The following is a 115,343-nucleotide window of genomic DNA, read 5'->3' as shown; positions in this document are numbered from 1 at the left end:
TTGTTTGATCACTTAAAAGATCAGGGTGTCGATGTCCACTATCAACATAAGGTGGATGATATGAAACGCACGAGTGACGGCTTATGGGAATTAAAAGTGCGTAATGCCAGCGGTCAAGTTGAACGTCATGCGGCAAAGTTTGTCTTTATCGGCGGAGGCGGCGGAAGCTTGCTTTTATTACAAAAAACGGGTATTCCTGAAAGTAAACATATCGGAGGATTCCCAGTAAGTGGACTATTCCTAGCATGTAACAATCCAGAGATTGTAGAACAGCATCATGCAAAAGTGTACGGCAAAGCTGCCGTTGGTGCCCCTCCGATGTCTGTTCCGCATCTTGATACACGATATATTGACAACAAAAAATCATTGCTGTTTGGACCGTTTGCCGGCTTCTCACCAAAGTTCCTAAAAACTGGTTCTAACCTGGATTTATTCGCTTCCATCAAACCGAATAATCTCTTCACTATGTTAGCGGCAGGCGCAAAAAACATGGCATTAACAAAATACCTGGTCCAACAATTAATGCTGTCTAAAGAGCAGCGTATTGAAGAGTTGCGAGAATTCGTTCCTAATGCTAAAAGCGAAGATTGGGATATCGTGGTAGCGGGTCAGCGTGTACAAGTAATTAAGGACACTGAAGCTGGCGGCAAAGGCACACTTCAGTTTGGTACGGAAGTAGTTAGTGCTGCTGACGGCTCGGTTGCTGCATTACTTGGTGCTTCTCCAGGTGCTTCTACAGCTGTTCACGTTATGCTTGAAGTAATCAACAAGTGCTTCCCAGAATATACCAAAGAGTGGGAACCAAAAATCAAAGAAATGATTCCTTCTTATGGCATGAAACTAGCGGAAAACCCAGAACTATTCAACGAAATTCATGCTTCAACAGAGAAGGCGCTTCGTCTAAGCGGAAAATCGCCGTTACAGACAACGAGCGAAGGCGCATTATAAGAGAGTGCTGATTTTTTGAAGCTGTAACCTAAATGCAGCATCTCAAAGATTAAGCGTATATGAATGTGGAATGCATGTTCTGTTATTCTATTGAAAAAGGCTTCTCACTTTTTGTGGGAAGTCTTTTTCCTATTTGGGGATCCATTTCAAACATGGCAGTGTATCTGTTCTATTAATGAAAAATTCACCATAAATTGATAAAATAGAACTAGATCTATTTGGCCGTATGATCGCTGTCTGAGTGCCGTAAAGGAGAGGAAGAATGATGCCAATTTGTACAAAGTGCGGTGAAAGTGTAAAGGAAGGACAGACCTTCTGTACAATGTGTGGGACAAAATTTGTGATTCCCCACCCGCCGCCGCTTTTAAATACTAGTTCAAAGGAATCAGAAGAAAATAGAACTGTTTTAAAAGGAACGAGAAGAAAAACTGTGAAGGGAGTGATTATTGCTATTTTTTCCACGGTAGGTATCGTTTTTCTTATCTTAGGCGTTTATCTGATGGCTGATGGAAAAAAAGAACCCGGCGCAGTGAAGGATTCAGTTCAACATAATGAGGAAGAGGAAGTGCCAGTGGGCAAGAATAGTACGCCTCCAAAATCCGATACGAATAAAACGACACATGCGACAGATCCCAAACTGCATACCTTACCGGATTTTCATCTTTTAGAAGAATTGAGTACTGGTAATTTAATGGGGATTTTACAGATTGGTACATCAAAAGATGAATTAATCCGCCAATTTGGTAAACCATTAAAAGAATATGTCCGCAATGAGGATATTTTGCTGGAGTATGAGGACGTCATTTATACTATTTCTCCAAATAACGGCTTGAATTATGCTGCAGAATTAAAGCCTGTTCATTCTTCGAAATATAATTTTCAGGAAATCAAAAAAGCCTTAGGTGATGGGGATGAACATGTAAGTTTTGAACAGGGAAAGGATAAAGACGGATTGTTTTATTTATATTATGCTTCAGAGGACTCAGAACTTATCTTTTATTCTCCTAGTCAAATGGAGTCACCTGTCACAAAGATTATATACGGCAACCCAACACTTTACTCATTGAATCAAGAAGAAGAGACCACAACAGTACATCCAGGTGAAGTTGAGCCCATCATTAAGAATATAAGAGCCGAATATAACGCTATTAATAGTCAAATTTCCTCTATGACTAAACGAGACACCCTCTCAATGGAGGGGCATAAAAAGCAAGTGTTTAGAAATAGCCGGGGGATCATTAAGAAAGTGATTGAAATAACACCAGAAGGCTCAATGGAATATTATTATGATGATACCGAAACGCTTTTCTTTATCTTTTTTTATAAAGGCAGAATTGAAAATCGTTTCTATTTCTATCAAAATCAAATGATTCGCTGGATTGACCCTAGTCGTGCCATCATTGATTATGATCAGGGTCAGAGGAATCATCGGTATAAAGAGTGGGAAGAGTATTGGCTTAGAAAAGGATATTGAATGCTTTATCTCGTATCTTTGTTTGGAAATATCTTAATGGCGTTTGAGTATGAAAAGAAGAAACGTGCCCCTAGTGAATCTGCACTAGAAGCACGTTTCTTCTTTTTCTCTATTTTCCGGAAATTTTCTTTAAGCGTCCTACAAGCGGTAAAACAATGATTCCAGCTAGAACAACTTGCATCACGTTGCCTGGGATGGAGCCGAATGGCTGTATCCAGTTACTATAAAGAATGACTTCAGTAAAATAGTAGCCTACGATTTTTATAATGAGTGCAGCGACAATCGCAAGTGTGTATACGACTGCTCTTTTGCCGGGTGCCTTCTCGGCTATAAGACCAGCTGCGAAGCCCATCGTACCTACGATGACGAATGTAAACGGCGCCCAAACTGTCCAGCCAGAGAGAAGATCAAAGAGGCCCATTCCAAAGGCGCCTGCGATCGCTCCTGTTCTTTTGCCAAAAACGAAAGCGGCTATAAAAAGAGGCACGTTACCGAGATGGATGAGGCCTCCATTTCCCATGATTGGGAGTCTTATGTTGATAAACATGGTGGCTACAAGGGTTAATGTGATGAAAAGCGCATTGATAACAATGGTTTTCGTTTTTGTTTTGGTTGTTCTTGCTGGTGAGAATGTTGAATCCATATGATGCCCTCTTTCCTTTTTACCTATTATCATACTCCTAATCTTATACTTAATAAATACCTAATCCTATTTATTTACCTAGCAAAACAATGACATTGATTTTGTGGAATAATATAAAATTTATGAATATAACTTTCTTAATTCAATGAAACAAGTTTTAGTCTATGAAAATATAGGTTTGACATTTGAATAGTTATAATTATATAATTATTCCTATAATTTAATAGCCTCACTGCTTATGACTGTGAGGTAGAGGCGCGATATTTATTAGTGCTTAGTGGAGTCCGAGAAGATGAAGAAGCTATGCAGAAGGAAATATCGCCGAAGTATGTAATGAGTTCTCGCCATTATGTATTGGGTCTGTAATGAATAATTACAGAACTGTCTTAATAAATTTCCCGATTTATTAAGTTGTGCTATCTCAAAAAGAGATAAAAGGGTGAGGAATTTGGAATGACTACATCGATTTCCGGGTTCTATCTCGGAGAAGGTATATAGTCTTTTTTATTGCCATCAAGAGATTCCCTAGTATAAACGGGGAATCTCTTTTTTTATTAGGCTTTGTTAAACTTACCTGTTGATTTTTGCCGGGGCGCTCGCTTTCCGCTTCAATCAACAAAAGGACAGCATCAACACTAGTCATTAACATCGCCTTTTATTTTTAAAAAAATACAGCTTGTAAAGGCTAACACGAAGGAGATTATTATGGAAAATCAACAAACACTTTATTACGAATTTATTCCAACTGATGAAGGGAAAATGAAATTAGATCCGGAAAAAACAGCACTTTTAATCGTTGATATGCAGAATCAATTTATTAGCCGTGATGGATTGGATGCTCAAATTGCAAGAGAAAAGGGAATGTTCGATAAATGGGAGTATTTCTTTGATCGCATTGATCACGTAGCGATTCCAAACAATAAAAAACTACTAGACTTTTTCCGTGCTAATCAATTAGAAGTCACTTTCGGACGTATTGCCTGTCATCACAAGGATGGACGTGACCGTTCTCCGGTACAGCGCCGCCCGGGATGGAATAACATTTTATTGCCAATCGGTGATCCAGGTGCGGAAATGGTTGATGAATTAAAACCATTAGAGGATGAAATCGTAGTAAATAAAACAACAGATAGTGTGTTAAGCGGTACAAACTATGAGTTTTTACTTCGAAACATGGGCATTGAAACAATTGTATGTACAGGGGTTGTCACAGACCAATGTGTTGCTTCGACGGTTCGCAGCTTAGCCGATGCTGGTTTTGAAGTGATTTTAGTAGAAGATGCGTGTGCTGCTGCTACACAACAATTACATGATGCAGAAATCATGATTATGAACCAAATATATTGCCAAGTAATGAGCACCGACGAAACCATTCAACTCATTTCAGAGGAAATGGAACAACGTGCAGTCGTTCAAAGATAGAGAGGAATCCTTTTAAATGAGTAATGTACAAATGAATTCACATCACGTCAGTTCGGCTTCTCATTTCAAGCGTGTCTTGACTCTGAAGGATTTGGTGATTTACGGAATTGCTTTTATGACGCCCATTGCGCCCGCTTATATATATGGCTTTGCAGCACAGTCAACAGGCGGTATGCTGCCACTAGCTTATTTAATCGCCATGGTGGCAATGATGTTTTCTGCCTATAGTTATGGAAGGATGGCTGCTGCATTTCCTATTTCCGGATCTACGTATACGTATACACAACGTGCCATTCATCCACATTTAGGTTTTTTTGCCGGCTGGGCCATGTTTATGGACTATGTACTAGTACCGTTAATTGTCTTTATGGTAGGCGGGTCCTATGCTAATGCATTAGTTCCATCTATTCCTTATTGGATATGGGTATTGATCATTGCTGGTATTATTACAACAGTAAATATTCTTGGAATTGCAATGGCAGCGAAAACGAACCAGCTATTAGTATTGTTTATGGGAATAGTTGTTGTTGTATTTGTGATTTTTTGTATAAAAACAATTGTAGGTGGGGACGGTGCATCCGCACTAGTATCGATTACTCCGTTCTTTCAAAGCGAAAAGTTTGTCATGACCGCCATTATTTCAGGTGCGGCGATGGCATGTTTCTCATTTTTAGGTTTTGATTCTATTACAACCTTATCTGAAGAAGCTGTAAATCCCAAAGATGATATTTGGAAAGCGGCCATTCTTTCCTGCTTAATCGGCGGGGTGATTTTTATCGTGCAAGCTTACGTTGCCCAGCTTGTATGGCCGGATGTAAACAGTTTTAGCTCAGCAGATACAGCATTATTTGATGTTGCGAAAGCAGCAGGCGGTGCAATTCTTGCGACACTGTACACAGTAGCTATTATCGTGTCATCTTTGACAGCGGGTTTAACAGGTCAAGCGAGTGCTTCACGTTTAATGTTTAGCATGGGGCGTGATGAAGTATTGCCGAAAAAATTCTTTACACGTCTACATCCTAAATATAAAACACCGATCAATAATATTTTATTAATGTGCAGCATGAGTATTGTTGGAGCGATTGTCCTGCCAATAAATTTTGTTGCAGAATTAATGAACTTTGGCGGTCTCACTGGGTTTATGTTTGTGAACTTATCTGTCATCGTGTATTACTATTTTCGTAAAAAAGAAAAGAAATTTTTCCGTTATTTACTCATTCCGGGCTTAGGTTTTTTAATCTGTTTCTATCTATTTATTAACTTGTCACCAATGACGTTAAAAGTAGGCTTAATCTGGATGGTCATCGGCTTGATCTATGCGCTGATTACGACAAAAGGATTTAAAAAGCTGCCGCCAAGCATTCGTAATTTGTGATTAATAACAATGTATTAAGAAGGTATTTTATAGGACATGGACTTGGGATAGTACTCGAGTTCATGTCCTTTTATTTTTGTAATTGAAGCATGCCAGTAGCAAAGTAAATATAAAAAGGTTATGAAAAATAGGAGGTTTTGTACATATCCATATAAACTTGTATAATAAACTCACAATATTTGCAAAATTGAGGAGAAGAGAAATGGCCACGAAACGTAAACAAATACAGGTAAATAGAATGTATCAATATTTTGTTGACGCAGCTGTTCAAATTATCGAAGAAGAAGGGATTAAAAATGTTACTGCACGAAAGGTTGCAGAGAGAGCAGGCTATACTACGTCCACCATTTATAATTATTTTAAAGATCTGTCGCACCTTTTATTTTTTGCTTCAATGAAGCTCGTTAAGGATTATGTACACGAAGTTAATGTATATATGAGTAAAGAAGAGAGTTACTTAGATAAATATATTGTATCATGGGAATGTTTTTGTAAATATTCATTTTCTAAACCTGAAATATATTATGCCCTCTTTATAGAAGATTTAGGTGAAAAACCTGATGAATTACTTAAGCATTATTATTCTGTATATCCCAGTGAGTTAATTGGGATACCAGATGAAATCAAGCCTACACTCTTTGAGCCTAACCTAGGTAAAAGAAACAAGATGTTTTTAGAGATTGAGAAGAAGCATGATATCCGCTCTGAACATATAGAAGATGTAAATAATATGATCATCCTTCTATGGAAAGGTATGATGTCGACACTCTTGAATAACAGGAGCAGTTATAAAAAAGAAGAAGCGATAGAGATAACCGTAAGATATATTAAGGAAGTGGCACAAAAGCTGTCAAAGGGCTAATATTTACGGATGATGATCGATTCATTCTCTTTTCTCGATCGTGCTTCGCTTGTCTTTTGTTTTGCCCTCAATGCTTCTTCATATCTTGTTTCTGCAACATGAAGTAAAAGCCAGATTCTAAAATAACTGATCTGCCAAATTTGTGATGGCGGTAAATTAGCGTATTCCTCTTTCCTCACGTCCCTAGAATTTTTTGTTTTTCCTCTTTAGTGAGCTCGACCTCCGTGTTCGCTTAGTCATAAAAATAGAGTTCTATGCCATATCTATCCTAAAACGGAGGAGAACCCAAAAGCCCAATTTCTCAATTTTAATCCTGAGAAATTGGGCTTTTTATATTGGGGTTTTCTTAACGCTGTATATTGGCATATTCCTAATGATGTCCCTATAAGTGGGGAGCAGTCTGTCTATATGATGCGCTAAATGGCTGGGTGGTTAATTTAAAATTGACAAAGAAATATTTTTTGACTATTATGAATATTATCAATTAAAGAACACGTTCATAAAAAGAACAACGTCTTTTTTGAGAATGTGTTTATGGGGGTGTTTTCTCATTCGTTTTATAACAAACAAAAAAGGGGCTGAGATGGATGACTAATTGAACTTAACGAAATGTTAAAAGGTTAAATGGGATTTATATAATGGCGGGACAAAGTGATGACCTAAATGTAATCGCATACATCTGATCTCAAGGACAGTCTGTCATTAGATGATAGCGATAGATCAAGCAAGATAGAGCAGCCGTCCGGTTAATTCTAGTAAGTTCATATTCTTTTAAAAGACATAACCAAAAATTATATGGGAAATGAGGGAACGTGTCTAATGACTGAAAGGAAATTTAAGATGGATGATGCCCCGCTTAACAAGTTTCATTTCAAAATTACTGCGCTTACTTTTGGGGCAAATTTTTCTGACGGTTATACTCTTGGGATTATTGGTATGGCTCTTGCTTTGCTTAGTCCTGAAATGAATTTAAGCCCAATGTGGGAAGGACTAATTGGAAGTTCCGCTTTAATTGGACTTTTTTTTGGCAGTTTGCTGCTTGGAGGCCTATCTGATCGAATTGGCAGACAAAAAATATTTCTTACAAACTTCTTAGTGATTACAATTGCTTCCATTCTTCAATTTTTTGTGAATGATCCAGCAACGTTGTTTATCCTGCGATTAATGATAGGCTTAGCCCTCGGAGGAGATTACGCAGTGGGAACAACTTTACTCGCTGAATTTGCTCCAAAAAAATATAGGGGAGCATTGCTAGCTTCTTTAAACATTGTGTGGACAGTAGGGTATGTAGTTGCAAACTTCGTTGGATTTTATTTGGGGAAGGCTGGTCCTGAATCATGGCGTTGGATGCTTATTAGTGCCGCGATTCCTGCCTTCATTGTGTTGATCTTGCGAATTGGAACGCCTGAGTCGCCTAGATGGCTTATTAGTAAGGGGCGCATCGAAGAAGCGCAGCATATCATCCGCAAACATATCGGAGCAAATGTGGAGATGGACACAAATATTGGGAACAGCCAAGCCAAGACTGGTTTTTTAGATCTCTTTAGCAAAAGACTTTGGAAGCGTACGGCTTTTGGCGGGCTGTTTTATGTCTGTCAGGTCATTCCATACTTTGCTATATACACGTTTCTCCCAACCATTTTGAAATACATGGGGTTTAAAGAGAATTTCTCGGTATACATGTGGTTAAATATCTTTCTTCTTGTTGGCGCCGTTGTTGGTCTATGGTTTTTAGAAAAATTTACCCGAAGGGGATTCACCATTGGCTCTTTTGTTCTCCTTGTTGTCAGCATGTTTATGCTTAGTATCACAAGTCATCCCCTCTTAGCGATCGTATTCTTCCTAGCGTTCACTTTTATTATGGCAGCAGCTACAAACCTTGAGTTTGTATATCCATCGGAACTTTTTCCAACCGAAATCCGGGGATCTGGAATTGGTGTAGTGACGGCGATTAGCCGGATCGGGGCTGCAATTGGAACGTTCTTCCTTCCGGTTAGTATGAGTTCTTTTGGATTACATGCGACCATGGGTGGAATGGCAGTTATTCTTTTAATTGGTACGATTATCTCCATTGCTTGGGCACCAGAGACAAAATCCCTCTCTTTAAGTGAGGTAAATAGCACAGGTGATTCTGCACATGGAATGGATGAATCTTTGCATAGTTCGATAAAAGAAAATTTGTAACGATAACTTATCTATTTTACTACTTTCAGGAGGATGATTATGAGCACACATTTTGATGTAATCGTTGTAGGCGCTGGTTCAATGGGAATGGCGGCTGGTTATTATTTAGCCAAGCAAGGAGTGAAGACATTATTGATCGATGCATTTGATCCACCGCATTCCAGCGGCAGCCATCATGGCGATACCCGCATCATGCGTCATGCTTATGGTATGGGCAGTGAATACGTTCCCCTTGTCCTTCGGGCCCAAGCATTATGGGATGAACTTGGGAAAAAAACGGAACATAAAATCTTTGCACAAACGGGTGTATTAGGGTTCGGCCCTAAAGGGGAATCAGAATTTATTGATAAGACGATAGCAAGTGCACAGGAACATTCGCTTCCTTATGAATTACTGTATGGTGAGGAAATAAACGAGCGCTGGCCTGGTTTAAATGTACCGAAGGATTTTGCTGCTATTTTGGAGCCGAATTCAGGCGTGCTGTTTAGTGAAAATTGTATTCGTGCTTATCGCGAACTTGCAACAGTTAACGGAGCTTCACTTTTGACGAATACACCCGTGGAGGATGTTGAAATCTATCAAGATTCCGTAAAAGTACAGACAAGGCACGAATCTTATACGGCGGACAAACTTATCGTTACGACAGGAGCTTGGAATGGTAAAATGCTTGCAAAGCTTAATCTTGACTTACCGCTTCAAGCCTATCGTAAAACGGTTGCTTGGTTTGAATCTGATCAATCACTGTATCATCCTGGACATTTTCCTGTCTTTATGTCTGAAATCCCAACAGGAATATATTTCGGCTTCCCTAACTTCGGTGGGGAAGGGATAAAAGTTGGACGGCATGATTTAGGGGAACCAATCGATCCTGATCAAAGCAAGCGTAAATTTGGAGCATATTCGGGTGATGAAGGCGATGTACGCAGTTTCTTAGAAAGTTATCTGCCGCAGGCTGCAGGTGAATTAAAAGATGGACAGGTGTGTATGTATACATTTACACCAGATGAACATTTTATTGTAGACTTGCATCCAGAGCATGCTCATGTGGCTGTTGCTGCTGGATTCTCAGGACATGGATTTAAATTTGCAAGTGTCATTGGAGAGATATTAAGCCAATTAGCTATGAATGGTAAAACTGAACATGATATTTCGCTCTTCTCTATTGCCCGTCCATCTTTACAGATCTTTCCGAGTGGGAAAACCCCTCAAGGGTGCTAGTCTGTCTTTAGGCATGGGATGTTTCTAATGAAAAGATGACATGAATCCGCATGTCCAAGCTTTTGGAATAAAGTGGAGCACTTAATTAACATTGACGGGCAGTGGAACCGGCATCGGCGCAGCAACACAGGCTTTTCCAATTACACATAGCTGTCGTCACAAGGTACCCGATCAACATTTTTCCTGTCATCTTGCGTGCTGTATCTCCACAGCCAGTTAGTCCAATCAGTGGCTAGTGCTCTTCATCGGAAATAAACTTTTGCATCCATGGTATTCTATTTCATAGGGGACGCCTTTTCTTGTAATTGTTTGGTCACACTTACATTTTACAAGAAAGCGTCTCTTTTTTTCGCTTGTTCTTAGGAATTTATAGATAATCAACACATGTGGTTCTAACATTATTTATGGATCATAGAAAACTGCTAATGAATAAAATAAGCATTAGGTAAACGCTGCTACATGACTAATTGAATAAATAGTTGCCAATGTTATAAATACCACAGTCATGTTGAGTCTGTTGAACGGGTAATTTTAACATTCACCTGCTCGCAAAAAGAAGAGACAATTACTAAAAGTTCGTACTTTCTTTTTTTTGTTGATTTTTATCAAAAGTGATATTATTATCATAATTAATAATATAGAATGACAAAAACATTAGAAGTTCAACATGAACAGTCATCGGAGCGGCAAATACAGCAATCAGTAACAGGCATTAATCTTAAAGGAGAGAAGTCATGATTGAAACAGAGGTTATAATTGAAAAAGATATTTTTGCGACACTGTCATGTCCGGAACAAGAAGGAACACTCCCGGCTATTTTGCTAATTGCTGGTTCAGGACCGATCGACCGTAATGGGAACGGACCGAAGGGAAAGTATCAAACCAATTTGTATAAAGAATTAGCGCATTTTTTCACCGCACTCGGTTTTATTACACTTCGGTATGATAAACGAGGAACAGGAAAGCGCAGTGGAAGCTGGATGGACGCAGGTTTGTCCGATTTATTGCACGATGCTAAAGCCGCAGTGTCTTTTTTGCAGGCGCAGCAGAATGTATCAGATGTGATCGTGTGCGGTCATAGCGAAGGGACCATTTTGGCAACAGACATCGCCGCAAAGATGGAAGTGGACGGATGCATGCTTCTATCCGGCGGTGTGGATAACTTGATGGAGGCGCTTGGGCATCAGCGAAAGCAGGCGTACAAGGAACTGCTTGCCATGCCGGGGTGGAAAGGCTGGCTGAATCGTAAGATGAAGATAGATGAAAAAAATGAAAAAAAGACGGAAAAAATGTTTCGAAAAATGAAAGAATCAAGCAGCGATACGATCCGAATCCAAGGCATCAAGCAGCCGGCAAAATGGTTCCGCGAGCACGATGCTTATCATACGAGAGAAGCTTTGCAGCATGTCACCTGTCCAGTTTTTGCACTGCACGGCGACAAAGACCCGCTCGTTGAAAGTTCAGTTTTAGAAGAGTTGTCTGGACTTGTACAAGGAGAAAGTGAGTATCATATCGTTAAGGACATGGAGCACGGCCTCCGAGGGCAGACAGAACCGAAAAGCATTTTGGAAACGAAAAAGTTAATGAAAATAGTTTTAGAACGGCCGCTTCATGAAGAAGGAATGCAGCTGATGGCGGCATGGCTGGAGCGATTTTTGTCCAGTGGACATAAATCTATTTGAATAGTCAGATCTATGTGTAAGTGAATAGAAAAAGGAAGTGGCTTCCCCTACCTATATAACGTACAAAATCTTAGAGTGATAGGATGTATGGGGAAGCCGTGATCAGAAGCTATTGTAAATCTGATTTAAATATTGCCGAGGTGTGCCATAGTAAATAGTCTGATTATATTGTGGATAACTGGATTCATAATAAATATAGATAGGAGCATCGAGCAGGAAAGGATAGTTGGCAAAAAAGGGGCGGTCCCCATATATCATTCCTTTTAATGCAGTGTTCATTTCTCTTTTAAATATGTTAAAACGTATAGCTGATGTGTTTTGGCTAAATTCGCCGCCATCTACATATGCTTTTCCTGTTAAAATTAAGTGGCCATGCTTATCTTTTTGCCATTTTGCCAGTACCTCGTCCCGCATGTTTAGATTGATCGCCTTATAATTGTACACGTATCCAATGTCTAAAAATAATTCAGCGGTGATGTCCGAATGGGTAAGTGTATATTTTCTTCCTTCCATTGGCTGAATGGAATTAGCAGGGGGGATGATTTTCACAGATAACTTCTGCGGATTAAAAGAAGACATATGTTCCTCCTTATACACATGTGTGATATTTGAATGTAACTAGGGCCCATGAATGTTATTTTTTGATTTTATTCATTCGTTTGCTAGCTTATTCCGAAATTTTTGAGGTGGAAAAGCCTTCTTTTTAAACTGTAAACATGTAGGGGTGTCCAAAGTGAATAAGTAGAACAGAAAAGCTAAAGAGCAGGTTTTGTTTAATTTTTGTATAAGAGATAAAATGCCAAATTCATAAGAGATTTCCCGCCGCCTATATATGTAGGGGTCTTTTTGTGTTTCTCAACAAATTAATCAAAAAAAGTTATGTTATAACAACAAATATTATGAATCTTCTGTTATAATACAACTTATAATAATAATCCAATCTATATAACAACTATGAGGTGATTGACTTATGGAAGCAAAACCATGTAAACTTTCCCGCTGTGTTAAAGCAAATGTCGTACTGCCGCCAGATACACAGCATCATCATACATTATTCGGCGGCCGGCTTATGCAGCTGATTGATGAAGTGGCTGTATTGGCTGCCACGCGTCACTCTAGAAGACCGTGTGTGACAGCTTCCACCGATTCTGTCGATTTCCTTTCTCCGGTACGGGTAGGAGATTCCATCTGCCTCGTTGCCTATGTCACTTGGACAAGCCGGACATCGATGGAAGTCTTCATCCGTTCCACAGCTGAAAACTTAATGACAGGCGAAAGAAGGATTGCGGCTGTATCTTTCCAGACGCTCGTAGCAGTAGACGATGAAGGCAAGCCAATGCCTGTGCCAAAAGTCATCCCGGAGACAGAAGAAGAGGAATATTTATTTAGAACCGCCCCCCAGCGCGCGATTTCACGCAAAACACATCGGGCACAGACGAAAGAACTTATCGGCACGTTAACAGAAATCAATACGAATCACCTTGACGTAAACGAACAGCTATATGGAGTAGTAGTTGGATAACGGAAAGGGAGAACGAGGCATCTACGGGAGAGTAGGTGCTTTTTTAGATGGCAAGTTTTTTGATTGAAACACCTAATAGTTTACATTTCTATTTCACTCTTTTTAGATGTCCGCATGTGCTTGTTAGTTTGACAGTTATCATACATAAAGCCATTTTTTGTAACAGGTAGTCTTTTAATGTAAGTTTTTGTACAATATTATTAGTAGATGGAAAGAAAAAGGCTCTATTTAGTTGGAGAGAGGGGGAGTAAAAGTGGAGAAAAAAGTTGACAGAAAGAGATTAATGGCTAACCTGTTCAAAGCACGTTTTCCTTTTCTCTATTTATCAACATGGGAAGAGGACAGGGTACTTTCGCTTATACATTCGATTGCTTCTAATCAAGAGTTAATTAAGACACAAAGAAAAGTGATTACATGGAAGGTAACGACAGGTATTTCCGGAGAAGAAATAGGAAAAGGGGACACAAAATCGGCACTTAAGGCGTTGGAATGGATTGAAAATTATGAAGAACCAGCTATTTTTGTATTACAAGATTTTCATATCTTTTTTGGGAGTGAAGGACGCCTTCCTGATTATCAAATCATACGTAAGCTGCGGGATATCAGTTCTAGTTTAAAGCGGAGTCCTAATCCGAAAAACGTTGTATTTCTTTCTCCTGTCCTAAACTTGCCGCATGATCTTGAGAAAGATATTACTATTGTTGATTTTGACTTGCCAACATTTACAGAGATTAAACAGAGTCTGGATGAAATGATCGAAGTAAATAAACAAAGTGGACGGATCGAAATTAATTTAAATGAGGAGGAAAAAGAAAAGTTAGTAAAAGCTGCCTTGGGGCTTACATTGTCGGAGGCAGAAAATGCATTTGCTCGTGCGATGGTAGAAGATGGGAAACTTTCAATAGATGACGTGGAAGTCATTCTAGAAGAAAAAGAACAAATTATTAAAAAAACTGGTATTCTAGAATTTGTAAATAGCAGTTTGAATATGAAAGACGTTGGCGGACTTGAAAATTTAAAACGTTGGCTCCGAAAGAGAAATAAGTCGTGGTTAGAATCTGCGCAAAAGTACGGCTTGCCATCTCCAAAAGGAGTGCTGATTACAGGTGTACCCGGATGTGGAAAGAGTTTAATCAGTAAAGCAATCAGCGAAATGTGGCAGCTCCCTTTATTAAGGCTTGACGTTGGGAAAATATTCAGCGGAATTGTTGGAAGCAGTGAAGAGAATATGAGAAAAGCCATTCAAACTGCCGAAGCCATTGCTCCCTCCATTTTGTGGATTGATGAAATTGAAAAAGGATTTAGCGGGCTAGGTTCCTCGGGAGACAGTGGAACAACATCTCGAATTTTTGGTCACTTTTTAACATGGATGCAGGAAAAGGAAAAGCCCGTGTTTGTTATAGCAACAGCTAATAATATTTCAAGCTTGCCTCCTGAAATGTTACGCAAAGGAAGGTTTGATGAAATCTTCTTCGTGGATTTGCCGACAAAACGGGAGAGAGTAGAGATTTTCAGGGTTCATTTAAAGAAAAGGTTAAAGAATCCTACTGTCTCTGGCGATTTTGAAATAACAGATGGCAACTTGAATGCTCTTGCTGAGTTAACGGAAGGATTTGTAGGAGCAGAGATTGAGCAGGCAGTCATAAATGGGTTGTTTGAAGCATTTTATGAAGAAAGAAGTGTAACCTTAACGGACTTTGAAAAGATATGCAGGCAGTTTGTTCCGTTATCAGTTACCCAGGCTGAGCAAATTAAGCGAATTCGTGATTGGGCAAATGTAAGAGCCGTCGCCGCGACACCACGCGAGGACCGGACAGAGTACACTGAGAATGATGAGACAGAAGCGAGTCATGATATTAATACATCACGCGGCGGTCGAACGATTGACTTTTAAATAGAAAGAAGAGAGAGGTGATAGGAGATGAGTATCGAGTTAGTACTCATACCGGTCGGAATTGCTGTTGCCCAATCTGTCGGCTCCTTGATTGAGAATCATAAACAAGGCGGTCATACATATAAAATTCAAACGGTTATGAAACGACAGCATTTGCTGCAAAAGGCAATTGAACAATATGGTTGTAATGTTCATGAGATCAATCAGCAAAACTATCAAACAGAGGTAGGAGATATTAAAATCTATTTTCAGCAAAATGACCAAGGGGTTTTTGAAGCGGTATTTGATAAAAGCGTTGAGCAAGAACACGCAGTGGAATTCCTTGAGAATTTACACGCTGAGTATAAGTATTTAATTCAACAGGAAACGTATCAGAAGCTTTTGCTGCAGGCTGGCGAAAAAGGATTAGAGTTAGAATCTGAAGAAGTTTTAGAAGACCGCTCCATTTTAGTCACATTTAATGTAACTCAATCAGAATGATAGGTGAGAAAATGAACCCTAAAAAGATAACAATAAAAATAACAGAAGACGGCAATATTTTTGCTAAAACAAAAGGAATAAAGGGGAAAGATTGTTTGCAGTATATCGAGCTTCTTGAAGAATTACTTGATGCAGAATCCATAGATTCCAATTATACAGAGGAGTACTATGAAACAAATATGCAAACCATTCGCCAAAACAACCAGTTGATTAAGGGGGATTAATGTGTGGCTCGAATTACAGAAAAAGGGAAAGTGTGGGAATTAAGGAACTCGATCTGGATGCTCTGGGCGATTCTGACGCTGGGGTTTTTTAGTTACGTTTCGTTCTTTTATGCATCCTATAAAGTGAAGCAAAGAAAATGGTTCATTGCGGGAATTATTTATTCTGCTTTATTTATCATGCTGATAGTCGTAATGGAAAGTGTTCCGGTTGATCATTGGTTTTATAATGTCACCTTTATGATCTACTTTATCGGTTGGATTGCTTCGATCGTTCATGTTTTTAAAATAAGACCGGAGTATTTATTAAGACTTGAAGCGAAAATTTCGTCCGGGTATAAGGAAAAAGAAATGCAATCACTCAAGCAAAAGATCACGCAGGAATATGCGGCAGCTCATTCGATTAAGAGGGAGGAACATTCAATAGCTGATAATCATGTTGTTGAGGAGCAGCCTGAAATGATTCAGCCAGTAGAAAAAGAGAAGGAGAAAGAACCTTCTTCTGAAGTGCAAATGATTGATGTAAACAAGGCGTCAGAAGCAGACATTGCAAAAGTGCCCGGCATTGGCGGTCTTTTTGCCAAAAAAGTAATTTCGGTAAGGGAACAAGAAAACGGATTTACATCCTTTGATCATTTTGTTGAAGCCTTAGCGATTAAGCCGCATCTCATTGAAAAAATAAAACCGTATCTTATCTTTCCTGATCATTCTCATCCGGAACAAACGAAAAAAACAGAAGGAAGAGTCGTGGATTTTTAATGGAACTCGTGATTCATCGATATTTACCGCTGACAACCGTAGAAGGTCCAGGAAAAAGGTTCTGTCTCTGGGTACAGGGCTGCTCCATTCGCTGTGAAGGATGCGGCGTGCCTTGGACATGGTCAAAGAAAAAAGGCAAATCAATAAGTGTGGAAGATCTCTTTATGGAAATAAAAAAAAGCAAACAGAAAAATAATATAGAAGGTGTTACATTCCTCGGCGGCGAACCTTTTGATCAGGCAGAGGCGCTAGGCAAACTAGCATCTATGGTAAGAGAGTTAGGCTTAACAGTGATGACCTTTTCGGGGGATCTGTATGAAAATCTGAAAAAGAGAAAAGAATGCCAGAACTTGCTGGAAGCGGCCGATTTATTGATTGACGGACCTTTTATGAAAGATAAGCTGGACTTGAGCCGGCCGTGGGTGGGCTCGTCGAATCAACGTTATCACTTTTTAACACCTGCCTATAAACATCTAGAAGATCAGTTAATGACCATTGGAAACAAAATAGAAATCCGGATTACTAAAGATGGTTTAGTATCCGTCAATGGTATGGCCACACAACAAACATTAAATGAGCTATTTGATAGGGGAGAATTTAGAAAACTAAGGGACCAATTGAATAATTAAGAGGGAGAACAAGGCATCTATGGGGGTAGATGCTTTTTTTGGTCGTATAGAGTAAGTGGTTTTAAAAGAAGAAGCAGGGGAAAGATTAAGTTTTTTTGTTGCTCCATTGAAGCTCCTAATTGTTAAAGGTCATCGTTAAGCCTTATTAAGAAAAAGATTCAAGTGTTTTTAGGATGTAACTTTTATTTTTAAATGGTATATAGGGAGGAATTGGAGAAACACCTGCCAGTGCATCTAGAAGGACCCTCCAAGGAACGATTGTCCACCTTAATCTTTCTGAAATAAGTTTAACAGGAGGAATCACAGATGAGGCAAAATAAATTTTTAACAGGTATTTTAATGTGTTTAATAGCTGTTATATGTTGGGGCGGAATGTATCCTGTAATGGGAAATGCCCTACAGATCATGGATCCGTTTTATTTCACTTTATTTAGATTTGGCATTGCGATGGTTATATTGGTACTATTGCTAATTTTAATAGAAGGAAAAGGAAAATTCTCTACGGAAGGCAAAACAATAAAACTATGGTTTCTAGGAACGATGGGTTTTACAGGTTTTGGTTTTCTAGTATTTTTAGGACAAAAACTAGCTGGTCCATCAGGAACTGTAATAGCTGCGGTAATAATGGCGGTTCAGCCGCTGCTTGGAGTTATAGTGAATTGGGTAACTAAAAAGGGCTCTCCTAAACCATTTACAGTTCTTCTTATGTTAACGGGATTAATAGGGGTTGTTATCGTTATTTCAAACGGAGATTTAAGTATCTTCGTTTCGGAGGATGGAGATACATTTGCTTATCTAATAATCCTTATAGGTGCATTGTGTTTTGTCATCTATACCATGGGTGGAGATTATTTTCCAGAATGGTCACCATTAAGATATTCGACCATAACTACGATTTTTGGAACCGTCTCAAACGTTATTTTAGTAGGTTTAGCAACATGTATTGGTTGGCTGAATGTTCCAACACTTTCAATGATTGATGACGTTTCAGGATCGCTTCTGTATATGTCACTTATTGCGGGAGTATTAGGGATCTTTGTTTGGAATATTGGTAACAGAATCATTACACCTATAAATGGTATTCTCTTTATAAATATGGTTCCTGTAACTACTTTTATAATCTATGTTATTCAAGGTTATCACTTAACTGCGTTCGAACTTATAGGGACCTTAATAACGATTGCTAGTTTAATCGGAAACAATTTGTATATTAGAAAATTAAATAAGCAAATTTCACCACAATCAAAAGTTAAGACTGTGTAATAAATGGAAGGATAGGCTAAAGAGTTGTTACTTTTTTTGATGCATTTTTACATAAATCTTAGGCCACCCGCTTTTCTTGCGGCGTGTAGTTGTATGGATCGAGTGTTCTCATCACTCGGTCATTTTTTTATTCCGGACTTACAATGGAAGGATGGTAGCCGTTTTCTAAGGTAGAGTGTATTATTTTACGATTGACCGAGCTTAACATATAGTAAATAGTTAATTAATTATACAAGTGGAATGATAAGTGATCAGTTCGATTTTGAAGGTCTATGCGTATATAAATGATGTTTACAACATTAGAATAACTGCTTGTTGGAGCGAGAAATAGTGTGTACAAATTTTTTTACTACTTATACGGAATGAAGGAACAGGCCTAATTTTAGTGCCTGTTCTTATTTTTTTACGGAGGGAAAATATTGAAATTCACTTTTACCAGGATATATGTTGCTGTAATATGGATTAGTCAATATGCTGATATAATTCTTTGAGCGGCTAGTTGTGGTTGCTCTTTGTCAAATTGGCGGCGTTTTCATAAGTTTTTAAGATAACTAAATGCAGCCATCTGATTAAATAAGCTGCAAATCCATACCAATAAGGATAAGGACTTTGCATGAGGAAAGGGAGAGCGCAATGACTAACGATACTTTATTAAAAGCAAATGAGATAAAGGATGAACTAGTGGGTTATCGTCGACACCTTCATCAAAATCCTGAAATCGGATTTGATTTGCCAAACACAGTGGCCTATGTTGAAAAAGCATTACTCAATATGGGCTTGGAGCCTAAGAAAGTAGGAAAAGCAGGCCTAGTCGTAACGATTGGTAACGGAAATGGGAAAACCATTTTATTACGAGGCGACATGGATGCTCTACCGATGGAAGAAACGACAGATTTGCCGTTCAAATCTACGAATGGGTACGCGCATACGTGCGGGCATGATATTCACACGACATTCATGCTGGGAGCGGCCAAGCTATTAAAGGAAAAAGAAAATGAAATTAATGGAACAGTCAAAATTATGTTTCAGCCGGCCGAGGAAATTGGAGCAGGAGCGAAGGACATGGCGGCTAACGGTTTACTAGAGAATCCGAAGGTCGATGCAGCACTTGCTCTTCACGTCACCCCAGATTTAGAAGTTGGAAAGTTTGGTTATAAACCAGGTACGGCTGCTTCATCATTAGATGGATTTTTCCTAAAGGTACAAGGAAAAGGCGGACATAGTTCTGAACCTCAAAAAGCGATCGATCCATTGATGATCGTGAATGCGATCTATAATCAAATGAACACATTAGTGGGGAAAGAAATCGATCCAAAAGAAAGAGCCGTTCTTGTTATTGGGAAAATGGGAGGCGGTACGGTAGCTAACATCATTCCTGACACGGCGCATTTAGATGCTACTTTACGTTCATTTAATCCTGAAGTAAGGGATTATTTGTTTAAACGAGTTCAAGAGATCATTGATGCAACGGTAAAAATGATGCGCGGAACGTACGAACTTGAAACGATCTCTACTCCTTCTTTATATAATAATGAAGAATTATGCAAACAAGTGGCTCCGTATGTGAAAGAAGTGATCGGCGAAAACAATTTACAAATTGATGAAGAGCCGTTAGCTGGCACGGAAGATTTCTCATACATTAGCCAACTCGTCCCAACAATGTTTATGTGGGCGGGATCGAATGGATTAGGGGATAAGAATTATCCATTGCACAACCCCAATATCGTCTTGGATGAGGGTGTTCTTCCAATAGGTGCAGCAGTCGTTGCACATAGCGCTATCAGATGGTTGAATGATCATGCTGGCAGCTAATAGATGTTAGGTCCACTTTTTAGGTAATACTTACAGAGTATCTGATAAAAACAGACGTATAGATATGGTCTAATGGGACTTTATTACTTTAATAGATCAACGATCAAAAGCATGTGAAAGAAATCTTATTTGGAGGAGACAGGAACATTGGAAACGAAAAATCTAGAATTAGCGAAACAGCTGCGTCATGAATTGCATCAGCATCCCGAGTTATCCAATCATGAAGTTTGGACAAAACAGCATTTAATCGATTTTCTTAAAGAGCATACAAATCTAGAAATTGTAGATAAAGGCCTTTGGTTCTACGCGGTTTATCGCGCGGGTGAAGGGAAGAAGAACATCGCGTTCCGTGCAGACTTTGACGCGATTCCGATGGAAGAAAAAATCGACATTCCACATGCTTCGCAGTTCTCGGGAATCTCTCATAAATGCGGGCATGACGGCCACTCTGCAAGCCTTGCTGGGTTTGCTCTAGAAATCGACCAGAAGGGTGCCGATAAAAACATCTTCTTCCTCTTCCAGCATGCGGAGGAAACAGGAGACGGAGCTGCTCAGTGTGTTGAGTTTATCGAGGAAAATAATATCGAAGAGATTTTCGCTTATCATAACATGAGCGGCATGCCATTCAAGTCTGTTAACGTCATTGATGGAACAGCTCATTGTGCATCTAAAGGAATGACGATCCGCATGGAAGGTGCTCCTGCCCATGCCAGCCAGCCAGAGGATGGAGCGAATCCTTCTTTCGCTATTGCAAAGGTGATTGATGCTATTCCTGAGTTCATCTCTCCAGAGAACAACAAGGGGATCGTCCTTTGTACGGTTGTTCAAGTAGCCATCGGCGAAAGAGCTTTCGGAGTATCTGCGAGTAAAGGCGACTTGCTTTTAACGATCCGTGCTTTGTATGAAGAAGAATTGGATAAGCTTCAGAAAAACCTTGAAGAGCTTGCGATGGCTCAAGCAGAAAAGTATGGATTAAAAGTAAGCTTCTCCTACAACGATGCTTTTCCTGAAACGGTGAATCATAAGGAAAGCTCTGACAAGATCCGGCAAGTTTGCGAGGCAAAGGGGCTTCCGGTCGTCGAGATGAAAGAAGCGTTCCGTGGTTCTGAAGACTTTGGCCATTATTTGAAGAAGGCGAAAGGTGCGATGTGTTACATCGGAAACGGCGAAGAATATCCTCACGTACACACATATGAGTATGACTTCCGCGATGAACTCATCGAAACGGCCGTTGAGCTTTTCAAAGGACTTGCGGAACAGTAAATCTTGAGAATAAGTTCATTTGTTGAGAGTGACTTTAAAGGGCTTGTCCCTTTAAAGTCACTCTTTGTTGTTTTATACATCTTTTGTGAAGAGCTTAAAAGAAATGAGCTGCTTATGAACAAGATTAATTTATTGACAGGATGGTGTTAGCAATTTTATTATTTAAATGTTAACTAAAATTAAAAAATAGTTTACAAACTAGACGTATGTTTGGCATTTGTAATGATTCGGAATGCATTGGATGGTTAAGGTGTTTGATTAATGTAGATTCCGTGGAAGAACGTTACTTAGCTTTCTAACTTCAAAGCAAACGGATCTTTTGCTTTCAAAAGACAAGCCCGGAGGATCGAAAATATGCAAGAGGAAAAGTATTATAGTGTCAGAATGAGGGCTGCTAAGAATGGGCCTCATGAACATGGCGGAAAACACATATCGGGTGGAGAAATGCTTTCCACCTATAGAGATATAAAATATGCGATGAATGCTTTATTGGAAAAAGGGCTAACTCATTCAAGAGGAAACCCTGATTTTATGCAGGTTCAGTTTGAATTAATTGAAGAGCCAATCAAGCTCATTCAGCCATTACCAATTAAGACAAATAAAGTAGCATCAGTAGAAATGGGACAAGCATTGTCTTGGGAACTGCTGGAGAAGACCGGTATTCCGAGGAAGATCATTGAAAAATCATACAAATATATGACTGAATATTCAAATATTAGAGGGGCGATAGTAGTTGACATTCAGTCAGGTGACCGGATTGATCATAGGCACGAAAAGGGCGTGAGAGTTTCCCGAATGGATTGGTTGAATAATAATTTCGAAAAATGGGCTGCTTACTACAAGATGCCTAACAGTCCGAGAGTGAAGGAGGCGCTTGTGCTTGCGGCCAAGGTGAGTGAACATCCGGCTTCTGTCGCAGAATTATGCTGGTCAGATGATCCGGAATACATAACAGGTTATGTGGCAAGCAAAAAGCTAGGCTATCAACGTATTACAAAACTAAAAGAACATGGAGATGAACAGGGGTGCCGCATCTTTTTTGTTGAAGGTTTAAAAGAGTGGGATTCCTATATCCATTACTTAGAAAAGCAGCCCGTTTTTGTTCAATGGGAGGGAGATAAAGGAGAATCTTGAGAAGGAGAATAGAGGGGATAACAAACGTGAAGCTTGATGAATGGTTAAGTCAGAGGTTAGATAAGACAAAAGAGTCTGGTTTGTATCGCAGGCTGCGAACGATGGATACTTCTTCCCTTCCAGAGATGGTTGCGGATGAAAGGCAGCAAATTGTTTTTTCCTCAAATAATTATTTAGGATTGGCCAATGATGAGCGCTTGATTTATGCAGCGGAAACGATTCTTCATGAATTTGGAGTTGGAAGCAGCGGCTCGAGGTTAACGACAGGCCATACGAAATGGCACCAAAAGCTGGAGGAAAGAATCGCAAGTTTTAAGCAAACGGAAGCAGCCCTTCTGTTTTCAAGCGGCTATTTAGCTAATGTCGGTGTACTGTCTTCGTTGCCTCAAAAAGGGGACGTCATCTTTAGCGACCAACTGAATCATGCGAGTGTGATCGACGGATGCCGATTATCCAAAGCCGATACGGTCATTTATAAACATGTCGATACCGACGATCTTGAAGAGAAATTAAAAGAAGTAGCGTGTGATCGACAGTGTTTTATCGTAACGGATGGCGTATTTAGTATGGATGGTACGATTGCACCGCTCGATAAGATCATGTCACTTGCTGAACGCTATGGAGCATTCGTTATTATTGACGATGCCCATGCAACGGGTGTTTTAGGAGAGAATGGCAGAGGGACAAGCGAGCATTTCGGTGTCACTCCACATATAACGATCGGTACTCTAAGCAAAGCCGTCGGTACGGAAGGAGGATTTGTCTCTGGATCAAAAGTGTTGACTGACTTTTTGCTAAACCATGCTAGAACGTTTATCTTTCAAACTTCGATTTCACCGTGCATCTGTGCAGCTTCATATGCAGCATTGGAGATTATAGAACAGAGTAAAGAACAACGCCAACTGCTGCTTTCAAAAGTAAAACAGGTAAAAACTGGTTTGGAAGAAATGGGTTATGAAGTAAAAGGGGGCGGGACACCGATTATTCCCGTGATCATCGGGGACCCCTATAAAGCTGTTGATTTTGCGAAAAGGCTTCAGCAAGAAGGGATATATGCTCCAGCGATTCGGCCGCCGACCGTGCCGATAGGAGAAAGTCGTATTCGGCTGACGGTTACAACTGACCACAGTTCAAAAGAAATAGATGACTTGTTAACGTCATTTCGTCTAATTGGAAAAGAGCTGAGCATCATTGTATAAATGTTTTTTGTAACAGTAACTGATGCCAGCGATTGAAAATAAGTTGTATATGGGAGGAATAAAATGATAAGCCATCCGAAACAGGAGTTAGAATTTCTGAAAACATTTCCAATTTCCCTTTCTTCTTCTGAGTTTTTAAGCAATCCTTATCCCATTTATGATCAGTTACGTTCCCATTGCCCTATGTATAAGGGGAGTTTATTTAAATATCGAGGCTGGTATGTAACCGGATATGAAGAGGCGGCAAAGATCCTTAAAAACACCAAATTTAAAAATCGTATTCCGCTTCCTCAGACAACCAAAAAATATGAACATCTTAAAAATATTCAAAATGATATGATGCTTTTTAAGAATCAAGATGATCATAAACGCTTACGCATGTTGATTAGTAAAGCATTTACCCCAAATGTTGTGGAAGGTTACCGTCCATATATAGAAGAAACGGTTAACGATCTGCTGGATCGGGTGCAGGCAAGAAAAAGAATGGATATCATTGCAGACTTTGCGTTTCCTTTAGCTAGTCTCATTATAGCTAAAATATTAGGGGTACCGGAAGAAGAGCGCCAGCAATTTAGAGAATGGTCCGTAAGTTTAATCCAAACCATTGACTTTACCCGGTCAAAAAGGACGTTAACAAATGGAAACGACATAACGAAGATATTGCTCGTTTATTTTAAAGAACTTATTCAAAAGAGGAAACAGCTCCTTCAAGATGACCTTATTAGCAGGTTAATCATTGAGGAACAACAAGGAGAGGTGTTAACAGATGAGGAACTGCTGGCGACGTGTATTTTACTTGTGATTGCTGGACACGAAACAACGGTCAATCTGATTAGCAATTCGGTTCTATCCTTATTGAATTATCCGAAGCAATTGATGATGTTAAAGGAAAAGCCAATCTTGATTGAAAGGGCTGTTGAAGAATTTTTACGCTATGACAGTCCGACACAGTTGACAGCCCGTGTGGCATCAGAAGAGATTGAAATGAATGAAGTCACGATTAAAAAAGGAGAGCAAGTATACATCCTGCTAGGGGCCGCTAATCGTGATCCGAAAAAGTTCGATCATCCTAATGTGCTCGATATCACTAGAAATCCCAACCCGCACCTTGCCTTTGGATCTGGCATTCATTTTTGTTTGGGTGCATCATTAGCACGTTTGGAAGCACAAATTGCTATTGGCACGCTCGTGCAGCGAATGGATCATCTCCAAATGGCCGCACCAGAACCGCAATGGAGAAAACTCATTGGGTTTAGGTCGCTAAAAGAATTGCCGGTTACCTTTCACTAAGTGAAGTGATGGAAGGGCCGATACAGCGATGTATAAGATGAAAGGGCGGAAAGATGTGCTTAAATCACTATAAAAATGAAAGGAGGTGGATGTAAAAGAGAACGATCCTTTTGCATCCACCTCCTTTATGTCACTCGCTGCTAAGCTGACCTTGGAGTCCATTATTATTTTAAACAGCTAACACATAACAATAATTTTGTAAGGAGTAGTCTGGGCCGGTATACTTCTGGTAGAAGGGCCATAGATCACGATTAGATTTCGATTTGCGGGATTGTTTGTAAATGCTTGCCCGTTTTGTAATAACATCTGGGTATAGGGGGAAATGTTTAATTTTAATTGGCCATCACTGCTTTCTAATCGGCTGTTAAAATAATCGACTTTCACATTTTGATAAGGTGTATTTTTAGCCATAACAATTGCTCGGAATTGTGGAGGGAATATAAGAGGAACAGCTGCGTCTGCATCATAAAATCCGGTTACCCTATCCCCTGCTTCTATCATTACATGATCTACAAAGTAAGTAGTAGGTTCCACTACGAAATTTACTAAAGAGCCGCGTCCGTTATCTACAGACATTAATTTATAACAGCCGGCGCCTTCATTATTTGATCCTATTGCAAAGTCACTAATCATCGTTACGATCCCGCTAAAAGGTTGAAAATTCATCACTTTTTTACCTCCATCGCTCATGTAACTCATACTTATATAGATTATGCCCTCTTAAGGCTTTGTGTTATCTATCTAAAAGGTTTCCTGCTTGGTCTATTTTGAAATCATTACCACTTTTTTGTTCTCTGCGATACTGGCAGCTGTTATCTTATTCATGATATGGCCGATCTGCTTTTTGCTATCTAAAACCATATCACGTGGTACAAGGTTATTTGAACAAGCCGCAGCGTATATTTCCTCTTTTGCTTCTCATACTAAAGAAACGAAGGAGGGATTATGATGGCAAAACGGACGAAGAAAAATGATGCAGAGCAAAAGAACAAAAAAGGGTTTGACTCTAGCCAAACAGATTCGGAGTTTGGTGAGGAATTTGGCAGTGCGAATGCGAATCGAGCTCATAAAGAAAAGGCGAAAAAAGAAAAAGCTTCTAAGAACCAAGGGAAATGGAACGGTATGCATTGATCGATCGTTATCCATGCTACTAACAAACAGCCTTAACCAGGTATATCTGGTTAAGGCTGTTTGTTATAGATGCAGACTCATCGTCTGCACCACGGAAAGCGAAGCACCTGGAAGGGAAATCAACGGATCAAGTTAATCCGTCTGCTCTATTTGATCAAAGTAACTTGCCACTAGTTGATTGAGCTTATGAAGTTCCTCTTCCCCGAAAGATTCTCGTTCTGCCTGTAAGGACGAAAGAGCGCTTTCCGTTAGGAATTTCCGAGGGCTTTTTGAATGAAGCAGTTCATCTTGTATAAAGTCTAATAACTCGATGCACTTTGTTCCTTCAATCTGATTATTCAGCGCATTTTTCAATACGGATATCGTATGACAAAGTTTCTGCTGAAGAGAGTGATCTGTTTGCTCGCAATCGGGCAGCCAGCCTTCTAAAAACTCAGGAGGAATTAACTGATCGCCTGTTTGTGCAACCTCATGTACAATCTTTACGGCTCGTTCTACACTATAGCGGACTACTCGATGAATGCTGTCATCGGACTCATGAAGCATCACATAATATTTAAGGTTTTGATGTAAAATACCAATGAGCATAATGGAACAGTCTAGTAAATAAGGCTTCTCTCTTTCGCTGAAGATATCTGTAAATCGCCGATACACCCAACGAAGCGACCGCAATTGTCCTTTTTTAATAAATTCTTTAAGATCCTGATCATTCGAAACGAGTACTTCTTCAAAAAGAGGGAGTAGCTTATTTGTTCGGTTCGTTTTCATCTGCAATTCGATTTGTTTAATGAAAATTTCCATATCGGCAGGGTCCTGGCCAATGAGTAATTCATTACGTTCCTTTTCGAGCTGTTTATGAATTGATTTAAAAAGGGCGATTAACAATTCATTCTTAGATGAAAAATAATTATAAAATGTCCCTTTGGATATTCCGCTTACGTTTAAAATATCTTGAATGGATGTCGCTTGAAAACCTTTGTCAATAAATAGTTGATGAGCCATTTTGATGACATGCTGCTTTCTGTCGTTCATATATTATCACCTGAAATTTTAATTGGACTGTGTGTATAAAAGTCATAGTACATTACTTTTAGAATTTATACAAACCCCGTAAATAACAGGTTATTTTTTTATTGCATTCATTGAACTATTGGTATATGATAAGGTTCTGAATGAAACGATGGTACAAAATAATGTACCGAATGTATAGGGGGAGAAATAATGGATGATTCCATAAAAAAGACGAATGGTGCACCGTATGGAATTCTTTCTATCCTAATGATCGGGGCTTTTATTACTTTTTTGAATAATACATTGCTAAATATCGCTCTTCCTTCCATTATGAAGGATTTGAGCGTTGAGCCATCAACGGTACAGTGGCTGACGACTGGCTTTATGCTAGTGAACGGAATATTGATTCCAACTACTGCCTTTTTAATTCAAAAATATTCTGTTAGACATTTGTTTTTAGCGGCTATTAGTTTATTTACACTAGGAACGATTATCGCCGGTTTTGCCCACGTGTTTCCGTTATTATTAGCCGGTAGAATGGTTCAAGCATCTGGATCAGCGATCATGATGCCATTATTAATGAATGTTATGCTAGTGAGCTTTCCAATAGAAAAAAGAGGGACAGCGATGGGGTTTTTCGGTTTAATTATGATGTCTGCCCCAGCAATAGGCCCGACATTGTCTGGGTGGATTATTGAACATTACGACTGGAGAATGCTTTTCCACTTCATCACACCGATTGCAGTCATTGTTCTATTGATTGGCTTTTTCCTGCTTAAGGATAAAAAAGAGAAGGTGGATCTTCATCTTGATTTCTTTTCTCTTCTATTATCAAGTGTGGGGTTTGGCGGTTTGCTGTACGGATTTAGTTCAGCGGGCAGTAAAGGCTGGGATAGCCCGCAAGTATATGCAACGATCATCGTTGGTGTGATTTCATTAGTGTGGTTTATTGTGCGCCAATCAAAGCTTGAGCGGCCAATGCTTAACTTTGGTGTGTTTAAATACCCGATGTTTGCTTTATCATCGTCTATTTCTATGGTTCTTAATATGGCGATGTTTTCTGGAATGTTGTTACTTCCTATTTATGTTCAAACGATTCGCGGGATATCACCGCTCGACGCGGGGCTTATGATGCTCCCAGGAGCGATTGTCCTGTCTCTTATGTCACCGATTACGGGTAAATTATTTGATAAGGTTGGCGGAAGAATACTTGCTGTCATCGGTTTAGCTATTACAGTGGTCACGACATATTATTTCAGTAAACTCTCATTAGATACTACTTATAATCATTTAGTGATTTTAAATGCTGTGCGGATGCTCGGAATATCGATGGTGATGATGCCGGTTTCTACAAACGGGTTAAATCAACTGCCAGCCCGCTTCTATCCACACGGTACAGCGATGAATAATACGTTAAACCAGGTGGCCGGAGCTATTGGTACAGCGCTGCTCGTTACGCTTATGTCTAATCGTACGGAAACACATGCTGCAGAATTGGCAGATGCTGCTATGAAGCATGCAGCAGGACAGCCGTCAGCAGCCGCTGTAGCTGAAATGAAACAACAAATTGCGATGAAGGCGATGTTAGAGGGAATTAATGACGCTTTCCTTGCGGCGACCTTTATTGCTGCTGTCGCGTTTGTTCTTGCTTTCTTTATTAAACGGGCGAAACAAGCGGAAGAACCATTAGAAGGAAAACCAACCGATAAGGAAATGACCGCCAAATTGGTGGAGAATTAAGCTTTTAAAAAGTAAAGGGTGTCCCAAAAGTATAACTTTTAGGGGCATCTTTTTTTTGGAAAGAAGTGCTCTCATACATGTAAAAGCCCATGACGCATATTTCTATTTTCAGTGCGAATTGAACAAAGTGCCCCTAAACGCTTAACAATCTACTTGTAATGAATTATAATTTTCAGATATTAACATATTGATGACCAACAAAGAAAAAGAAGTGGAAATCGAAATGGCGAAAGAATAATGATGGAATCAATCGTTACAAGTTTCATTGAAAAGAGGGATGGAAAATGGTACGTGTAGGAGTAGTAGGGACAAACTGGATTACAGATCATTTACTAGATGCCGCTAAATTTGTAGAAAATTTTGAGTTGGCGGCTGTTTATTCAAGAACGAGTGAAAGAGCGAAGGAGTTTGCGGATAAATACGGTGCGCAACATACGTTTACTAACCTTGAGGAAATGGCAGAAAGTCCTTTAATCGATGCTGTATATATTGCTACACCGAATTGTTATCACGAAGAACAAGCTATTTTGTTTTTACAAAATGGCAAACATGTTTTATGCGAAAAACCATTAGCGGCGAATGCAGAAGAAGTAAAGAGAATGATTGAAGCAGCCAAAAAGCATAACGTTCTGCTGATGGAAGCCATGAAATCTACGCTGCTGCCCAATTTTAAAGTTATTCAGGAAAACTTACATAAAATTGGTCCTGTTCGTAAATTCTTTTCAAGCTACTGTCAGTACTCATCCCGTTACGATAAGTATAAAGAAGGAATTATCCTTAACGCTTTTAATCCGGTCTATGCCAATGGTTCGTTAATGGATCTCGGTACATACTGCTTATATCCGTTAATTGTGTTGTTTGGAGAGCCAAAGGGAATACAGGCAACGAGCGTGATGCTAGAATCAGGAGTAGATGGTGAAGGCAGCGTCTTATTGCAATATGATGATAAAGAAGCGGTCGTTATGTATTCAAAAATAAGCAACTCTCATCTGCCCAGCGAAATTCAAGGGGAGAATGGAAGCTTAATTATTGATAAATTACATACGGCTGAACGAGTAGAGGTTCGATACAATGATGGCACTGTTGAACACTTAACAGTTGAACAGCCATATCCTACGATGTATTACGAAGTAAACGAATTCGTGGAATTAATAGTGAATGGAAAAACAGAGTCTGACGTCAATTCTTACCACCATTCTTACGAAACGATGAAGGTGATGGATGAAGTAAGAAAGATCATTGGCCTCGTTTATCCAAGCGATCAAAAAAACAAGTAATTGGAGACTGTTTAATCAAAAGGTGATGTTCATGATTATAGTTGATTGGAGCGGAAGGCAAGTGCCTCAGCGGAAATCAACATGGGAGTGTAGCAAAGCTGATAAAAAAGAAAAGGGAGTGGCTAAGATGTTATTAGTGATTGATTCAGCTAATGTAGAGGAGATTAAAGAACTTGTTGAATATTATCCGGTAGATGGAGTGACGACAAATCCGAGTATTATTGTAAAGGAAAAGAAAGGCTTTGTAGAGTTACTCGGGGAAATTAGAGAAGCGATCGGAAATGAAAGAGAATTATTCGTTCAAACACTTACGTTTAAAGCAGAAGAAATGGTGGAAGAAGCGAAGCATATACGCGAAACAGTACAGGGAAACGTAGTCATTAAAATACCCGTTACACATGAAGGAATCAAGGCGATTAAGGCATTGAAAGCTGAAGGAATCCGGACGATGGCTACGACGATCTACACGCCTTTACAAGGATACCTTGCTGCGAAAGCGGGCGCTTCGTATGTCACACCATATGTAAATCGAATCGACAATCTTGCAGGGAACGGTGTGAATGTTGTTAAAGAGATGATCCAAATGCTAGAGAAGCATCAACTGAACAGTCAAGTGCTGGCAGCGAGCTTTAAAAATGTGCAGCAAGTGCATGATGTTTGCCTGTATGGAGTGCATGGTGTGACAGCAGCACCTGCTATTATCAAGGACTTTCTAGCACATCCGGCAACGGAAGCAAATGTGAAAGTCTTTAGTGAGGATTGGCAAAAAGCGTACGGTGAGAAGAGCGTCATTACTACAACGACAATAAGAATGTAAGATGATTAAACGATAAAAGGAAGAGGCTGACCCGTTTTGGAGCAGTCTCTTCCTTTTTTGATGCGCCGTTGATTAAATTTCGATAATGATAGGGAGAATCATTGGCTTTCTCCTCGTTTGCCCGTACAAATATTTTCCTACTGATTTTTTGATGTTTTGTTTCATGACATTCCACTGGTGTATGTTTGCTTCCTGTAAATCGTTCACGCTTTTTTTTACAAGACGATTGACCTCTTTAAGCAGATCATCTGAATTCCTTGCATATACAAAACCGCGGGAAATCGTATCAGGGCCTGAAACAATCTTCTTGTCCGTTTTACTAATGGTTATGACGATAACTAGCATACCGTCTTCGGAAAGCTGTCGGCGGTCTCGTAAAATAATGTCCCCAACGTCCCCGACACCCATTCCGTCAACGTACGTATCACCCGCTGGAATCTTCCGTGTTTGACGGGCTGTCGAGTCTTCAATATCGATGACATCTCCATTTTGAATGATAAATGTGTTTCCTTTTTCTACCCCAACCGATTCGGCTAACAATCGGTGATGGTGCAGCATTCTGAATTCACCGTGAATGGGAATAAAGTATTTCGGTTTCATTAATGTCAGCATGAGTTTTAAGTCTTCCTGATAGCCATGTCCGGAAACGTGCATGCCTGTTGAACTGCCAGAGCCATAAATCACTTTAGCACCCAGTTGAAATAAGTTGTCGATGATTCGTGAAACATCACGTTCGTTTCCTGGTATTGGAGAAGCAGCTAAAATAACGGTGTCACCAGGTAAAATGGATGTATCCCGATAGTTTCCGCTTGCCAGACGGGCGAGGGCAGCCATTGGCTCTCCCTGGCTTCCTGTGCAAAGGACAGCGACCCTTTCTGGATCCATTCCATCAATTTCATGCGCCTCGATCATCATGTTATCGGGTACATTTAAATAACCCCGTTCTATCGCAACAGATACAACGTTCACCATGCTTCGGCCGAGCAGTGCAAGCTTGCGGTTGGTCTTTTGGGCAGAATGGATGACTTGCTGCACACGATTCACGTTGGAGGCGAAGGTGGAAACGATCACTTTCCCCTGCGCTTTCATAAAGGCTTCATCCATATGATCGCCTACGATCCGCTCGGTAGGTGTTAAACCAGTCCGTTCGGCATTCGTACTTTCGGATAATAACAATAAGACACCTTGCTCGCCGATATCAGCCATTTTATGAATATCCGAACGCTGTTCATTTACTGGCGTTAAATCAAACTTGAAGTCGCCTGTGTGGACAACGTTCCCTTCAGGCGTATGAAAGACAATGCCTAGACAATCGGGAATGCTGTGGCTCGTTCTGAAGAAAGAAACCCCGATCTCTCCTAATTCTAGTTTGGAATCTGAGTCAACCTGAACGAGTTTCGTATCCCTCATAAGCCGATGTTCTTCTAATTTTAATTCGATTAAACCTAGTGTGAAACGAGTAGCATAGATGGGTACATTTAATTTCCTTAAGAAGTAAGGGATACCGCCTATATGATCCTCGTGCCCATGTGTCACGATCAAAGCCCGGACTTTCTCCTTGTTTTCTTCTAAATAGGTAACATCAGGAATAATTAAGTCGATACCTAACAAAGTCTCATCCGGAAACTTACCGCCGCAGTCGATGATAATAATGTCGTTAGAATATTGGACTGCGTACATGTTTTTGCCAATTTCATTGATGCCGCCTAAGGCGAAAATGGATAATGTTTGATCATTGGTTTTCAATTTGTAAATCCTCCTAACGCCGACTAAATACTTTTATTATTCCCGTTCATCTTTTTTTTATTTAATTTGAGTCATTCACAGAATTAGAAAGGTTCCTTGACATTTATCTATTGCTCTATTATGATATAAATATAAAATCAATATTCCTTTTAAGGGGAGTAGCTTTTACAGCAAAGTCGTCATTACAGAGTAAATTGCTCTCGGCTTTGTTGGCAACGATGACTGTTGTTAGCAAGACCTTACCAACTGGTAGAGGTCTTTTTTATTGTTAAGTCCTATACCAGGGGTGGTATAGGGCCTTTTGGTTTATTTGTCACTATGTATCAGCGGCAAATCAGATGTATATAGCAAGGAGGTGCAGCATAATGAGAAAACACTTATCATTTCATCAATTAATTGAAAAGAATAAGGAAGAGATGATGAAAGATCGATTTATGATGGAAAAAATCGAAACGAAATTAGACAAAAAGCATACAGACTCCGAGAAAAAGAAGCAGCTTGTACGAACATTCATTAAATAATAAGCTATGTTAATGACTATTGTTGATTGAAGCGTCTGCAGTGGAAATCAACAGGGGAGCTTAACAAAGCCAAATAATAAAAAGATAAAATGGAGGATTTCATATGTTGAAAAAAATCATTGCATCTCTATTAGTTTGTGGTTTGTTCTTTGCACCTATCGGAAATCTAGTGGATCAGAACCCTCACGTGGCGAGCGCAAAGTCGTACAAATCTGGGAAAAAGTCTTTTAACTCAACAAAGAGTAACAGCCCATCGCTTTTTAAAAAAGATAACGATAAACAAAAATCAACAACTAATTACTCAAAAAAATCAACCGCAGCAAAATCTAATAAAGGCGGTCTTTTAAAAGGATTATTTATCGGTGGACTAGCTGGCATGTTACTTGGAGGTTTAATCGGTAATCTTGGTATTTTAGGTTCTATCCTAGGATTTATCATTAATATGATGGCCATTGTGGCATTAGTGATGATTATTCGTGCGATCTTTACTGCGTTGAAAAGAAAACGGAGAGAAGAGAACACATGGGAGAGATAAAAGTTTCTGAACAAGAGATTATCAATGCCCTCTGTTTGCATATAGCTGACAAAAGGCAAATTTCTCCTCATGAAGTGGAAATTGAGTTAATGTTTGATGATGACTATGGCTTTTCAGCTGAAGCTCATGTATCAGGGCGCAAGCAAATTTTAATTACGGCCAATATTATCGAGGCTCTTCGCTTTTGGCTTGATACAGAAATGGGCATGGATCCGTTTGCGGCAGGGGTTGAATTAGTTCTCGATGATCATGAAGGGATTATTGCTTTTATTAGATAGTCTATGTTAATGATTAATGTTAATTTTGCCGCTATGTTGATTGGAGTGAAGGGTGCGAGATTCCTGTAGGAAAAGCGTTTCCACGGGAGGCTCCGCAGAAGCGACAGTGATGAGGAGGCTCCCGGATCGCCCGCAGCGGAAATCAACGGGTAAGTTTAACAGAGCCATTAGATAAGATAGATGAAGAAGTAATAGTAAGATGTGTCCCTCACTGTACAAAAGAAAGCGGTGAGGGGCTTTGTTTTTTCAGCAATTAATTTCACCTGGAAAATGCTATAATAAAGGGCGCATAACGAGTAGTGAAGTGGAAACGGCAGGCTTTGAAGTGATTCATGATGCACCAAGTCTATAAGGGGAAAGATACATAAACGGTGAAAAGGGAGATGTTACGTATGTCTTATTCAATTCAAATGGTTAGAAAAAGTGAGCAAGTATCCAATGAATGGTCGGGGGGAGTAACGACTCAACTTGCGATTTATCCAGAACATGCGGATTATAGCAAACGTGACTTTAAATGGAGAATGAGTTCAGCAATGGTAGAAGTGGAAGAGTCCGTGTTTACCCCGCTCCCTGGTATTTGGAGATTAATTATGGTCGTTGACGGGGAAATGACTCTTGAACACGAAGGGCATCACCGCATCCATTTAAAGCCTTATGAACAGGATAGCTTTAGCGGGGGATGGACCACTCGAAGCGCTGGCAAGGTGAGAGACTTCAATCTTATGTTAGCCGAGGGATGCAGCGGCGAACTTAAAGCCATGAATATAGGAGAGGAAGTTCATCACGAAGAATTAAGTGATCAACATACTGATTTTCTTCAAGCTGTCCATGCTTTTTATTGTACGAATGGACATGTGAACATGGTCATCGATGAGAAGGATTCTATTGAGTTAGCCGAAGGTGACTTGATTATATTAAACAGAGAAAACCTAGAAAAAAACATACATGTCAAGCTATTAAGCAACAGCGAAAGCGGTGCGAATGTGATAAGAGCGAGTGCATTATTTTGATGATAGGATAGTGTCTGGGTGTTTGCTTATCTTCTTATTTAAACTATGGTAAAATGAATGAACAAAAAATGGATAAAGCAGAAGGTTTTGAAGGACGGAGAGTGTAATGGATATGAAATCAATAACGATTGAAAATATAGTTCGCAGGTTTTCACTAGAAGTATTATCTGGAGAAGATCAACTGCATCGAACGATTACAAAAGCGCAGACACATCGTCCGGGACTAGAGTTTATCGACTACTTTGACTTCTTTCCAATGGAACACGTTCAAGTGCTTGGCCACAATGAAATTAATTATTTACGGACGTTGAGTGATAGTGAACGCAAGACAAGAATGGGCAATATCGTTAAATACAATCCCCCTTGTATTATCGTGACAGACCATCAGGAAAAACCTGAACATTTGACTCAATACTGTAAGGAGGAGCAAATCCCCTTGCTGCGTACGCGCGAGTCCACTCATGAATTCATTGCGAAACTGGAAGCGTATATGCGAAAAACGCTCGCACCGGAAATTGCGGTGCACGGTGTTTGTGTCAATGTTTCTGGAATGGGTATTTTACTGCGCGGCAAATCGGGTGTAGGTAAAAGTGAGACGGCGCATACATTAATCGGCAGAGGGCATCGTTTAGTGGCTGATGATATCGTCGTGCTGAAGAAACTTAGCCCGCAGACTCTTCTAGGGACCCATAACGAAACGAATAAAGAATTCCTCGCCTTGCGCAGCGTAGGATTGTTGAATGTAGTGCGCCTATATGGGAGAAAAGCATTTCAAGATGAGACGCGCATTGCGCTTGATATTGAATTAACGAAGTGGAAGGAAAATTCTCTGAACAACGAATTAGAGATTGAAACGAAATTTAAGGAATATATGGATGTTCGAATTCCTCATATTCAGATTCAGCTTCAGCCTGGCCGTGATGTGGCAGGGTTAATTGAAGCCGCAGCAAATAACTGGTATTTGCAGCAGCAAGGATATAGTGCTGCGGAAGAATTCATGAAACGGCTCGAATCAGATCTCTCCAATCAATAACCATTTGTGTGATTGATTGGAGAGAAGAAAGAAGTATGTCTTTACGTATAAAAATGAAGTTCCAATGTATAGCGGTGCTGTAAAGTGCCTGTACCGCTTTTAATGTTTGGAAGCGCTGCCAAGTGTTGAGATGAGTTGTGTTGTTCTCCTGTTTGCACTTTAGGCAGACAGAGGAGGGGAATGAGCCGCTCAAGAAACCTGTTTCTGTAGTTATGGGTGTTCCAGCAATGCTGCGAACTGTTGAAGGGTAGTGGAGTAAGAAATTCGCACCCGCTGCATGAGCAGTCTTTCGTTTTGCTGGCCTTTCTCAATAAAGAGTCCGGGTTTTGTTGCCGTAGCGTAATGATAATATTTCTTTGTTTCTTCCACGACCGTGTCGTCAAAGTGGCCGAATGGATAGGCGATAGCAATGACAGGTTTGCCTGTTATTTGTTCGATTTTTTGTTTGGAGTCATACAATTCTTCTCTGTAATTTGTCGTTTTAGTAAGATCGGCATGGGTCATCGTATGCGACTGTACAGAGAAAATGCCGGAGTTGACCATTTCTTTTAGATTCTCGGTAGACAGCCAAGGAGGTCCTCCATCTATTCGAGCGGCAATGACATATTCAGTAGCAGCCGGCTGGAAATGGTCGTCCTTCAATGTTTGAAGAATTCGAAACGCAGTCATATTGTTTTTCATTCCATCATCAAAGGTAACGAATACGGGTTTGTTCACTTTGTTTACGTCCTTCCATCGTTCAAAGGTAAGGAGCGTATACCCGTTATCCTTTAAATACCTCATTTGTGCCTCAAAGTTAGCAGGTGTTACGAATAACCCTTTCAGCCCCGTCCCTTTATACTCATCCACGGCATGATACATCAAAATGGGCACCCGTTGCTGAAAGGTTAACGTGCTGCGAGCGAGCAGCTCCTGTTTGCCATTCTTATGTATGCTGTATGCCTCTACTTGATATTCACCGCGCTGAGAGCGAAACTCTTTTATATCAAATAGGAAAGCAAAGTTAGTGTCTTTACTTTTTGCAGAGAACTTTTTCATACTTGCTGGTCCATCTGCTGTCCGCCAAATATGATAAGCGATTTCTGAAACATCTTCCGTGCGATCCGTTGTAGTGATGATAGTGGATGTAGCGTGATAGGCATGAGAAGTGATTGAAATAGTTGCTTTGGGCTCGAATGATGAAGTTTTTTTATGTCTTTCATCTTTCTTTATGTTTGAATCTGCTGTGTGTGAAGAAGGATGAGTGTTGCTTGTTTCAAGTGGTGCAGCCGCTGGATGTTCCGTTTTCACCTGGGTCTCCGACGCCTTGGATTGACATCCTATAAGAAGTAAAGCGGCAAAAAGAATGATCATTGATAACCTATTCATTTTATCCATCCTTCAATCCTAATTCTGATCAACATACCTCTTTGGATATTGCCGGTAAACTTGGTGGGAGTATTTGAATAATCACTTGTTTATAGCTTTTTATGTTTTCTCAACAGCAGACTGACTAGAACCTAGCTCCCTTTTGCTGCCGTGAAGAAAATAACGCAGTGTTTGACAATCAAGCCTTAAATCGGCCCCCATTGTCAAACACCGTTGCTCTATTCCCCGCCAATATCGCTGAACACTCCGTTTTTTATGATCTAAGATTGATCATCCTCTGGTACTCGATTTTTAAATGCTTCGTACGTTGCGATATCGTTAATTTGTTCGAGCTGCTGACTTTGTTCTTTTGGCCCACTTATTTTACTTTGTGGATAGTTTCCGGGATTTCCTTTTTCTTTGTGACTAAAGCTTTTACCACGGCCCATATATAATCTCTCCTTTCGATTGTTACTTTTTTAGTTTTCACCACAGCAAAAAAAATATCCTATCTAACTAATGGAGCGATAACGTCAGCTAAGCTTAGAAGTTCTGCCTAACGATTTTAAATGAATGAACTAACGCTATAAGAAGAACCTATCTCAAAAGGGTCTGACTTACTCGGTATATCTTCTATTGCTGATGTGCGGTCTGACACTTTCGTTCAAACGATCATTTGGGAAAGAGAGTGAGAAAACATGAAGGTCACGGATGTACTCGTTCAGTGTTTAGAGAACGAGGGAGTCGAATATGTTTTTGGGATTCCTGGTAAAGAAACGCTTGATCTTGTCGATTCTTTGTCAAAATCAACACAAATTCAATTCGTGAATGTACGGCATGAACAAGGTGCCGCGTTTATGGCAGATGTATATGGGAGGCTTTCTAATAAGACCGGAGTGTGTTTAGCAACACTAGGACCCGGTGCTTTGAATTTGTTGACGGGTCTAGCAAGTGCGAAGCTAGATCATTCACCAGTTGTCGCGTTAACAGGACAGGCTGCTTTTGAGAGACAGCATAAAGAATCCCATCAATACATGAACATGATGAGAATATTTGAGCCGGCTGTAAAATGGTGCACTCAAATCAAAGATTCACAAACCACCCCAGAACTCATTCGAAAAGCTTTTAAAATCGCCAAAATGGAGAAGCCGGGATCGGTAGTCGTGGAATTGCCGGAAAACTTAGCCTCACAAGTCATCCCAAATAAGCCGTTGCCAGTTAGGCCAGTTTCGATAAGTATTCCTATAATGGAGGAGATGCAGACGGCTCAAACGCTGATTCGCCAATATAAAAAGCCGTTTATCCTTGTAGGGAATGGGGTGATGAGGCAAGAAGCTGATGCCGAACTTCAAATCTTTGCTGAACAGCTTCAATCGCCTGTTACGCATAGCTTTATGGCCAAAGGGGTGCTGCCTAAAAATCATCCGCTTAATTTTTTCACGTTTGGATTTAATGAAAAAGATGAAGTGTTAGCTGGTATAAAGGAAGCTGATTTGCTTATTGTCATTGGATTGGATTTCGTCGAGAAACTGCCGAAGGAATGGAATAAACAGAAACTGCCGATTTTACATATCGATGCTTCTCCAGCAGAAACAGGCGAATATTATCCCGTACAAGCAGAGTTGGTTGGAAATATAAAGCACACACTTCAAGCGTTGAATCACCTTGATCTTCCATCTAAAGCATGGGTTCCTTTTATGAATCTCAGGGAACAAATACAGCAGTCTTATCAAATGGAGGAGAGGGAGGCGGATGTCAGCTCCCTGCCGCTGACGATCGAGAATGTGCTGCACATAATTGAAAAACATTCTTCAGAGAACACTATTATGATTTCCGATGTAGGTGCCCATAAGGTGTCGATCGCCCGCACATATCAGCCAAAGCGGCCGAATGGACTCATTATATCCAATGGGCTCGCTTCTATGGGAATTGCTTTACCGGGCTCAATCGGCGCTAAATTGGCTTGCCCTCATAACCAGGTGATTTGTATTACCGGGGATGGGGGAGTATTAATGAATATTTCCGAAATAGAAACGGCCAAACGTCTAGGGCTCTCATTTGTTATCATCGTTCTAAATGACTCTATGTTGAAACTCGAACAGGAAACAATGGATAAAATGTTCGGAGAAAGCTATGGAGTCACATTTCAGAATCCAGATTTTGTCCAGCTGGCAGAGAGTTTCGGAATTAAAGGGAGACGGTCCGCCCATTTAGTTGAATTTGAAAATGAGTTAAAAGATTTCCTAGAATCATCAGGTGGGATTGTACTTATTGATGTTCTTATTCAAAACTGACTTTCTTTTCACTTCATTGTAATGAGGACGATCCTTCTTTGAATATCTAGAAATAGGGGATATTTCTAGAGGAGGGGACATTATGCATCGTCCTGATACGATTCAGCGCATGATCAGACCTCAAGATATTTTGGTGCCGTCGGGATATAAGGTTGAAGTGTTTGCCGAGGGGCTTATGACCCCGATTAACTTAACGTTTACTGATCAGGGAGAAATGTTAGTCGCAGATGCCGGTATTGCTTCAGGAAGCGGGAAGGTGCTCAAGCTTACTTCAAGGGGAATGAAAGTAATAGCTGAAGGATTCAAGCCGCCGCTTACAGGCATTACCTATTATAAGGGAGATATTTACGTAGCACACCGTGGATTTATTACTGTGGTAAAAAGTGATGGGTCTAAGAAAGACATTATTTCAGGTTTGCCAAGTTTTGGCGATCATCATAACAATCGAGTGATTTTTGGTCCCGATGGCAAAATGTATTTTGGACAGGGAACGGCTACGAATTCAGGTGTCGTTGGTGAAGATAATAGCCGCTGGGTGAAGCAATATCCGTTCTTTCATGACTATCCTGGTTTGCTTATTCCGTTAATTGGAGAAAACTTTAGAACAAAAAATATTTTATCCGAACGTCCAGGCGAAGAGGCTTGGACGGGGGCATATTCGCCTTTTGGTGTTCCTTCTTATAGAGGGGAATATGTGAAAGGAATTGTGATGGCAAGCGGGAGTATTTTGAGAGCCAATCGGGATGGATCCCAGATTGAATTAGTTGCCTGGGGGCTCAGGAACCCATTTCGTTTAAAGTTTGACCGTCATCATCGTCTGTTTTGTGCCAATCATGGCATTGATGTTCGGGGAAGCCGGCCGGTTGCTAATTCCCCGGATGAGTTTCAATGGATTAGGCAAGGAACATGGTATGGCTGGCCAGACTATACTGGAGGGCTCCCTGTCACAAACCCAATGTTTAAACCAGAAGGAAAACCGCAGCCGGCCTTTTTGCTTGCGGAGCACCCCATGCAGCCGCCAAAACCTATAGCTGTCTTTGCTCCACATTCAGCTGCTATGGGGTTTGATTTCAACTATGATTCTTCTTTTGGTCCTGTTGGAGAGGCGTTTATTGCTGAGTTTGGAAGTGAAGCACCGGGGACAACGGGCGGTCAACCTGCACCTAGAGTGGGGCATCGTGTATCGAGAATCAATCCTGAAACAGGAAAAGTGACGACGTTTGCTATCAATAAGACAGGACTTGCAGCTTTTGCAACAGGAGGAGGAGGCTTAGAAAGACCAATTGATGTAACATTTGGAAAGAAAAATGACATGTATATTACCGATTTTGGCATCTTTAAGCCGCCTGGAAGAGCTGAAATTGTGATTCCAAATACAGGGGTCATTTGGAAAGTCACGAGGCAATAATCGTTTTTAATCTTTTTAAATAGAGCAAGCCAGCTTCGACCCAAATCCAGCTGTAAAAGAAGGAAAATAAAAAAATGCATCCAAAGACAGGGTAAGAAAAGGTACCGGAAACAGAAGGACCTAGTACAGGAAATTTGAAGCCGTACAGTAAAATGGCTATGCCAGCCGTTAACAGACTGGCACCGCTTATAATAATACTTAGCCTTTTTTTGAAAAAATAAAAAGAAGCTCCGATCCCTAGTCCTAACAATCCTGTTGTAAAAGGGAAAACAATGAGTTCGCTTGGCTGAAGTATGAGAAGCAATAGATTCGCGAGTAGATAAGCAATACATCCGAGGCCAATCGAAAGCATGGAACAAAGAAGAAGAGGAGCGGTCGCTAATGGGCTAATCAAATACCCGATAATCGGTAACATTCCTCCAGCGGCTTGAAAAAGTGCCGCCAAACTAGCGAAAACAGCCCCCAAAACAAGGTGTTTTGTTCTAGATAGTCGATGGAAAGCGACTCGAGTCGGTTGGATCTCATCTGAAACGGCTGTAAAAAAATACATGGCTGCTCCCTCACTTTCGGGGGACGGATTTTTGATTAGCTTATGAGGGAAGAAGTAAAATATGCCGCCAATTAACAGTGTTCTTTAAAACCTCGCTTGAATATACTGAATAACAACATGAGTGAATACTGAAATCCGGAAAGAGGGATCGTATGATTCAGTTATCAGGGATGCCCTTCCAGCAAAGTAACATGTGGCCGCCCGGCAGCATTGAAAATATCATCGTCCAACAAATGATTGAAGATCCAATTGTGTATTCGTATCAATCGTTTGATGAATTATCGTTTGAACTTGAGCTGCGAAAAAATATCATATTAAGTGCAAGAGCCCTTAATCAAAGCAATCCGCAGTTTGCAGTATTTGCCAATGCCCGTTCCAATCCGCAATACTGGTATTTAACGAGTATCGGCGGATTCCGGCTCAGACCAGATGTAAGGCCGTCTGATGCGATTCGAGATATTTACATGAATAGTTCACAATATGCCTTTGAATGCGCTACGGCTATGCTTATTATCTATTATCATGCCGTTTTAAACGTTATGGGTGAATTCTTATTTAACCAATTGTTCCAAGGAATCTATCTGTACAGCTGGCATGCTGATCCTGATCTTGGCATTACATCAAAGTACACGGAACGTTTTTTACCTGGGGATATTGCTTATTTTAAAAATCCAGATTTTAATCCAGAGGCCCCTCAGTGGCGGGGAGAAAATGCTGTTATCCTTGAGGACGGCACTTATTTTGGACATGGGATAGGAATAGGAACAGCGGAACAAATCATTGGTGCCCTGAACCAAGGGAGAATACCAGGGAGCGTTCAATCAGCTTATTTGACAAATCTTGTGGTCAGGCCTTCTTTTGAATATTTAGCGAGAATTTCTAAGATGCAGCGAGATGAGTGGCCGCAAAAGTCTACAGCAGCCATCATTCAGCATAATAAAAGCTCCATCCCATATGACCAGTATGTCTTCTTGTTAAATCTAGTGTATAAGAATAAGAAGATTTCCTAAAAGTTCGTCTCTAGTTTGTTTTCAAGGAAATTAAGCATCATGTACTGATCAAAAGGCTTTCGGTCGTCCTAGACCTGTCTATTAAAGAGTGTGCTATAAGAATCATATGATTTTGAAAAAAAATACAAATTTGCCTCCTTAAACCTCATTTGTAAGTAAAGTGTTTTATTTTTAGTTTAATTGTATTAAAATGGTAACTGAGGTTTTTGAAAAGGAGGACGCTTCAAATGAAAAAAATAATCTCTTGTTTTTTAGTTTTAGCACTCGTGTTCGGATCACTATCGTCTGCAGCTTTACAATCTGACTCTCACGTCAGCGCTGCTGCAAAAGTTCCTAAGGGATATAAATCTATTTCAAAAAGCTACTCAGGAGCAATTGTTCATAAAGTCTTAACTGATAAGCAAGCGCGGTGGTCTCAAGACAATTATTACGTTTATATGAAACCTAAAGAGGCTAGAGCATTTGCCGGCAGATTGGAGATGTCTGCTAAAAAGCAGGTAGCATGGTATTTTGCTTCTATATTTGCAGGGCCTTATGGTGCTATATTAAGCGGCGGTGTACTAGCGGCAAGTTTAAACCGGAGTGCGATCGCCAATGATATAAGAGCTCAATCTGAAAAGGGACCTGTAAAATTAGTGATTATAAAGAATCGCTATAATACAATGACAGGAAATGTGAAAGCTTGGGATGGTAAATACGTAGATGTTAAGAGCAGTAAAATAGAAAAATATAAATCAATTGAATATTTAAAGCCGAAGAAGAAATAAAGTTTGTATGTAGATTTCATGTATAGGCTATGGGAAAAAGGGAGGCGGTCATCGGCCTCTCTTTTTGCATGTGTTCAGCCAGCTGCATCAAATTCACAAAAACAGAGGGGCGAAGCACCTCTGGTAAATGACTAAACAATTGTCAGCTTTTGTCGATAAATAGAAAGTGATTTATTTTTTAAAGCTGTGGAGGGAAGTTTGTGAATTTAAAAAGTAAGCTTATCGTTTTGTTTATTGTTATAGCACTTATAACCAGCATACCTATAACAATTCTCGGTCTAAGAAGTGTAGAACAACAGGCTGCTCAGAGAATTAACGCTAAATTATCAGGGACAGTAGATGCAGCTGCCAATGAGTTGAATGGCTGGATTGAGAGCAATACAAAAGTAGTCGAGACGATAGGTACAGTCATTCAAGATGCGGTGCCAAAGGAGGAAGTGACGAGTGCTCACTTGCAGGCATTCCAAAAAGACTCCAATGCTCAAAATATTTCTGCGCTCTTCGCCGGCTTTGAAGACGGGACATTTGTTGATGGATCCGGATGGGTGCCCGACAAAGGGTATGATGCCAGAACAAGACCATGGTATGAGGAAACGAAAAAATCAGGTGAACTTGGCTATTCCGACCCTTATTTAGAAAAGGTAACAAATTCATCTACGATATCCATTAGTGTACCGTTGGTGAATAAAAATGGCGGTTTTACAGGTGTTGTTGCGGGAGAAGTAAATTTATCCACTATTACAGATGGACTTAAAAAAATCAATCTGGATGGAGATGGCTACGCGATGCTTCTCGATAAGAATGGCACCATTCTTAGTCATCCTAATGAGAAACTGTTTAATAAGAACTTGTCGGACAATCCTGACTTGAAATCAGTAATTGTTGAGATGCTGGCTAACGATTCTGGACAAGCAGAGTACGTCTATCAAAACGAAAAAAGATTGATGATGTACAAAAAGATTCCAAGCACTGGCTGGATTGTGGCGGCCTCTGTCTCTAAAGATGCGGCTTATAAAGACTTTTATTCGCTGCGAAGCCAGTATGTACTGATGAGTATAGGAACCTTGGTTATTGTCGGTTTTCTTGCTTTTATCATCGCAGGAAGAATGGTAAAGCCGCTGATCAGACTGAAAGATACATCTCAAAAAATGTCTCAAGGTGATTTAACTGTCCAAGTCGATGTGACAGGAAAAGATGAAATAGCGGATTTAGGGCATTCGTTTAACATGATGTCTAACAATTTAAGAGGGCTCATTCAACAGGTAGCTGACTCGGCAGCTCTTGTTGATTCAACTTCCCAGCATGTCCACCATTATGCAGAGAATACAGGAAGAATAGCTGAACAAATCTCAACGGCTGTGGAAGAGCTGGCTAATGGCTCAGCTGAACAGGCTCAATCTGTGCATTCTGGCTCAGAAATGGTGGCAGGCATGACACAATCGGTATATAGCATCTCAGAGAATGTTGAAAAAACGGTGCATATGATCGATGAAGCAGATGAAGCAGTGAAGCACGGTGTTGATATTGTCATCAATCAGATTGAGTTGGCAAAAGAAAGCAGAGAGACGACAACGAGTGTAGGGGATTCAATCGAGCTGTTAGCCGAAAAGTCTCAAAAAATTGAAGAAATTGTAAGAGTTATTCATGATATCGCAGAGCAAACGAATTTGCTTGCTTTGAATGCAGCTATTGAAGCAGCCCGTGCTGGCGAACATGGAAAAGGTTTTTCTGTAGTGGCTGATGAGGTAAGAAAGCTGGCAGAACAGTCAGCCAATTCGAGCGGGAGTATTATTACGCTGCTCAAGGAAATACAAGATGCCAGCAAGAAAAGTGTCAGTGAAGTGGCTGTAGCGATAAATGCAGTGCAAAAACAAGAAACGGCGGTAAACGACACGAGCGCATCGTTTGATCGGATCAAACAATCAATCGAGGGAATTGTCAGTCAGATTCATGGAGTTTCCTCGGCTGCCGAGAGTTTGAATACGAATGCTTCTAGTATTTCTGAAGTCATTTCTAACGTTGCTGCGGTGGCGCAGGAAAGCGCTGCTTCTACTGAGGAAGTGGCTGCCTCCACTCAGGAGCAGACGACTTCTGTTATAAAAATCTCGGAACTATCCGAAGATTTAACACACAATGCCGCTGCTTTACTGAAAGAATTACAAAAATTTAAGATTTAGACTATGTGAATGACTATTGTTGATTGGGGAGAACGGTGTGAGAATCCGCAGGCGCGGCAGCGGATATCAATAGGAGAGCTTAACAAAGCTAAGGTTTAAGGGATGAATGTTTAGCTGTTAGGTGGAAATAGTATTATATCCCATCATCTATTTTTTTATTGAAACCTATTTTTTAACGTGCTAGTATTTATAACGATATAATATTAATGGTTCCTTTAATACAGTCCCGAGAGGCTGAAAAGGGCGGTGTGATCATCAAGTATTTTTGATTGATCTTTACACCTGCGTGCCCTTTTGTCCTCTGTGACGAAAGGGCATTTATTTTTACCTCTTTTAAAACAAGTCCTGTGAGACTTGAAAAGGGGAATGGAAGAGATCCTTGTAATTGATGAATTACATTTCCATTCCTTCAAAGCTTAGGAAACGCATTTTACGATCATGAAAATACTGGAGGGTGGAAACATATGAATTATCGTAATAAAACAGTTGTCGCTTCAGTTGCTGGTTTGACACTGGAAGGTATGGACATCATGTTTATCTCGTTTGCGATGTCGATGATTATTGCGGACTTTCACATTGATTTAGCAACAGGAGGTTTGATTTCTTCCATTACGAACATCGGAATGCTTGTCGGAGGAGTTCTTTTCGGGATTTTAGCTGATAAGTTTGGCCGAGTGCGAATTTTTACCTACTCGATTCTTTTGTTTGCAATCGGGACAGCGTTAACAGGGTTTGCAACGAGCATTGAGCAGATTTATGCGTTTAGATTTATTGCCGGACTTGGTGCTGGAGGAGAATATGGAATCGGAATGGCGCTTGTGGCAGAAGCATGGCCAAAGAATAAACAAGGAAGAGCGTCTTCATATGTAAGTATTGGTGCCCAATTTGGTGTGATCCTTGCGGCGCTGCTTAGTGCCATAATTCTTCCAACATTAGGTTGGAGAGCGTTGTTTTTCGTTGGGATCATTCCGGTTATCTTTGCTTATATTGTGCGGAAAAACCTTAACGAATCTCCAGAATGGCTGGCAGCTCAGAAAGAGAAGAAGGCATCTGCTAAACAGGAATCAGGCAAGTTATCTCAATTGTTTAGTACGCCTAGAATAGCATTTACGACGATCGCTTTAGGGATTATGGCCACTGTTCAAATTGCAGGCTACAACGGCTTAATGATCTGGCTGCCGTCTATGCTGCAGCAATCACAAGGATTATCGGTTTCTAGTTCAGCACTATGGACAATCAGTACGGCTGTTGGGATGATTGCAGGGATGTTGACTTTTGGTCAGTTCATGGATCGCTTCGGGGCGAAACGTTCCTTTGGCATCTTTCTTCTTGCGTCAGCATCTGCCGTGTTCTTATACGCCTTTGCCGAGGGAAGTGCGGGTGTGTTAATTGGCGGTGCAATCGTAGGTTTCTTCTCAAATGGAATGTTCGCTGGATACGGTGCCTTAATTAGCAGCTATTATCCCGTTCAAGTGCGCAGTACGGCTACAAATACTATTTTTAACTTCGGCCGCGCCGTAGGAGGGCTTTCTCCAATTCTGGTCGGTTATATTCTGCAAAACTATGACATGACAGTAGCGATGATCTACTTAGCTATCCTATACTGTGTATCCTTTGGTGTCATGCTTAGTCTAAGGAAAAGAGAGTCCAATGAATCCGCGGAATGGAAAGAGGTTCAGCCACATTCATACTAACGCTCACAAGCTGGGTGTAGGGATGCCTAAATTTGTGATCCCCGCGCATAAATTAAACATGAGCGCGCACAAATTTGCGATATTCGCGCATAAATTCAAGCGACCCGCGTACAAAGTAGTATCATTTTGTTAGAAGCATTAAGAAAGAAAAGAGTGATCGAAAAGCCAAGGCTTTTCGATCACTCTTTTCTTTGTCTTTAACATATGGAGTCTGTTGACTTTGGATTTTTCAATCCGAACAGAGGACGAATGAACAAGGCAACGTAGGTTCCAAGCATCGCCATAATAGCCCACACCCAGCCGTGGAGACTGAAGGAAGCGATCCCGCTAAAGTAAGCTCCGATATTGCATCCAAAAGCAAGGCGGGCCCCATATCCCATTAAAAGTCCTCCGACAACAGCCGCAGCTGCAACCCCCGGTTTGATTTTTTTGGGCTTAAACGTACCTTGAGCAGCTGCTGAAATAAATGCTCCCAGCATAATGCCAAAGTTCATTACACTTGTAGAGTCAGCTAGAACAGTTTGTGTAAGAGCTTCTCCGTTCGCACCTGAGAAAAAGCCCCAGCTTGTCACGTCTACTCCCATTGTCATTAGTGCTTTGCCGCCCCAAAGAGCGAAAGCGGATGTAATTCCCCAAGGATTTCCCCTAACCGTTAACACTAACGCATTCAATAGAGCTAAAACAATCGCTGCTGTGAATAATGGCCAAGAGCCGCGAACGACCTTCTTCCATCCAGTAGTTGTTGCGAGCGGCTTCATCATTGGAGGGTTTTTCTTTTTGGAAATTTGAACAGTGATCCAATAGATCAGCGCAAACATAACTAATTGCACGAACAAAGCGCCAAAGTAGCCGAGTCCAGTCGATTCAGCTAATGAAATAGGCGGCAGTGAAGGAGTTTCTTCCATCCAAAATGTAAAATGGTATGCTCCAAGCACACAACCTGCAATAAAAGAAAGCAGTGTTAAAATCATGGAGGAAGAGCCGCCTCCCACTTGATACAGCGTTCCAGAGGCGCAGCCATTACCAAGCTGCATCCCTATCCCAAAGATAAATGAGCCGACGATTAGGCTCGTACCTACAGGAGATACATAGCCAACAGGTGTGATTCCTGTAAAGCTAAATCCGGTTCCAAGAATGATAGCAAATAAAGTAGAAGCGATGGCAAGCATCAACATATGTGCCTGCAGCCCTTGAACATTTCCGACCGACATCAGCCGGCGAAAGGCAGAAGTAAACCCGAAACGGGCATACAGCAGTGTCACACCAAGTGCAAGGCCAATGATAAATAATGTGCCCTGCGTCCAGTTAGTAACCATAATGATAGAAATAAAAAGAATCATTGCGATAAGAATGCCTGCCGATACGAGCGGTTTTTGCATTGGACTCAGCTGTGTAACAACAGTTGTTGATTTCCGGTCCCAATTGGGCGGTGTAGTTAATGTAGTTTGTGCCATTCTTTTCACCCCTTAACACATTAGAATAGTTGGAATTAATCTTTTAACATAATAATCTTTTTTGAGTGAAAAGTAAATAGGTGCTTATTAGATAAATCTTGGCCAAGATTAAATGTACTGTGTAAAAGTAGATAAGAGGGAGGTTGAATTTTCAATCTATATTTTGTTTGATGGTGAATAAAATTACCTGAAAATTTGGTAAAAATAATAAAACCATTATATTGATATGGTGATATATAACTATAAGGTAAATATGAGTAATTTTTAAAGGAAGGTTGTTTTACAAATGAAAGAAGCAAGGAGAAGCTCCATGAGAGTATCAAAATTTCAATTGACGATTGCTAATAAGATTACAGGCGGCTTTATGGCGGTGCTCGCTCTGTTAACAATTGTTGCTTGGATTGCTATTGCACAAGTGAGTAAGGTGGACGTTTATCAATAGGATGCTTATCATCTCTACGCTCATTGCTATTTTGCTCGGGCTCGTGATTAGCTCGTTTATTAGCCGTAATATCTCCAAGTCTATTCGTGAAGCATCCGAAGTAATGAAACAGTGAGCTCAGGGGGACATTTCTATTGAAACGATGAAAGTGAAGAACCGGGACGAAATCGGTGATCTCGTTACAGATATGAATAAAATGGTACAAGATTTAAGAAGGATGATCTCGCAAATTTCTGAGTCTGGTGAAAAAATGGCCGCTTCAACAGATGAGTTATCTGCTTCTTCTGAACAAAGTGCAGCCGCAGAGATGCACGGCGCAATTGCTCGTTTTAAATTTTAAGTACAGGAAGGAACATTTCAATATTAAAAAGCCCGCTTCCTTAAAAGGAGCGGGCTTTTTAGTAAATTGATAATTTAGAAAATTTTGTACTTTATTTAAAGTATCTACTTATTAAGTAAAAAACCGATATAACAGTTGAAATGTTTTAGTCATATACACTTAGAAAGGTTGATTAAGGAAAAGCGGAGGTAATCGAGGAAGGTGAAACGAATCCGCAGTGTCTCACTGATGTCACTAGTCTGAGATGATAACGATGGATACAAATTGAAAAGAAACAACGAGTGATAAAATAAAAAGTCTATAGTTATACATGTTCAATAGTGAGGAAATGATGAGATGTTATTTAGGAAATTCTAAGTTTCAGTATGTGAAATAAACAAATAGGAGGAAGTCATGAGTCAATTGTTCCATTTTAAAAGTATAACAGGGAAAATGATATTTGGATTTTCAGTCGTTATTCTCCTCGTCGTTTTATTAGGGGGTTATAACTACATAACAATTAAATCCGTCAACAACCATGTAGAAGAAATTATGGAAAAAGATCTTCAGTTATTAATTGCTGATGAGCAAATGGTGAACACAATGGCTAATAGAGTAGCTGCTGCTCATCGTTACGTGTTATACGGCGGAGAGTATAAAGATGTCTTTAATGAATACACAGAAAAAGGGAAGTATTATGAAAGTATGGCAAGAGAGGCGGGGGTCTCACAGGAGTTTGATGAACTTATTAAGAAAACGGTCACATGGAGACAAGCCATCGGAGAAAAGGTATTTAATGAGTATGACAAAGGAAACATAGAAGGGGCTCGCCAAAATTTGGAAGAGCTGACTCCTATTGCTCGTGAGTTAATGGAGGGTTACGAAGAACTTGCGAAGGATAAGGAACAATCTATTAATCACACAGGACAAACCATCATCTCAACCGGCAAAAAAACATTATTTGTGATTACAGCGGTCTCGATTTTAGTCATCGTGCTTAGTATCGCGGTCGCTTTAATTACTTCTAATGTGATTTCAAATCCAATAAAAAGGGTGATGGATCGAACGAAAACCATTGCTGATGGGGATTTAAGCCTTGAACCGCTAGAGGTAAAATCGGAAGACGAGATCGGACAGCTTGTTAAGGCAGCAAATGAAATGAATAAGAATACGCGGGAGTTATTAAATCAAATTAACGGGGTTTCGGAGACAGTAACAGGCCAAAGTGAAGAGTTAACGCAAGCAGCGAATGAAGTAAAAGTAGGTACGGAGCAAGTGGCTGTTACGATGGAAGAACTGGCATCAGCAGCAGAAACTCAAGCGAATAGTGCAAGTGACCTAGCTGCGGCGATGGAAACATTCGCCGAAAAGGTCGGAGAAGCTAGTGAAAACGGAGAACGGATTCAAGTGTATTCCAATGACGTATTAGGAATGACGAACGAAGGAAGCCATTTAATGAATGCCTCTACTAATCAAATGGCTAAGATTGATCAAATTGTACGGGATGCCGCTGACAAGATGGAAAGCTTAGACAATCAGTCACAAGAAATTTCAAAATTAGTTTCTGTGATTAAAGGTATTGCTGATCAAACGAATTTGCTGGCATTAAATGCAGCGATTGAGGCGGCGAGAGCAGGTGAACACGGTAAAGGGTTTGCGGTTGTAGCAGATGAAGTAAGAAAGCTGGCGGAAGGAGTAGCTGTTTCGGTTAACGATATTACACAGTTCGTATCAAACATACAAAGTGAATCGAGTGTCGTTGCTGAATCATTGAAGACTGGGTATATAGAAGTAGAACAAGGAGCTCTTCAAATTAAAACGACTGGTGAAACGTTCAATAAAATCAGTTCTGCAGTAACAGAAATGGTGAATAGCATTAAAGTGGCATCTGAGAACTTATCTGATATTGCGGCTAATACCCAGGAAATGCATGGGTTTGTTGAAGAAATAGCATCGATTGCCGAAGAAACTGCAGCAGGCGTAGAACAAACGGCTGCTTCTGCACAACAATCTAGCGCAACGATGGAAGAAGTAGCGGATAGTTCAAAACAGCTGGCTATATTAGCGGAGAAAATGAATGGATTAGTAGGGAAGTTTAAGCTTTAACTGGGAGAAGGAAGCCATCAGAGTTGATGGCTTCAGACTGTAGGCAAACTCAATGAAAATTGAAGTTGAACTGCATTCTTTTTATTTTGCTTGTGGATGGGGGCTGTTGATTTCCATTCCAGGCTGCTTCGCTTTCCGCGGGGCGGCCTCGTCGCAAAAGCGCCTGCGGGGTCTCACCTGTCCCGCTGATCCCGCAGGAGTCTTCGCGCCTTCCATTCCAATCAACAGGGTTTACAAAGCTAGGGCAGCCGTATAATGATTACCTGTTTTAAAATAAATAGATAAAATGCTTGAGGGGATGAAGATGCTTTCGAAACACAATCTAATCCAGCGAGACCAACTAGAAATGATCGTTCTAGATCAGCTTGTACTGGAGAATCACCTGGTTAGTAAAATGGAGGCAGCGATTGATTTCTCTTTTATTTATGACTTGGTGGAAGAGTTGTACTCGGAAGTGGGCCGCCCAAGCATTGGTCCCGTTATTTTAATTAAACTGACATTCATTCAATATACATTTCTGAACCCCTCTTGTCGACAAACTGAAGCCATCAAAGTTGATGGCTTTTTTCTTGGGCCTATTCCAACATAAAGGGAAATTGCGAAAGTATCACACTTGTGTAGGAAGGGAAAGGGGGGAAATAATTTTCTTGCATGGTATTTGCGTACTGTGTATCTTTTGCATTACTAAATTCAAAGAAAATTGTTTACTTTGAAAGAAAACACCTAATAGGACCCATTAACTATATAAGTAAATAATGGTAATATTTGTATGATATTGAAAGTTTTAAAAAGATAAAGGTAAACCTCTCGAAAGATTGGGACACAAAGCTTCAGGTCTAAGGTTCTATTACTATGATGGCTGAGCTACCTAAAATAATTTAAATATTTTAGGGGGTTACACATGTTTAGTTCTTTAATTGATAAAAATGGGTTAGATAAAGAGTGGGTAGAATTGATACTTCATGCTCGAGATCTAGGTATAACTGTAGATGAAATTAGAGAATTCTTAAGCCAATCTTTAAGACCTGACTAAGGTCTTTTTTGTTTCACCTTTTATCTTTTGTCACAGCTTGTGGCGGATGCGGCCAACATTAGAAGCTTGCCTAGCAATTGGTTAAGCGCTTTACTAGTATTTTTTGATTAACCTAACTAAATAAAAAATACCAAAAATAAAGAGCAATACATTTATCATGATAGATCAAGGGATGATGATTTCTTCTTTCTTTGGAGGTGTTGCTTTTCTAGCGAGTTTGCCCCCGTTGTAAAATTTTCCGTATTCTTTCAATATATTAGCAGCTTCTATAGTGGATGGTATTTTACCATCTGCAGGAAACGTTAAGTAATACGTTTTTGTATTTTTTCTGTGGATGACCCATCCGAAAAACTTCATCGCAAATCCGTGGGATCCATTGTTTCGAAACTTCGGCATCGTTTTCCCATCCCAAACAGTCATAGTTTGTCCATTCCCTTTCCCTTTCTTTAGTTCCCCGTGTAGTTCCGCGTAAATGAGCCCTGGTGATTTTTTCATTTGATTCATGACCATTAATGTTAACATCTGGTTGACAAAAAGCTGAAATAAATTCAGTCCTTCTCCTCTTGTAAGAGATATAAATGTTGTTTCTGGAAGCAGCTTTGGCACCTCACCTAACACAAGTGTACTATTGCCTTTGTTATCCTTCTTTGCTGCCCACTTCTTTTTTTTCATGTCATCTCCTCCTAACTTACAATATATTGTATAATTGGTATTCCATTTGTATGTATGCTATACCTTTTTTATGGAGGTGTGAACTATTCCCTTGTGTCCAATAGGGTTTTCTTTTCTTTGAAAAAGACAAGCGGGGTAATGGATAGAAGTAAATTGGTAGTTCTTTCAGGAGTTTAACTAAATGATCAAACAGGAGGGAACGTATATGTCTAATACACTCCAAGATATAAAAATGGACGAGAACGAGTTTTGGAAAATCATTGCTATGTTTGATTGGGAGTGTGAAGGTGATGATGAAGATGTATTAGAGGAAGCTATCGGCTATTTATCCCAAAAGTCCGATGAAGAAATATTTGCTTTCGAGGATATTCTTTCAAAATTTCTTTACAATTTAGATGGTATTGAATATGCAAAAAATATTGGTGAGTATGCTTATGTGGATGAGGAAGAGTTTTTCTCTGTAGATACCTTCTTATATGCAAGATGTGTAGTTGTAGCAAATGGAAGGGACTTTTATTATGAGGTGTTGAAACATCCGGAGGAGATGCCTAAAGATTTGGAGTTCGAATCTTTATTATATGTTGCTAACGAATCATATGAGCGGAAAAATGACGAAGAGTTTGATTATGTTCCGAAGTATGACTATGAAACATTTAGCAATGAGGAGAAATGGAAAAGTTAATTTTCTATTAAGTTCTGGAGCTATCCGCTCAATTATTGGCGTTCCTTATAGGTTTGTTAAATGAAGGATGAATTAAACAACCTTCCAGCATTTATCTCTATACCTTCCATATAATGATAGATAACAATTGCCTCTGTAGCTCTAGCAGGGAAGAGCGCCGGTTCGAATCCCGTCAGAGGCACTTCTTTGTTTCATCTTTCTGGTTGATTTTTTCTTCTTGAACTGTGTCTATCAACAATATCGTTGAGCAGATCGTAAAAAAGAAGCTCGAAAGCTTCTTTTTTACTTTATAACTACAACAAACAGAGCAGTAAGATCGGTTTTCCTTTTTATGTTTCTTCTTCCTCAAGAAGACAATGTGATGGCCTATGAAAAATTGAAAAAGACGGTTCTCCAGCTGATTTTTCAATAAATGTCTCATTTCTCATTCTTTTAAAACCAAAACACAGGATAATTTCTATCGCTTCGTAAGTTATTAACTAATAAAGCGACCAGTACGATAACTAAAGTTCCTGTTAAAACTGGTGTAAACAAATATTCCCAAGAACAAGAACCGAGTATAACAATGATTGGATCTGCTCCTGCAGGGGGATGAGTAGTTTTAGTGAGCATCATCAAACTAATTGCCATTCCGACCCCTAATGCAAGGACCCATGGCTCATTGCCAAACATATGATAAACAGTTAACCCAATGAGCGTTGAAAGGAAATGACCACCAATAATATTTCTAGGTTGAGATAATGGAGAATTCCAAAGGGAAAATGCTAATACACAACTGGCTCCAAATGAAGCAATTAACCATGGGGTAGAAGTAAGGCTTGTTAGTAATAAAAGAATAAAGATTGCAATAAATCCACCAATAAACCCTGTTATAACATCTTTAGTATTTACTTTAAGAGGGTTTTTCTCTTTGCCTCTCATTTTGATTAAATAAGATGGATACTGATGTTTAATGTTTTTTTCTGTTTGCTCCCGTTTTGCTAAACTTCCTTCTCTAAACAAAAATATAATCTCTCCTTACTAAAAACTTTTTACTATCAGACTAGATCAATTCCTTTTTGGTCTGTTCTTGACTTTCGTTTAACTTATTTAATAAAGTTATAATAATAATTATTCTTTAGTCAATAATTTTTTTATGGGAACAACCCGTGACAAGCGGGGCTCCTGCTACAGAAGTTAATAAGAAAGTCTTTTTTGATGCTAATATTTTTTATTGTTATTGGTATAGATATTAAAAGGGGTGTATTGTTTTGTTTTTTAAGTTATCGAAGGAACAGCATGAACAAATGATTGAGGATATTCAATATTTCTTTTCTAGCGAACGGGATGAGGAATTATCGGAGTTTGCTGCAGAAAGGGTGTTAGAATTTATTAAAGAGTCGATTGCTCCACACTTTTATAATGCAGCGATTTCGGATGCTAAAATCGTCATTGAACAGCAAATGTCGGCAATGGAAGATGAAATTTTAACATTAGAGCGGCCAATTAGACGTTAGATGATAACAGGAGTGAGTGAGAATATATTTCTCACTCACTTTTTTATAAGAGAATAAAAGAATAACAAGCCCGATAAAGAGAATCGCGGTATTTATAATAAAGATGTTTCATAATCTGTAACGTCATCAATTAATCTAAAGGCGATGTTCATGATTATTGTTCTATTTTGTTAATTGAAGTAGAAAGAGGGCACCCTCAGCGGAAATGAATAGGGGAGTTTAACATACCTAGATCATAGGAGGGGATAATCACTTTGAATAAATTTGGATTGAACTCGATGAGGTGGTCTTGGAAAGAACTCCTTCAATTGCTTTTTCTTACGCTGGTCATTGTTCCTTTTTTGGTTGAGTTCTTGTTACAGAATGCTCTTTACGTTTTATTTCAGAACAGCTTATATTCAGGAACATTGACAGGTTTAGTGATGGCCATTGTATTTGTGCTAGGTGTCTACTTTATTGCTCTAAAGCCGCATGGGCTATCGTGGAATGCAGTTGGACTGCACAGTTTTTCAAAAGAATATTGGAAATCAATTCTTTACTGTATAGTAATATTAGCCATTGGCAGTGTACTCATTCTAGGTATTATGGGGTGGTTTAATGTAGGATGGGAAAATAAAAAAACTCAAAGCCTTCAGGACCATATGACCTTTTTCACTTTTTTAGTTGGATTCCTTTCTGCAGCCGTTATTTCGCCTTTATATGAGGAAATCTTTTATCGTGGATTTCTTTATAAGTGGTTCAGAGTGAAATGGGGAATAGGTGCGGCTGTTATGATTAGTTCACTTATTTTCACTATTGTTCACATTCCTACCTATAATACGCTGCCTGTTAACTTTTTTACGGGAATCGTATTGTCCTGGGTATATGAAAAATCTGGCTCCATTTGGCCCGGCATTATTATACATGGAACTGTTAATGGACTTGCTGTTATTCTGACGGCCTTTTCATAGGGAAAGTGAGGTGAGAAAGGAGAAGTCTCATCAGCTGAACATTTGGTTTGAGACTGCTCCTTTTCTAGTTAATTCATCAGTTTAACAAAATAAATTTACGGATCGATCGGTAATAAATATAGACGATTAAGTAGTGTAATAAGTAACTAACCCCAGTCCAAAAGATATTCCACCCGTTTCTATATTTCACTTTTTCCAGCAGCAACACGATAAATTCCGCAAACGTTGTCCCTAAAATAAAAACTAAGAATGCAGCGATGATCGGCATTTTTTTATAGTAAATGGAACAAACGAATAAACATACTAATATTGGATAAACGCCTAGATTGTATGGGATTGCGCTTAATGAGAGTTCTTCAAAGGTATGATCTAACTTCCAAAAGTAATTAAATCCAATATCATTTATAAAAAAACTGCTAGCTGTACCGATGGGATAAAAAAGAAGGAACAGCTTTGTTTGATTTTTAAATAAATAAACCCCTAATATCCACGGAAGAATAAACCCAATAATTATGTGGAACAACATAATTTTTCTCCTCCTTTGTTTAAAAAATCCATTACTTATTGTATCCAATCTAATAAATAACACTCATTTTTCTTTGATGCACAAATAATTTCGTGAAGTTGAATAAATAAAGTTAAGTATATTTTCCTCATTTTTGGGTAAAGAATGATTTCAAAGAATGATAACGGGAGGGGCAGTAAAATGAGTGAGCAAAACGGAAAAAATCAAATGACTCGCCGGGAGTTTATTCGTAAAGGCAGCTATGTAGCAGGAGGGGCCATTGGCGGTGGTATTTTAGGCGGCCTGATTACTCAGCAAGTAGTCAAGCCGAATACAGCGAACAAAGGCAAGAATAACGGCGGACATGGGACAGCTAATGAAGGACGCTATACGCAGGCGCTGATGCATTTTTCCAATCCCGAAGATTTTCAAACGCTTTCGCAAGCAGCGGAACGAATTTTTCCGGCAGATAAGACGGGGCCAGGTGCCATTGATTTAGATGTCCCTTATTATATTGATCACCAATTGGCAGGGGCTTGGGGCAATAATGCACGGGATTTTATGTTAGGACCATTTTATCCGGGGGTAGAAACACAAGGATTTCAGTCACACTTAAAAAGAAAAGAAATCTTTAATCAAGGAATTGCCAAGATACGAGAGTTCAGTCAGAAAAAATATAAGAAAAGTTTCAAAGAATTGACGGATAAAGAACAAGATGAAGTGTTGACAGCTTTTGAGAAAGGACAAGTTCCTATGGGAGGTGTGACGTCAAGTGACTTCTTCACATTGTTGCGTATAGCTGTATTGGAAGGAGTCTATGCTGATCCATTATATGGAGGTAATAGGGATATGGCCGGATGGAAAATGAAGGGGTTCCCAGGTAGTCAAATGAGCTATTTAGATAAAATCGAGGCAAAAGATTTTCTAGAGATCGAACCGAATAGTCTGCACTCACACATGCCTTCGAATCAAAAATAGAATGATATATCTTAGATAGAGAGGGAGTATAAAGTGGCAAAAACATTACCGAAAGTAGATGTTGTAACAGTTGGAGTAGGATGGGCCGGCGGGATTATTGCAGCTGAATGCGCAAAAAACGGGTTAAAGGTGGTCGGTTTAGAACGGGGCGGAAATCGAAATACAGAAAACTTTACGATGATCCATGATGAATTAAGATACGCGATCCGTTACGATTTAATGCAGGATTTATCGAAGGAGACGATCACCTTTCGGAACAAAATGGATCAAAAAGCACTGCCAATGAGACAGCTGGGATCTTTTTTGCTGGGAGAAGGTGTTGGCGGCTCAGGGGTGCATTGGAATGGTCATACGTTCCGTTTCCTTCCGTATGATTTTGAGATTAAAACGAAAACGATTGATAAATACGGGGCGTCGAAAATTAAAAATGATTATCTGATCCAAGATTGGGGGATCACCTATGATGAGTTAGAGCCGTACTACGACAAGTTTGAAAAAACATGCGGCATCTCTGGTGAGCCGAATCCACTCGGTGGGAAACGCAGCAGCGATTATCCTACTCCTCCAATGAAAAATACGGTGATGACAAATAAGTTCAGGGATGCAGCAAAAAAGCTAGGCTTACATCCTTTTTCTTTGCCATCTGCCAATTTATCAGAAACGTATACGAATCCAGATGGACAAACGATCAATGCCTGTCAATATTGTGCGTTTTGTGAACGGTTCGGATGTGAATATGGGGCAAAATCAGATCCGAATGTAACGGTCCTTCCAACTGCTGAGAAAACAGGAAACTTCGAATTGAGAACACATGCCAACGTAATTGAAATTATTCACGAAGGTAAAAAAGCAACAGGTGTAAAATATATTGATATTCTAAAAGGTGAAGAAGTGATTCAGCCGGCTGATGTCGTTGTGCTGACAAGTTATGTATTAAATAATGCAAAGCTTTTACTAGTATCAAAGCTGGGGACACCGTATGACCCTCAAACAGGGAAAGGTGTGGTTGGCAAAAACTATTGTTATCAGCTGAACCCTGGAAGTACGGGATTCTTTGAAAATGAAAGATTTAATTCATATATGGGGGCAGGCGCTCTCGGTCAAGTAGTAGATGATTTTAATGGGGACAATTTCGATCATAGCGATGTGGACTTTATTCATGGAGGTTCCTTCGTTGTGAGTCAATCGGGCTACCGGCCGATTGCGAGTAACCCCGTCCCGCCGGGAACACCGTTGTGGGGGGAAGAGTTTAAACAAAAATCGATTAAATATTATACACGCACGATTGACTCTTGGTTCCAAGGGGCCTCCATGCCGTACCGATACAATTATCTTGACTTAGACCCAGCGTTTAAGGATGCATATGGTGTGCCATTGCTGAGAATGACATACAACTTTACCGATCAAGACCGTAAGTTAAACGACTATTTAAATAAACAAAGTGATAAAGTGATGAAGGAAATGGGCGCTGATACGGTTGTCAATTATGGAAAACTAGAAGATTACAACATCGTTCCATATCAGACGACTCATAATGTCGGCGGTGTCGTCATGGGAGATGACCCAGCGATTTCAGTGGTAAATAATTATTCACAAATGTGGGATGCGGATAATGTATTTGTCGTCGGAGCTTCCTCATTTCCGCATAATAGCGGCTACAACCCTACTGGAACGCTTGGAGCGCTTGCTTATCGAGCGGCAGAAGGGATTGCAAAATATAGTAAAAGCGGCGGTCAGCTCGTGTAAAAAAGAGAAGAGGTGTCCCGAAAGTCAGTCATTCATTCACTGACAGGGGACAACCTCTTTTTTATGAAAAAATTATGATGAAATGATAGATCATAAATGGGAGCAGGAAAATCATGAATCGTCTCCCATACATCAAGATTCAACAGACATAGATCATGAATCTTTCGTACGCAGCCGGATTTTACGGATCATAAGGAAACATAAAATACCTATGACTAATCCTGCCGCTACATCCGATGGATAATGATGTCCGACATAGACGCGGGAAACAGCGACTAAAAAAGCCAGGGTTACAGCAAGCCAGCGCCACTTAGGAGAAATTATCCAAAATAGTGCAGCAAACACTCCGCAAATGACCCCCTGATCGCTTGGAAACGACGGGGAAGGGGATTTTGCAAACAATAGATGGGCATCTTCTGTTATAAACGGTCTGTCACGGTTGATTGTATACTTTAGGATCCGGCTAATGATTAAGGCAGCTGCAAGGGAAGCGACTCCGTACAGCCCCAGCGGCCTTTGTTTTTTATTAAAAATAGAGAAAAAAATAAGTAAGATAAAAATGTAAATTCCCCATTTGGAAAAAGCAATCATCATGTGATCCAAAAAGGTATTATGACCTGCTAGGTCATTAATGTAATGAAAAAGCTTTGTATCCATTCTGTTCTCCTTTTATTCTACATCCAATGGGACAGTGGCATCGTGCAGGTGTTTTTCAAGTTCTATGCTAAATGCTTCTTTTTGTTCACTGCTCCAACTGAGCGTTTTACTCAACATTTCGATGATCGGTGCTTTCCATTTGTTCACCCATTCAATGTCAAAAAGCAACGTTCCTGTACGGCGAACGAAAAAGTCGACCGGCGTATAGACGAGTTCATCTGTGATTGAGTAAAGCACTTGGGCATAAATATCCGCAGGAAGATCAAAAGCTTCTGCTTCCTGACCGCTGTTCTGTATGAGATCATAAATGCTGTCAATGTTTGAACCGTACTTTCTAACGAGTGAGTGCGCTCTTTCTTTATTCAAGCCGAGCTCGATACCTTGAGTGACTTTCTTTTCCATGAATGTTTGGAACTTTTTCGATCCACCGACGTGGCCTCCTGAAATAGGCATATGTTTCGTTTTGCATGGAAAGAAGGTGCTGCCTGTATCCTGCTGAAGCTGCGACGCAATCAAATCAACAATGGTTTCTGCCATTTTTCGATAACCAGTCAGTTTGCCGCCGGCGATCGTGATGAGTCCGGATGCAGATTCCCAGATTTCATCTTTTCTTGAAATCTTAGACTGGCTTTTGCCGACTTCGTGAATTAACGGTCTGATTCCAGCCCAGCTGGATTCAATGTCACTTGCCTGAATTTTCAGCTCAGGGAAGATAAACTTGATCGTATTGATGATATAATCACGATCACTGACTGTCATTCTAGGATGAGTTAAGTCGCCTTTATATGCTGTATCTGTCGTACCGACGTATGTTTTTCCATCTCTCGGAATGATTAAGATCATCCGGCCATCCGGCGTGTCGAAATAAACAGCCTGTTTTAAAGGGAACACACTCTGGTCAAAAACGAGGTGAATGCCTTTCGATAATTGTAAATGCTTCTCGCTGATGGAGTGATCTTTTTCTCTTAATGTATCCACCCATGGGCCGGCAGCATTGATGATTTTTTTAGCGCGTATTTCACTGAGCTTTCCATTTAATTGATCAATGGTTTGGACTCCTGTCACTTTTCCATCTTCATAAATAAAATCACTTACTTTGGTATAATTAATGACTGTCGCCCCTTGGCTGACCGCTTCTTTCATTACTTCTATCGTCAATCTAGCATCATCTGACCGATATTCTACGAAAAATCCGCCGCCTAATAATCCTTCTCGTTTAAATTTAGGCTCCATCTGTAAGGTTTTATTTTTATTGAGCATGCTTTTTCGTTCTTCCTTTTTCACACCTGCTAGAAAATCATACACGCGTAAACCGATTGAGGTCATGAACATGCCGTATTCTGCATCTTTGTAGATAGGCAAAATCATTCGTTCGGGGGTCGTGATGTGCGGTCCGTTTTCATAGACAATGGCCCGTTCTTTACCGACCTGCGATACTAATTTTACTTCATAGTTTTTCAAATAGCGCAGCCCGCCGTGAATCATTTTAGATGAGCGGCTGGACGTACCAGCGGCAAAGTCCTGCATTTCCACGAGAGCGGTTTTCATCCCGCGGCTGGATGCATCCAAAGCAATCCCGGCTCCTGTAATCCCGCCGCCGATGACTAATACATCGAATTCTTCATTCTGCAACGCTGCCAGAATCTCGTCTCTTTTTAAACTAGAACATTGTTTACTCATTATGTGTACCTCCATTGGTGGAAACATAGACACTCATATCAATTACCCACGCTGTTGACAAAATGAGGGTATCTAAAATAGTTTTTGTCTGTAACCTGAATAACTGTTTTGTTTTTATCAGTTATACCATAAGTATAGGCGTGGATGTTGTAATTCCGACATAAAAAATGAACGTGACAAAGAGGATGTTCCAAAAGCCTTTCTCTTTGGACATCCTCCATCGTTTTAAATCAATGGCTTTGTGAAACGCCCCTGTTGTTTTTCACGGGCGGGCGGGAAACCTCCTCGCCGCTGTCGCTCCAACTAACGAAGCAGCATCAACATAGCCAAATGAATAGAAGTGTATACTATTCTTTGAACTATATGTTTGAATACCTAAGAAATATACGCTTTATTTAAGTGTTTAAACCCTCTCTTGATTAAGAGGTTCTACATTGACACGTCCAGAAAAAAATGTTGCGCCGCCGCCCATATCGGCTATCCGGTCTGGTGTTAAGGCGTTAACGAGGTGTTTTTTTCCGGAAAGGTCTGACCAGAGCCCTTGACTGACAACCACGCCAGGAAGGACTTGATCACCCGTAGAAACGATTAATTCACATTCTCCACGATCGTTCCAGATACGGACAACTGTGCCGTCTTCGATGCCTAAACGGTCTGCATCTTGCTGATTCATAAATAGCTTAGGCGCCTTTTCCAATTTTACGTGTTTCTCATTATTAGAAAACGTAGAATTTAAAAAGTTATGATTCGGTGCAGGTACAAATAGGAAAGGAAAATCCTCCTCCCGCTCTTGTACTAATGGAATGTGTGTAGGAAGAGCAGGGTGCCCATCTAATTCCAGCTTTTTAGAATATAATTCAATTTTGCCGCTAGGCGTTTGTAAATGCTTCAAACGATCCTCTGTATGACGTGCTTTGACAAAACGTTTCTCTTTCAGTTCATCGTAGGTAACGTCAGGAAAATAAGGAGTGGAGACGCCACTGATCGCTTGTTGCACTAAATCTTCATCTGTATCTTTAAACGCTTGTTCATCAAATCCCATGGCCTGGGCCAGTAACCTAAATACGTCCATGTTTGATTTGCTTTCTCCATAAGGAGGAATGACCGGTTCATGCAAATGAAGGTAGACATGCCATGCACCTGTATAAAAGTCTGTATTTTCAAAAGCAGACGTGGCAGGCAAGACAATATCCGCAAACATGGCCGTTTCCGTCAAAAATAAGTCGTGGACGATAGTGAATAGATCTTCACGTGCTAGGCCTTCCCGTACTTTATTGGCGTTCGGTGCCACAATGGCAGGATTGCTGTTGTAGACAAACATGGAGCGAATCGGCTTTTCTGTTTCCAGCAAGACTTCTCCTAATAGGTTCATGTTCATCGTTCGCGTTGGATACTTCTGTAGATCTGGACGCTGCAGTGCTTGTTTATTGTAGGCTAAATAACCAGAATTGGATTTGACTGCGCCGCCGCCTTTTAACAGCCATTGGCCTGTTAAAGCGGGCAAACAGGAAATCGTTCGGACAATCATGCCTCCGTTATCATGATGCTGCAAGCCATTGCCAATTCGAATCATGGAAGGGGAGGTCGTCCCATACATGCGGGTCAATTTATAAATATCTTCAACAGATACTCCTGTAATGCCGGCAACCGTGTGCGGATCATAGGCCTCTACATGTTTTTCAAGTTCTTCGTACCCGACTGTATATTCTTCTAAAAATGACCGATTGACTAGATTTTCCTTATAAAGAATGTGCATCATGCCTAAGGCGAGTGCGCCGTCAGTTCCAGGAAGAATTGGAATAAACCAATCAGCCATTCGTCCAGTTTGGTTTTTATGGACATCAATGACAACAATCTTTGCTCCATCTTTTTTTGCCTTTTGTGCGATCATCATTTGGTGCATATTCGTACTGACCGCGTTAATGCCCCAAATGATAAATAACTTTGTTTCTGTCATCTCTTCAGGATCAGAGCCGTGGCTGCCGCCCATTGTATAACCAAACCCGGTAGAGCCAGCGATTGAACAGATCGTCCGGTCGAGCTGACTTGCTCCGAGGCGGTAAAAGAAACGCCGATCCATTCCTTCTGCATTCAGTTTCCCCATATTTCCATAAAAGCTGTAGGGAAGAATGGACTCAGCACCTTCTTCTGAAATCAGCTTTTTCCAATGATCAGCAATCGTTTCAATCGCTTCCTGCCAACTAATAGGAGTAAATGTTCCTTCTCCTTTTTTTCCAACACGTTTTAAAGGAGTGCTCAATCTTTTATGATCATAAATGCGTTCACTCATATTTCGAACTTTGTTGCAAATGCTCCCTTTTGTCACGGGATGATCAGGATCACCTTCAACTTTGACGATTTTTCCATCCTTTTTGTGTACAAGAAGTCCACATTGATCGGGACAGTCGAGAGAACAAACTGAAGGAACGACACCATTTTCTATATCAATATACGATTGCATATCTGTTATCCCTCCGTGAAAAAAATAACTTTATAGATTATAACATAGTGAATTAATGTTTAGAAGGTTCGGAAAAATGAGTTGACTTCTATTTGATTCTCCTATAGAATCGAGTACAACAAAACATTGAATCCAATTAAATACGTTTTATTTTCTATCCAGAGAGGTGGAGGGACTGGCCCAGCGAAACCTCGGCAACATTATTGTGCCAATTCCAGCAAGCAGTGCTTGAAAGATAGAAAGAGCGAATCTTTTATTTGTCGTAAGAACAAAATGAAGTAACGATCTCTTTCCGTCTCTTCGGAAAGAGATTTTTTTTGCTTTATTTTATCAGTTATTAGAGCTGAATAGTGGGATTTAAATTTAAGACAAACGAAGGGAGGGGCTGCAAATGAATGTCTTAGTCACGGCACCTTATAACGAGGCAGGTCTTTTACAATTAAAAGATTTATTTGGAGAATATACTTATCTCCCTTGGAAAGAAAACGGCAGAGCGTATAACGAAGCAGAGTTAATCTCGCTCTTAAAAGAATCAAATGCTGAAGGTTTAATTGTTGAGTTAGATAAAGTGACAGAAAACGTATTGGCTGAAGTACCGAAATTGAAATTTATTGGTGTATGCCGCGGCATGCCTTCCAATGTTGATATAAAAGCTGCAACTAAAAAAGGAATTCCGGTATTTTTCACCCCTGCACGCAACGCTCAAGCAGTTGCTGAATTGTTCATTGGAAACCTCATTACATTCTTTAGACATACTATTCCTTCTTCTGAATGGTTGAAGCAGGAAAAATGGAATGAGGACTACTTGCAGGCTTATGTAAAATTCAAAGGGAATGAGATTGCAGGAAAAACAATTGGAATGGTTGGGTTTGGGGCTGTGGGACAACGAATTGCGGCTGTTCTTGAAGGGTTTCAATGCACGATACAATACTATGATCCTTATGCGGAGAGTCAAAATCCTAATTATACTCGTGTATCTTTAGAAGATGTTTTTTCGACAAGTGATGTAGTTTCTATTCACTTACCCCGAACAGAGGAAACCATTGGAATGATTAATGAACATTATTTAGGACTTATGAAAGAAGATGCCGTTTTAGTAAATACGTCAAGAGCTGTAGTCGTTGAAAGAAAAGCCCTTGTTTATGTTTTAAAAGAACGGAAGATTAGGGGAGCCATTTTGGATGTATTTTATCATGAGCCTCCTGATCAAAGTGACTATGAAATTATCCAATTACCAAATGTGTTAGCCACTCCTCATCTTGCGGGTGCAAGTTATGAGGTTGAGGATCATCACGTATCCATTATGAATCAAGCGGTAACGAAGTGGCATACACAACATACCTTTCAAATTCCAACCTTATATAATAGGAAAGGCTTGGATGAAATGTCATAAGAAAGGAGTGGAAAAGTGACGATCAAACAAGGTTATTTAGTATTTGATATTGGTACTGGAAATGCGAGGGTAGCAATCGTTGCGACTACAGGTGAAGTTGTCCATGTTGAGCGAGAAGATATTCATTATGAAACAGAGCCTCTTTATCCTGATAGTCGCTACTTTTCACCTGATTTACTTTGGAAACAGCTAGTTGGATTAGCAAAAAAAGCGATAGCGAGTGTCCCGCATGTGACAATTAAGGCGATAACATCAACGAGTCAAAGGCAGGGAATTGTCCTTCAAGATCAGGATGGATATTCATTTATTGGTTTACCGAATATTGATAATCGAGGCCGCGAGTGGGAAAAAGAGCTGTTAGATCCCGATTATATCTATAAAACAACGGGACGATTGCCATCTGCATTGTTTTCAGCTTTAAAGCTAATAGCTCTCAAAAAGAGGCAGCCGCTGTTATGGGATCAGATCACATCGTTTACTAGTATTAGTGATTGGGTGACGTATAAATTAAGTGGTGTACTCATTTATGAGCCATCACAGGCGACAGAAACGTTACTATATGATGTTCGAAAAAAAGAATGGTCTGAGGCGATGTGTGCTCGAATTGGGCTTTCTCCGAGCTTATTACCCGAACTAAGATGGTCTGGCTCCATTCTTGGTGAAATTCTACCGACTGTGGCAAAGGAGCTGGAAGTAAAAGAAGACGTTTTGATTGTTGTAGGTGGAGGGGATACACAGCTAGCAATCGAAAGTACGTTTGCTCAAAATCACGATATCGTTATCGTATCCGGCACAACTACCCCTATTTGCAAAATTACAGATGAATACAGTGTGGATAATGAAAGAAGGGCATGGACCAATTCCCATACGGATAAAAAACGATGGCTGCTAGAGACTAATCCGGGTATTACTGGACTTAATTATCAGAAGTTAAAAAATATTTTCTATCCAAATGAGGGTTATCAGCAAATGGAACAGGAAATGAGCAAACTTGAGATGACCGACTGTATATCGGTATTGGGGATGTATTTGACAGATGAAAAAAATGCCTCTAAAAAAGGCGGATTCATTTTTAATGCACCGTTAGAACAAGACTTAAGCCGCGCTCATTTTACAGCTGCAGCTCTATGGGAAATTGCTTGCACAATTAGGTGGTATTTTGATCAATTATGTGAAGTAACTCCTTATAATTTACCATATGTGTGGGCTTGTGGCGGCGGTTTTCAAAGTGAAACGTTAGCTCAATTTGCAGCCAATCTACTTCAAAAAGAAGTGCACATTCGTCAAGGATTTAATCAGGCATCGGTTGTAGGGGCTGCTGTTATATGCAACCAGGCATTAGGGGTTAATGATGCATTATCAGGTGATATCAAGGTAATTACGCCTGACCGTGGACATGATGACTGGATGTACGAAGAGTGGAAACAAGCACAACATTTTTTTTCAAAGATAAATGCAGCATATAACAACTAGAATAAATAATAAGGAAAGATGAGGAAACAAACATGTTAGATAAAATTGGAATACCTAAAAAATTAGGCTGGGGCTTTTTAGGTGTGATGCTGTTTATGATGGGAGATGGGCTTGAAGCCGGGTGGCTGAGTCCGTTCCTTATCGAAAATGGCTTGTCTATCCAGCATGCAGCGGCCATTTTTAGTGTATACGGTATTTCTATAGCGATTGCTTCTTGGTTTTCAGGGGTTTGTTTAGAAGCGTTTGGCGCAAAGCGTTCGATGCTCATGGGATTATTATTTTATATTGTGGGTACAGCAGGATTTATCACGTTTGGATTTGAAAGCATGAATTATCCAGTTATGTTAGCGACGTACTTTATTAAAGGGTTCGGTTATCCTCTTTTTGTTTATTCCTTTTTAACGTGGGTGATTTATCGTACACCTCAACATAAATTAAGTACAGCTGTTGGATGGTTTTGGTTTGCGTTTTGTGCAGGAATGATGGTACTTGGCGCTTGGTATTCAAGTTATGCACTTAAACATTTTGGATACATCAATACATTATGGACTTCTATTTTCTGGGTATGTGTCGGTGCGTTCTTTGCTTTAGTGATGAATAAAGACAAGTTTGAACAGAAAAAAGGTTCAAGCACAAAAGAAAAATTAAATGAACTATTAAAAGGAATCACGATTATGAAGACGAACCCAAGGGTAGCTGCCGGTGGAGTTGTCAGAGTAATTAATAGTTTAGGTGCTTACGGATTTCCGGTGTTCCTGCCGCTTCATATGGCGGAACATGGAATTGAAACAACAGTTTGGCTGCAATTATGGGGTACAGCTTTCATGGGGAATATTCTATTTAATTTGATTTTCGGAATTGTTGGAGATAAATTTGGCTGGAAAAACACGATCATGTGGTTTGGCGGCGTTGGCTGTGCTGTTTTCACTGTCCTTTTATATTACACACCGGTACTTACAAACGGAAACCTTCTCGCGACAAGCATTGTCGGATTTATTTGGGGAAGTATGCTGGCCGGTTACGTTCCAATTGGAGCACTAGTACCATCTGTTGCTGGGGAAGATAAGGGAGCGGCTATGTCCGTGCTAAACCTTGGCGCTGGTTTATCGACATTCGTTGCACCAGCTTTAGCTTTAGCCTTTATCGGTCTCATTGGAGCAGAAGGAGTGATCTGGATCTTCGCGGCACTTCATCTGATTAGCTCAATCATTGTTAAATTCATCCGAGTACCGGAAGAAGAAAACATGCGCAAAAAAACAGCAACACTCGTTTCATAAAGAAAAGCGGAAGGCGCCCGCTTATCGGCGACAAGCATAAGACGAGCCGGCTGGAAGGTTGCTCTTGAACCTTCTGGCCAGAATGGCATATGACCTCGAGCCCCAAGGAGGCGGAGCTGGACAAGAAAAGCGAAAGCGCCTGAACTGCTCCGACAGGCAAATGTTCTTTCACCAAAGAAGCCGCCCTTTGGCTTCATTGGTGGAAGGTTATTTGACCCGAGGAACAAGGCGCTGCAGCTGGACAAGAAAAGGATATTGACAGTGATGAGAGAACATGTCATAATCCTAGTGGTATGATATGAATATAAACTTAACAAATAAACTCTTATCAGGAGCAGGCGGAGGGATAAGCCCTAAGAAGCCCGGCAACCGACTCGTTGTGAGCACGGTGCTAATTCTTACAGCAACGATGTTGGAAGATAAGAAGTTGTTTTTTTAAACCTCTTCTTAATAGAAGAGGTTTTTTTAAATGCTATGGAAAGAAGTGACGACATCTTGAAAAAGCCAATCATCTTTTGTGACTTCGATGGTACGGTGACGAAGAAAGATAACATTATTAGTATTATGAAGCAGTTTGCCCCTCCTGAATGGGAGAAGTTGAAGGATGATGTGTTATCTCAATCCATCAGTATTCAAGAGGGCGTCGGAAAAATGTTTCAGCTTCTTCCTTCTTCTTTGAAGCAGGAAATAGTTGACTTTGTTTTGGAAACGGCCGAAATAAGAGACGGGTTTAATGACTTCGTTCGGTATACGAAAGAACAAAACATTCCTCTTTACATTGTAAGTGGAGGAATTGACTTTTTCGTAAAACCGATGTTACAGCCATTTGAGTCGATTACTGGACTATATTGCAATGAAGGGGATTTCAGTGGAGAGAATATTCACATTCATTGGCCTCATGCGTGTGATGAGAAATGTCCGAACCAAAATTGTGGGTGCTGTAAACCTTCTATTATCCGTGCGCTGTCAAGCGGGGACACGCATTCCATCGTGATCGGTGATTCAGTAACTGATTTACAAGCTGCGAAAATTGCCGATACAGTGATAGCAAGAGATTACTTATCAGAAAAATGCGAGACACTGTCAATTCCTTATCAACCTTTTGATACGTTTTATGATTGTATTGAAATTTTAGAAAAGTTAAAATAAGATGTTGAATAATTAGGGGGAATATAAGATGACAACGATCAAAATTCAAGGAACAAATGAAGTTATTGACAATCAAGAAGAAGTGATTTCATTTTTACAGCAGAACGATGTCATTTATGAACATTGGGATATTCATAAATTACCTTCTCATTTACAAGAGAAATACGTATTGAGTGACGAAGAAAAGCAAGGCGTGTTAGATGCATTTGAAGAAGAGATTAAGGATATTTCAGCTAGACGTGGATACAAAGCATGGGATGTTATTTCACTTGCTGATCATACACCTAACCTTGAAGAATTATTGAAAAACTTTGAGCGTGAGCATCATCATACAGATGATGAAGTACGTTTTATTGCGAGCGGCCATGCAATTTTCATTATCCAAGGAAAAGATGAGCGGTTTTTTGAAGTTCATTTAAACCCAGGTGATTTGATCTCTGTTCCGGAAAATGTCCGCCACTACTTTACATTAGCTGAGGACCGGAAAGTTGTTGCTGTTCGTATTTTTGTGACAGAAGAAGGATGGGTGCCTGTTTACTAATGCACCGTGATATTTATCCCGCGTTAACTGACAGTAAGACCACCGGCTCAAGGCTTCAAGGTGTTTCTAAAGAAGCATAGGCGGGCGATCAACTGCCAGTAAACGCCCAATCCATTCGCGGGCCAACAGGATGTTGGTTACTCAGGCGTTGCCACAGGACGTGGCGTCCTTAGCCTGAGTTCTTTATTCCATCAGTGGGGAATGAAGAGAATCACCCGCTGATGGAAGTTTCATTTTATCAACAGGAAAGAGGCGGGAAAGAATGAGCCAAGTAACGAATCAACAGGAAGTCAAAGAGGGATATGCATTTTTAAGTCACGAAGAGCTTGTGCAATATGTCAAAAAGCTAGGCCTCTTTCATGAGCAAGAACAAGCTTCAGTGGAGGAAGTAAGTGACGGGAAAATTAATCATGTGTATCGATTGTCAGGCGAACAGAAGAGCTTAATTCTTAAGCAGGCTGTACCGTACTGCAGGGTAGTAGGGGATAGTATGCCGATGCCCCTTGATCGGGTAACGTTCGAAGCAAAAGTACTACAAGAATATGATAGAATTCTTCCAGGATCTGTTCCCAAAGTGTATTATTTGGACGAGGCGATGGCGATTCTTATCACGGAAGATATGGCTCCGATGGAGACGGGACGCGTCGCTTTAATTAATGGAACAGAATCAACTGTGTTTGCTGCGGATGTAGGAGAATTTAGTGCGAAAACAGTTTTCTATACGTCTGATTTTTATATGGATCCGATCGTAAAAAAAGAGTTAAATGCCTCTTTGACGAATCCGCTTATGCGGCAGATGACGGAAGAACTTCATTTCGATTGGCCATTCAATTTCCATGAAACGAGCCATTTTGAAGAGGGCATGAGAAATGATGTATTATTCCTCAGCCAAGATCAACGTTTGCGGCTGGAAGTGGCTAAACTCAAACATAAGTATATGACGAAGGCTGATGCATTACTTCACAGTGACTTACACAGCGGAGCGATCTTTATGGCAGAAGATAGAACGGTGATTTTTGATACAGAGTTTGCCTGCTTCGGACCTTTCGGATTTGACATCGGTCAGTTCATCGCGAACCTATTTTTAAATGGGATCGGCCATCCCGAGTTTCTATCTAAACGTTACGAACAAGCACGGGAAGCGTGGTATACATTCGCAGATACATTCTCCCATCTGTGGAAAACAGAATCGAAGGAGCATTATACACAACTTGATGGATATCTCACGCACGTATTAGATGAAATTTTCGCGGATGCCTTAGGCTATGCAGGCTGCGAACTAGTCCGCCGCGCGATCAGTATTGCCCAAATTCCGGATTTAAATATCGAGGAAGACGAGCAAAAACGGATGGCAAGCAGAAAAAAAGTGATGGAGCTGGGCAAATATTTGATTATGGAACGGAACAATATTCGTTCTTTAGAAGAATTGAAGAATTGGTTCGTTTAAAAGCCGGCTATGTTAATGACTATTGTTGATTTTGCCCCTTTGTTGATTGGAGCATAAAGTGACCGTCCACAGCGGAAATCAACTGGCATGTTTATATAAGAGAAAATGATAAAACAACAGGAAAGACAAAGGAGGATGTTTCATGGGAGTAACAGCTACTTATTTATTTCCGACGCACCCTGAGCAAAGACAAAAAGCTGAACAGTATGCGCTAGGGCTTACAGTCGGTTCTTGGACAGACATTCCGCATCTTGAACAAGAACAATTAAAGAAAAATAAAGGTGAAGTCGTATCAGTGGAAAAAGGAGAAGTAAAGGACACGGTAAAAATTTATTATCCATCTGCTAACTTCTCGGCAGATCTTCCGGCTATTTTGACGACTGTATATGGAAAGCTTTCTTTTTTTGAGGGCTATGAACTGGTTGATTTAACGTTCGATGACGAGCTGCTTGCAAAATTCCCAGGACCACGTTTCGGGGTAAAAGGCATTCGTGAGCAATTGAATATTCGCAATCGTCCGTTATTAATGGCTATTTTTAAAGGAGTGATGGGAAGAGATCTCTCTTTCTTCTCTGCTCAATTAGAAGAGCTTTTAGCAGGCGGCATCGATCTGATTAAAGATGATGAGATTTTATTTGAGAACGACTTAACTCCGTTTAATAAACGGATTACGACAGCGAAAGAGATCATTGATCGCCATTATGAAAACACAGGACAGCGTGCTTTATATGCGGTCAATTTGTCAGGAAGAACGAATGAGCTTCATGAGAAAGCGGAGCGGGCACGAGAATTAGGGGCTAATGCTTTATTGTTTAATGTTCATGCATACGGGCTGGACGCTCTTCAAACGTTGCGTGAAAACGACAATATTGGCTTGCCAATTGTGGCGCATTCTGCGTTATCAGGTGTTCTTTCTGGACAGCCGGGCGGCGGCTACTCTTATTCCTTAATGGTAGGGAAATTAACGCGTCTAACAGGCGGTGATTTCTCACTGTTCCCGAGTCCATATGGAAATGTAGCCATTTCATCATCTGATGCATTGGCGATTAATCATGCACTTGTAGAAGACAGTCCATTTGAACAAGCATTTGGTGTTCCTTCTGCAGGGATCCATCCAGGAATGGTTCCGCAGCTAATGAAAAACTTTGGAGACAATCTTGTTGTGAATGCAGGAGGCGGAATCTTTGGGCATCCAGATGGTCCGATACAAGGTACGCAGGCATTCCGTGCAGCGATTGACGCAACTGTTAATCAAATCTCTTTAGAGGAAGCGGCAAAAACGTCAGAACCTTTAAAGCGCGCGATTGAAGAATGGGGCGTTCTCGCCACTTCATAAGCAGTATGAACTTAATAAAAAACTCTTATCAAGAGCAGGCGGAGGGACGAGCCCTAAGATGCCCGGCAACCGACTCGTTTAGAGCACGGTGCTAATTCTCACAGCAGACACGTTGGAAGATAAGAAGTTGTTTTTTCGGAAACCTCTTCTTACAGAAGAGGTTTTTTCTAATGAAAGGGATGAAAAAAGATGAGTGTACTCGTAACTCGTGTGAATGAGCTTGCAGAGATCAAAGATGAGCTGGCGGCAAGAGACTGGTTTATGGGAACGAGCGGGAATTTAGCGATCAAAGTTCAGAATGATCCGCTTCAGTTTCTTGTGACTGCCAGCGGAAAAGATAAACGTAAAAAAACGAATGAAGATTTCCTGATAGTCGATAGTGAGGGAAAGCCTGTCGGCGAAACGAATGTCAAGCCGTCTGCAGAGACGATTCTTCATTGTGAAATTTATCAGAGGTCGAATGCCGGCTGCAGCCTCCATGTTCATACGGTAGCTAATAACGTCATTTCAGAGCTATATGGTGACGATGGTAAAGTGGTATTTAAGGGGCAAGAGCTTATTAAAGCATTTGACCGCTGGGAAGAAGGAGCGGAGTGGGAAATTCCAATTATTTATAACCACGCTCATATTCCAACCTTAGCATCCGCTATGATTCCTTTTATAAATGAAGACAAGGGAGCAGTTTTGATTCGCAATCATGGCATTACTGTTTGGGGAAGAGACGGTTTCGAGGCGAAAAAGGTTCTCGAAGCGTGTGAATTTTTATTTCAGTATCAGCTGACACTTCTTCAAGCGAAAGCGAATCTCTCTATTCTTAACGAGAGTTAATGATTAAAAAGGGAGGCGGAGAAAATGATTAAAAGAATTGAACACGTAGGTATTATGGTAAGGGATTTGGAAAAATCGATCTCGTTTTACACAGACATTATCGGATTTCGTCTCCTTGGCCGATTAGATCATCCAAATGGACAAGTGAAGATCGCTTTTATTGGTACAGATGATTCATCGGGCACGCAAATTGAATTGTTAGAAGGTTATAATGATTCGCTCCCAGTTGAAGGGAAAGTCCATCACCTTGCGTTAAAGGTGGAAGGAATTGAGCGTGAAATTAATAGATTGAAAGAGGCTGGTGTCCGCTTGATCGATAGAGAAATAACGACACTTCCAAACGGCTCCCGCTATTTCTTTTTTGAAGGACCAGACGGGGAATGGCTTGAGCTTTTTGAAACAGTCTAATAGTTATTGCAAGAGGAGAGAATCAAACATTTACTCTAGAATTTGCCTATTATAGACAGGGATAAGGGAGGCGACTCATTTGAAAGACTTTATGACAGCTTATTTTACAATGAATGAAGAAGATGTAGTGGAGTATGCTCAAAGCAAACTTGATATTTTTCCTGAGGGAGCGGATTTAGAATGCCGTGAAATTGGAGACGGCAATTTAAATTACGTATTCAAGGTCGTCGACCGTCATAGGGGTCAATCTATTATTATTAAGCAGGCGGGACCAGTCGCTCGGATTTCAGATGCCTTTAAGGTGTCCCCGGACCGAAACCGCATTGAAAGCGAAATTTTGACGCTTCAGGGAGAGCTGGCACCTGGCTTCGTGCCAAAAGTATATGCTTACGATCCAGTAATGAATTGCTGCGTCATGGATGACTTATCTGATCATGAAATTATGCGTTCGGCGCTGTTGCAGCATAAAAAGTTCCCATTGTTCACTGATCATATTACGACGTTTCTCGTTCGTACATTGCTGCTTACATCGGATGTCGTGTTGGATCATAAAGAGAAAAAAGGACTTGTGCAGCAATTTACGAACCCTGAGCTTTGTGAAATTACGGAAGACTTGGTGTATACAGAACCGTTTTATGATTGTGAGCAGAATGACGTTTTTGAAGGAACGAAATCGTTTGTGCGCGAAGTGATTTGGAACGATGAGGCCCTTCGATTAGAAACGGCTAAGCTAAAGTTTGATTTTATGACGAAAGCTCAGTCATTGCTTCACGGTGATCTTCATACAGGTTCCATTTTTATAAAAGAAGATTCTACTAAAATTATTGATCCCGAGTTTGCTTTTTATGGGCCGGCAGGCTATGACATTGGGAATGTCGTGGCAAATTTAATCTTCGCTTATATGAATGCCAGCTGTACTATTGAAGAGACAGAGGTTAGAGAAGATTATTTACGGTATTTAGAAGAAACGATCGCTGGAGTGATTCAATTATTTTCGGAGAAGTTTTTGCAAACCTGGGATGAAAAAGTGACTGAACAGACAGCTTCTTTCCCTGGATTTAAACAATGGTATTTAGATTCAATTCTTGAAGATACCGCGGCTGTTGCCGGACTTGAGCTGTGCCGGAGAGTCATTGGCATTGCGCATGTAAAGGATTTGACGTCCATTTCTAACACAGAAGCCCGAGCAACAGCGGAAAAAATTTGCTTAACAGCAGGAAAAACATTTATTCTTGAACGGGCGGACATTCGAACAGGTGATGATTTCATTCACGTGTTAAAACGAAGTGTGGACTTATTTGAGGAAGGAGCAAAGAGTCATGACAACACCAGTAGCAGCCATTCAATCAGTCCGGCTTGATGATGACAACAATGCACTCGTTCTTCTCGATCAAACACTGTTGCCGAATGAGAAAGTCTTTCTAAAGCTTTCGACAGTAGAAGAGATTTGGGATGCCATCTATCATTTGAAAGTGAGAGGGGCACCAGCGATTGGAATTGCCGCAGCATATGGAATTTATTTGGGTGTGAAGCAATCAAAAGCAGCGGATCATGCTGGATTTTTAAATGAGTTTAAAAAAGTTAAGCAATATTTAGCCTCTTCCCGCCCCACAGCGGTTAATTTGTTTTGGGCATTGAACAGAATGGAGGACCGATTGCAGCGGGAAGCGGGCAGAAGTATTGTGGACATCAAACGAGCGTTAAAAGAAGAAGCAGAAAACATTCGTGCAGAAGACGAAAAAGTTTGTCTTTCCATTGGCGAGCATGCACTTTCCTTATTAGAACCAGGATGGGGGCTTCTCACTCATTGCAATGCAGGAACGATTGCGACGGCTAAATATGGGACGGCTTTAGCACCCATTTATTTAGGCCAGGAGCGCGGGTACGATTTCAGGGTCTATGCGGATGAAACGAGACCGCTGTTACAAGGGGCGCGTCTCACTGCCTGGGAATTACAAGAAGCAGGCGTGGGTGTTACGTTAATTTGTGACAATATGGCTTCTATTGTGATGAAAGAGGGCAAAGTGCAAGCGGTGCTTGTCGGCTGCGACCGTGTCGCTGCGAATGGAGATACAGCGAATAAAATCGGCACATCTGGTGTAGCTATTTTAGCGAAACACTATGGGATTCCTTTTTACGTGTGTGCTCCATTATCCACAATCGACTTGGACTGCGCAGCAGGGGATGACATTCCCATTGAGCTGCGAAAGGAAGAAGAAGTCAGTACAACATGGTACGAAAAGCCGATGGCACCTGAGAATGTAAAAGTTTACAACCCAGCCTTTGACGTGACTGACCATGAGCTGATCACAGCTATTGTCACTGAAAAGGGCATTGCCTACGCGCCCTTCGAAGAGAGTTTGCGGGATTTGATGAAGGAAGAGTGTAAATAAGGAACAGGAGATTGACTCAAGATCAAGTGTCAGACCTCACATCAACAATAGATTGTATATTCAAAGGATTGGGATCCACGGTATACATGATGTTGAAAGTGAGGCGGGGCTCTTTTGGGTTAATCTCCTGTCTTTTTATTTTAACTTGATGTTTATTTGCATATGTTAAAATAAAAATAGCTTTTTAGATGCTGCTATGTAAATAGCTGGCTGCAAGAAAAGCTTGCTGGAAAGGAAGGACTTAATGACTATTGGGTTATTCATTATTTTATTGCTCGTTTTATTTTTTCCCTTTTTCATCAAGCGTGTGGAAGAAAATTTAGAAGTGTTTTTATTTGTGATAGGTTTGTTAGCTGCGATTGTCAGTGGAGTCATGGATAAGTCTCTTCTAATTAGGGCGCTAGAAGACCCTATTAAAATTACGGCCGCTGTTTTAATAGCCGGTCTATTATTTAAATGGCTGAAGGCACCTTTAGAAAAAGGAATTTTAGGCATCAGCCGCAGGGTGCCTTTTCGGTTATTTATCGCCCTAGTTGTGTTGGTGCTGGGTTTACTTTCGAGTGTGATTACGGCGATTATTGCTGCTTTAATTTTAGTATTAATTGTCAGTGTTCTTAAACTTGATCGTCCATCAGAAGTTCGGCTAGTCATTTTAGCTTGTTTCTCTATTGGTCTTGGAGCATCTTTAACACCGATTGGAGAGCCGCTTTCCACCATTGCCATCAGTAAACTAGGACAGGATTTCTTCTACCTCGTCCGATTAATTGGACTAGAAGTGATCGGTGCTGTGTTGATTTTCTCGATACTCTCTGCACTTCTTGTACATCCGACACAAAATCGAGAAGGTTTGCTTAGTGATCACGTGACTGAATCGTATGGGGAAATCCTAATGCGAACGGTGAAGATTTATTTGTTTGTCATGGGATTGACGCTTCTTGGAGCCGGATTTGAACCATTGATCAACCGTTATTTGCTGGATGTAAACACTGGGCTGTTATACTGGCTGAATATGATTTCGGCTGTTCTTGACAATGCGACTTTGGCTGCTGCTGAAATCAGCCCTTCAATGGATGAGCCGGCTGTAAAGGCGATTTTACTCGGCCTTTGTATCAGCGGAGGAATGCTTATTCCAGGAAATATCCCCAATATCATTTCAGCTGGGAAACTTGGGATCACAAGTAAAGAATGGGCCCGCTTTGGTTTGCCTGTTGGCTTAGTGATCATGGTTATTTTCTTTATTATTATTACTTTCTTTTCATAACAATTGATACATAAACAAATGTTTATGCTTCTTTGAAGCGTTTAGGACTGGAGCTGTCTCATGAGAAGTAGCCTCTCTTACAAAATTAGAGAGGCTACTTCTTTAATTTGAGACGGCTCCTCTTTATAGTTACTTGATTTTGAAAAAAATATCATGTTTGTTCTTTTTAAAGAGTAAAGATGACTAAAGGACTGTTATTGTATCTGAAAGGCAGCTGGTGAAGCTCTATAGAACTTGTTCTTTTGATTACTAATTATAAAAAAAGAAGCTTAGTGAAGAAGACGGAAGGATTTGGTTTTTGTTGGAAGTTTTATACAGATAAACCTTGAAGAATAGAGGTTTTTTAGGAAGAGGGAGAATAAATAATTAGAAACCATTCATTAGAACAAGTCGAAGTGGTGAAGGTGATGAGAAGTGGGGAGTGAAAGAAAAAATTCTATTGGTAAAAATATATTTCATTTGTTTTATAGTACGGCTTTTTCTAGCGGGCTGAATGCTCTTACACTTGTGATTCTAGCTAATTATCTCGATTCTCCAAGCTACGGGATGTTTAGTGTTGCGCTCGCATTTGCACTCATTATGGGCTATTTCACAGATGTGGGAGTAAGTGTAAGCGTGCTTCGGGAAGGGGCAAAGAAAGAAGTTAGTCTATCTGCTGTTATTTCTTCTTATATTAAAATCAGGATTGTATTATTAGGCATTACGTTTGCGTGCGGTTTTTGTCTGATTTATTTAATTTACCATAGTAATACAGAATTAATAAAAGCGATGTATTATTTAACCTTTCCAATGGTAACAGGGCTGGCTCTGCAGAGTATCAGTATTACTTACTTTCAATTAACGGAAAAAATGCAGTATTTAGGGTTTATCCGTATTCTTTCGGCCGTGCTCCTTGTTCTTTCCGTCTCATTGGGGATGTTTTTTTCACTGCGGCCCAATCTCATATACCTTGTATATGGCTGCTCTTATTTGCTGGCTGGAATAGGAGGGATGTATTTAATTAGCCAAAGGATCGCTATTCGTTTGAGGAGTGCCTTTCATAAGGGGCTGTTGAAGAATATCTTATCCTTTATCGTAAGCGGACTATTGATTGTTATTCTTCCACAGATTGGCCCTATTGTCTTAGAAAAGACGTTAACGTTAAAGCTGGTTGGCTTTTTCGCTGTTGCTTACCGCATTCCATTTTCCTTGTATCAAATTCCAGGTGTGCTGGCAGGAGCTTTCTATCCAGCTTTGTTCAAACGTTATAACAGCAAAGGGATCGAGGAGCATTTGCAGTTAAATATCATGCAGCTCAAACTGATGGCATTAACGGGAATGGCAGTGACGATTCCTTTGTACTATATGCCAGAGATCATTATAGGCTCGTTGTTTGGCAAGAAGTGGCTGTTTGCTTCTAGTGCCTTGCAAATATTGTCTTTTTTACTAGTGCTGCAAAGTGTAAATGTAGCTCTGGCTGATGGACTGACAACAAGAGCCCTGCAGTCCCGCCGTACGATTGTTCAGGCAGCAGCAGTTGTCGGAGGGGTAGGTTTTTATATATTGTTTAGCCAGCGGTATGGTGTAGAAGGAGCGGCTTTCGCTGGAGTGGCTGTTGAGCTGCTTTGCTTGGCTGGCTTTTGGTTGTTAAACCCGTCAAGAAAAACATTGGCAATAAAAGTCCTGCTTCCTTATCTCGGTTCGTTTGCTCTTTTATTTGTCCTTATTACGTACTTTTTTTACACACATCCTGTTCTTGCTGCCGTTCTTCATCTGCTGTGTCTGTTAATCATCATAGCAGCAGATCCACAGTTGATCCGAAAATTAATCGATATTACCAATAAAAAACGAATTCTCAGGAAAAAGGCGGTAGATCCTAGGGGATAAGGGAAGTCATGTTAATCAATCGATAAAATTAGAAGGCCGTTCAATATTGAATAAGTAGAACTGTGTCTATTACTTTCATTAGTAATCCTGATTTGGCAATAAATCAATCTCCTTATTAAAGCCGCAGCATAGACATATAAATGGGGAGCTGTTTGCTTATGAGTCAATCCTAACATCAGGGGTGGAAAACATGGAGGAAAAAGTAAGCTTGCGTGAGTTAATAGGTACGCTTCGAAAGCATTTAAAATTAATGTTGTTTATTACTTTTATGGCTGCTTTGACTAGCGGTATTATTAGTTATTTTGTTCTTACCCCTGTATATCAAGCATCGACACAGCTGCTTATCAATCAGGCAAATGCAGAGAAGCAGATTTATAGTCCGGTGGAAGTGCAGGCGAATCTGCAATTAATTAATACGTACAATGTCATTATTAAAAGCCCGGTCATTCTAGAAAAAGCAGTCGGCCATTTGAAGCTAGATTTAACGGCAGAACAACTGAACGATAAAATTACTGTGCAAAGTGAACAAGATTCTCAAGTAGTGAATGTATTTGTTCGGGACACTAATCCAAAGAGGGCTGCATCCATTGCCAATGAAGTAGCTGCAGTCTTTCAAACAGAAATCGTAAAAATTATGAATGTTGATAACGTTAGTATATTGGCGAAAGCAAACGTTCCGGAAAAGAAGAAACCCGTGAAGCCGCGGCCATTATTAAATATTGCTATAACAATTATGCTTGGTTTAATGACAGGTGCAGGAGCCGCTTTCTTGCGCGAATATTTAGATAACACAATTAAAGATGAACAGGATGTTGAGCGCTTACTAGATCTGCCTATGCTTGGAAGTGTGGCAGTGATCACGGTAAAGGAAGGAGCATCAACAGGATTGGAGGAAAATAAAACAGCATTTGGAGGTGAAACGATTGGCTCTTAGAAAAAAGAAAAAGATAGAAATCGGTTTAGCCCCAAGAAAGTTAATCGCCAAAATGGATCCAAAGTCACCGATATCGGAGCAATACCGATCCATTCGCACGAGTATCTTGTTTTCTTCGGCAGATCAAACCATTCGTTCTTTTATGGTAACTTCTGCCGGACCGGGTGAAGGAAAATCAACGGCAGCCGGAAATCTGGGTGTTGTGTTTGCACAGCAAGAGAAAAAAGTACTTTTAGTTGATGCAGACATGCGCAAGCCAACGATGCATTATACATTCAATCTAACGAATCACATCGGCTTGACGAATGTGTTGACAGGACAGATAGATCTTTTGCAAGCAGTTAACGAAACAGATATTCCTTTTCTAAACATTTTAACATCGGGACCCATTCCGCCAAACCCTGCCGAACTGCTTAGCTCGAGAGCCATGGTTGATTGTCTCGCAGAAGCGCATGAAAGGTTTGACGTAGTCATTTTTGATACACCTCCTGTCCTTGCCGTCACGGATGCTCAAGTGCTCGCAAATCAGTGTGACGGTACAGTGATGGTTATTAATAGCGGAAAGACGGAAATTAATCATGCTTTAAAAGCGAAAGAACTCTTGCAGACAGCCAAGGCAAAAATGCTGGGAGTCGTCTTAAATAATAGAAAGATGAATCAATCAAATTACTATCATTATGATAATGGATAAATGAACATTTTTTCACAAATAAGTGTTCTCTATATGTAAGCATCATTGTATAAGGTATACAGCTAACGGCACTGCTGTATTAAATGTAGAAGGAGGCGGTCGTGTGGTTGACCTTCATTGTCACATACTACCTGGTGTAGATGATGGAGCAGAAACACTAAAAGATAGTTTAACTATGGCAAAAGAGGCGGAAAAAGAAGGGATTAAAACGATAGTGGCCACCCCTCACCATAAAAATGGGTTATACAACAATGAGAGGAAAGATATTGTAGCGGGCATAGAAGAATTAAATAAAGAATTAAAAGAAGCCAGAATAAATGTCCGAATTCTTCCTGGACAGGAAATCCGGATTCATGAAAAAATGGTTGAACATTTAGATGGCGGACAATTGCTGACACTGGGAGGAAGTTCCTCTTACTTATTCATCGAGCTTCCTCCTAATCACGTGCCCTGCTATACAGAACAGCTGTTATTTGATATTCAGATGAAAGGAGTGATCCCGATCATCGTTCATCCGGAACGAAATCAAGAATTCATTCAACACCCGGATAAATTATATCGATTTGTAAGGAATGGAGCGGCCACACAAATTACCGCGGCTTCTTATGCAGGCTATTTCGGCAAAAAGATTCAAGATTTCACGGGGCAGATGATTGAAGCTAATTTAACGCATTTGATGGCATCGGATGCTCATAATGTAAGCAGCCGTGGTTTTCATATGGCAAGAGCATATGAGTGCCTGCAAAAGAGAAAGGGAACTGACTATGTATATTACTTCCAAGAAAACGCAGAGCTAATTGTGAGGGGCAAGCATATTGACAAAGAGCCGCCGGAGCGAATTCGGCCCAAAAAGAAGTTTCTCGGATTATTTTAAGGCATTCAGAAACGGATCAACATCGGATAAGAAGTTTTCTGTCAGAGCTGAAAAAATTAAATAATAAAATAAGTGAGTAGATGAACATGTATATTTCAGTGAAAAGCATAAAATTTTGTTTGATTTGTTTGATTACTCTTTTAGGGCTCTTAAGTTATTTTCCAATATTTACACAAACGGTTTCCTACTCTATCATAGCAGGGTGCATGACAATCGCTTTTTTAGTTTTATTAAAGGGGCTATCTAAGCAAGAATTGAAATATGTGATCAACAGACAAGTCATCATTATGATCCTTTTATATGCGATTATTGCCATTCAATTAATCAATAGTATAACAGGCCAGCTTGGTGTAAGCGGTATGTTAAAAGGGCTTTTTTATCCTATCAGTTTTTTTTATACTTGCTTGCTTGTACCACACTTTATATTAAAAATGAAAATGGAAAGTAGATTCGCACATTTATTAATATATACAGGGCTATGCTTCAGTGCGTATACACTTATATACTCCGGTATGATGTCTATTCCCTCTTTTGACATTCCATCATTACAAACAGCTCAATTTATTTATGTTCATTCCCTTATTGATTCTAATTACCAGGGAGCTATTGTTTCAATAAGCAGCGTAATGTGTCTCTATATGATTTTTATCAAACATCCAATGAAAATCGTTTATTTGATGATATTTAGTATAAATTTTTTCAACTTGATCGTTTTATCTTCAAGAGCGTCGATGTTAGCGGTAATGATTTCTCTCTTCTTATTTATCTTTTTATTAGGATCAAGGTTATTAAGGGCCTCCACGATAGCAGCCCTCCTTTTGATCATCATCTGTTATCCCATGTGGCAAGGTTTTATTTTTTCTAATGATGTTTTGTACAATAATGTTTTTGATGCTGAAAGAGGAAGTACCGGGAGAGTGGAAATTTGGAAAGAGGTCTGGGGAAGGGTATCCAATCATATTATGATAGGCATGGGATCTGACAAAATTGAAGTGGAAGTCGCGGGTTATTATGTACAATCTTCTCATAATTCGTTTTTGGATTTTTTAATATCACATGGTTTTGTCGTTCTGTGCTTGTATGTAATTATTTTTATCATTGCGATAGTCAAATCTATTTCTACGATTAAATATGAGCCGTTTTTTTTCATCCTTATTTCTCTATTAGTCATCATGAACTTTACGACCCATAATGTTGGAGGTGTATCTTATATTCCTCAAGTATTAGGGATTTTGCTTGGATTCATTTATATACAACGGAAACCAACAAAGGCTGCTGAATAGCAGGGGGTGTAGGGTTATATGGATGTTTTGCTTATTCACAAAAATAAAGCTTATTTACCAGAAATATCCGCCTATAAAGAATACTTTAATAAACATTCTACATTTGTTTTTCATGACATCAATGATGTAAAGAAGGAAGACATAGGTGATTTTGACGCGTTATGGACTTTTATGGGCATCGAGGCATTGCGTCGGCCCAATAAAGATCAACTCATCATACATGAGTATAACTCTTTATCTGTGGGTGACTTTTCTTATATAAAAGATTTTTTTAAAAAACATCTAAATATGAAACCAGACCTTAGAATATTTCTTAATCAGCAAGTAAAAGAAAAGTATAATTTTAAGGAAGGCATACCTTATTTGTATCGGGATATGGGAATACACGATAGTTTTTTTATAACATACGAAGCAAAGAAGGAGTATGATTTTACTTACGTAGGTTCTGTATCAAAAGAAAGAAACACGCACCATTTATTAAATCATTTTAAAAATAAACTAAAGAAACAAACGATTCTTTTAGTTGGACATCCGCCAGATGAGATCTACCAAGAGTTTAAGAGGTGTCCAAATATAGTATTTACTGGAAGCGTATCTTATACTGATGTGGCTTCTTTGGCCTCGAAAGCAATTTATGGGATTAATTATATGCCGGATAGGCATCCGTTTAATTTGCAAACCTCTACGAAGTTAATCGAGTATTTTGCTATGGGACTGAAAGTTATTACTACAGATTATAAATGGGTACAGTATTTTGAAGAAAAAAATAATATAAAAATATTTAAAATTGATGAGGATCTTACTAATTTTAATATGGATTCGGTCAGCAACTTTAATCATCAAAGAATGGATGTAACAAAGTATAAATGGGAAAAGGTACTTGAAGAAGCAAAAGTTATTCAATGTTTAAATAAGCTGTTAACTTAAAATGGATGGGAAGAGCTGATATAGCCCCCTCTTTTTTTGATATAATGCTTTGTAGATTCTTTAGAGGCGCAAAGAGGTGGCACAATGAATAAAACGATTGGTGTATTCGCACATGTTGATGCTGGGAAAACAACCTTTTCCGAACAGCTTCTTTATCATACGAACAGCATTAAGCAAAGAGGCAGGGTCGATCATAGAGATGCTTTTCTTGATAGTCATGAGATCGAGAAACAACGAGGGATTACGGTTTTTGCGGATCAAGGAATGTTCTCTTATCATGACGCCACTTATTATTTGATTGATAATCCAGGCCATGTTGATTTTTCACCAGAGATGGAACGCTCCATTCAAGTGATGGACTATGCGATTGTCATTATCAGTGCGGTAGAAGGAGTGGAAGGCCATACAGAAACCGTCTGGCAGCTGCTTAGAAAGCACAACATACCCACACTTTTCTTTATTAATAAAATAGATCGGACAGGAGCAGACGTTGAACGAGTGCTGGAAGAAGTTCGAGCGGACTTGTCAGCTGATGTTTGTGACATAACAGAATCTTTTCATCAAGGTGAAATGAAAGAAGAGCTGATTGAATTTATTGCTGAGCGGAATGACATTCTGTTTGAACAGTATTTGGAAGAAGGATATCAAAAAGATTTATGGCTGCACACGATGATTGAAATGATTAAGGAAAGTAAAATGTTTCCGTGTGCAAGCGGTTCTGCACTGCAGGATATTGGTGTCGGCGAGTTTTTAGAGACATTCGATGAGCTGACAGTTACTCATTATCCAAAGGAAGAACCGTTTTCCGGCCGTGTGTATAAAGTTCGTCATGATGATAATGGAACGAGGATCACTTTTATGAAGGCGTTAAGCGGAACGTTAAAAGTGCGTGACGAAATCGGTTATGGGGATAAGGAGCATGAGATTACTGAAAAGGTTACGCAAATCAGAGTGTACAATGGAAGCAAATTCAAAACGGCCGATCAAGTAGCGGCAGGCGAGCTTTTTGCTGTCGTGGGATTGTCAGGAGCCTCTGTAGGTGATGGAGTAGGAGCGTTAAAGGAGAAAGCTGTCTATGAAATGATCCCTACGTTAAAATCTAAAGTCATCGTTGATTCATCTGTTCATATAAAAGAGGCTTTACGCTGTTTTAACATATTAAACGTGGAAGACCCTTCTTTAAATGTGACGTGGGAAGAAAGTTTGCAGGAAATCCACCTTCATGTGATGGGAACGATTCAATTGGAGGTTTTGAAGCAGGTTGTCAACGAGCGGTTTCATTTCGATGTCTCTTTCGGTGAGCCTGAAATTATTTATAAAGAAACGATTGATACAACGGCAGCCGGCTATGGTCATTTTGAACCGTTAGGGCATTATGCGGAGGTGCATTTAAAATTAGAGCCTGCTGAAAGGAACAGCGGGATTACATTTAAGAGTGAATGTCACGTGAATGACTTGACGATAGGGAACCAGAACTTAGTTCGTCACCATATTTTTGAAAGAGAACACCACGGTCTGCTGACAGGCTCAGCGCTAACGGATGTAAAAGTAACCCTCCTCAAAGGGCTTGCTCATAATAAGCATACGTCCGGCGGCGACTTTAGAGAAGCGGCTTACCGGGCGTTGAGACAAGGGCTGGAAAAAGCAGAAAATCTCGTGTTGGAGCCATATTATCATTTTAAAATTAAAGTAGAAATCGATCAGATGGGAAAAGTATTGTCTGATATTCAAACGGCACACGGAAGTTTTGATCCGCCAAAAACAGAAGGAAATAAAGCGGTTTTGACCGGCAAAGTACCGGTAGCCACGTTTATGAACTACAGCACGGAACTGGCCTCTTTCACACAAGGAAAAGGAATGATCAATATGGTCTTTGGCGGCTATGACCGATGCCATAATGAAGAAGAGGTAATTAAGAGAATTGGTTACAATAAAAGTGCAGATCCTGAGTATAGCTCGTCGTCCATTTTTTGTTCAAAAGGACAAGGTTATACCGTTGCCTGGGATCAGGCAGAAGCAGAAATGCACGGTTTATAAAAAAATAGTATTTGAATAATACCTGCAGTTTTTATTACCCATCAGGCTGATTGAAGGACAAATGTTTTCTATCAGCCTGATGGTATTAGAGTAGACTTTTTTTACAACCTGAACATGATAGATGGTTTGATATGTTTATTCGTAACTAGCAGTTTTAGATCTATATGGTTGGTTAGCACGGATGTATTCAGGCTTATTTTTCCACTTTAGATGAGAATAAACGATAACTAGTTTGCCTAGTAAGGTTCTCCCACGATAGGATTTAAATTCATCTGCCTCAAATCCACCAAAACCTTTTTTAAATTGGTTGATTCCCTGTCCTTCCTTATCATTTGGGTCAAGAGACAAACCGCAAAAGTCGTACCATGTGCCTCCTTTTTCCTTGAAAGAAAGAATGGATTTCCAGTGTAATAGGCGATTAGCTCTTCCAATTAAGTTTCGCTCAGAAGAATCTTTACCTGTTCGTAAAGAAGCGGAATAGAGCATGATGGATCGTTGTCCATCGAAAATGTAACCATGGCAGCAGAGTGGTTTATTTTCATATTTCACCATGGTAATGGTGAATGCATTTTTGTCACGCAGCGACTTTATCTTATCGGGGAGACAAGGAAGAATTTTTTTTGCTCGTGCGAATTTATTGAAAAATTGAGCAAACTCTTGGATCTCCTGGTCACTAGGGTGATTGATTTCATCATAAGTTAAACCCTCCCTTATGGCCCTGTTTATTTTATAGCGTGTATTTTTGTGGAAATCATGAAAAATGTCATCTTCCTGTTTTCTTAAATCTATCACTAAGGTTCGGAACATCCTACATAAAATAAAAGGGCTTTTTTTATGAGGTACTGAATGCTTTTCTGTTTCGGGAGTTTGCAAGCATGAATGAAGATGTACATCTCCTTTTTTTACATGTATGGCTGCATTCATATCGAATGTTTCCATAAATCGCAGGAACGTGCGTTTGTAAAGGATAGTAAGCATTTTGACACTCCTTGTTTGTTTTCACTCATTATTTTTAAAAATAGTTGAACTCTTTCGTGTGAGGGTCAATCACACTGACGTTGCACCCGTGAATATTGCATTCAAAAACTTTTCCCATTCATGTAATAGGATGGTTTAAGTCATTAAATAAACTATATGAACAATAAATAGGATAAATTCCCTTAGATAAAAGGAAAAAGGATCTGGTTAATTTGTAAAAAACGGAATAAATTCCGCTGCTTTGATGTGGAAAGGATCAATAAGCAGGCATAAATGGTTAAAGATACATAAATTCAATATTTGTATCAATAATCAGAATTATATATGGATACACTCCAAAAATATCTTTGCAGATTTTTGTAATAACTTTCTCTTAGTATGTGAAACAGCTAAATAAATTCCCGATCAGTCAAATGGGTCTAAATATTCAAACGATTAAATTTTATTTCAGGTACTTCGTATGGTATTATTTAGATAAAAAGTTTCATTTATACATAGGGGTATAAAAAATGAAAAAAAGTATACGTTTGAAAATGGTGTTCATCTTTTCTGTCATTGTATTGTTATCTTGTTTAGTTATTTCTTATCTTAGTTATATGTCTTCCGTTCATTTAGTGGAAGATTCTTTAAGTGATGTAACGGGAAGTATTGCCGAGCAGGCAGCTAAGACGATCGATGCGGATCGATATCAAAAAGAAATCACATTAGACAATGGAGAGAATGGATATTACAAGGAACTGCGTACGGAATTGAACGATATCAGAGAAAAAACGGGATTGACTTATTTATTTACGATGTCTCGTGAAAAAACAGAACAGGGATATGATTACTTTTATATGGTAGATGGTATGCCTGAAGGTGCTGAAGATGCTTCACAATTAGGGGATAAAGAAGATGTAAGTACGTACCCTAATATAGTAAAAGCGTTTGAAACAGGAGAAATACAGGTTGAGGTGTCTAATACGGAAGAATACGGAGCCCTTGTTACTACGTATGTTCCATTAAAGTCTGACTCTGGTGAAGTAATCGGTATTGTAGGAGCGGATTTAGATGCTGCTCAAGTCTTTGTGGCAATGGATGTTTATCAAAAGAAAATCATTAAGTGGACCATTTTTATTCTGCTAGGCAGTATCATCGTTGTGTACTTATTTACTCATTACTTAGTCAAACCATTAAAGGACTTAACCGATCAGGTTTCAAAGGCGGACAGTGGCGACCTGTCCATTGTGCTTGAATCTAATCGGACAGATGAAATAGGCACGTTAACAGCAGCGATTCAACAAATGATGAATGATCTAAAGGGAGTTATTCAGGGGATCAACGTGAATTCTGTTGAATTAGTGAATGCCTCTAACAAGCTTTTGGATAGTACGAACGAAGTAAAGGAAGGAAATTACCAGGTGGCTGTAACGATGAATGAGTTATCAAACGGGGCAGATGAGCAGGCAAGTTTTGCTTCTGAAGTTTCTCAAACGATGAAAGATTTTACCCGTCAAATTCAAGAGACAAGCAGCCAGGGAGCAGAACTCAATCATTCGTCCCATAAGGTAATAGAATTAACACATACCGGCGATACGCTGATGAATGAATCTGAGAAACAAATGGATGCCATTCATCAAGGAATGCTAGAATCGATTGAAAAAGTGAAGAGGCTGGACGTACAATCAAAAGAAATTTCGAAACTCGTTCAAGTGATTCAGCAAATTGCGGATCAAACGAATCTATTAGCATTAAACGCTGCTATAGAAGCCGCGCGGGCGGGAGAACAAGGAAAAGGGTTTGCCGTAGTTGCGGAAGAAGTGCGTAAATTAGCTGAGCAGGTATCAGGATCGATAGGGAATATTATTGAGATCGTTGAAGGTGTTCAGCATGAATCGAATGAAACGGTCAACACTTTACAGCATGGATATGCGCAAGTAGCTGAAGGAGCGCAGAAGATTAAAACGACAAGGGAAACCTTTAATGAAATTAATCACTCTATATTGAATATGCAAAAGCAAATACAGAATATTTCAGGGAATGTCAATACGATTTTCAAACAAAGCGAAGAGATTAATCATTCGCTTGAAAGTGTCGCTTCGATAGCCGAAGAGTCTTCTGCTGGAATTGAACAAACGTCAGCTTCTATTCAACAATCAACCAGTGTGATGGATGAAATTGTAGCGAGTTCCGAATCTGTTGCTTCATTGGCTGAGGAGTTAAATCGTTCGGTTGATCATTTTAAGCTCAGTTAAAAATTGGCTGTGGCATCTGAAGAAGGACCGAATAAAAAAAGTATTGGTTTGCCATAGTAAGGACGTACAGTCATTTAAAAATGATAAGGAGGTCTTCACTATGGACCACACAAATGCAACCTGGAAAAATGAAAACGTCATTTCGCAGTTACGTAATTCGGTAGATAATGTCATGATGGCTGTAGGACAGGCTCAATCAAACCCTACACAACAATTCATCCAGCAGGCACAAAGTATGATTAATCGGGCAGATAATGCACTTGATAATGCTCTTCAAAATGGCGGGCATATGGAACCGATCCATAGACTTCAAGAGCAGCTGGATCACAATAAAGAGCAGCTGCAGCAATTGCAATCATTGAAGAACGATTAACCAAAGGAACTGTCTTATAAGGGTCTGACACTTTTGCTTTAGGAAAGCTTAATCTTACTTAACGAGGAACTTACAGTTTTACGCTTCTTCTTCAATGAATTGGAAGAAACCTCTGACTGGCCGACAGAGCAGGCGGTTAAGTTCAGTGAAGATTCTGGAGATAGTCTATAATCTAGATTGAACTATATAAAAACTCCCTTCTGGGTAATGGCACGCAGCCTGCCCAAAAGGGAGTTTTTCGTTATTGATTTACATTTTCAGATGCAGTCGTATCAATGTCTTTTTTTCTTCCTTTTCCTAGCCTGCTAAAACCAAAGCCGGACGTTGTAAATAAACGATAAACGGCTGGGATTAATAATAAAGTAATAAAAGTGGCGAACATCAGGCCGGATATAATTACGGTTGCCAGCGGTGCTTGATAGTTGCCTGAAGTGCCAGATGCCATCGCTAAAGGAAGCATGCCGCCAGCAGTCGTTAAAGTAGTCATGAAAATCGGCCTGATGCGGTTTTTTCCTGCTTCTACAAGTGCATCTGGAACAGAAAACCCTTCTTTACGGAGCTGATTCGTCCGATCAATAAGAAGAATGGCATTGTTTAAGACGATACCAATCAACATGACAATACCAATTCCAGACATGAGATTAAGCTCCATCTGCGTAACAAATAATCCAACAATCACTCCGACAATTGTCATCGGGATGATAGACATCACGATCAAAGGGTGGCCCAAATGATTAAATTGAACAGCCATAACGACGTACACTAGGAAAAGCGCAATGGCTAATACGAAAACCATATCCATCATTAATTCCTGCTGCTGTTCTAGATCACCTGCTGCAGCGATTGTATATCCTGACGGAGTCTTAAACTCTTTTATTAGCTTTTGTACGTCTCGATTAACGGTTCCTAAGTCCTTTCCTTCAATGTCGGCTGAAATGGAGATAAATCGTTCTCCGTCTATATGGGAGATTTCATTTGGTGTATTTACACTTTTTAACTCAATAAAGTTGGATAACTTTTGCTCGCCGTTTTTAACAGGAACTTTCAAGTCGAGAAGGTCGGCTTTCGTATCGGTCTTTTCTTTCCATTTCACTATTAACGGGATGTTTTCTTTATTAATAGTCATTTCACCAATAGGCATTTGTAAAAAGGCCTGCTCGATAAATTGTTTTACTTGGAGTTGCGATAAGCCTGCTTTTTCTATTTCTTTTTCTTTTAATACAACTACCTGCTCCTCGGAAGTGCGTTCCATAGAATGGCTCACTTCAACAATACCATCAATCGAATGAAGCTCTTTCATAAAGTCATCTGCAACAGCCTGAAGCTGGTTGAAGTTTTCTCCTTTAATATTCACTTGAACAGGCGAGCTTCCGCCGCCGGACATTGTACTTTGAACGTTTTTAATCGGCTGGGTATCTTGCAGAGACCGGAGCGACTTTAAGATTTCTTCATTTACTTCCTTTTGTTCCTTATTAATATCATCGCCCTTTGTCATGTTAATGATCGCATAAAACATGCCGCCATTGTCCATGACGTAGTTGGATTCAACATCCTCAATCGCTTGGAGTTTTTTATGGATGTTCTGTGCAGCTTCTTCTTTCTCCTTTGCTGAAAGGCCTGTTTCTAGATTAATCATTAGTTCCGTATAACGGTTAAACATATCCGGCATGATCGTCATAGGAATTTTCGTTACGAGCAATAATGAGCCGATGAACAGCATGAAAAAGAGGGCAATGACAGCCAAGCTGTGCCGTTTTCTCTTAATTGTCCAAGAAACTGCTTGGCTATAGCCGCGGAGAAAGGGCCCTTCATGTCTGATTTTCTTTTGTTTCCGCAGCTTTAATATATTCTCAGAAAGAGCAGGAATAAGTGTGAAGGCTACGATAACAGAGCTGATGAGTGTAATAGCGACAACTGCTGAGAGTATAATCATGAATTGACCCATATCACCGCCGATAAGCCCAATCGGCAGAAAGACGACGATTGTTGTTAACATAGACGCAAGAACAGCGGCTGCTACTTCTTTTGTACCGGTTAATACAGCATTAAGATTGGCTAAACCTTGCTGCTTTTTGCTGTAGATAGATTCGAGTATAACAATGGAGGCATCGACCATCATTCCAATACCTAATCCAAGACCGATCAATGTTAAAAGGTTAAAGCTGTAATCGAATATCCACATGGACGCAAAGGTAAGTAAAACAGAAGTGGGAATGGATAGTGCAATAATAAAAGTCGCCCGCAAATTGCGCAGGAAAATAAGGAGTACGGCAATGGCAATGGCTCCACCGATTAAAATATTATCTGTTACTCCATCAAGTGATTCCTGAACATAGTCAGCTTGTGCGACAATTTCGTTTAATTCAAAGTCATTAACGAGGTTTTCCTCACGAATGCGTTCTACTTCTGCCCGTACAGCTTTTGCCATTTGGATTTGTGTCACGTTAGGAACACGGCCGACCTGGATAAAAATAAAATCTTTCGTGCCATTTTTCCAGACAAAAGAAGAACTGTCCAGCGGCTGTAAGGAAACATCAGCGACATCTTTTAAGTCAATAAATCCAGTTTGAACAGGGAGTTTAATATGTTTTATATCTTCAATGTTTTCTAATTTTGTATTCCAGCGAAGGGAAGGAGCATCCTTGTCATTGCTTAATTCACCTAAAGAAGCTTCGTTGTTTACTTGTTGAATCATTTCGACTGCCTGGGAAACATTTAATCCTTTTTCTGTCAGTTTTTCGCGATCAAATTCAATTGTCGCCTCATGCTCTAATAATCCTGAAAGTGAAACGTCTCTCACTTCAGGAAGTGCTTCTAATCTAGGTTCTAACACATGTTTAGCGAAGGAAGACATGTTTTCCATAACCCCGCCGGATACATCCATGAAAAATTCATAGCCTTGATTCGTCCCATATTGTCCCGTTGCGACCTCTGTTATGCCAGCCACTTCAGCCTTTAGCGCATTGGCGATCGATTCCACTTCTTTAGACAGCTCTTCTCCCCGACCGCGTTCAAAGGTGAGTTGAAGGGAGCTTCGTCCGATATTGGTCGTTGAGTGGACGCTTTCCACGCCGTCAATAGCTCGGACTTTCTGTTCTAAAGGGATGGTAATCGTTCGTTCCACTTCAATCGCAGCCATTTCTCCAGCATTCATTTCCACATAACCAGCATCCATTCCGATCGGGGGCAGTAACTCTTTGTCTAATTTGAAGATCGAATAACCTCCAAGCACTATGACTAAAGCCGCCATTAATCCAACTAAAATCTTTTTCTGAACAATAAAGTTTACTAGTTTCATTCTCATTCTCCTCGCTTCAATCATTTAGCTAAAGCCCTCAAGTTCCAATCATATGCATAAACGTAAGAAGAATAACTAAAATGATTTTCATATTTACTTACATAATTATAATGTAATATCCATATATGGTAAAATATTCATCATAATTGTATCTCTAACGATCATTCTTTATAACGAACGAAAGACAGATCTTTTTCTAAGACTTTAGATGTAGAAGGGATGAATAAAGAAAACCCGGACCTTCCTAGTTCGCGGGAAAATCCGGGTTTTTTGTGTTAATAAGAGAGGCGGTGCTACAGGAAAGTAAAATGAGTGACTCTGTTACGGCCGTGGTGCTTAGATGAATAAAGTGCCCGGTCGGCTTTCGATTGAAGTGTGCTTTCGGTATCTCCCGGTGTCATAGTGGCAATACCAATGCTGACTGTGATGGGCGTAATGGTCCAACGGGCATGTTCGACACTTGAACGGATTCTCTCAGCGGCAGCCAAGGACTCGCTTTGGTTCATATTTGGAAAAATAAATGCGAATTCTTCCCCTCCATACCTGGCTGCGATATCTCCATCTCTACACTGACTTTTCAATATCTGCGCCAGTTCTTCCAGCACTTTGTCCCCGGTTAAGTGCCCAAAAGTATCATTGATTTTTTTAAAATGATCGAGATCGAGCAGAAGAAGTGAAAGTGGCTGAGATGATTTAGCGGCTAAGTTGATGTTTGCGGTTAAACTGTCTTGAAAACTGCGTCGGTTTTTCAGACCTGTCAATTCGTCTGTTGTCGCTAATAGAAGTAATTTAGCGTTCAATTCCTCCATCTCTTTTTGTTTAGACTCTAAATCATTTTGTAAACGTTCCATGTCCGCTATGGCTTTTTTCTTAATTCGGTTCGTTTCTTCGGCGGCCTTTTTAGCTGCAAGCAGTGCCTGCTCATATTCATAACGCTGCCGCATTGGGATAAAAACACAATCATTTACAATAGTTCCTTCACGCTCTTTGCGTGAAGCATTGACAAGTACCGGAATATCATGATTCGTTTTTGACTTAAGCGTGAGGTACATTTCCTCCACTTTATTATGAAGTTGAATCATTGGAAAAAAATAGAGCTGGTAAAAGGAGCGGCCGGGCACCGTCAAAATCTTGCTGATATGCTGTCCCCTAAGCATATAGTGGTCATAGCCGAGTAAATTGAGCAGTGTTTTATTGATAGACAGGATTGTGCCGTCATCATTAAGAGATAAATAGCCGCACGGCGCATAGTTCAACTGTTCATCCATTGATACGACCGTCTTCTTGATTCATTGGGGACGATAAATATTCTTTTATTAAACGAATGGTTTCATCAGGGTGGCTTAGGTGAGGGCAATGCCCGGTTGCCTGCATAAAACGAAGTGTACTATGCTGAAGCCGTTTATGAATATACTCACCGACTTCCACTGGAGCGATCGCATCCTCGGCACACTGCAAAATAAGAGAAGGAATAGTGACTTTCGGTAAATCTTCCCTATTGTCTGAGAAAAAGGTGGCTGTGGCAAATTGACGCGCAATTAGTGGATTGGTCGAACAAAAGCTTTCCTCTAATTCCTTTGAGAGTTCCGGGCGATCAGGATTTCTCATGATCATTTGCGCGAGATAGTTTGCCCATCCGATATAATTCATCTCCATCATGTCGATCAACCCTGCAAGGTCCTCTTTTTCAAATCCTCCATGGTATTCTGGCGGGTCATTTAAATAGCAAGGGGAGGGACCGATCATAATAAGGCGTTCAAAATGCTTAGGTTCTTGAATAGATGCCAGCATGCCGATGGTGCTGCCAACTGAATGTCCAACAAAAACCGCATCTTTTAAATCAAGAGCAGCACATATATCAAGCAAGTCCCGGGAATAGCCGTGAAGGTTACTGTACTTATCAGGAATATAAGCCTCATAATCAGACTTTCCCGAACCCACATAATCAAAGAGAATGATGCGGTAGTCCTTTTCAAAGGCCGGGGCCGTCAGCCTCCACATGTTTTGATCGCATCCGAAGCCTGGAGCAAAAATCATTGCTTGTGTGCCCTTGCCTGTAATGTTTACATTATTACGTGAAAGAATATGCTGATTCATAAAGAAACCCCTTTTATACGGAAAATAAGACCGCCTTGCTTATTTGTGTATCTCATTTAAAGGCAGTGGTTAAAGTGGTAAAATATACCCAATAACAAAATTATATACTAATCTATGTATCCCTACAATAATAGGGGCTTCAAGAGGGCGAATACTAATGTATATTGTGCTGCCGCTAGTTTTGGAAAGCTGCTAAAACGGTAAAGTTGAAGGTATCGTGCAACTAAAGAAGATCTTATAATATGAGGAAGCCTATTGAATAAAAGAAAATAATGTGTCTATCTAATGAAGTAATGATTGAGTATCATCCCGTTGTGGTACACTTTAATTGATTTAAAAATGGACCGTAAATAGAGGTGGGCACAGGTGAAAACAGTCTTAGTTATTGGCGGCGGTGTCACTGGATTAGCTGCTATGTATGAATTACATAAATGGAAACAAGAAAATCAATCGGATGTAAGGCTAATCCTTGCAGAAGCTTCTAGTGAGCTCGGCGGGAAAATCCGTACGGTGAAAGAGGGCGGGTTCGTTATGGAAGCGGGGGCCGATTCTATGGTTACCCGTAAAGCGAAGGAGATGTCATTTATCGAGGAGCTCGGTTTGGAAGATCAGGTCGTCTATAACGCTACGGGCCGCTCGTTTATTTATACAGACGGAGAATTAAAGCCGATTCCTAGTGATGCGGTATTTGGTATTCCGGCGAGTGTCGAGTCATTGGCGAAAAGTACACTTATCTCGGCCGAAGGAAAAGTGGAAGCGCTGAAAGATTTTTATACAAAAAATGAAACGTTCGCAAAGAACAATTCCATCGGTGCGTTTCTTGAGCATTTTCTTGGAAAAGAACTAGTTGAAAAGCAAATCGGCCCTGTTCTTTCTGGTGTGTATTCCGGCAGCCTCAGTGATTTAACGATTGCATCTACATTGCCTTATTTATTAGATTATAAGGTGAAATATGGAAGTATCATAAAAGGATTGGAAGCAAATAAAGAAAAGTTTCAAAGCGGCAAGAAGTTTCTTTCTTTTCAAGGCGGCTTAATGACCCTCATTGATGCATTTGAAAGAAAGCTTGAGGAAGTAGAAATTTTAAAGAATATAAAAGCAGAAAAGATTGATAAAGTGAACAACCGTTACTCTGTATCTTTGACAAATAATGAAACGATTGAAGCGGATTGTGTAGTGCTCAGCATTCCTCACACTGCGGCTGAAACGTTATTAGATGATCCACAGCTGCAAACAGAATTTGCTGGGTTGAAAAACAGTTCGTTAATTAGCGTGTATGCAGGTTTTGATGTACCGGACAGCCTGCTGCCAGCGGATGGAACGGGCTTTATCGTCGCAAACAGTCAAGAATTATCGTGTAATGCCTGCACGTGGACAAGCCGAAAATGGACACATACGTCGGAAAGCGGCAATTTGCTCGTGAGGCTTTTTTATAAAAGCAGTCATCCAGCATTTGCTGCTCTGCAGAAAATGAATGAAGAAGAGTTGCTGCAAGTGGCACTTGATGATATAAACAAAGTCCTCGGAATGAAGCTTGAACCAGTGGTAAGCGAAGTAACGAATTGGACGGACAGCATGCCGAACTATCTGATTACCCATCCAAAAAGTGTCGAGGTGCTCGAAACTAAACTCGCTGACGCTTATCCAGGCATTCTGCTCGCTGGCTGCTCGTATTACGGGGTCGGCATTCCAGACTGTATTGAAAACGGAGAAAGCACAGCGAGAAAAGTAATTGGATTGCTTTAACACAGTGATGTAGTTTATGAATTTTAATTGGCTCAGCCTTTGGCTGGGCTTTTTGTTTTAGTATGTAGTTCATTAGCTATTCAAGTATAAAAATAATCCCGATAAAAAACATAGAAATTATTGACTAAAGGAAAATGATTTAATATGATTAGAAAAACCGACTGACTAATCAATCGGGAAGGAGGGAGAAACTATAACGAAACAAGAAGAGGTTGTAGATAGAAGAGAACAGATTTTACAAATCTCGCTGTATTATTTTGCTGAATATGGATATCATAAAACGAAAATTTCCGATATTGTTCGTGAAGCAGGAGTAGCACAGGGAACTTTTTATTGGCATTTCAAAAGTAAAGAGGCGATTGCTTTAGAAATTATTCATCGAGGACGAAAGCATCTTTTAGAGGTTATATCCCAAGGATACCGGCAATCAAAAGGAACGGTTCAGGATGCTGTAAGAGCGTCGGAAAAGTTGTTTGAAGATTTGTTTTCCTTCTCGATGAAAAACAAATATTTCATGGGCCTTTTGCTTAAGGGAATGGAAAGTGAAGATTCAGTGAACGAAGCGATTATCGAAACTCGAATAAAAATGGAAGAAGCGTTTCAAAATAACATTAAGCGAGCCATACATATGGGGATTTTACCTTCAAAGGACCCCGCTTTACAGTCAGCTTTATTAGTCAGTTTAATTGAAGGGATTCTTTCAAGGTGGTTATTTGGTCCTGCTGCATATGATTCGCGTCTTAATGAAAAATCAGCTAAAGATCTGGCGCAGGAAGTTGTAAGATTTGAGTTTTTTGGGTTGCTTGGAATATAGCGAAAAGGGAGAGAAAAAGATGAAAAAGAGACGTTCTTATTTAGCGTTCATTTTATTATTAACATTGACGCTGCTGCTAAGTGCCTGCGGCTCAAAAAGCAAGGAGGAGCCGGCAACTAAAGAAGGCGGCACTCAGGCTGGGTTATTACAGGAAGTGAAAGATCGAGGTGTGTTAAAAGTAGGCTTGATGGGAACGTATCAGCCGTACAATTTCTTGAACGAGAAAAAAGAAATGGACGGTTTTGATGCTGACATTGCCAAGGAGATTGCAAAGCGCTTAGGGGTAGATGTGGAGTTTGTTGCTCAAGAGTTTTCTGGAATGATTGCAGGATTACAGGCGGACAAATTTGATGTAGTGATTAGTCAAATGACCATTACAGATGAGCGCAAAAAACAAATGGATTTTACAGATCCTTATATTACAAACCATGTAAAAGTAATTGTTCAAAAAGATAATAATACGATTAAGTCAGTAGAAGACTTTAAAGGAAAAGATATCGGTGTAGGACTAGGAACGAATGATGAAACATACCTTCGGACAGAGCTGCTTCCAAAAGTAGGCGATTTTACAATTAAAACGTATGATGATGTCATTACTTCATTAAAGGATTTAGATGCCGGCCGAATCGATGCGACGATTAATAATATGTATGCAATCAAACCGGTTGTTGAAAAGAATGGTTTTAAAATCAAGGCAGTTGGTGAACCAGTTAAGTCCGATCAAGCGGGGATCGCGGTACGTAAAGGCAATGAAGCTTTCGTCAAAGAATTGAATAACATTTTAGGTGAAATGAAAAAAGACGGAACATACAAGAAGATTTACGTGAAATGGTTTGATGAAGAACCGCAAGAATAAGCGATGCAAAAAGAAAGGACTTCAAATGTAAAATGGATATTGTCATAGCTAATCTGCCATTTTTGTTAAAGGGAGCGTATTATACGCTCCTTATTACTGTTGTTTCTATGTTTTTCGGTCTCATTATCGGTGTCATTACGGCGATTGCGAGACTTAAGGGGAATCGGTTCGTGAGATGGATGGCCCGCGCATATGTCTCGATTATTAGAGGAACTCCGCCATTAGTGCAAATTATTATTGTCTACTATGGCCTTGTTGATTATGGAATTCGGCTGGAACCGCTAATGGCTGCTTATATTGCGTTAAGTATAAACATCGGTGCGTACATATCGGAAGCGCTGCGAGGGGCGCTGCAGTCGATTCCAAAAGGACAGACAGAAGCAGCCTATGCATCTGGAATGACGCCATTTCAGACAATGAAGCGAATTATCTTGCCACAGGCTATTCGGATCGCCATTCCTCCAATGGGAAACACCTTTGTCGGAATGTTGAAAGAAACATCACTCGTTTCTGTGATTACTGTGACAGAACTGTTGCGTTCAGCACAGTTATTAATTGCCCAATATTATGTGTACATGCCTTTTTATTTATCTATCGCAGTTATGTATTGGGTGATGAGTACAGGATTTTCTTTCCTATTAGAAAGAATTGAAAAACGTTTATCAATATATGAATAAGCTGGGGTTTTATCATGATAAAAACGAACGATTTATCAAAAAGCTTTCATGATTTGGAAGTGCTAAAACAAATTGATTTTCAAGTGAATGCTGGTGAAGTTGTTGCCATTCTCGGGCCAAGCGGCTCCGGGAAAAGCACACTTCTTCGTTGTTTGAACGGGCTTGAGGAATTGACGGGGGGCAGCATTGAAGTAAGCGGAATTGTTGCGGATGCACAGCAAAATAAAAAAGAGCGCAGTAAACGAATTCGTGATATTCGTTTACATACAGGAATGGTCTTTCAGCAATTTAATTTATATCCACATAAAACCGCACTGCAAAATGTGATTGAAGCTTTGCTTGTAGTGAAAAAGTGGAATAAGGAAAAAGCGATTGAAAAAGGAGAAAGTCTGCTTGCAAGAGTAGGGATGCTTGAAAAAAGAAATGAATATCCTTCAAGGCTGTCCGGTGGTCAGCAGCAAAGGGTAGCCATTGCAAGGGCATTGGCAATGGAACCGGATATTATGCTTTTTGATGAGCCAACATCAGCCCTTGACCCTGAGTTAGTAGATGAAGTATTAATGGTCATTAAAGAGCTGGCTAAGGAAGGAATGACGATGGTCATCGTGACACATGAAATGCAATTTGCCCGCGAAGTAGCCGATCGAATTATTTTTATGGCAGACGGAGTGATCGTAGAACAGGGAACACCAGAGAAGTTTTTCTCCAGTCCTGAAACAGAACGGGCAAGAAAGTTCTTGAAGATGGTATGAGATGAATCTAACGAAGAGAGGGATACAATAAATGAAAGTACTTGCAAAATGGAATGGACAGCGCGCTTTTACAGCTGTTGGTGATTCAGGATATGAAATGAACATGGATGCAACAGAAGCATATGGAGGGAAAGGAGAAGGAGTGACACCGACTGAAATGCTCTTAGGGGCATTAGCGGGCTGTATCGGCATTGATGTGACAATGATTTTAAAACCACACTTATCCTCCATTGAAAAACTGGAAATTGAAACGGACGGTACGAGAAAAGAAGATCTGCCAAAGGGATTCACTTCGATTGATGTGACATTTAAAGTGGACGGAAATATAGACAGCAAAAAGATCTGGCGGGCGATTAAGCTTGGAAAAGAAAAGTATTGCGCTGTTTCAGATTCATTGAAAGCAAGGGTCACCTTTCAGCTGATTTTAAACGGTGAGAAACAAGAAGAACCAATTTGAATTTCTATGTAAAATACTTTTTTGTAAAAACAAAGTTTAAAAAAGAGTAAACAGGGATAACATAAGTCTGTAAGTGCAATCTGTTATTTATAAGCTGGGAGGCAACAAAAAATGGAACATGGTAAAGTAAAATGGTTTAACAGTGAAAAAGGGTTCGGCTTTATTGAACGAGAAGGCGGCGAGGACGTATTTGTTCATTTCTCCGCTATTCAATCAGAAGGTTATAAAACCTTGGAAGAAGGCCAAGAAGTAACATTTGACGTTGAAGAAGGCCAACGCGGCCCGCAAGCGACAAACGTAACGCCAGTATAATTCACTAAACCACAGGGACTGTCTCGTAAAGGTCTGATCTCACTTTCAATAGACTGTATACAGTGGATGTTCATCCATGACATATACAATGTATTGTTGATGTGGGGGCTGACCTATATTGTGAGACAGTCCTTTTTTGCATTATAGATTCGATTGTTTTCCAAAATGTAACCTTTTTAATGCTTCTTGAAGATTGACGAAGGGATTCAATTCATCAAAATGAATGCCAAGATTAACGATGGTTTGAGCGATTTCGGGCCGGATGCCGGTTAAATGGGCTTCAACTCCTATTAACTTTAATGCTCTGATCACTTGAAAGAGTTGATCACCTACCATTGTGTCGATAATAGGGACACCGGATACATCAATAATCATATGGGACAGACTCATGCGGGCTCCTTCATTCAACGCAACGTCCATGATGAGCTTGGCCCGGTGTGTATCAATGGCTCCAACGAGTGGAATCACTGCTATGCCTTCTGCGATAGGAACAACAGGAACAGATAGTTCTTCGAGTGCTGTATAAGCGATTTTCATTAATTTATTGCTGTGGGCTTCGTACACCTCACCAATCACTTTACATACTTGATCAATTAAAGGGTCAATCATTTTTGATACATCAAGCATTGTGATCGCTGCGAACCTTCTCTGTTCCAACTCCACTGTGAATACATCCCAAATGACTGTACGATAAGTCGCCACTTCTCTTAAAACATTACTTAAGGAAATATTGTATTGAATAGCGATTTCGGCTGTTTTCCTTCCCCACTTTTCCACCTCTTCGGCAACGAGGCTTCCTTCTTCATATAAAGCCCGGCCGAAACATTTCATGAGCTCGGCCCGATAGTTCGTTTGCTCGTTTAATGACAAGTTAGCTTTCGTTAAGTGTTGTTTCCCTTCTTCATTTAATGAACTTTCTACCCTGTGTGCTAGAGTTAGGTGATTGTCCACGATTTTCTGGCCTATGTATAGAAGTTCATCTTTCATTTTAAATGCCAACTCCTTATGATAGAATTAGATTTATTATAATCTATTTTAGAAAAATAGGCGGAATTATGCTCCTTTTCCTAAAGTGGATGGGCAAATTAATCGTAAAGTGGATGGTCCTTTTTTAAGAAAATGGCTTAAAATAGAGAGTAAGTATGTTATATGTGCGGTGTGAGAGGAGAGAAAGATGGTTATATTATTCATATGTACTGTGCTTTTGGTAGCAGTCGGGGCTTATGGGACAATGCTAAGCACTAGGGGAGACAATGAGTATAGACAAGCGGCGAAAGGAAACATCGCTCGTTTATCATGGATTTATGCTGTCGTAGTGACGCTTTCCCTAGCAGCAGTAGGTCTGTATATTGCTTTTTAAGGAAATGAGCTTTTCTACCTTTATTTAGCATCTCAACGTATACAAAATAGTCCTTTTATCAAGACCTGTCTACAAACCTAAGAGACAGGTTTTTTGCTTTGTTAGTAAAGGTGAAAGGGGCAAGATGAATGGAATGGAAGCCAGATCACACAGATAAACAGCCGATATATAAGCAGATTGCCCAATATATTGAACGTAAAATCTCGAATGGTGACTATGGTGCTGGAAGTAAACTACCATCAGAGCGGACATTAGCAAAGGAATTAAAGGTAAATCGCAGCACTGTAACTGCCGCTTATGAAGAACTTCGGGCAGCAGGGATTGTTACTAGAAGAGAAGGAAGCGGTACGCATGTTTCCGCCGATATATGGGGATTGTCAAAAAAGCGTACGCCAAATTGGAATCGGTATGTCGAGTTTGGTTCGCTCTTGCCTAACGATCCTTTAGCAAGACGAATTCGTAAAGAAACTTGGGAAAAGGACATCATTAATTTCGCTACTGGTGAACTATCTGCGGATTTGTTTCCGTTGCTGTATTTTCAAAAACTATTATCTGAAAAAACGTTTGATGGTTTTCTTGGCTATGATCATCCAAAAGGGAATTTATCACTTCGGGAAACGGTTGTTTCGCACGTAAAGGAGTACAAAAAGATTGAGACCGGGACTTCATCAATAATGATTACTTCTGGCGCTCAGCAAGCAATTCATTTAATCGTCCAGTGTTTGTTAAAGCCAGGTGATGCGGTGGCGATAGAAGATCCTTCTTACAATTTTTCACTGCCGTTGTTTCAGTCTGCCGGCCTGCGGACATTCTTGCTGCCCGTAGATAAACATGGGGTACGGCCGGAAGACATTCTTTCTTTGTACGAAAAACATCGCATTCGCATGGTGTTTTTAAATCCTAACTTTCAAAACCCTACCGGTACTGTTCTTCATCATCGGCGAAGGAAGCAAATCTTGGAGTTATCTTCTTTATATGGAATTCCAATTATTGAAGATGATCCGTACAGCCTTACTTCTTTTTCAGGAAAAATTAATTCTACCTTAAAGTCAATGGATCAAAACGGCAGCGTCGTCTATATCACTTCATTAACTAAGGTGGTGGCATCAGGATTAAGAATAGGCTGGATGATCGGACCAGAGGCTGTGATTGAGCGGCTGGCAGATGCCAAGCAGCAAATTGATTTCGGGCATAGTATCTTTCCGCAATGGGTGGCTGATCAATTTTTGTCTTCAGACAGTTTTTCCAATCACATCGCTTTATTAAGAACTGAACTCAAGCGAAAAAGGGATTTGCTAGTGACGAGTATGAGGGAATATTTAGGCAGCAAAGTGACGTTTCAAGTCCCAGATGGCGGTATACATTTGTGGGCGAAGTTAAACGCGGATATCGATGAAAATAAATTATTAGAAGAAGCGATCAATCATGGGGTGGCTTTTGTTCCAGGGCGTTTACTAGGATCAGAAAAAGGAAATATGCGTTTTACATTTTCCCGCCCGGATGCAAGTGAAATTAAAGAAGGTATTTCTAGATTTGCTCAGGCTCTGCATCTATTTGAGTAAACGAATAAAACAGCGTAGTGGCAAACCACTTCGCTTCATACTAAAATAAAGAGAAGGAGCGATCGTTTGGACACCGAAGAAGGACACCTGCTCAAATGTTAGATAGATAGACTGTTAACGGACATGGAGGGATAGGAATGAAGGCAATTGTTCATGCGGAAACATTGGGTTTTGGCGGACTTACATATCGAGAAATGGAAGAAAGACAGCCGGGAGCTGGGGAAGTGAGTGTTCGGCTGAAAACAGCGGGATTAAATCATCGGGATTTATTCGTGCTTAACCGTCATAAACCAACAGATCCGCCTTTAATTATTGGCTCTGATGGGGCTGGAATTGTAGAAGCTGTCGGAGAGGGAGTAACAGGAGTTGAAGTGGGCGATGAAGTGATGATCAATCCGGGACTAGGCTGGCAGAAAAACAGTGAGGCTCCTCCTGCAGGATTTGAAGTTGTCGGTCTTCCTTTTCATGGAACGTTTGCAGAGAAAATTATTGTCCCTGCTGAAAATGTGGCATCAAAGCCGGCCTACTTAACGTGGGAAGAAGCCGGAGTCTTGTCATTGGCTGCACTAACAGCATATCGTGCGTTGTTCACACGAGGGCAAGTGAAGCCGGGAATGAAAGTATTGATTCCAGGAATCGGAAGCGGTGTAGCGACATTTTTACTGCAATTTGCGAAAGCGGCAGGAGCGGTCGTGTATGTCACGTCACGTTCAAAAGAAAAGAACGAAAAAGCACTGGCCCTTGGCGCAGACAAGGCGCTTGACAGTAACGCAGATTGGACAGAAGTGCTCGAAGGGGAAAAAATGGATCTCGTTATTGAGTGTGTCGGAGCAGCAACGTTCAACAAATCATTGGAACAGCTGCGTCCGGGCGGCACGATTGTCACGTTCGGTTCTTCCACGGGAGACGAGGTGTCAATCAACCTCCGTACTTTTTTCTATGGGCAGTTTAACCTTCTTGGTTCGACGATGGGAAGTACAGAAGAGTATCATGACATGTTAAAGTTTATTGAGAACCATCAAATCAAACCAATCATGGATGAAGTGTATCCACTCAGTGAATTTAGTAAAGCGTTTGAAAGATTGGAAAAAGCTGATCAATTAGGCAAGATCGGTTTTACTATTGGTTAATGAAGAAGCAGGGGCTGTTCCTTTGGTTTGGAACAACCCCTGTTTTTTTGATGATGGCGGCTGCAGGCGGTTGTTTTAGTAGGATAATGTGTAAAATAGCTCATAAGCAGAGAAAGTGAAACGGAATTATTTTTTAGAAAGGTTATGTTAATGACTAGTGTTGATTTTACCCCTTGGTTGATAGGAGCGCCCCCAGCAGAAATCAATAGGCGAGTTTAACAAAGCCTTTAGAAATAGCCAGAAAATAAACTAGGAATGAGTGACGAAATGAATAATAAAGTGCGTTTGAAAGTAAAGCCGGCTTTTGTGAAGAAAATGAAAGCGGGCTATCCGCTTGTTGATGCAGAGGCGGTAATCAATAAACAGGATGTAACGTCGGAAGGAACACTTATTGAGCTGGTTGATGAGAGAGGACAATTTATTGCACAGGGGTATTATGGAGAACAAAATAAAGGGATCGGCTGGGTGTTAAGTAAGAATGCCCATGAGGGGATCAATAAAGAATTCTTTAAAGGTAAAATCAAACGTGCATTAGACGAGCGGGCTGCTTTTTTTAATGATCAGGATACGACGGCTTTCAGGGTGTTTAATGGTGAAGGTGATGGGATCGGCGGCATGACGATCGATTATTTTGACGGTTTTTACTTAATTAATTGGTATAGCGAAGGCATATATCGCTTTAAAGCAGCCATCATTGATTCATTAATGGCTTTAATGGATGTGAAAGGCATCTATGAAAAAAAGCGGTTTGCTAAGAAGGGTGCGTATATGGAGGACGATGATTTTGTAATAGGAGAGCATGCGCCAGCTCCGTTAATCGTAAAAGAAAATGGCATGAACTTTGCGATTTATTTAAATGAAGGAGCTATGGTCGGGGTGTTTCTTGATCAGCGGGATGTACGAAAAGCCATTCGAGAGAACTATGCAGATGGAAAGCATGTGTTAAATACTTTTTCGTATACGGGAGCATTTTCTATTGCGGCCGCACTCGGAGGAGCTGCCAAGACGACGAGTGTGGACCTTGCTAACCGCAGCAGAAGCAAAACAGCGGAGCACTTTATGATCAATGGAATCGATGATGGGACACAGGATATCATTGTAGAAGATGTGTTCAACTATTTTAAATATGCAGTTCGAAAGCAATTAACGTTTGATATGGTGATCCTTGATCCGCCAAGCTTTGCCCGTTCCAAAAAGCACACATTTAGTGCGGGGAAGGATTACCCGGCGCTGCTCCAGGAAGCGATTCAAATTACAGAAAAAAACGGCATCATCGTTGCTTCCTCCAACTGCAGCACATTCAGTATGAGAAAATTCAAAGGATTTATTGAAAAGGCATTTAAAGAAACGGGTGATACATATAACATCCTGCGCGAATTCGGTCTGCCTAAAGATTTTAAAACGAATCCGGAGTTTAAAGAAGGTGATTATTTAAAAGTAGTCATCATCCAAAAAACAACATAAATAAAAGATTTTATCCAGCGATAGGTTGACTCAAAACAGTCTGACTTCACTAGTAGTATACTGTATATAGTAGATATTAATTATTCTAATATACAATATATTGCTGTAGTGTCTGACATTTTGTTTTTGAGTCAGCCTTTTCTTATGTCAATTCGGCTTCGTTGTGAAGCGAAAGGAATCTTATTGAGTGCAGGAGATGGAAATAAATTTTTCTTTTATAAAAATATTTCCGACTATTTAAAAAAGATTGACGGGTTGACTATATATTATTTATAATTTAACCAATAACATTTCCTTTAGATAGAATTTTATTCCACTGTACGGAAAATAGAAGCTGGCAGGACGGGAGTTTAGTGAATTCAAAGCCATATTCTATTAAGGAAGCGGTTTCATTTTAAGGGAAACAGTAAATATTCCAAGGATAGGAGGGGAATATCATGAAAGATATTCAATCCCATGAGCAGTTAAATCGCTCCATGAAAAAACGCCATTTATTTATGCTTTCGCTCGGAGGAGTAATTGGCACCGGCCTTTTTTTGAATGTAGGCTATACAATTAACCAAGCAGGTGCCGGAGGAGCTTTGTTTGGTTATTTAGTTGGTGGTTTGATTTTATATATGGTAATGGTTTGCCTAGGCGAGCTTGCTGTTCACATGCCGGTTACAGGTTCATTCCAAAAATATGCTGCTGAATATATTAGCCCCTCTGCCGGTTTTTCGCTTGGATGGATGTATTTTGTAGGATCGGCCGCTACTGCAGGAGTCGAGTTTACAGCAGCTGGAATTTTGATGAAACAATGGTTCCCTCATACACCTGTATGGATTTGGTGTGCTGTGTTCATCGTGCTTTTATTTGCACTAAATGCGTTAACTACGAGAGGTTTCGCAGAGGCAGAGTATTGGTTCTCTGCTATAAAGGTGGTTGCAGTCATCGCATTTATTGTAATTGGAATTGCAGGAATATTTGGTTTTATTCCTTTATCTGATCGTCCAACACCATTCTTTACGAATTTAGCTCCTTCTGGACTGTTTCCAGCAGGGATTGCGATTATCTTTATTACAATGATGAATGTTATATTTTCCTACCAAGGCTCAGAATTAATAGGTATTGCTGCGGGAGAAAGTGAAGATCCCGAAAAAAATATACCTAGAGCGATTCGAAATGTACTTTTCAGAATTATTATATTTTATATAGCTTCCATTATTGTTCTATCGGCTATCTTCCCTTCGTCTGAATTAGGTTTATTAGAAAGTCCTTTTGTTACTTTAATGAAGATTGCAGGAGTTCCTTATGCAGCGGGTATCATGAATTTCATTATTTTAACTGCTATTCTCTCAGTTGGAAATTCATGCATTTACGCGTCTACACGTTTACTATGGTCGATGGCTAATGATGGAATGGCACCTAAGATGTTCGGAAAGCTGTCGAAAAGAAAGGTACCGTTCAATGCGCTTGTATTTACAATGTCTTTTTCGCTATTGTCGTTATTAACTAGCTTTATTGCTGCTGATACTGTATTCGTATTGCTTATGTCAATCGCAGGAATTGCTGTGACGATTTCGTGGATGGGAATTGCTTTATCACAATACATGTTCCGGAAAAAGTTTATTAAAGCAGGCGGAAAAGTAGAGCAATTACAATATAAAGTCCGTTTCTATCCGTTCGTTCCATTGTTTTGTTTAGGATTCTGCACGTTCATTCTAGTGTTTCTTGCTTTTGATCCTACTCAACGAATTGGCTTGTTTTATGGACTGGGATTTTTGATTTTCTGTATGTTGTTTTATAAATTTAAGCTGGCAAAAAAAGTAGATTCTACGGAAAACAATGATGCTAGTAATGGAAATGTAATCTAGTATTAGCTTAGGTATTGATTAAACAAGGAATGGATCGGTTCGTAAATACCGATCCATTCCTTGTTTTTGTAATTTATTTTTATGATCCCCTATATCCTAATTTTGCAGAAATGCGCTTACCTGTTTCTATCACATTCTTAATAAGAAAATTAAGTCTGTCATCTGTCAAATTAAAGCTGACAATCCCGATACTCACTGCACCATAAACTTCTCCAAAATGGTCCAGGATCGGAGCAGCAACAGAGATGGTGCCTTCTGTCCTTTCACTGTGACTCATGCCATATCCTTTCATTTTAGTTTCTTGCAGCGTATCCCAAAGAGCAGATCTTTCCTGTTCTGGGAGAAGAGTATCTACAATTTTTTTTGCTTGCTTATAGGGCATATATGCAAGCATCACCTTATTAGCAGCTCCAACGGGCATTGGGACTTTTAAGCCGAGTTGGTCATACACCCGAATTTGATTCTTTTCACTGTCGATGCGTTCGATAATAAGCGACTCCATTCCGGTTGGCTGACTAAGATAGACGCTTTCTTCTACTTGGTTCATTAAAATTTCCAACTCAGGTCTTATTTTACTGACATAGTCCATTTTGTCATACATTTGCAGGCCATATTCCAACCAAATATTACCTAAACCGTATTGTTTGGATTGTTCATCTTGTTGGATTAAGCCGTGTTTAGACATCGCTTTTAACAAACGATGCATGGAACTGATAGGAAGATCGCATTCTTGCGATAGTTCCGTAATAGACAGCCAGTTTTCTGTAGATTTAGAAACTAATACATTAATCACGTTCATTGCCCGATCAATCGATTGCATACATTTATCACCCATCCCTTATCCTTCATTACATGAAATAAAAACTTATTAAAATAATTAAAACGTATTGACAGTATACCATATTCAAATTTATAATTTAATAAAGTTTCCTATCAACGGAATAGTTTTCCGTTATACGGAAAAGTCTACAAAGGAAGAAGGGGTAGAAAATGACACATTGTTCGTCTATGTACAAACCATTAGAACGCGTGATCGTAAAACATCCAAACAACGCCTTTATCAGCCAAGAGCAAATCAATAAAGAATGGAAAGAGTTTAATTATATAGAAGCACCTGATTTTAATGAGTCCGTAACAGAGTATGCTGACTTTATCTCTATTTTAGAAAAGCATGTTCCTAACATCGATTATTTACCTCGATCATCAAAAGTCGGCATGGACTCCTTATATGCGCATGACCCTGTTAAATTCACAAGTGAAGGCGCCATTATTTTAAAGTCAGGAAAAGAATTGAGACAGCCTGAAGCAGGTGTTTATAAGGAATTCCTTGAAGAAAAGAACATCCCAATTATTGGTGAATTAACTGGTGACGCAGTGGCAGACGGCGGAGATATTGTGTGGCTGGATGACCGGACACTTGTTGTTGGGCGTGGTTATCGCACGAATGACGAAGCGATTCGTCAATTAAAAGAAATGACGGCTCACCTCGTTGATGAGTTTATCGTTGTTCAGCTGCCACACGATCAAGGAGAAGCAGAGTGTCTCCATTTGATGTCCTTTATCAGTATGGTTGATCGTGACTTAGCGGTCGTTCATTCCCGTCTTATGCCAGTCTTTTTCAGACAAATGCTGATCGAACGCGGCATCCAACTAGTTGAAGTGCCATACGATGAATATATGAGCTTAGGCTGCAATGTGCTTGCGCTAGCTCCCCGTGTTTGTGTGATGGTTTCTGGAAACGATTGCACGAAACAGCAGCTCCTTGATGCAGGAGCCACAGTATATGAATACAAAGGACAAGAAATCAGCTACAAAGGTACTGGTGGTCCAACTTGTTTAACATGTCCGGTTGTACGTACAAATCAATAATAAAAATGCTGCATGATAAATAATGGAGGGATAAAGTATGTTTAAAAATGTGATCGTAAAAACACCTGGAAAGAGCTATGTAAATGGATTAACAACATCTGACCTTGGTACTCCGGATTATGGAAAATTACTAGAGCAGCATGAGGCTTATGTGGAAGCTTTAAAACAATGCGGTGTTGAAGTGACACACTTGCCAGCAAGCGAAGAATTCCCAGATTCAACATTCGTTGAAGATACGGCTGTTTTAACTCCAGAATTTGCTGTTATTACGAATCCAGGAGCTGATTCAAGAAACGGCGAGATCAAAGAAATGGAATCTGTTCTAAAGAATTTCTATGAAAAATTCCATTATATTACTGCTCCTGGAACATTAGATGGAGGAGATATCCTTCAAATTGAAGACCATTTCTACATCGGTATTTCTGAGCGTACGAACACAGAAGGGGCACGCCAGTTAAAGGAAATCTTCGAATCTGAAGGCTATAAAGCGACAATTATTCAACTAAAAGAATTCTTCCATTTAAAAACAGGAATTGCTTACCTTGGAGACAACGTGATCGTAGTTGCGGGTGAATTTATCGATCATCCTGATTTTGCACAATACAAACAAATTAAAGTTACTGTTGAAGAAACATATTGCGCAAACTGTATCGCTGTAAATGACTATGTAATTATTCCAAAAGGGTATGAAGATACGAAACGTCAAATCAATGAAGCTGGTCACAAAACGATCGAATTAGACATGTCAGAGGTTCGTAAGCAAGACGGCGGATTAAGCTGCTTATCTTTACGCTTCTAAAACTTCAGATGAGACGAGACTGTTCCCAAAGCAAAGTGTCAGACCCCACAACAAGATAATGTATATTAGAAGGATGAACATCCGCTATAGGCCGTGTATCAACGATGAGGTCAGACACTTATGGAACAGCTCAAAACAAATTGGAAAGGTGATTATAATGAGCCGATTATTATGGGGAACTCCTGAAACGCTTCGTGCGCTGTTATGTGAACTTGTCAGTTGGGAAAGCCGTACACTTACAGATGGAGAACGAAGATTTGCTTATAACGTTCAAGAGAAATTAAATGAGCTGGATTATTTCAAAGATAATCCGGACTATCTATCACTTCATAAAGCTGATCTTGGCCGACATTTTGTGACTGCTTTTTACAAACATCCCGAGGCAAAGGAGACAGTCGTATTAATCAGCCATTTTGATACAGTCCAGACTGAAGAGTATGGAGATCTTGAACCGCTCGCTTTTCATCCAGAAGAGCTGACGAAGGAATTGCTTAATCGCAAAGATAGTTTACCGGAAGGAGCGCGTATTGATCTCGAATCTGGAAAGTATTTGTTTGGACGGGGCACAATGGATATGAAAATGGGTCTTGCTCTTCATATGGGTCTAATCGAAAAAGCAAGTATTGAGCAATGGCCAATCAATCTGATCCTATTAACCGTTCCTGATGAAGAAGTGAATTCTTCGGGGATGAGAGCAGCTGTTACAGAACTCGTAAATATGCGTGATAAATATGACCTTTCTTATAAAATGTTTTTAAATAGTGAACCGTCTTTCTCCCAGAAACCAGGTGATGACAAACATTACATCTATTCTGGAACGATCGGAAAAATTATGCCGGCCGCTCTATTTTACGGAAAGGAAACACATGTTGGTGAACCGCTAAAAGGAATGACGGCTAACTATATTGCTTCATTCCTGACGCAGTTGATGGAGTGGAATCCTCTTTTCCATGAGAAAGATCTTGGGGAAAACACACCTTTGCCAGTGTCGCTTCAGCAAAAGGACTTGAAGTTGCAATATTCCACACAGACACCTTATCGTGCAGTTGCGCTTTACAACGTTTTTCTTATGAAACGAACAGCTTCTGAAATTATGGATTTATTCGAGCAGATAGCACAGGAAGCAGCACAGAAGTGTAATGAGTCATATAAAGCGCTTTGCCAGCATGAACAAATTGAAGGTGTAGGACAAGTTCAAGTATTGCGTTATGAAAAACTGCTTTCTTATGCGGAGAAAAAACTCGGTACAGAGTTTATTGAACAAACAAAGAGGGACGTTCTGGAAAATGAGGAATGGGATGAACGTGAAAAATCACTGCGAATTGCTGACAAACTTCTGATTCAATGCCAGGAACTTGCGCCGGCTATTGTATTATTGTTTACACCGCCATATTATCCAGCTGTGAATACATCTAACGATCCGCTTATCATTGATTCCGTGAAGTTAGTGCAGGAAACAGCTCGAAAGTTCGATGTAGAAGTGAACCAAATGCATTATTTTAATGGTCTCTGTGATTTGAGTTATGTCCAATATACAGACGATTCTGACGGATGGGCGGCTTTTGAACAGAATACACCAGTCTGGGGCGAGGTTTATAGTATTCCTTTTGAGGATATGCGTCAACTGCAAGCTCCTGTATTCAATGTCGGACCATTCGGCAAAGATGCGCATCAGCGTACAGAACGTCTTCATATTGATAGTGCTTTCATTCATACTCCTGCCATGATTGACAGTTTAATAAAAAGTATGATGTAAAATTTGGTGGATATGCGATAGAGTAAGTCTATCGCATATTTGTGATTAGTAAGCAGCAGAAAGACATTCATTGAATGAAAAAGAAGATGTCAGAAATTTTCCGACATCTTCTTTTTTTGATTCTTTTCCTATTTAAGCAAAGCTGGATCGTGATGTTCTATTTTTTTTCTTTTTTGCCACGTCATTGAGATGAGAAACGTAACGACAAGAACGATAAGGCCGAGTAGGAATGGGGAGTACATATGCACGTCGTATAGAAGACCGGCGAGCATTGGTCCGAGCACATTGCCGATACTCATATAAGCATTATTCATGCCCATCGCAAATCCCTGTTCATTGCCTGCAAGTTTGGAGATCAGTGTATTCAACACCGGGCGTAAAATGGATGAAGCAGAAAAAATAGTAAGTGTAACGATAAAAAATAAAACGTAGCTGGAAGAAAACAACGATAATAAGAAACCAGCTGCTATGACAGCGAGAAATATATTCAGTACTGTTCCTTCACCATACCTACGTACGATGCGGTCAACGACGAATATTTGCACGATGACACTAAGAATTCCATTTACCGTCACCATTATAGCGATTTCTTGTGGAGTGGCGCTAAATTCGTCATTTAGAAAAAGTCCAATAATGGACTCATAGGCCATTAAACCGAAGCTCATGACAAGAGTAATAACGAGCGGAATAAAGTACGGTTTATGAACAGATTGCGCCAGTTTTTTCACCATTGGATCCGAATCTGCTTCTGATGAAAAGCTGCCTGTTTCTTTGCTTTCTTTTAACCAAATAGCAGAAAAGATGACAGCAGCGAGCCCGACAATTGCAGAGACGAGCAGCGGTATTTTTAATCCGAAGTCTGTAAAGAATCCGCCGACACCAGGGCCAACGACGAATCCAAGGGACATAGCGGCAGAAATCAGGCTGTTGCCTTTGGCACGCTGCTCCATTGTCGTGATATCCGCAACATAGGCGAAGATAGCTGGAATTAACAAGGCGGCACCGATTCCGCCAATGGCGCGCGACACATATAAAATACCGATCGAATTAGAAAAATAAAACACGAACATTGATAGAGCCAGTCCGCTAAGCCCGACGATGATCATAATTCGACGGCCATATTGATCGGCCCATTTTCCAGCCAGGGGGGACATGAGGAGCTGAGTGCCAGAAAAAATGGCGATCATTAACCCAGCAGCCGTCCCACCTTCGCCGATAGAGACTAAGTAAGCAGGGAGAATAGGAATAATAATACCGAAGCTGCCAACCGCAATGAACATATTTATCATTAAAATTATCATCTTTTTACGCTGTTCTGGTAACAAGGCGCACACCTTCTTTCTTCGTACAATTCATGATGAAAATGCTAACTATTTAGTATAACAAGGATTGAGGAAGAAAGTCAATTAGGTGTGGGATGTTTAAAGTAAGTTATTTGCAGTATTTAAGCATGGAAGCCGATGAGTGTGGCTTTTTTATCGAGGCCGACAGTATCTTTGTTAGGGAATGTGATAACTGAACTGATATATTCCCATCTGATGAAGAGGTGAACAGGGCATGTTTCTTCTTTTTGTTGGTCGGCTGGGATTTCGGTTCCTGTGTCATCTAATACCTCAGTTCGTTTGTGACAAGGGTTTTCGACCCAGATTCCCATGCTTTCCACGTGCATTAACTTCACCATGTACCAATCTTCCGGATGATAAATACCCGTGATAGAGCCGACAAGTTCTTCTGGAAAGTTGCGAAGTCTAATTTGGATTTTTTGGTTGACGAAAGTATCTAAGTACACATAATCACTCCTTTAAATAAATCTGTTCCTACGTCTAGTTACCCCGTATGCAGGAAGTGAAACAAGTTGCTTTACTTGTCATTTCAAATTTCTACCGGTAAATATAGAAAGATCAAAAAAGCTGTTAAGCTGATGAATGGGATAACTAATAAGGAGAGCAAGAATATGGGTGTCTATAAATCAAACAACAAAAAATTGTATGAATAATCTCATTATTTCTAAAAAATTATAGGATTATTTATAATAAT

103 protein-coding genes, 5 pseudogenes and 5 riboswitches (1 of these 113 running past the window's edge) are annotated in these 115,343 nt (G+C 40.1%); of the genes and pseudogenes, 85 read left to right on the top strand and 23 right to left on the bottom strand.

What is annotated here, in order from left to right; translation table 11 throughout:
- The 3 genes and pseudogenes from QYG89_RS10140 to QYG89_RS10130 all read left to right on the top strand — a co-directional run.
- Positions 1-948, top strand: the 3' portion of a protein-coding gene (locus QYG89_RS10140; protein WP_404316886.1) for a malate:quinone oxidoreductase. 570 nt of this gene lie to the left of the window's left edge; only the last 948 of its 1,518 coding nucleotides appear in the window; its start codon lies beyond the left edge, outside the window; the stop codon is at positions 946-948.
- Positions 949-1,210: 262 nt separating this feature from the next.
- Positions 1,211-1,282, top strand: a pseudogene (locus QYG89_RS10135) (zinc-ribbon domain-containing protein); the annotation flags it as partial.
- 96 nt (positions 1,283-1,378) lie between these two features.
- Positions 1,379-2,422, top strand: coding sequence for a hypothetical protein (locus QYG89_RS10130; protein ID WP_404316978.1), 1,044 nt, complete (start codon positions 1,379-1,381; stop codon positions 2,420-2,422).
- Positions 2,423-2,531: 109 nt separating this feature from the next.
- Here QYG89_RS10130 and QYG89_RS10125 read toward each other — a convergent pair whose 3' ends face one another.
- The gene (locus QYG89_RS10125) at positions 2,532-3,065 is read right to left on the bottom strand and encodes an ECF transporter S component (RefSeq protein ID WP_404316885.1); all 534 of its coding nucleotides are present in this window, start codon (positions 3,063-3,065) and stop codon (positions 2,532-2,534) included.
- Positions 3,066-3,307: 242 nt separating this feature from the next.
- A riboswitch (Lysine riboswitch) is annotated at positions 3,308-3,492 on the top strand.
- A gap of 278 nt (positions 3,493-3,770) precedes the next feature.
- On the opposite strand from QYG89_RS10125, the gene QYG89_RS10120 reads away from it, so the two are divergent.
- From QYG89_RS10120 to QYG89_RS10095, 6 genes are all read left to right on the top strand, one after another.
- Positions 3,771-4,487 (top strand): cysteine hydrolase family protein, encoded by a 717-nt coding sequence (locus QYG89_RS10120; protein ID WP_404316884.1) that lies wholly within the window; start codon positions 3,771-3,773, stop codon positions 4,485-4,487.
- 16 nt (positions 4,488-4,503) lie between these two features.
- A complete protein-coding gene (locus QYG89_RS10115) occupies positions 4,504-5,862 on the top strand; it encodes an APC family permease (protein ID WP_404316883.1) in 1,359 nt (452 codons plus the stop codon).
- Positions 5,863-6,064: 202 nt separating this feature from the next.
- Positions 6,065-6,724: a TetR/AcrR family transcriptional regulator gene (locus tag QYG89_RS10110; RefSeq protein ID WP_404316881.1), complete on the top strand. Its 660-nt coding sequence runs from the start codon at positions 6,065-6,067 to the stop codon at positions 6,722-6,724.
- 819 nt (positions 6,725-7,543) lie between these two features.
- The gene (locus QYG89_RS10105) at positions 7,544-8,908 is read left to right on the top strand and encodes an MFS transporter (protein ID WP_404316879.1); all 1,365 of its coding nucleotides are present in this window, start codon (positions 7,544-7,546) and stop codon (positions 8,906-8,908) included.
- Positions 8,909-8,941: 33 nt separating this feature from the next.
- Positions 8,942-10,126: an N-methyl-L-tryptophan oxidase gene (solA, locus tag QYG89_RS10100; protein ID WP_404316878.1), complete on the top strand. Its 1,185-nt coding sequence runs from the start codon at positions 8,942-8,944 to the stop codon at positions 10,124-10,126.
- 734 nt (positions 10,127-10,860) lie between these two features.
- On the top strand, positions 10,861-11,808 hold the full coding sequence (locus QYG89_RS10095) for an alpha/beta hydrolase family protein (RefSeq protein ID WP_404316877.1): 948 nt from the start codon (positions 10,861-10,863) through the stop codon (positions 11,806-11,808).
- Positions 11,809-11,910: 102 nt separating this feature from the next.
- Here QYG89_RS10095 and QYG89_RS10090 read toward each other — a convergent pair whose 3' ends face one another.
- The gene (locus QYG89_RS10090) at positions 11,911-12,387 is read right to left on the bottom strand and encodes a staygreen family protein (RefSeq protein WP_404316876.1); all 477 of its coding nucleotides are present in this window, start codon (positions 12,385-12,387) and stop codon (positions 11,911-11,913) included.
- Positions 12,388-12,778: 391 nt separating this feature from the next.
- Between QYG89_RS10090 and QYG89_RS10085 the strand changes: the two genes are divergently transcribed.
- From QYG89_RS10085 to QYG89_RS10030, 12 genes are all read left to right on the top strand, one after another.
- Positions 12,779-13,330: an acyl-CoA thioesterase gene (locus tag QYG89_RS10085; RefSeq protein WP_404316875.1), complete on the top strand. Its 552-nt coding sequence runs from the start codon at positions 12,779-12,781 to the stop codon at positions 13,328-13,330.
- Between the two features lie 253 nt (positions 13,331-13,583).
- Positions 13,584-15,224 (top strand): AAA family ATPase, encoded by a 1,641-nt coding sequence (locus tag QYG89_RS10080; RefSeq protein WP_404316874.1) that lies wholly within the window; start codon positions 13,584-13,586, stop codon positions 15,222-15,224.
- A 27-nt stretch (positions 15,225-15,251) separates the two neighbouring features.
- Positions 15,252-15,704 (top strand): hypothetical protein, encoded by a 453-nt coding sequence (locus tag QYG89_RS10075; protein WP_404316873.1) that lies wholly within the window; start codon positions 15,252-15,254, stop codon positions 15,702-15,704.
- An 11-nt stretch (positions 15,705-15,715) separates the two neighbouring features.
- Complete coding sequence (locus QYG89_RS10070; RefSeq protein ID WP_404316872.1) at positions 15,716-15,928, top strand: DUF2997 domain-containing protein; 213 nt, start codon at positions 15,716-15,718, stop codon at positions 15,926-15,928.
- A 3-nt stretch (positions 15,929-15,931) separates the two neighbouring features.
- Positions 15,932-16,684 (top strand): ComEA family DNA-binding protein, encoded by a 753-nt coding sequence (locus QYG89_RS10065; protein WP_404316871.1) that lies wholly within the window; start codon positions 15,932-15,934, stop codon positions 16,682-16,684.
- A complete protein-coding gene (locus tag QYG89_RS10060; protein ID WP_404316870.1) occupies positions 16,684-17,313 on the top strand; it encodes a 4Fe-4S single cluster domain-containing protein in 630 nt (209 codons plus the stop codon). Before QYG89_RS10065 ends, QYG89_RS10060 begins: the two co-directional genes overlap by 1 nt.
- 306 nt (positions 17,314-17,619) lie before the next feature.
- Positions 17,620-18,576: a DMT family transporter gene (locus tag QYG89_RS10055; RefSeq protein WP_404316869.1), complete on the top strand. Its 957-nt coding sequence runs from the start codon at positions 17,620-17,622 to the stop codon at positions 18,574-18,576.
- Positions 18,577-19,209: 633 nt separating this feature from the next.
- Positions 19,210-20,388 (top strand): M20 metallopeptidase family protein, encoded by a 1,179-nt coding sequence (locus tag QYG89_RS10050; RefSeq protein ID WP_404316868.1) that lies wholly within the window; start codon positions 19,210-19,212, stop codon positions 20,386-20,388.
- 147 nt (positions 20,389-20,535) lie between these two features.
- A complete protein-coding gene (locus tag QYG89_RS10045) occupies positions 20,536-21,651 on the top strand; it encodes a M20 metallopeptidase family protein (RefSeq protein WP_404316867.1) in 1,116 nt (371 codons plus the stop codon).
- Between the two features lie 354 nt (positions 21,652-22,005).
- Complete coding sequence (gene bioW / locus QYG89_RS10040; RefSeq protein ID WP_404316866.1) at positions 22,006-22,785, top strand: 6-carboxyhexanoate--CoA ligase; 780 nt, start codon at positions 22,006-22,008, stop codon at positions 22,783-22,785.
- 26 nt (positions 22,786-22,811) lie between these two features.
- Positions 22,812-23,984 (top strand): 8-amino-7-oxononanoate synthase, encoded by a 1,173-nt coding sequence (gene bioF, locus QYG89_RS10035; RefSeq protein ID WP_404316865.1) that lies wholly within the window; start codon positions 22,812-22,814, stop codon positions 23,982-23,984.
- A gap of 63 nt (positions 23,985-24,047) precedes the next feature.
- Positions 24,048-25,274 (top strand): cytochrome P450, encoded by a 1,227-nt coding sequence (locus QYG89_RS10030; protein ID WP_404316864.1) that lies wholly within the window; start codon positions 24,048-24,050, stop codon positions 25,272-25,274.
- Between the two features lie 177 nt (positions 25,275-25,451).
- On the opposite strand, the gene QYG89_RS10025 is transcribed toward QYG89_RS10030, so the two are convergent.
- Positions 25,452-25,943 (bottom strand): hypothetical protein, encoded by a 492-nt coding sequence (locus tag QYG89_RS10025; protein WP_404316863.1) that lies wholly within the window; start codon positions 25,941-25,943, stop codon positions 25,452-25,454.
- Positions 25,944-26,222: 279 nt separating this feature from the next.
- On the opposite strand from QYG89_RS10025, the gene QYG89_RS10020 reads away from it, so the two are divergent.
- Complete coding sequence (locus QYG89_RS10020; protein ID WP_404316968.1) at positions 26,223-26,405, top strand: hypothetical protein; 183 nt, start codon at positions 26,223-26,225, stop codon at positions 26,403-26,405.
- Between the two features lie 132 nt (positions 26,406-26,537).
- Here the strand turns inward: QYG89_RS10020 and QYG89_RS10015 are convergent, their stop codons facing one another.
- Positions 26,538-27,437, bottom strand: a complete 900-nt coding sequence (locus tag QYG89_RS10015; protein WP_404316862.1) for a TetR/AcrR family transcriptional regulator — start codon at positions 27,435-27,437, stop codon at positions 26,538-26,540.
- Positions 27,438-27,626: 189 nt separating this feature from the next.
- Between QYG89_RS10015 and QYG89_RS10010 the strand changes: the two genes are divergently transcribed.
- From QYG89_RS10010 to QYG89_RS10000, 3 genes are all read left to right on the top strand, one after another.
- Positions 27,627-29,156, top strand: coding sequence for a DHA2 family efflux MFS transporter permease subunit (locus QYG89_RS10010; protein WP_404316861.1), 1,530 nt, complete (start codon positions 27,627-27,629; stop codon positions 29,154-29,156).
- Positions 29,157-29,440: 284 nt separating this feature from the next.
- On the top strand, positions 29,441-30,433 hold the full coding sequence (locus QYG89_RS10005; RefSeq protein WP_404316860.1) for a Gfo/Idh/MocA family protein: 993 nt from the start codon (positions 29,441-29,443) through the stop codon (positions 30,431-30,433).
- A gap of 31 nt (positions 30,434-30,464) precedes the next feature.
- On the top strand, positions 30,465-31,250 hold the full coding sequence (locus QYG89_RS10000; protein WP_404316859.1) for a fructose-6-phosphate aldolase: 786 nt from the start codon (positions 30,465-30,467) through the stop codon (positions 31,248-31,250).
- A gap of 72 nt (positions 31,251-31,322) precedes the next feature.
- Here QYG89_RS10000 and QYG89_RS09995 read toward each other — a convergent pair whose 3' ends face one another.
- Positions 31,323-32,996, bottom strand: a complete 1,674-nt coding sequence (locus QYG89_RS09995; protein WP_404316858.1) for a ribonuclease J — start codon at positions 32,994-32,996, stop codon at positions 31,323-31,325.
- A gap of 365 nt (positions 32,997-33,361) precedes the next feature.
- On the opposite strand from QYG89_RS09995, the gene QYG89_RS09990 reads away from it, so the two are divergent.
- The 5 genes from QYG89_RS09990 to hprK all read left to right on the top strand — a co-directional run bounded on the left by QYG89_RS09990 (position 33,362) and on the right by hprK (position 36,373).
- A complete protein-coding gene (locus QYG89_RS09990; protein WP_404316857.1) occupies positions 33,362-33,517 on the top strand; it encodes an FbpB family small basic protein in 156 nt (51 codons plus the stop codon).
- Between the two features lie 103 nt (positions 33,518-33,620).
- Complete coding sequence (locus QYG89_RS09985; protein WP_404316856.1) at positions 33,621-34,052, top strand: hypothetical protein; 432 nt, start codon at positions 33,621-33,623, stop codon at positions 34,050-34,052.
- Complete coding sequence (locus QYG89_RS09980) at positions 34,040-34,330, top strand: YxcD family protein (protein ID WP_404316855.1); 291 nt, start codon at positions 34,040-34,042, stop codon at positions 34,328-34,330. Before QYG89_RS09985 ends, QYG89_RS09980 begins: the two co-directional genes overlap by 13 nt.
- Before the next feature lie 392 nt (positions 34,331-34,722).
- The gene (locus QYG89_RS09975) at positions 34,723-35,340 is read left to right on the top strand and encodes a HutD/Ves family protein (protein WP_404316854.1); all 618 of its coding nucleotides are present in this window, start codon (positions 34,723-34,725) and stop codon (positions 35,338-35,340) included.
- 112 nt (positions 35,341-35,452) lie between these two features.
- Positions 35,453-36,373, top strand: coding sequence for an HPr(Ser) kinase/phosphatase (hprK, locus tag QYG89_RS09970; RefSeq protein WP_404316967.1), 921 nt, complete (start codon positions 35,453-35,455; stop codon positions 36,371-36,373).
- Positions 36,374-36,583: 210 nt separating this feature from the next.
- Here the strand turns inward: hprK and QYG89_RS09965 are convergent, their stop codons facing one another.
- A complete protein-coding gene (locus QYG89_RS09965; protein ID WP_404316853.1) occupies positions 36,584-37,741 on the bottom strand; it encodes a polysaccharide deacetylase family protein in 1,158 nt (385 codons plus the stop codon).
- Positions 37,742-38,001: 260 nt separating this feature from the next.
- Positions 38,002-38,169, bottom strand: coding sequence for a hypothetical protein (locus QYG89_RS09960; protein ID WP_404316852.1), 168 nt, complete (start codon positions 38,167-38,169; stop codon positions 38,002-38,004).
- Positions 38,170-38,418: 249 nt separating this feature from the next.
- Here QYG89_RS09960 and QYG89_RS09955 point away from each other — a divergent pair, with 249 nt between their 5' ends.
- Together QYG89_RS09955 and QYG89_RS09950 are read left to right on the top strand one after the other, a co-directional pair.
- Positions 38,419-40,014, top strand: coding sequence for an acetolactate synthase large subunit (locus QYG89_RS09955; RefSeq protein ID WP_404316850.1), 1,596 nt, complete (start codon positions 38,419-38,421; stop codon positions 40,012-40,014).
- A gap of 82 nt (positions 40,015-40,096) precedes the next feature.
- Positions 40,097-41,422: a PQQ-dependent sugar dehydrogenase gene (locus QYG89_RS09950; protein WP_404316849.1), complete on the top strand. Its 1,326-nt coding sequence runs from the start codon at positions 40,097-40,099 to the stop codon at positions 41,420-41,422.
- On the opposite strand, the gene QYG89_RS09945 is transcribed toward QYG89_RS09950, so the two are convergent.
- Positions 41,409-41,972 carry a hypothetical protein gene (locus QYG89_RS09945; protein ID WP_404316848.1) on the bottom strand — a complete coding sequence of 188 codons (564 nt, stop codon included), beginning with the start codon at positions 41,970-41,972 and terminating at the stop codon, positions 41,409-41,411. The genes QYG89_RS09950 and QYG89_RS09945 overlap by 14 nt on opposite strands.
- A gap of 152 nt (positions 41,973-42,124) precedes the next feature.
- On the opposite strand from QYG89_RS09945, the gene QYG89_RS09940 reads away from it, so the two are divergent.
- The 5 genes and pseudogenes from QYG89_RS09940 (at position 42,125) to QYG89_RS09920 (ending at position 47,620) form a co-directional block, all read left to right on the top strand.
- Positions 42,125-42,982 (top strand): protein-glutamine gamma-glutamyltransferase, encoded by an 858-nt coding sequence (locus QYG89_RS09940; RefSeq protein ID WP_404316847.1) that lies wholly within the window; start codon positions 42,125-42,127, stop codon positions 42,980-42,982.
- A gap of 227 nt (positions 42,983-43,209) precedes the next feature.
- Positions 43,210-43,749 (top strand): hypothetical protein, encoded by a 540-nt coding sequence (locus tag QYG89_RS09935; RefSeq protein ID WP_404316846.1) that lies wholly within the window; start codon positions 43,210-43,212, stop codon positions 43,747-43,749.
- 200 nt (positions 43,750-43,949) lie between these two features.
- A pseudogene (locus tag QYG89_RS09930) lies at positions 43,950-44,984 on the top strand (HAMP domain-containing protein); the annotation flags it as partial.
- Entirely contained in the window at positions 44,976-45,926 is a 951-nt protein-coding gene (locus QYG89_RS09925; protein WP_404316966.1) for a methyl-accepting chemotaxis protein, read from the top strand. The pseudogene QYG89_RS09930 and the gene QYG89_RS09925, both read left to right, overlap by 9 nt.
- A 464-nt stretch (positions 45,927-46,390) precedes the next feature.
- Entirely contained in the window at positions 46,391-47,620 is a 1,230-nt protein-coding gene (locus QYG89_RS09920) for an MFS transporter (RefSeq protein WP_404316845.1), read from the top strand.
- A 197-nt stretch (positions 47,621-47,817) separates the two neighbouring features.
- Here the strand turns inward: QYG89_RS09920 and QYG89_RS09915 are convergent, their stop codons facing one another.
- Positions 47,818-49,074 carry a YeeE/YedE family protein gene (locus QYG89_RS09915; protein WP_404316844.1) on the bottom strand — a complete coding sequence of 419 codons (1,257 nt, stop codon included), beginning with the start codon at positions 49,072-49,074 and terminating at the stop codon, positions 47,818-47,820.
- A 310-nt stretch (positions 49,075-49,384) separates the two neighbouring features.
- Here QYG89_RS09915 and QYG89_RS09910 point away from each other — a divergent pair, with 310 nt between their 5' ends.
- From QYG89_RS09910 to QYG89_RS09890, 5 genes and pseudogenes are all read left to right on the top strand, one after another.
- Positions 49,385-49,516 (top strand): hypothetical protein, encoded by a 132-nt coding sequence (locus QYG89_RS09910; protein WP_404316843.1) that lies wholly within the window; start codon positions 49,385-49,387, stop codon positions 49,514-49,516.
- Positions 49,517-49,658: 142 nt separating this feature from the next.
- A complete protein-coding gene (locus QYG89_RS09905) occupies positions 49,659-49,856 on the top strand; it encodes a hypothetical protein (protein ID WP_404316842.1) in 198 nt (65 codons plus the stop codon).
- A gap of 393 nt (positions 49,857-50,249) precedes the next feature.
- The gene (locus QYG89_RS09900; protein ID WP_404316841.1) at positions 50,250-51,941 is read left to right on the top strand and encodes a methyl-accepting chemotaxis protein; all 1,692 of its coding nucleotides are present in this window, start codon (positions 50,250-50,252) and stop codon (positions 51,939-51,941) included.
- A 304-nt stretch (positions 51,942-52,245) separates the two neighbouring features.
- A pseudogene (locus tag QYG89_RS09895) lies at positions 52,246-52,482 on the top strand (IS5/IS1182 family transposase); the annotation flags it as partial.
- Between the two features lie 246 nt (positions 52,483-52,728).
- Positions 52,729-52,813, top strand: a riboswitch (cyclic di-GMP riboswitch).
- Between the two features lie 29 nt (positions 52,814-52,842).
- Entirely contained in the window at positions 52,843-52,974 is a 132-nt protein-coding gene (locus QYG89_RS09890) for an anti-repressor SinI family protein (RefSeq protein WP_404316840.1), read from the top strand.
- Positions 52,975-53,139: 165 nt separating this feature from the next.
- Here the strand turns inward: QYG89_RS09890 and QYG89_RS09885 are convergent, their stop codons facing one another.
- Positions 53,140-53,646: a hypothetical protein gene (locus tag QYG89_RS09885; RefSeq protein WP_404316839.1), complete on the bottom strand. Its 507-nt coding sequence runs from the start codon at positions 53,644-53,646 to the stop codon at positions 53,140-53,142.
- 205 nt (positions 53,647-53,851) lie between these two features.
- Here QYG89_RS09885 and QYG89_RS09880 point away from each other — a divergent pair, with 205 nt between their 5' ends.
- Positions 53,852-54,328 carry a DUF4240 domain-containing protein gene (locus tag QYG89_RS09880; RefSeq protein ID WP_404316838.1) on the top strand — a complete coding sequence of 159 codons (477 nt, stop codon included), beginning with the start codon at positions 53,852-53,854 and terminating at the stop codon, positions 54,326-54,328.
- A gap of 432 nt (positions 54,329-54,760) precedes the next feature.
- Here the strand turns inward: QYG89_RS09880 and QYG89_RS09875 are convergent, their stop codons facing one another.
- Complete coding sequence (locus tag QYG89_RS09875) at positions 54,761-55,282, bottom strand: HPP family protein (RefSeq protein ID WP_404316964.1); 522 nt, start codon at positions 55,280-55,282, stop codon at positions 54,761-54,763.
- Between the two features lie 296 nt (positions 55,283-55,578).
- Here QYG89_RS09875 and QYG89_RS09870 point away from each other — a divergent pair, with 296 nt between their 5' ends.
- Both QYG89_RS09870 and QYG89_RS09865 read left to right on the top strand, forming a co-directional pair.
- Positions 55,579-55,824 carry a DUF2164 domain-containing protein gene (locus tag QYG89_RS09870; protein WP_404316837.1) on the top strand — a complete coding sequence of 82 codons (246 nt, stop codon included), beginning with the start codon at positions 55,579-55,581 and terminating at the stop codon, positions 55,822-55,824.
- Positions 55,825-56,078: 254 nt separating this feature from the next.
- A complete protein-coding gene (locus tag QYG89_RS09865; RefSeq protein ID WP_404316836.1) occupies positions 56,079-56,774 on the top strand; it encodes a CPBP family intramembrane glutamic endopeptidase in 696 nt (231 codons plus the stop codon).
- Between the two features lie 76 nt (positions 56,775-56,850).
- On the opposite strand, the gene QYG89_RS09860 is transcribed toward QYG89_RS09865, so the two are convergent.
- Positions 56,851-57,300, bottom strand: coding sequence for a hypothetical protein (locus QYG89_RS09860; RefSeq protein ID WP_404316835.1), 450 nt, complete (start codon positions 57,298-57,300; stop codon positions 56,851-56,853).
- A 180-nt stretch (positions 57,301-57,480) separates the two neighbouring features.
- Between QYG89_RS09860 and QYG89_RS09855 the strand changes: the two genes are divergently transcribed.
- Positions 57,481-58,257: a gluconate 2-dehydrogenase subunit 3 family protein gene (locus tag QYG89_RS09855; protein ID WP_404316834.1), complete on the top strand. Its 777-nt coding sequence runs from the start codon at positions 57,481-57,483 to the stop codon at positions 58,255-58,257.
- A 33-nt stretch (positions 58,258-58,290) separates the two neighbouring features.
- The gene (locus tag QYG89_RS09850) at positions 58,291-60,003 is read left to right on the top strand and encodes a GMC family oxidoreductase (protein WP_404316833.1); all 1,713 of its coding nucleotides are present in this window, start codon (positions 58,291-58,293) and stop codon (positions 60,001-60,003) included.
- Positions 60,004-60,156: 153 nt separating this feature from the next.
- On the opposite strand, the gene QYG89_RS09845 is transcribed toward QYG89_RS09850, so the two are convergent.
- The 3 genes from QYG89_RS09845 to QYG89_RS09835 all read right to left on the bottom strand — a co-directional run bounded on the left by QYG89_RS09845 (position 60,157) and on the right by QYG89_RS09835 (position 64,801).
- Positions 60,157-60,660, bottom strand: a complete 504-nt coding sequence (locus QYG89_RS09845; protein ID WP_404316832.1) for a phosphatase PAP2 family protein — start codon at positions 60,658-60,660, stop codon at positions 60,157-60,159.
- 12 nt (positions 60,661-60,672) lie between these two features.
- On the bottom strand, positions 60,673-62,340 hold the full coding sequence (locus QYG89_RS09840; protein ID WP_404316831.1) for a glycerol-3-phosphate dehydrogenase/oxidase: 1,668 nt from the start codon (positions 62,338-62,340) through the stop codon (positions 60,673-60,675).
- A gap of 403 nt (positions 62,341-62,743) precedes the next feature.
- A complete protein-coding gene (locus QYG89_RS09835; protein ID WP_404316830.1) occupies positions 62,744-64,801 on the bottom strand; it encodes a molybdopterin-containing oxidoreductase family protein in 2,058 nt (685 codons plus the stop codon).
- Between the two features lie 151 nt (positions 64,802-64,952).
- A riboswitch (SAM riboswitch) is annotated at positions 64,953-65,043 on the top strand.
- 149 nt (positions 65,044-65,192) lie between these two features.
- Here QYG89_RS09835 and QYG89_RS09830 point away from each other — a divergent pair.
- From QYG89_RS09830 to QYG89_RS09740, 19 genes are all read left to right on the top strand, one after another.
- A complete protein-coding gene (locus tag QYG89_RS09830) occupies positions 65,193-66,194 on the top strand; it encodes a 2-hydroxyacid dehydrogenase (protein WP_404316829.1) in 1,002 nt (333 codons plus the stop codon).
- A 15-nt stretch (positions 66,195-66,209) separates the two neighbouring features.
- Positions 66,210-67,667, top strand: coding sequence for an FGGY-family carbohydrate kinase (locus QYG89_RS09825; protein ID WP_404316828.1), 1,458 nt, complete (start codon positions 66,210-66,212; stop codon positions 67,665-67,667).
- 32 nt (positions 67,668-67,699) lie between these two features.
- The gene (locus tag QYG89_RS09820; protein ID WP_404316826.1) at positions 67,700-68,944 is read left to right on the top strand and encodes an MFS transporter; all 1,245 of its coding nucleotides are present in this window, start codon (positions 67,700-67,702) and stop codon (positions 68,942-68,944) included.
- A gap of 322 nt (positions 68,945-69,266) precedes the next feature.
- Positions 69,267-69,370: riboswitch (SAM riboswitch) on the top strand.
- 48 nt (positions 69,371-69,418) lie between these two features.
- Complete coding sequence (locus QYG89_RS09815) at positions 69,419-70,093, top strand: 2-hydroxy-3-keto-5-methylthiopentenyl-1-phosphate phosphatase (protein ID WP_404316825.1); 675 nt, start codon at positions 69,419-69,421, stop codon at positions 70,091-70,093.
- 28 nt (positions 70,094-70,121) lie between these two features.
- Positions 70,122-70,634, top strand: a complete 513-nt coding sequence (locus QYG89_RS09810; protein ID WP_404316824.1) for a cupin domain-containing protein — start codon at positions 70,122-70,124, stop codon at positions 70,632-70,634.
- A 262-nt stretch (positions 70,635-70,896) separates the two neighbouring features.
- Positions 70,897-72,081 (top strand): S-methyl-5-thioribose kinase, encoded by a 1,185-nt coding sequence (mtnK, locus tag QYG89_RS09805; RefSeq protein WP_404316823.1) that lies wholly within the window; start codon positions 70,897-70,899, stop codon positions 72,079-72,081.
- A 142-nt stretch (positions 72,082-72,223) separates the two neighbouring features.
- On the top strand, positions 72,224-73,417 hold the full coding sequence (locus tag QYG89_RS09800) for a 2,3-diketo-5-methylthiopentyl-1-phosphate enolase (protein ID WP_404316822.1): 1,194 nt from the start codon (positions 72,224-72,226) through the stop codon (positions 73,415-73,417).
- Positions 73,418-73,439: 22 nt separating this feature from the next.
- A riboswitch (SAM riboswitch) is annotated at positions 73,440-73,543 on the top strand.
- A gap of 63 nt (positions 73,544-73,606) precedes the next feature.
- Entirely contained in the window at positions 73,607-74,245 is a 639-nt protein-coding gene (locus tag QYG89_RS09795) for a methylthioribulose 1-phosphate dehydratase (protein WP_404316821.1), read from the top strand.
- A 24-nt stretch (positions 74,246-74,269) separates the two neighbouring features.
- Positions 74,270-74,653: a VOC family protein gene (locus QYG89_RS09790; RefSeq protein ID WP_404316819.1), complete on the top strand. Its 384-nt coding sequence runs from the start codon at positions 74,270-74,272 to the stop codon at positions 74,651-74,653.
- A gap of 91 nt (positions 74,654-74,744) precedes the next feature.
- Complete coding sequence (gene mtnK / locus QYG89_RS09785) at positions 74,745-76,013, top strand: S-methyl-5-thioribose kinase (protein ID WP_404316962.1); 1,269 nt, start codon at positions 74,745-74,747, stop codon at positions 76,011-76,013.
- The gene (gene mtnA / locus QYG89_RS09780; protein WP_404316817.1) at positions 75,973-77,046 is read left to right on the top strand and encodes an S-methyl-5-thioribose-1-phosphate isomerase; all 1,074 of its coding nucleotides are present in this window, start codon (positions 75,973-75,975) and stop codon (positions 77,044-77,046) included. The genes mtnK (QYG89_RS09785) and mtnA overlap by 41 nt, the downstream gene beginning before the upstream one ends.
- A 244-nt stretch (positions 77,047-77,290) precedes the next feature.
- Positions 77,291-78,307, top strand: a complete 1,017-nt coding sequence (locus tag QYG89_RS09775; RefSeq protein WP_404316815.1) for a DUF1646 family protein — start codon at positions 77,291-77,293, stop codon at positions 78,305-78,307.
- Positions 78,308-78,721: 414 nt separating this feature from the next.
- Positions 78,722-80,173: an oligosaccharide flippase family protein gene (locus tag QYG89_RS09770; RefSeq protein ID WP_404316814.1), complete on the top strand. Its 1,452-nt coding sequence runs from the start codon at positions 78,722-78,724 to the stop codon at positions 80,171-80,173.
- 190 nt (positions 80,174-80,363) lie between these two features.
- Positions 80,364-81,107, top strand: a complete 744-nt coding sequence (locus QYG89_RS09765) for a YveK family protein (RefSeq protein ID WP_404316813.1) — start codon at positions 80,364-80,366, stop codon at positions 81,105-81,107.
- Complete coding sequence (locus QYG89_RS09760; protein ID WP_404316812.1) at positions 81,097-81,798, top strand: CpsD/CapB family tyrosine-protein kinase; 702 nt, start codon at positions 81,097-81,099, stop codon at positions 81,796-81,798. The genes QYG89_RS09765 and QYG89_RS09760 overlap by 11 nt, the downstream gene beginning before the upstream one ends.
- A gap of 103 nt (positions 81,799-81,901) precedes the next feature.
- The gene (locus tag QYG89_RS09755) at positions 81,902-82,672 is read left to right on the top strand and encodes a tyrosine-protein phosphatase (RefSeq protein WP_404316811.1); all 771 of its coding nucleotides are present in this window, start codon (positions 81,902-81,904) and stop codon (positions 82,670-82,672) included.
- A 206-nt stretch (positions 82,673-82,878) separates the two neighbouring features.
- Positions 82,879-83,955, top strand: coding sequence for an O-antigen ligase family protein (locus QYG89_RS09750; protein WP_404316810.1), 1,077 nt, complete (start codon positions 82,879-82,881; stop codon positions 83,953-83,955).
- Positions 83,956-83,973: 18 nt separating this feature from the next.
- A complete protein-coding gene (locus QYG89_RS09745; protein ID WP_404316809.1) occupies positions 83,974-84,882 on the top strand; it encodes a glycosyltransferase in 909 nt (302 codons plus the stop codon).
- An 84-nt stretch (positions 84,883-84,966) separates the two neighbouring features.
- Positions 84,967-86,919: a GTP-binding protein gene (locus tag QYG89_RS09740; RefSeq protein WP_404316808.1), complete on the top strand. Its 1,953-nt coding sequence runs from the start codon at positions 84,967-84,969 to the stop codon at positions 86,917-86,919.
- 135 nt (positions 86,920-87,054) lie between these two features.
- Here QYG89_RS09740 and QYG89_RS09735 read toward each other — a convergent pair whose 3' ends face one another.
- Positions 87,055-87,897: a peptidoglycan bridge formation glycyltransferase FemA/FemB family protein gene (locus QYG89_RS09735; RefSeq protein WP_404316807.1), complete on the bottom strand. Its 843-nt coding sequence runs from the start codon at positions 87,895-87,897 to the stop codon at positions 87,055-87,057.
- 509 nt (positions 87,898-88,406) lie between these two features.
- Here QYG89_RS09735 and QYG89_RS09730 point away from each other — a divergent pair.
- The 3 genes and pseudogenes from QYG89_RS09730 to QYG89_RS09720 all read left to right on the top strand — a co-directional run.
- Positions 88,407-89,186, top strand: a pseudogene (locus QYG89_RS09730) (HAMP domain-containing protein); the annotation flags it as partial.
- On the top strand, positions 89,181-90,131 hold the full coding sequence (locus tag QYG89_RS09725) for a methyl-accepting chemotaxis protein (RefSeq protein ID WP_404316960.1): 951 nt from the start codon (positions 89,181-89,183) through the stop codon (positions 90,129-90,131). The pseudogene QYG89_RS09730 and the gene QYG89_RS09725, both read left to right, overlap by 6 nt.
- A gap of 100 nt (positions 90,132-90,231) precedes the next feature.
- Positions 90,232-90,504, top strand: coding sequence for a hypothetical protein (locus QYG89_RS09720; protein WP_404316806.1), 273 nt, complete (start codon positions 90,232-90,234; stop codon positions 90,502-90,504).
- A 241-nt stretch (positions 90,505-90,745) separates the two neighbouring features.
- Here QYG89_RS09720 and QYG89_RS09715 read toward each other — a convergent pair whose 3' ends face one another.
- The 3 genes from QYG89_RS09715 to QYG89_RS09705 form a co-directional block, all read right to left on the bottom strand.
- Positions 90,746-93,802: an efflux RND transporter permease subunit gene (locus tag QYG89_RS09715; protein WP_404316805.1), complete on the bottom strand. Its 3,057-nt coding sequence runs from the start codon at positions 93,800-93,802 to the stop codon at positions 90,746-90,748.
- Between the two features lie 293 nt (positions 93,803-94,095).
- Positions 94,096-95,070, bottom strand: coding sequence for a sensor domain-containing diguanylate cyclase (locus QYG89_RS09710; RefSeq protein ID WP_404316804.1), 975 nt, complete (start codon positions 95,068-95,070; stop codon positions 94,096-94,098).
- Positions 95,063-95,899, bottom strand: coding sequence for an alpha/beta fold hydrolase (locus QYG89_RS09705; RefSeq protein WP_404316803.1), 837 nt, complete (start codon positions 95,897-95,899; stop codon positions 95,063-95,065). The genes QYG89_RS09710 and QYG89_RS09705 overlap by 8 nt, the downstream gene beginning before the upstream one ends.
- A 366-nt stretch (positions 95,900-96,265) precedes the next feature.
- Between QYG89_RS09705 and hemG the strand changes: the two genes are divergently transcribed.
- From hemG to QYG89_RS09665, 8 genes and pseudogenes are all read left to right on the top strand, one after another.
- Complete coding sequence (hemG, locus tag QYG89_RS09700; protein ID WP_404316802.1) at positions 96,266-97,645, top strand: protoporphyrinogen oxidase; 1,380 nt, start codon at positions 96,266-96,268, stop codon at positions 97,643-97,645.
- A gap of 172 nt (positions 97,646-97,817) precedes the next feature.
- A pseudogene (locus tag QYG89_RS09695) lies at positions 97,818-98,006 on the top strand (TetR/AcrR family transcriptional regulator); the annotation flags it as partial.
- Positions 98,007-98,114: 108 nt separating this feature from the next.
- The gene (locus tag QYG89_RS09690; protein ID WP_404316800.1) at positions 98,115-98,459 is read left to right on the top strand and encodes a hypothetical protein; all 345 of its coding nucleotides are present in this window, start codon (positions 98,115-98,117) and stop codon (positions 98,457-98,459) included.
- A 19-nt stretch (positions 98,460-98,478) separates the two neighbouring features.
- Positions 98,479-99,315 (top strand): substrate-binding periplasmic protein, encoded by an 837-nt coding sequence (locus QYG89_RS09685; protein ID WP_404316799.1) that lies wholly within the window; start codon positions 98,479-98,481, stop codon positions 99,313-99,315.
- 32 nt (positions 99,316-99,347) lie between these two features.
- Positions 99,348-99,992 (top strand): amino acid ABC transporter permease, encoded by a 645-nt coding sequence (locus QYG89_RS09680; protein ID WP_404316797.1) that lies wholly within the window; start codon positions 99,348-99,350, stop codon positions 99,990-99,992.
- A 14-nt stretch (positions 99,993-100,006) separates the two neighbouring features.
- Positions 100,007-100,744, top strand: coding sequence for an amino acid ABC transporter ATP-binding protein (locus QYG89_RS09675; RefSeq protein WP_404316796.1), 738 nt, complete (start codon positions 100,007-100,009; stop codon positions 100,742-100,744).
- A 31-nt stretch (positions 100,745-100,775) separates the two neighbouring features.
- Positions 100,776-101,201, top strand: a complete 426-nt coding sequence (locus QYG89_RS09670; RefSeq protein WP_404316795.1) for an OsmC family protein — start codon at positions 100,776-100,778, stop codon at positions 101,199-101,201.
- Positions 101,202-101,312: 111 nt separating this feature from the next.
- Complete coding sequence (locus tag QYG89_RS09665; protein WP_404316794.1) at positions 101,313-101,513, top strand: cold-shock protein; 201 nt, start codon at positions 101,313-101,315, stop codon at positions 101,511-101,513.
- A gap of 141 nt (positions 101,514-101,654) precedes the next feature.
- Here QYG89_RS09665 and QYG89_RS09660 read toward each other — a convergent pair whose 3' ends face one another.
- Positions 101,655-102,500, bottom strand: coding sequence for an STAS domain-containing protein (locus QYG89_RS09660; RefSeq protein ID WP_404316793.1), 846 nt, complete (start codon positions 102,498-102,500; stop codon positions 101,655-101,657).
- 187 nt (positions 102,501-102,687) lie between these two features.
- On the opposite strand from QYG89_RS09660, the gene QYG89_RS09655 reads away from it, so the two are divergent.
- From QYG89_RS09655 to QYG89_RS09635, 5 genes are all read left to right on the top strand, one after another.
- Entirely contained in the window at positions 102,688-102,873 is a 186-nt protein-coding gene (locus tag QYG89_RS09655; RefSeq protein ID WP_404316792.1) for a hypothetical protein, read from the top strand.
- 128 nt (positions 102,874-103,001) lie between these two features.
- Positions 103,002-104,435 (top strand): MocR-like pyridoxine biosynthesis transcription factor PdxR, encoded by a 1,434-nt coding sequence (gene pdxR / locus QYG89_RS09650; protein ID WP_404316791.1) that lies wholly within the window; start codon positions 103,002-103,004, stop codon positions 104,433-104,435.
- Positions 104,436-104,572: 137 nt separating this feature from the next.
- Positions 104,573-105,565: a zinc-binding dehydrogenase gene (locus QYG89_RS09645; RefSeq protein WP_404316789.1), complete on the top strand. Its 993-nt coding sequence runs from the start codon at positions 104,573-104,575 to the stop codon at positions 105,563-105,565.
- A gap of 267 nt (positions 105,566-105,832) precedes the next feature.
- Positions 105,833-107,029, top strand: a complete 1,197-nt coding sequence (locus QYG89_RS09640; RefSeq protein ID WP_404316788.1) for a class I SAM-dependent rRNA methyltransferase — start codon at positions 105,833-105,835, stop codon at positions 107,027-107,029.
- 437 nt (positions 107,030-107,466) lie between these two features.
- A complete protein-coding gene (locus QYG89_RS09635) occupies positions 107,467-108,882 on the top strand; it encodes an amino acid permease (protein WP_404316786.1) in 1,416 nt (471 codons plus the stop codon).
- A 79-nt stretch (positions 108,883-108,961) separates the two neighbouring features.
- Here QYG89_RS09635 and QYG89_RS09630 read toward each other — a convergent pair whose 3' ends face one another.
- Positions 108,962-109,717, bottom strand: a complete 756-nt coding sequence (locus tag QYG89_RS09630; RefSeq protein ID WP_404316785.1) for an IclR family transcriptional regulator — start codon at positions 109,715-109,717, stop codon at positions 108,962-108,964.
- 155 nt (positions 109,718-109,872) lie between these two features.
- Between QYG89_RS09630 and QYG89_RS09625 the strand changes: the two genes are divergently transcribed.
- The 3 genes from QYG89_RS09625 (at position 109,873) to QYG89_RS09615 (ending at position 113,306) form a co-directional block, all read left to right on the top strand.
- Positions 109,873-110,751 (top strand): dimethylarginine dimethylaminohydrolase family protein, encoded by an 879-nt coding sequence (locus QYG89_RS09625; RefSeq protein ID WP_404316784.1) that lies wholly within the window; start codon positions 109,873-109,875, stop codon positions 110,749-110,751.
- A 37-nt stretch (positions 110,752-110,788) separates the two neighbouring features.
- A complete protein-coding gene (locus QYG89_RS09620) occupies positions 110,789-111,550 on the top strand; it encodes a dimethylarginine dimethylaminohydrolase family protein (RefSeq protein WP_404316783.1) in 762 nt (253 codons plus the stop codon).
- Positions 111,551-111,707: 157 nt separating this feature from the next.
- Positions 111,708-113,306, top strand: coding sequence for a M20/M25/M40 family metallo-hydrolase (locus QYG89_RS09615; RefSeq protein WP_404316782.1), 1,599 nt, complete (start codon positions 111,708-111,710; stop codon positions 113,304-113,306).
- Positions 113,307-113,434: 128 nt separating this feature from the next.
- On the opposite strand, the gene QYG89_RS09610 is transcribed toward QYG89_RS09615, so the two are convergent.
- Both QYG89_RS09610 and QYG89_RS09605 read right to left on the bottom strand, forming a co-directional pair.
- Positions 113,435-114,631 (bottom strand): MFS transporter, encoded by a 1,197-nt coding sequence (locus QYG89_RS09610; RefSeq protein WP_404316781.1) that lies wholly within the window; start codon positions 114,629-114,631, stop codon positions 113,435-113,437.
- Between the two features lie 119 nt (positions 114,632-114,750).
- Positions 114,751-115,095: a hypothetical protein gene (locus QYG89_RS09605; RefSeq protein ID WP_404316780.1), complete on the bottom strand. Its 345-nt coding sequence runs from the start codon at positions 115,093-115,095 to the stop codon at positions 114,751-114,753.
- Positions 115,096-115,343 lie beyond the last annotated feature (248 nt).

Origin of the sequence: Bacillus lumedeiriae (assembly GCF_044891285.1) — a bacterium.
GTDB classification, from domain to species: domain Bacteria; phylum Bacillota; class Bacilli; order Bacillales; family Domibacillaceae; genus Pseudobacillus; species Pseudobacillus lumedeiriae.
This window is presented reverse-complemented; position numbering and strand designations above follow the sequence as displayed.

Coding starts and splice junctions, on each gene's coding strand:
- QYG89_RS10125 (WP_404316885.1), bottom strand. CDS start 3,065: ATGGATTCAACATTCTCACCAGCAAGAACAACCAAAACAAAAACGAAA.
- QYG89_RS10120 (WP_404316884.1), top strand. CDS start 3,771: ATGGAAAATCAACAAACACTTTATTACGAATTTATTCCAACTGATGAA.
- QYG89_RS10115 (WP_404316883.1), top strand. CDS start 4,504: ATGAGTAATGTACAAATGAATTCACATCACGTCAGTTCGGCTTCTCAT.
- QYG89_RS10110 (WP_404316881.1), top strand. CDS start 6,065: ATGGCCACGAAACGTAAACAAATACAGGTAAATAGAATGTATCAATAT.
- QYG89_RS10105 (WP_404316879.1), top strand. CDS start 7,544: ATGACTGAAAGGAAATTTAAGATGGATGATGCCCCGCTTAACAAGTTT.
- solA (WP_404316878.1), top strand. CDS start 8,942: ATGATTATGAGCACACATTTTGATGTAATCGTTGTAGGCGCTGGTTCA.
- QYG89_RS10095 (WP_404316877.1), top strand. CDS start 10,861: ATGATTGAAACAGAGGTTATAATTGAAAAAGATATTTTTGCGACACTG.
- QYG89_RS10090 (WP_404316876.1), bottom strand. CDS start 12,387: ATGTCTTCTTTTAATCCGCAGAAGTTATCTGTGAAAATCATCCCCCCT.
- QYG89_RS10085 (WP_404316875.1), top strand. CDS start 12,779: ATGGAAGCAAAACCATGTAAACTTTCCCGCTGTGTTAAAGCAAATGTC.
- QYG89_RS10075 (WP_404316873.1), top strand. CDS start 15,252: ATGAGTATCGAGTTAGTACTCATACCGGTCGGAATTGCTGTTGCCCAA.
- QYG89_RS10070 (WP_404316872.1), top strand. CDS start 15,716: ATGAACCCTAAAAAGATAACAATAAAAATAACAGAAGACGGCAATATT.
- QYG89_RS10060 (WP_404316870.1), top strand. CDS start 16,684: ATGGAACTCGTGATTCATCGATATTTACCGCTGACAACCGTAGAAGGT.
- QYG89_RS10055 (WP_404316869.1), top strand. CDS start 17,620: ATGAGGCAAAATAAATTTTTAACAGGTATTTTAATGTGTTTAATAGCT.
- QYG89_RS10050 (WP_404316868.1), top strand. CDS start 19,210: ATGACTAACGATACTTTATTAAAAGCAAATGAGATAAAGGATGAACTA.
- bioW (WP_404316866.1), top strand. CDS start 22,006: ATGCAAGAGGAAAAGTATTATAGTGTCAGAATGAGGGCTGCTAAGAAT.
- QYG89_RS10030 (WP_404316864.1), top strand. CDS start 24,048: ATGATAAGCCATCCGAAACAGGAGTTAGAATTTCTGAAAACATTTCCA.
- QYG89_RS10020 (WP_404316968.1), top strand. CDS start 26,223: ATGGCAAAACGGACGAAGAAAAATGATGCAGAGCAAAAGAACAAAAAA.
- QYG89_RS10015 (WP_404316862.1), bottom strand. CDS start 27,437: ATGAACGACAGAAAGCAGCATGTCATCAAAATGGCTCATCAACTATTT.
- QYG89_RS10010 (WP_404316861.1), top strand. CDS start 27,627: ATGGATGATTCCATAAAAAAGACGAATGGTGCACCGTATGGAATTCTT.
- QYG89_RS10005 (WP_404316860.1), top strand. CDS start 29,441: ATGGTACGTGTAGGAGTAGTAGGGACAAACTGGATTACAGATCATTTA.
- QYG89_RS10000 (WP_404316859.1), top strand. CDS start 30,465: ATGATTATAGTTGATTGGAGCGGAAGGCAAGTGCCTCAGCGGAAATCA.
- QYG89_RS09990 (WP_404316857.1), top strand. CDS start 33,362: ATGAGAAAACACTTATCATTTCATCAATTAATTGAAAAGAATAAGGAA.
- QYG89_RS09985 (WP_404316856.1), top strand. CDS start 33,621: ATGTTGAAAAAAATCATTGCATCTCTATTAGTTTGTGGTTTGTTCTTT.
- QYG89_RS09980 (WP_404316855.1), top strand. CDS start 34,040: ATGGGAGAGATAAAAGTTTCTGAACAAGAGATTATCAATGCCCTCTGT.
- QYG89_RS09975 (WP_404316854.1), top strand. CDS start 34,723: ATGTCTTATTCAATTCAAATGGTTAGAAAAAGTGAGCAAGTATCCAAT.
- hprK (WP_404316967.1), top strand. CDS start 35,453: ATGAAATCAATAACGATTGAAAATATAGTTCGCAGGTTTTCACTAGAA.
- QYG89_RS09965 (WP_404316853.1), bottom strand. CDS start 37,741: ATGAATAGGTTATCAATGATCATTCTTTTTGCCGCTTTACTTCTTATA.
- QYG89_RS09960 (WP_404316852.1), bottom strand. CDS start 38,169: ATGGGCCGTGGTAAAAGCTTTAGTCACAAAGAAAAAGGAAATCCCGGA.
- QYG89_RS09955 (WP_404316850.1), top strand. CDS start 38,419: ATGAAGGTCACGGATGTACTCGTTCAGTGTTTAGAGAACGAGGGAGTC.
- QYG89_RS09950 (WP_404316849.1), top strand. CDS start 40,097: ATGCATCGTCCTGATACGATTCAGCGCATGATCAGACCTCAAGATATT.
- QYG89_RS09945 (WP_404316848.1), bottom strand. CDS start 41,972: ATGTATTTTTTTACAGCCGTTTCAGATGAGATCCAACCGACTCGAGTC.
- QYG89_RS09940 (WP_404316847.1), top strand. CDS start 42,125: ATGATTCAGTTATCAGGGATGCCCTTCCAGCAAAGTAACATGTGGCCG.
- QYG89_RS09935 (WP_404316846.1), top strand. CDS start 43,210: ATGAAAAAAATAATCTCTTGTTTTTTAGTTTTAGCACTCGTGTTCGGA.
- QYG89_RS09925 (WP_404316966.1), top strand. CDS start 44,976: ATGATGTCTAACAATTTAAGAGGGCTCATTCAACAGGTAGCTGACTCG.
- QYG89_RS09920 (WP_404316845.1), top strand. CDS start 46,391: ATGAATTATCGTAATAAAACAGTTGTCGCTTCAGTTGCTGGTTTGACA.
- QYG89_RS09915 (WP_404316844.1), bottom strand. CDS start 49,074: ATGGCACAAACTACATTAACTACACCGCCCAATTGGGACCGGAAATCA.
- QYG89_RS09910 (WP_404316843.1), top strand. CDS start 49,385: ATGAGAGTATCAAAATTTCAATTGACGATTGCTAATAAGATTACAGGC.
- QYG89_RS09905 (WP_404316842.1), top strand. CDS start 49,659: ATGAAAGTGAAGAACCGGGACGAAATCGGTGATCTCGTTACAGATATG.
- QYG89_RS09900 (WP_404316841.1), top strand. CDS start 50,250: ATGAGTCAATTGTTCCATTTTAAAAGTATAACAGGGAAAATGATATTT.
- QYG89_RS09890 (WP_404316840.1), top strand. CDS start 52,843: ATGTTTAGTTCTTTAATTGATAAAAATGGGTTAGATAAAGAGTGGGTA.
- QYG89_RS09885 (WP_404316839.1), bottom strand. CDS start 53,646: ATGAAAAAAAAGAAGTGGGCAGCAAAGAAGGATAACAAAGGCAATAGT.
- QYG89_RS09880 (WP_404316838.1), top strand. CDS start 53,852: ATGTCTAATACACTCCAAGATATAAAAATGGACGAGAACGAGTTTTGG.
- QYG89_RS09860 (WP_404316835.1), bottom strand. CDS start 57,300: ATGTTGTTCCACATAATTATTGGGTTTATTCTTCCGTGGATATTAGGG.
- QYG89_RS09855 (WP_404316834.1), top strand. CDS start 57,481: ATGAGTGAGCAAAACGGAAAAAATCAAATGACTCGCCGGGAGTTTATT.
- QYG89_RS09845 (WP_404316832.1), bottom strand. CDS start 60,660: ATGGATACAAAGCTTTTTCATTACATTAATGACCTAGCAGGTCATAAT.
- QYG89_RS09840 (WP_404316831.1), bottom strand. CDS start 62,340: ATGAGTAAACAATGTTCTAGTTTAAAAAGAGACGAGATTCTGGCAGCG.
- QYG89_RS09835 (WP_404316830.1), bottom strand. CDS start 64,801: ATGCAATCGTATATTGATATAGAAAATGGTGTCGTTCCTTCAGTTTGT.
- QYG89_RS09830 (WP_404316829.1), top strand. CDS start 65,193: ATGAATGTCTTAGTCACGGCACCTTATAACGAGGCAGGTCTTTTACAA.
- QYG89_RS09820 (WP_404316826.1), top strand. CDS start 67,700: ATGTTAGATAAAATTGGAATACCTAAAAAATTAGGCTGGGGCTTTTTA.
- QYG89_RS09815 (WP_404316825.1), top strand. CDS start 69,419: ATGGAAAGAAGTGACGACATCTTGAAAAAGCCAATCATCTTTTGTGAC.
- QYG89_RS09810 (WP_404316824.1), top strand. CDS start 70,122: ATGACAACGATCAAAATTCAAGGAACAAATGAAGTTATTGACAATCAA.
- mtnK (WP_404316823.1), top strand. CDS start 70,897: ATGAGCCAAGTAACGAATCAACAGGAAGTCAAAGAGGGATATGCATTT.
- QYG89_RS09800 (WP_404316822.1), top strand. CDS start 72,224: ATGGGAGTAACAGCTACTTATTTATTTCCGACGCACCCTGAGCAAAGA.
- QYG89_RS09795 (WP_404316821.1), top strand. CDS start 73,607: ATGAGTGTACTCGTAACTCGTGTGAATGAGCTTGCAGAGATCAAAGAT.
- QYG89_RS09790 (WP_404316819.1), top strand. CDS start 74,270: ATGATTAAAAGAATTGAACACGTAGGTATTATGGTAAGGGATTTGGAA.
- mtnK (WP_404316962.1), top strand. CDS start 74,745: ATGACAGCTTATTTTACAATGAATGAAGAAGATGTAGTGGAGTATGCT.
- mtnA (WP_404316817.1), top strand. CDS start 75,973: ATGACAACACCAGTAGCAGCCATTCAATCAGTCCGGCTTGATGATGAC.
- QYG89_RS09775 (WP_404316815.1), top strand. CDS start 77,291: ATGACTATTGGGTTATTCATTATTTTATTGCTCGTTTTATTTTTTCCC.
- QYG89_RS09765 (WP_404316813.1), top strand. CDS start 80,364: ATGGAGGAAAAAGTAAGCTTGCGTGAGTTAATAGGTACGCTTCGAAAG.
- QYG89_RS09750 (WP_404316810.1), top strand. CDS start 82,879: ATGACAATCGCTTTTTTAGTTTTATTAAAGGGGCTATCTAAGCAAGAA.
- QYG89_RS09745 (WP_404316809.1), top strand. CDS start 83,974: ATGGATGTTTTGCTTATTCACAAAAATAAAGCTTATTTACCAGAAATA.
- QYG89_RS09740 (WP_404316808.1), top strand. CDS start 84,967: ATGAATAAAACGATTGGTGTATTCGCACATGTTGATGCTGGGAAAACA.
- QYG89_RS09735 (WP_404316807.1), bottom strand. CDS start 87,897: ATGCTTACTATCCTTTACAAACGCACGTTCCTGCGATTTATGGAAACA.
- QYG89_RS09725 (WP_404316960.1), top strand. CDS start 89,181: ATGATGAATGATCTAAAGGGAGTTATTCAGGGGATCAACGTGAATTCT.
- QYG89_RS09720 (WP_404316806.1), top strand. CDS start 90,232: ATGGACCACACAAATGCAACCTGGAAAAATGAAAACGTCATTTCGCAG.
- QYG89_RS09715 (WP_404316805.1), bottom strand. CDS start 93,802: ATGAAACTAGTAAACTTTATTGTTCAGAAAAAGATTTTAGTTGGATTA.
- QYG89_RS09710 (WP_404316804.1), bottom strand. CDS start 95,070: ATGGATGAACAGTTGAACTATGCGCCGTGCGGCTATTTATCTCTTAAT.
- QYG89_RS09705 (WP_404316803.1), bottom strand. CDS start 95,899: ATGAATCAGCATATTCTTTCACGTAATAATGTAAACATTACAGGCAAG.
- QYG89_RS09685 (WP_404316799.1), top strand. CDS start 98,479: ATGAAAAAGAGACGTTCTTATTTAGCGTTCATTTTATTATTAACATTG.
- QYG89_RS09680 (WP_404316797.1), top strand. CDS start 99,348: ATGGATATTGTCATAGCTAATCTGCCATTTTTGTTAAAGGGAGCGTAT.
- QYG89_RS09675 (WP_404316796.1), top strand. CDS start 100,007: ATGATAAAAACGAACGATTTATCAAAAAGCTTTCATGATTTGGAAGTG.
- QYG89_RS09670 (WP_404316795.1), top strand. CDS start 100,776: ATGAAAGTACTTGCAAAATGGAATGGACAGCGCGCTTTTACAGCTGTT.
- QYG89_RS09665 (WP_404316794.1), top strand. CDS start 101,313: ATGGAACATGGTAAAGTAAAATGGTTTAACAGTGAAAAAGGGTTCGGC.
- QYG89_RS09660 (WP_404316793.1), bottom strand. CDS start 102,500: ATGAAAGATGAACTTCTATACATAGGCCAGAAAATCGTGGACAATCAC.
- QYG89_RS09655 (WP_404316792.1), top strand. CDS start 102,688: ATGGTTATATTATTCATATGTACTGTGCTTTTGGTAGCAGTCGGGGCT.
- pdxR (WP_404316791.1), top strand. CDS start 103,002: ATGGAATGGAAGCCAGATCACACAGATAAACAGCCGATATATAAGCAG.
- QYG89_RS09645 (WP_404316789.1), top strand. CDS start 104,573: ATGAAGGCAATTGTTCATGCGGAAACATTGGGTTTTGGCGGACTTACA.
- QYG89_RS09640 (WP_404316788.1), top strand. CDS start 105,833: ATGAATAATAAAGTGCGTTTGAAAGTAAAGCCGGCTTTTGTGAAGAAA.
- QYG89_RS09635 (WP_404316786.1), top strand. CDS start 107,467: ATGAAAGATATTCAATCCCATGAGCAGTTAAATCGCTCCATGAAAAAA.
- QYG89_RS09630 (WP_404316785.1), bottom strand. CDS start 109,717: ATGGGTGATAAATGTATGCAATCGATTGATCGGGCAATGAACGTGATT.
- QYG89_RS09625 (WP_404316784.1), top strand. CDS start 109,873: ATGACACATTGTTCGTCTATGTACAAACCATTAGAACGCGTGATCGTA.
- QYG89_RS09620 (WP_404316783.1), top strand. CDS start 110,789: ATGTTTAAAAATGTGATCGTAAAAACACCTGGAAAGAGCTATGTAAAT.
- QYG89_RS09615 (WP_404316782.1), top strand. CDS start 111,708: ATGAGCCGATTATTATGGGGAACTCCTGAAACGCTTCGTGCGCTGTTA.